Genomic DNA, 114,937 nt, shown 5'->3' on the forward strand with positions numbered 1-114,937 from the left:
TCCCGGTCCTAAGGGTAGGTTATCCACGTGTTACTGAGCCGTACGCCACGAATCTAAATTCGTTCGACTTGCATGGCTTAATCGAATCCCAATAGCAGTAACATCTGCCAGGATCAAACAGAATTGAATCACATAACAGACATAATAAGTATAAAGTATTATGAAGTACGCTAAATATAGACGAGTATTACACTAAACTAGTTTGTAACTAATTCACCACATACTACAAAACCAACATCATACTTGAGAAAATTCAAGTACTCACTAATGTATAGCTACATGCGGAAAGCAACCATCATAGTAAAAATTGTATTAAACAATGATACTTAGGTCATCGCCATAAAACACATAGCACATCTTATAGGCAGACAAATTTTATTAACAAAGTCAATTAAAAAACATTGCAAAATAATATTAAATTTAAAATAAAGAAATCAAAAATTATATTATCTATCAAAAATAAATTAAATCAATTATTACACAGTAATTAACGTTTTGAATAAAAATTTATAAAAAAATTTTTAAAACATCTAAAAAATCGATTTAAAAAAATATTTTCAAAAAAATAATAAAATAAAAAAGAATTAAAGGTTTTTAAAGCGTTTACATTTGAAAAATATCTAAGTAGTATATAAATGTATCCCTTAATCCAAGTTTTTTCGGATAACGGAAATAATTCTGGTTAAACTTTTATGCATTTTAATGCCATATTGTTCCACAATCTTAAATCCGACCTCGTCAACCATCGGTTTTAAATCAATGTAATGTGGAGAAGCCATACAGAGGTATGCATCATCCCTCATATTATCATATATTGCATGGAAGAATTCCTCAAATATTCCCTCACCATCAACATCTCCAGTTGATGTTGAAATTCCATAAGGCGGATCGGTAACCACACTGGACACCTTTTCATACATCTTAAGCTCACGGACATCCAAATGGAATGTTCTGTAATCTGTAATTCCATAATAATCCAAGTTGATTGCAGTTCCGTTTTTCATTTTCCAATAAACATCAGAACCCACCACCTTGCATCCTATCAGTCCGGCCTCAATCAATATTCCTCCGGTGCCGCAAAACGGATCAAGCAAGAGTTCGCCAGCTTTTACCCTGGACAGGTTAACCATGCATCTTGCCAGTTTCGGATTCATGGATCCAGGATAGAAAAATGGTCTTTTATGAGGTTTGCTGTCCTCAAAATGTTTCTTGTTTAGTTTTATCTTTTCAATAGCCACATACAAATCATTCTGGTGGGCAACCACTCTGACCAATGACTTTGGCTTGCTTAAGTTGACCCTTATTCTTTCGGTGTTATCCAGAATCAATGTTCCTATATGCCTTTCTGTTCCAACTGTGTCAATCTGTGAGTTGAATCTCTTGACCCTGACGGCAAAGTTTTCATCTATCCATTCCGCCCAGTCTATTTTTGAAACATCCTCATCCAGATTATCGACGTCTGTCCTCGCAAGGATTTGATGCACCTCATGAGTGTATCCCAGCCTTCTGGTTAAAATCTCATAGTATTCATCCAATTTATCATCAGGAATATCTTTTAAAATAACCAAACCTTCAGTGACCTTTTCTATTTCGGCATCGATATCTTCACATTCCATTACCGCTTTGAGTTCAGCTAAAGGCAATTCAGGATGTTCCTGTGATTGTATACATAATAGTTCCATTAATTCACCTAAAAATAGTCAATGTTATCTTTTGAATTTGTCAAAATGTCTTCTAATGGCCTGCTGTGAACTGTCTGTATTCACATCAATTTCATCAACTTCATCGGCGCCTTTATTATAATGGCTTTCATATCCATTATCCTGATAGTAATCGTCATTGCTATATGAATACTCGTCCATTACTTGATTATAATAGGTGTCTTGAGAATGATTGTTTGAAGGTCCCTCATACCTGTCATTGTACGGTTCGTATTCATAGCTGTGACGGCGCTGCGGGGCGATATTATCAAAATCTTCCGGATAATACTCATAATCCCTTCTCGGATATGAATTGCTTTCATGGGTTATTGGTGTGATTGGCTCATACTCATCGTAATAGTCGTTCCTTCCCAAATAATCATCCTGGAAATCTCTCTCAAAAGCGTTTGGCTGTTGAGGGGAAACCCTTTGTGGCGGAGCCTGGAAACTCCTTTGCCCGACCATTCTTGAAAAGATCATTTCCTCAACCTCAGATGGTTTGGAAATGTTCTTGAGTTCCATCTGATTGTTATCATAGGCGCTGTACAGGCTGACTGATCCGACATTTAACATTCTGGCAACGATGCTTTGGGAAGTGTTGACATCCTGTATTGTTGCGTATGGCATATAGTTCTTCTTGGTGGACAATACTCCTGACTTGATTATGACCCTGCTGTCGGTCAAGGTGTATTCAAGGGAATACCATCCGATAAGCTGCCAGATTATATAAACTACATCAACAAGAATGATGACAAAAAATGCAATGGCTGCGTATCTGGTCAATGAAAGCTTGATATGGGAGATTAGGTAAACCTGCATTTCCCCTATAAACTTGATTACCATTGGAGAAATGAAGAGTATAATCACTAATAAAATAACTCCATAAATAGCTTTTTTACAGCCTAAAAGCATATTGGGTTTTGTTTTATAAATGACCCTGTCTCTGAGATTATCATCATTATTACCGAATAACATAATTAATACTATTAGAATTTATTTTAAATAAAGTTTTAGAAAAAAAGATTATGAAAATAAGCCTCAGCTCGCCCATCATTCATCACATATCAGAGCTCATAGGGTTCATCATCGGCTTATTGTCAATTAGTTTTATCCGAACATTACACCTGCTTCTGTCTTGAACAATTCGTCTTCCTTGGATTTGCTCATGACCTTATCGATAGCATCCATAAAGTCGGTTACAGTAATTTTATCACGTTTTTCACGAATTGCAAACATGCCTGCTTCAGTACAAACCGCCTTAAGGTCTGCACCTGACAGATCATCGGTCAACTCGGCAAGCAAGTCGACGTCTGCCTCATCATCCAATGACATGTTTTTGGTGTGGATCTTGAGTATTTCGCGTCTTCCGTCAATGTTTGGAAGTGGAACTTCTATGAACCTGTCAAAACGGCCAGGACGTAAAAGCGCAGGGTCGAGAATATCCGGCCTGTTGGTTGCACCGATGATACCGATGTCACCTCTTGACTCGAATCCGTCAAGTTCCGCTAACAGCTGCATCAATGTTCTTTGAACTTCCCTGTCCCCACTGGTGGAACTTTTGAGCCTTTTGGCTGCAACTGCATCCAATTCGTCAATGAATATTATTGCAGGTGCCTTCTCTTTGGCAAGCTCGAAGACCTCACGGACGAGTCTTGCTCCTTCACCAATGTATTTTTTGACAAATTCGGAAGCTACAATCTTGATGAATGTTGCGTTGGTCTCATTTGCCACAGCCTTTGCAAGCAGGGTCTTACCGGTTCCAGGAGGTCCGTATAACAGGATTCCCTTAGGCGGTTCAATACCCACTTTCTCGAACAATTCCGGTTCGGTCAATGGAAGCTCTACGGTTTCCTTGACTTCCCTGATTTGCTCTTCCAAACCTCCTATCTTATCGTAAGTGATATCTGGTTTTGTTTCAATTTCCATTCCTGAAACGTTTGCGTCTTTTTCTGATGGCAATACCTCAACAATTCCGAATGTCTGTTGGTTTAGGGCCACCCTTGAACCAGGTACCAATAATTTTTCATCTAAGAATTTTGAGTAGTTAACTAGAAAACTAGGTCCGGTGCTACTTTTTACAGTCATTCTGTGATCATCCAATACTTCTGTGATGGTAGCGATTACTAAAGGTGGAGACCTAAATCTGTCTACTTCTGAACGTAATGATTTAGCTTCTCTTTCTAATCTGATTTTCTCGTTTTCAATTAGAACCTTATCCTTTTCTAATTTCCTAACTTTCCACATTAAGTTACTTTTAGCTTTGGATTTTTCTTCTCTTAAAGAATCAATCTCTTCCTGCATGGATTCTACTTTTTCAATTAATTGCTCTTTTGAAGAATTTTCCAAATCATCAAAATCATTCATGTGAATCATCTCCAGTTAGTTAAATTTTAACAACATGTTACTTTAATAACAATTAGTAACTTTAAAGTATTTAAAGGTATTCATTTTAAACCATACTAACAATCATTATATAATACTATTAATATATATTTAATTAGAAAAATGAGGAGGACAAATAATATGGAATGTGAAATTTGTGGCAAACCAGTACCTGAAAACAACCCTATAAGAGCAAAGATTGAAGGATCAGTAATGGTTGTTTGTAAAGAGTGCTCAAAACTGGGAACAGTACAAAAAGCGCCTCCAAAACCTAAATATGTAAAACAGAACAAAGGCAAAAAGCCTGCAAACACCAGAAAAAGAAACTACTCCAGAAACGACGAGCCAAGCGAAGAGCTCATAGAAGATTTCAGCTTTGAAGTGAGAAAAGCCAGGGAAGCCAAGGACTGGTCCCGTGAAGACCTGGGCAGAAAAATCAACGAAAGGGTTTCAGTAATCACAAGGATAGAAACCGGAAAAATGACCCCAGACACAAAACTTACAAAAAAACTCGAAAAGGCATTGAACATTAAGCTTCTGGAAAAAGTCGACAACGTTGACCTGAATCAGTTCATTAACAGTTCATCTGGAGAAAGAACACTGGGCAACATAATGAAAATCAAAAGGAAATAGCTATTTCAAATAGCTATTTAACTTATCATTTTTAATGTGCCTTTCCTTTTTATCTATTTTATAATCGATCATACCATCATTAATCGCTTTAGCAGGATGATATTCACCGAAATCATCAGCCTTGTTGAGAACATACTCAAGTTTGGAATAGGCACCATACTCATCGCTGACAACAACCACGTGAGCCGGAGGATGAATCTTTTTAACTTGCATGATGCTTAATGTTGTGTCCTCCCTTACAAAAAAGGCTGTTGCAACATTGGATTTTGTTTTAAGCTCGGAATTTAAAATGCCTTCAACCAAATTGTCGGCGAAATTAGGGTCAACTGATTTTGGTGAGGATATTAAATTCAAGTTTCCATGGCGTTCCAAATCGGAAATTGCACTGAGCAACTTTGAGTTATTCTCTCCTCTAATTAAAATTAAAGCCATAATAATCACATAAAAATAAAATATATAGGTGATAGTCACCTATTTTGGAAAGATTTTAACAATCTGCTTCTGAATACTACAAGAAGAATCAGAATAATACCGACAGCCGTTTGGATACTGCCCAAAATGTTTAGGATATTTCCATCAATAGGCAAGTCCCATGCAGGAGCTGACCTGTCACCAGGAAGCGCATTGTAGTAAACACCCACAGCCTTGGAACCTTGCTTTACATTCAGGTCCTTAGGCTCAACATGGTCAACGCCCATTAAAAGACCGTTATTGATAGCCCTGTTAATTGAACCAGCAATTGCAGATGAATCATAACCGTATTTGGCAACAGAAGCCTCAACAATTTCCTGTGTAGTGGAAGCAACACCCGGCTTATCCGTACCATAGACTGAAACACTTACCGCATTTGAACTGACTGTCAAAGCGGAACCTAAAGCCTCATATGCATAAACTACCCTTAATTCTGATCCGCAGACTGGACACCTGTCATAGCTTTCGGCGGCCGGATAACCCATAGCCCAACCACAGTCATCACAGACTTTGGAATACTCCTCGTCCATCGGATATCCTGTCTGGTTCATGTCAGTAGGTGTGAACATGTCGTCAGTGGAAATTCCTGAAATTAGGTTTACACCTCCACCACCGTACCTTTCACCAGAATCACGAGCTACTTCACCCATAGCTTCTGATAAGATTGTGGTAGCGGAATATCCATCCCTAATCATTTTTCCAATATTCATTGCAGTTTCTTTTCTTACGGAATCCGCAGTACCGTATAATGGGTTTCCTGCAGTGTTCCTCAAGTGAATGATAGCTCCTTTTTGACCAGGTTGTAATGTGGCAACGCCACTGCTGTATGGGGTAACCTTAATCTGATTACTTGCATCATCCACGGTAATTACATAAGCATTGAAAGATCCTCCAATTGCAGCACCAATGTTAGGTCCTCCAACTACCAGACGAGCACCCTTATATTGGGAAGCAATGGAAGCGGCGGAAGCCGCTGATGCATTATTCTCTAAATTTGCAACAGCATCAACAATGGAATCCAGCCTAGTGTCTGAACTACCGGTACCCCCTGAGAGTACGGCAAAATGATTGTTCTTAGACATCAGGAATGTGGACTGGAACATGTTTTCTGCAAAAGACATACTTCCTGCAGCTGCACCGTTCGGGTCGCTGCCTGACGGGTCTGTAATAACAATAATGTTACAAGTAGCTGCAACGCTACTCATTGTCATCAAGAATATTATTAGGAAAACAAGTAGTGCATGGAACTTTTTAAACTTCATCCACTCACTCCTTTCGTTTTATTTTCCAATTCTACAGATGAGAAATCTTCAATGACTGTTACTGTCACTACACCTGTATTTTTATCAACCTGAACATCTGCAGCGGTAATTGGTTGAACAGATGTACCAGGAACTGTTGAACGTGTTGCAAATTCCTGCGCCGTTTGTATCGCATCCTGCAGCGAGACCTCTCTTTTAGAAGTCTTTAGAATATCATCATAAATCACACTACCATCTCTGAAACCGGCTTGCATAACATTATATCTAATAGTATCTACCGGAACAATGTCATTTCCTTTAATGATTACACCAGAGATTGGAATGCCGTCATTTATATCATCAGAAGATGCGAATGCAACATAAGTGATTAAACGACCACAAAGAATTAAAATAAACGCCAATAATAAAATTATTAATGTGTCTCTCCTAATCTTTATAAACATGTTTATTTCCTCTTAGTATCCATATTTATTCGAATGAATAAAACTATACATTTATTATATTAAATTAATATGATATTTAAATTTATTTTATGTCTTTCAAAAGTGACTCAGCAGGGTCCATTCCCTGAGCACCAATCAATAGAATGATGTCATTTATATCGGCTTTGCTGCAAACCTCATTAAGGCAATCGCTTAAATTGTCAAAATGGGTGTAGTCAATGTTATTCCTGTTTAATGTATTGAAGAACACTTCCCTCTCATCGTCCTCGACAAAGTTCAAATCATTGACGACATCATTGCTTGAGGACAGGTACAGAACCATATCGTCGGTCATTGACTCAACCAGGGCATCTACATTCAGTTGGTTGATTTCTACTCCTCTTGAACCCCTGATTGCACATGCAACATGCAACTTCTGATTTTCAGGAAGCAGTTTTAGAGTTTCTGAAATTGTCGCTTTTATTCCATCAGGATTGTGTGCAAAATCATCATAAATCAATGGATCTTCACTTAATTTTGCAAAACGTCTGTTTAGGGCCTTATATGATTTGACCCCTTCGACAATGACCTCCAAATCAATGCCCAGTGAAATGCATGCTCCAATAGCTGACAATATATTCTGTATGAAATGATTGCCCTTGAACGGCAGCTCATCGATTGTTAAGATTGAATCATTGTTATAAATTATGTTTTCGCCATCAAAACAGACTGCATTTTCCTCATCCAATGGGGACATTGAAGTGTAGAACGGGTTTTTGGCATCGAGCTTCATCACCAGCTCATCATCATGATTCAATATGGTCACCCCATCGCCAATGGCTTCAGGAACGGCCTTTATCTCATCAAATACATCTTCAATTGAATTGACAAGACCTATATGGTCCATTGCAATGTTTGTTATGACTCCAACTTTCGGATTGGCAGCCTCACTCATCAATGCAGCATGGTTTTTCATTAGCTTGTCCAGCCAGCCCTGAACTTCTGAAACCTCAATGACCAGGTAGTCAAGCGCCCCGTTTTCTGTGACCTCATCTGAGATTAGTTTGGACACCATAGGGTCAATTAGGGTGTTGAATTCTGACTCGCTGTCAGTGTTTGTGAGGACGTGATGTCCCGCATTGTTTAGGATATGATATATTAAATGTGAAGTTGTTGACTTTCCGTTGGTTCCTGTTATTACAACGTTTGTTGAATCCGGAGAATACTTTTCAATTGTGTGGGAAAGCGCATATGCGTTTGCAAGCTCAATCTTGTCTGTGATTATCAATGGGAAGTTGAGTTTTTCTGCAACTTCCACGGCATCCTCCTTAGGGGTTTGTGTAATAAGACATGCGATGTTCTTATTGAATGCCATTTCAACCCCAGCACCGTTAATCCAATGCCTTATGACAATGTCTCCAGTATGCGCATTGTTTAAAAATGTGAATTTGCCGGTAAATCCGTCAATGGAGAAGAATTCATCATTACCAACAAGCTTTCCTTCCACAGCTTCCGCCAAATCGTTTATGTCAGTCAGCTTTTCCTCATACGAACTGTCGATGACATGGGTCAAATTGCTTCCTATGGAAGAGATCTTTTCTGTTATTCCTCCAATTGAGAAGGATTCATCTCCTATAATCTTTTCTTCAACCTTCTTAACCAGTCCGACATGTTCTTTTGATTTTTCCTCTTCTGCCATTTTGGATACATACTCTTTTGCTGTTTCTATATCATCAATAATTATTAATGGAAAGTTCAAGCGCTCTGCCGCCTCAACGGTTCCTTCCTTAGGGTCCGGTGTGATGAGGCATGCGATATTCTTATTGAACGCTATTTCAACCCCTGCCGGGTCGATTGATTCTCTTATAACAATATCTCCTGTGTGAGCGTCATTTAAAAAAGTAATTTTGCCTGTAAATCCATCGATGGAGAAAAATTCATCATTTCCAACGAGTTTTCCATTAATAGAATTAGCCAAATCTTGAATATTCATTTTATCACCGTAAAAATAGGAATTTAGAATACGTACATCTTAGCAAGTATTCCGATTATACATAATAATAAAGTAGCCCCCCAGTAACTAAGTACAATTTTAGTTTCAGACATACCATAATGATTTAATGTGTGATGTAACGGTTCAACCGGCAACTTGATAATGTGTGCCCTGTGCAGCAGGCTAACGACGACTGAAATTATCGGCACTCCCAATGCAAGAACTCCAAAGTATGGAATGTCACATACCAATACCGCTGCGGCATATCCTGTACCCAATACGAATGATCCAGTATCTCCCATAAATATTGATGCCGGATACTTATTAAATACTAAAAATCCTAAGCACAAAGCCGCTAAAATTGAAAATGGAGGAATAATTGTTGCTGGTCCGAATAAATAACCATATACACAACAGAAAATTGATGCGATTCCAACAATTCCTGCCGCTAAACCATCCATCCCATCTATAAGATTTACTGAATTGATACAACCTAGAATCGCTATGACCACAACTGGGATAGCCATCCATCCTAATGTAAATCCTCCTAATGTTGTAACTGCGCCTGTTAATCCTAAAAATATTCCTAAAACGATTTGACAGATAATCTTTTCAAGCTCTTCAGGTTCTGTTTTGATTGGAACCTCTCCAATTACTTCAACCTTACCTTCCTTAAGCAGGCCATCGACTTCCGCCTTTGCCTTTGGAGTTGCAACGCGAACCTCTTCATTCGGTTCAACGTCCAATCTTCCCAATGTGATTGTTTCATTTGAAGTGTTGACAACAATCTTCTGGATTTCTTTAACCTTAAGACCTATAAGATCATCGACCAATCCCACAATACCTCCTGCAAGCATTATGAAGGAGACTATGAGAATTGGGGTGTTTTGATAGTACAGTGCTATAACTAATGAAATTGTAAATAAGAATGCAATACCTCCCATTGTTGGAGTACCGCTTTTATGTCTATGTTCACTAACTATAGGATTATCAGCAATCCTTGCTTTTAACAATATTCTTTTAACATACCATGTAAAGAATATTGCGGCAAATAATGTTATTAAAAAAAGGATTAACATATCTGTATTATTCATATTACCACGCAATAAATCTTCTAGATTATTACAATATATATTGGTAATACTATATAATTATAACTTATAACACAGATTTTTACAGTAATTTATCAAGCAGATTATCCAATTCATCCCTTGAATCCGCCCTTGCAGTGATTCTTTGATAACCTTCCGGACCATGAACCACAAAGTCATTATAATCAAATGATTTGACCGGTTCATTAGGGCTTGGCCCCTCATAATTGCCGATTGGAATCTCAGTTGAATAGTGGTATTCCAACCTGTCTGAAATGTTGGAAAGTGAAAAATCGCCAATTGCCATATTGACCAATTCGCATAGTGAATTGATGCCGCAAGTTGCTGTGGTCAGATACCTTGTTCCATTTGGTCTGGTGTTGACTTCAATGGCATATAGCTGGTCCTTTTTGGCTGAATACATGAAATCCATTTCAAAAATACCGTCTGAATCCAAATTCTTAGCAACCTTATAAGCGGTGTGCTGTACAAGATTATTATCAAGGCCTTCAACCATGCAAGGTCCTGTTTTTGTTTTATTTAATGGATGGGTTCCTTCCAGGGTTGTTTCGCCCTTATAGATTGGAGGCAGGGCAACGTATTCGCCATCGAATCCCAATACCTCTATTGAGATTTCAGAACCTTCAATGAACTCCTCACATAACGCCTGGTCAAAATCGTTGAAGTAATCCTGAACATCCTCGATGGATCTTGCTATCTTGATATCCTTTCCGCCCTGTCCTTCTCCCTGTTTTAGGACAACCGGGAAATCGAGTGACAACTCATCTGGACTGTTTAAAATCTGGTAATCTGGAGTGACAACACCTATTTCTTTGTAAAACTCTTTTGTTCTGATCTTGTTGGAAGTCAATTCGACTGCACGAACACCTGCTGCAATGACCGGGATTCCATATTCCTCTTCCATTTCTTCCTTCATGTGTGCGACATCGATTAATGGCGGGTCAATGCCTATCAAAGGCACGATAGCATCGACATTCTGCATCAATGCAACTTGTTTTGGACCATCCATTCCTCTAGGAACAATGAAAACCTGGTCTGGCAAGTCCAGATTAATTGCATCCTCATTGGATTCTGTTAGCACACTTTCTACATCTTTGCTTTTGACAAACCAGTCGATATCATCGTATAATCTTGAACCAATAAATAATAATTTCATAATACTATCCCTTTTAAAGTTTTTATAAATTCATCAGCCGCCTTTTGAACGTTAGGAGTTGGCGCATTTCCCCAATCCATGGTTTTCGGCTCTATTCCAACAAATATTATTTTGAAATCAGTGCCCTGTTCCAAATATTTCACAAAGAATGACAGGGACATTGAATGTGTTGAAATTCCTATGCTTGCAAAATCGTCCTTATCGACTATTTGCATGTCACCAGGATTGGAATTCATCAAGCATGCATCAACTATTATGATGTGAGTTGGATTTTCCTTTCTGATTTTTCCAGTGAAGTTTTCAGGCACAGTTTGGGCATCTATCAACAGCAGATTGTCATTTTCAACGTTTTCCTTTTTTAATCTGCTTATAATAAACGGTCCAATCCCGTCATCGCTTTTGAGCTCATTGCCGACCCCAAGTATAATTAATTTTTCAAAATCGGTTAAAAAATCTTTTAATTGAGTTTCAAAAGACACGCCTTTCACCTACAAGTATCTTGTTTCAATACTTTCAATTCCATTTCCCATTATATATTTTAGTTCTACCTGTATAAAGTCATTTACCTTTACTTGCCGTTCTTCCAATGGGATTAGTAAGGGAGGGTTTAGCATTGGCATGGGTCCGGCGATTATATTGTCGTTGAGTTTTGTGTAGGTGGTGATTTTCAATCCGTTTAACAAGCCGTCCTTTGTTGCCTTCAGTTTCAATGTCGCTTTAAATTCAGGCTCGATATCATCTAGAAAGTCCAATTCAGAAAAGATTGTCTCATCTGAAAGTATTTCATAGTTTACTTCCTCATCCCAATGAACATAATCCCTTTCAAGACATGCAAGCTCCACTGCGTTGATTATTCCCTGGGGTATTATCCTGCCGTTTTCCTTTAGAAATTCCTTTGCATGATTTAAAACGGGGATTTCCTCCTCATCAATCAATGCTGTGTCAAGCATTTCACAAACAATCAAATCAGCCTTTTTCTCGAAATCATAATCCCGGACATCACTGTTTATTACCTGAATGTTTTCAAAGTCAGATAGGTTTTCCTTTGCACAGCCGTAAGTCTTTTTATCCATTTCTATAGAGATGATTTCCTTAAACTTATCTGCGAGAAAATAGGACAAGATTCCACTGCCACAACCCAGATCATATGCCAAATCTCTATCGGAATCGTATTCCTGAATGGCCTGGTAAAAAACAGATAACCTACCGGTATCCTTTAGCAAATCTGATTGATAGGGAGTGGTCTTGAATTTCATGTTGAAAAAAAGAAGAGATGAAAGAAGATTTAATGATGGTGGTGATCATGGCCATGTTCATAGCCAGGTTCCTTAAAATCTTCCCCATTAGCAGTACTTGTTAGTTTTACGTGTTCAACACCTTTGAGTCTCATGATTCTTTCAGTCAAATCACGGATTTCAGCAATGTCCCCATTTACAACGACAATTTCCATACAGTATTTGTCTGTCATGTGAATGTGCATGCTTGTATTGATTTCATTTCTGAAACTGTGTTGAATCTCTGCTAGGTTTTCCATTACTCCTGTGTAATGGTGGTCATAGATAATGGTTATGATACCAATTCTTTGTCCTTCCATGGAGTTCATCCATTGGTATCTAACAATGTAATCTTGAAGTGCATCACGAATTCCTTTTGAACGGGACTGATATCCCCTTTCCTTCAATACTTCATCAAAATCAGACAATAATTTTTTAGGTAATGACATACTTATTCTCATCATTATAAACACATCACAATTTAATATTTAAATTATATTATACTTTTTTAGTTATATAAATATTATGATTAACTTGTAAAATAATATTACTTAAAATCATAAAAAAAATGTAAAAAATATTATTCAACGAGGAAGTAATATTCTCCGTCGTCCTTAACAATTGATTTTAAAAGCCCTTTATTCTGAAGAGACAATATTATGTGGTACATCCTGAAATTACTGATTTCCAAATCCCCATATAACAAATGCCCTTCCAAGGTATATTTAGAAATAAGATTTTTATCATCCACTAATTCTTTAATCATTTCATAGGCTGCCTTCTCTTTTCTGTCCAATTCCAACTCTTCAACATCCTTTTTGGAATTGACAGTGTTGATTTCCTTTTCACTATCTGATAAGGTGGCCTTGTTATCCTTAAAAACTATCAAATCCTTTTCCTGAAGCTCTTCTAGAATCTGAACCAAATCATACTCATGAAAGCCCAATTCCTTTCTTAAAACATTGACAGGAACCCCTTGAGGATATTCCATGGAATATATTTTGATTTGATTTAAAACAACTTCTTCATTTCTAGTAATAGTTATCATGTAATCAGCGGATTATAATTCTTTAATAATAATTATGAGTTTGATATTACTTAAATATTAGCTTAACTGCAATTCATTTTCCAATGCCTTAGCTTCCTGACGATTCTTTTCGGCATTTTCCTCAGGAGTCAAATTGGACGGCCTTGTGAAAAACAAATCGAGTTCATTGACAACCTGGCAGATGGACATGTGAACCAATTCCTTTAAGGCAAGACTCTTTTGAACCCTGTTTAATGATTCATCGGAATATATCATGTTGTAATCCTTTTTATAGTCATCACGGATTTTGGATGAATCCAAATCAACGATGAGATCCTCTTCATGATATTCTTCAGTTAACAGTAAAAAGTTAATCAACTCTTCCTTCTCATCCTCAAAGTCATTGTCTTCATTTTCGATAACATCATAAAAATAGCTGCTAACAGATTGGAAAACATCACGTGATACATTGCCGTTTATAATATTATCCATGAACAAATCAAAAGTTTCAGAAATGTAATATTTGCCGTTCTCTTCTTTAGTCTGGAACACCAACTCGTTTTCGACATTGGCGACATACTGAATCAGGACAATGTCCTGACCTTTTTCAAATGTTTTAGTGTTGAATTTAGTGTTTTTTAACTTATAGTCAGAGTTAACTTTTAAAGCATTTTCGACATTTTCAATGTCCTCTTTTGAAATCACTATGAAATTTTCCGCCATATAAATCTACCTTAATATTTGTATTGATTAAGCTAAATAAATAATTTTTTGTTAAAGTATATAGTTTAAAAAATTTAAATATAACATCATGAAATCTGAAGACATCTTAATCGAACTGGAGGAATTGTCCTCAAATGAGGAAATAACAAAAGACGAGATAATGGAAATACTTAAAAGATATGCTCGCATTATTTCAGTTCAGGATCTAATGATGGCTACAGCGTATATGAGAAAGGATGGGGAATACGTTCAAAAGAATTACCGTGAAAAATTCCTGAAGATTTACATTAAATACTTTATAATGCGCATGAATGAAGTCAAGGAATTTGATGACTATGAGGATGTTCCAATTGACAAGGACCTATTTAACACCTCTTTTCCACTGCTTGAAAGGACCTTTGAAAAGGAAAGTAGACCAAACGACAAGTCCAATAAATTCCCATTGATCTATGTCATTACATCATTATACACCACTTTTATTTTAGAGGAACCAATCCATCCTGTGGGAAGCGAATTTCCAGGAAGCTTATTTGTTGAAGAGAGAAACGGCGAATTTTACTGCCCGGTTAAGGGAAATCAAAAGGATAATCCTAATGCAATCTGTCACCTATGCCTGGCCGAGCAGACACCAGACATCTAGGGTGATTTGATGAATATTTGTTTATATGGGTCAGGAAGCAGAAAAATCGATGAGGCATACACTGATGAGGCTTACAGGTTAGGCTGCAGAATGGCCGAGGAAAATCATACGCTGGTCTTCGGTGGAGGCGACACCGGAATGATGGGCGCCTGCATGAGAGGAGTTCATGACAATGGCGGAAAGTCAATTGGTATAGCTCCCGAGTGGATTGGCAACTTTGAACCATTGTGTGACAGTTCTACCGAATTCATCTATGTTGACTCAATGGATGAGAGAAAGGTGGGCTTTTTAGAGAATTCCGACGCATTCATAATCTCTCCCGGAGGAATCGGCACACTGGATGAATTTTTTGAAATAATAACCCTGAAAAAGCTTAAGCAACACGACAAGCCGATAATCGTTTTCAACATTGACCATTTCTTTGACAAGATGATTGAAATGATTGATGAAATGGGTAAAAAAGGATTTCTATACAAGCAGGAAGAACTGTTTAAGGTTACAAACACCATTGACGGGATTTTTGAGATTTTAGAAGGGGATTGAAATGATTAGTGATAGTGATGCACTGAAAATAGCTGAAAAAATAGAAGACGCAGACAACATCGACATCAAAATGACAATCGAAAAGGCAGCGACAGCAGGATATCTCGGTGAAAAGCACTTCTACTGTACAGTCATTGAAGAGGGAGGGCTGACACACATCGTTCCTGAAATCTTCGGCGACATGAACAAGTCCATGCCTCTGGACAACCTGTACTTTGACATCATCTCAAAGGCCCTTGACCATGAGGGAATCTACATCTCACTGGCTTACTGCGCATCAAATCTGTTTATCCCGGATGATAAGTGCAGTGAAATAATCGAATACGATGATTATGACCTTGATGAGGATGAATATGAATATATGGTGGAATATGCTCTAATCACCGCCGATGAGATTAAAAAATTCAGGGTTTATGCCGAAGAGGGCATCGCAAGTCCCGGCCGTACCGATGACGTGGGTCTTATGGTCAACATCATTGATGGACATTATAAGGCTTATTTTGCGCTAAGGTCAACTGACCAGTGCATGTCCAGTTTCAGGGTTCTTCCATTTGGAATGGACTATCAAAAAGAACATCCATTGTCACTGAAAAACCCGATAAACAAGATTTTGATTGAAATGATTGGCAAAACCCTTGTTTTAAAGAATGAGTAAAAATAATAGTAAAAAAAAGAAATTAAAGAAATAAAGGATTTATTTCTTAATTGAGTTTATTGCGCTTTGTGCACCTTGTTTTACGAAACCGCTTTCATCGTCAAGCAATTTTTCAAGTGCCGGAATGGCTTTTTCATCACCAAGGTTTCCGAGTGCCCATGCAGCTGCTCCCCTTACTCTCCAGTCTTCATCGTCTAAAGTTTCAATTAATGGATCAACGGCAGGTTCGCCCATACGGGATAATGCGGTGGATGCTTCTCTTCTTACCAATTTGTTATTGTCGTGTAGGGTGTCAACTAAAGCAGGAATGGCTTTAGGGTCATTTATTGCACCCAATAATGTAGCAGCATGTAATCTAATACTTTTTTTCCTGCTGGATAATGCATCAATTAATGGATCAAGTGCTTCATCAGCCCTTAATTCTAATTCACCAACTGCATCTTCAACAACAAAGTCATCTTTATCATTTAATAATTCGATTAATTCATCAATGCTTCTTTCCATTTTAATCCCTCACAAATTCAATAAGGATATAACCTTATTTATGTAATTAATATAATATTAACTTTCTACATATAAAAGTATTTCGATACCATACGAACAAAATTTGAAATCAAAAACAAAATTGCATATATACATGAATGTCAAATAATTAATATACGAAAATTTTAAGGTAATTAAATGTATAATCTTGCAATAATAAGTGGAGACGGAATAGGTCAAGAAGTAATGTCAGCCTGTGAATACCTGCTTGACAAGCTAGATTTGGAATTCAGTTTTGAATATGGTGAAGCAGGCTTTGAATGTTTCAACAATAACGGGACCACATTGCCTGAAGAGACAATCAGAATAGCCAATAAGAGTGATGCAGTGCTTTTCGGAGCATCAACATCAACACCCGGCGAACCAAGTCCGATTATAAATCTGAGAAAGGCGCTAAACGTATATGCGAACATAAGGCCGATAAAATCCTATAAGGGAGTGAACTGCATACATGACGACATTGATTTTGTCATAGTGCGCGAAAACACAGAAGGCCTATATTCACAAAACGAATACGGCGACTGCGACAAGATGATAGCGGAAAGAGTGATTACAAGACATGCCTCCGAGAGAATCTCAAAAGCTGCATTTAACCTATGCATCAAAAGAGGCCAAAGCAAGGTCACATGCGTTCACAAAAGCAATGTTCTGAAAAAAACAGACGGAGTATTCACGGAAAGTTTCTACAAAGTTGCAAAAGATTACCCTCAAATCCAGACCGAGGACTATTATGTGGATGCGATGGCGATGTATTTAATTACCCAACCACAAAATTTCGATGTCATAGTGTCAACCAACCTCTTTGGGGACATATTATCTGATGAAAGTGCCGGACTCGTTGGAGGACTCGGATTAGCACCTTCCGGAAATATCGGCGATCATAACGGTTTATTTGAACCTGTACACGGTTCAGCTCCGGACATTGCAGGCAAGAATATTGCAAATCCATGTTCAATGATACTTTCCGCCGCAATGATGCTCGATTATCTGGGAGAATGGGAGATTTCAAACAACATCAGAAATTCAGTCGAAAAGGTCATTGCAGACTGCAAGATTAGAACCCCCGACCTTGGAGGGGATGCAAGTACCATGGAAGTTACCAAAGCCATCGTTAAGGAGTTAATTTAAATGCTAAACATTACCACTTTTTTAGATGCGAATTCAAAAAGATTGGATAAGAACGTATTATACAACCCAACAACCGGGGCTAAATACAATTCCGAAGAGCTCCTATCAATAGTTTCCGAAATCGCAAGACAATTGAAAGATTTGGGAATAAACAAAGGAGACCGTGTTTTAATATACCTGAAAAACTCAGAGGAATACCTATTATCACTTTTTGCAATCTGGAGAATAGGTGCAATAGCCATTCCGACAAATAGGGTAATGACAGTTAGCGAACTCGAATACATCATTGACGACGCAAAAGCAATATTGATGATAACCGATGATGAAGCCCCAACCCTTGATATTGGCACTTACATACCAAAAAATATTTCCCAATACAAGAACTGTGAAGTGTTGCCTGCTGAGAATACCGATTGGGATGACTTATGCCAGCTCCAATACACTTCAGGAACAACCGGAAAGCCAAAAGGAGCTATGCTAACCCATGGAAACTATTTCACAGCAATACACAATGAATGTGATGTTCTGACCCTAAAACAGGATGACGTGTTCCTTGGCATTTATCCGATGGCTCACGTTGGACTGTCATGGGCAATAGCCGCACTCAGGGCCGCTGCCTATTACATTTTAATCGAACAGTTTAATTTGGATGAATACCTGGACTTATGTGAAAACGAAAAAGTGACTGTTTTGACAGGAATGCCCCCAGTGATACATTCCCTAACCACAATCAATGCCCAAAAACAATTGAAAACAGTCCGTGAAATCATTTCCGGTGGAGGACCACTGCATAAGAAGATATGGAAGGATTTCCACCAAACATATAGAATTCCGATTATCAACGCTTATGGATTATCCGAAACAATCGTGATAGGAACCGGAACAGTCATAAGGCCTGAAGACTATCGTGAAGCGGATCGTTTTGAAAGTGTCGGCCATCCGGTTTGCTTTTCAGAAGTGAAAATCGTTGATGAGGATGACTCCAACAAGACATTGCCTGAATATGAACAGGGTGAAATTGCACTTAGAGGCCCTGCAGTTGCAAAAGGATATTGGGGCAATGAGGAAAAAACCAAATCAGCATTTCTAGATGACGGATGGTTTTTAACAGGAGATATCGGATATCTTGATGAGGATAACCGTTTATTCATCACTGACAGGAAAAAGGACATGATAGTGATGAGCGGATGGAAAATCTATCCAACAGAAGTGGAAGAGGTCCTAATAAAATATCCTGCAGTTAAGGAAATAGCTATTTTTAGTATCAATGATTGCCACAGGGGAGAAATACCTGTTGCTGCAGTCGTTTGGGAAAATGAGTCTGACGATGAGGGATTAATCAGTTATGCCCGTGAGAATCTCTCAAGATACAAGGTTCCGAAAAAGATATTTGCTCTTGATGAACTTCCAAGGGTGAATGGCTGGAAATTGCTTAGAAGAGAATTGAGAACCATGTTTAAAATCTAAAAAAAGTAAAATTTAGAATAAAGATTAATAATCTCTATTCAAAAATCATTGTTCCAATTCCATCAGTTGTGAAGATTTCTAAAAGCAATGAGTGTTTTTTACGTCCGTCAATAATGTGACATGACTTAACACCGTTTTCGATAGCTTTAACACAGGTTTCTATTTTTGGAATCATTCCGCCTGAAATAACGCCATCTTCAATTAGTTTTGGAACTTCTGAAATACGGATTTTTTGAATCAGGGAATCAGGATCGTTAGGATCTCTTAAAACGCCTGGAACGTCTGTCAATATGATTAATTTTTCAGCATCGATTGCACTTGCAACCTCACCCGCAGCAGTATCCGCATTTAGATTCAGACTGTTTCCATCCTCATCGATACCTACAGGAGATATCACTGGAATGTAATCATTCTCAATGAACATTTCAAGCAGGTCGGTATTTACACAGTCGACTTCTCCAACAAGCCCCAAATCAACAATTTCCTCATCGATTTTACTTGCTCCTTTTTTATGTGCAAATATTAGGCTGGAGTCCTTTCCGGATAGGCTTATTGCCTCACCATCATGTTTAATGAGTTCTGATACGATTTCTGTAGATATTTTACCAACCAATACCATTTCAATGATTTCCATGGTTTCTTCATCTGTCACTCTCAATCCTTTGATGAATTTTGGTTCTTTTCCTAGCTTATCCATTGATCTTGAAATTTCTGGACCTCCACCATGTACGATTAATGGTTTCATTCCTACATATTTGAGTAATACTGTATCGCGAGCTGTGGAGGACTTCGCTTCATCATCTACCATCGCGTGTCCGCCATATTTAATTAAAATCTTTTTATCATGAAACTTTTTAATGTATGGTAAAGCTTCAATTAAAACATCAATATCTTTCATTTTATCACTACAATTAATATTTAATTTAATTGTTTATAAGTGTTTAAGTAAAAAATCCATTGCTATACAATTTAAATATCTTTAAAATATAATCATTATTATGTCTGAGATGAATGAAATTAAAAATTACTTGATGAGCTTGGGCGCCAGCAAGGTCGGTTTTGCAGATATTGACGGGCTGGCCAGTGATTTGATAGATTTACCCAATGGAATCAGTCTTGTTTTAAAGCTTCCAAGGGAGACCATCGAATATCTTTATGAGGAGGATTATGAGGCCTACTGGAAGTCTTTTCACTACCAGATAGGACAATTGACCAAAATATCCCATAAAGGTGAAAGATACATTAAGGATTTGGGTTACAATGCATTTGCCCTCACAATGAAACGGAACGAATGCGACATGGAAAAATTGCTCAGCATACTTCCGTATAAGACCATTGCCACCAAGTCAGGGCTTGGCTGGATTGGCAGGTCCGCACTATTTGTTACACCGGAATACGGGTCTGCGGTTGCCCTCGGAGCCATCCTAACCGACATGCCTCTTGAATTCGGAACCCCAATTACCGATTCAGAGTGTGATGATTGCACAAATTGCCAGGACGCATGTCCGGTAAATGCGATAAACCCTCAAAAATGGAACGACCGGTTAAATCGTGAGGACCTCATAGACATTGAGACCTGTGCTGAGTATATAATCGACCAGTATAAGGCGGGCCTTGGCTGCACAAAATGCATGAGCGAGTGCAAGCTCACTCAAAAATATCTAAAAAATGAGTAAATGAGCATTTAGATGCCCATTTTAAATTTGAATCTGTATTCCTGATTGACGATTTCCATTCCTTCAAATGATCCGTCTAAAATTTCTGCCACTTTCTGCAAGTCACTTGCGGTTATTTCACTACCGTTTGCGATTGGTGAGAAAAAGGTAATCTCATCATCGGTTATTAGGTAGTTTAGAAGTTTTGTGTTTTCTTTTTGGTATTTTTCGACAATTTCTAAGATTTTTTCTTCAGTTTCTTTATCTAAGTTTGCCATAATATCACCTTAAAAAATACTTAATCATGGAAGTATTTAAATTTTTTCAATTGAATCTACATATTAACAGTTAAGAAATAACTTTATTGTCATTGAATGAATAATATTAAAAAATTGGTTCAATAAAACATTGACAATTACACTAAAGTATAAAATAATTAATGAGAATTGTTATTTAAAAGAAGAAAAATTCCTGTCAAGAAACTCCACACAATCAATGGGTAAACCGAAAGCCTCTCATAGACTGGCATGTAGATGCTGCCCATGCTGAAAAACATAATCCAAAATGCGGCCAGACCGATTATCCCCAAAATCAGTGTGGCCTTTTGATATTTTCCAAAATCCTCCATGGATCTTGAAATCAGCACCAGGAGAATGTTACCTCCCAGAATTGCCATAACTGCACCCATTGCATGATAACCGAGGGTTAATGGGTTTCCGCCATGAATCAAACCAACGACAATGACCCCAATAGAGGTTATAAATGTAAAAATAGAAATTATAATGTTATTTTTGACAATGAAATCTTTAAATTTGTAGAAAACAGCAAAAAGCAATGCCAATCCTATCAGGATAAATGCGGAATTCATTAGCCAAAACAGTGGTGAGTTGCCGTTGGGAATTCCCAGTTCTGAAATGGTGTGGAAAACATAAGTATTGAAAATGGAAGCGTTGAAAAAAGTTGCGGAAATGGCTTCAGCTATGAGATAGTACAGACTACCTATCAAAAGGACTATTCCTGCAACTTTGGGCTTCATTATTGTATACCGAATTTCTTATTGAAGAACTTCTCCCTGACGTCAAAGTTCAACTCCTCAATGTCAGCGCCGTCGAGAGCTCTTCTCAATAATTTAAAACAGGTCTTCTTAGGAACTGTTGTGTTTTTGATATGGGACTTGTTCCAGATGTTGTCAAACCTTTTCTTTAAACTGCCCATTTTCAGTTTTTCCAAAACATTTCTTAAATTGATGATGTTTGCCTCATCAATTATAACATAGGACGCATATTCCTCTGAGGTTAATGATATAGGATTCAATCCAAGTATGAAATGCTGCAGGTCATAATCAAGGAATGATTCATAATCGCCGTCATAGGCAAAAACATGTGCCTTTGCGGACAATGCGAGCCTGAAGACTACAAACTGATTGTTGACCAATGCCCTTGAGATGATTTCATCACAGAAATTGTGGGCGGTCTGAATCATGCCTTCGCTTGATCCTTCCACAAAGGTTTCAAAATCAGTGAAACGGAACTGGACGAGAGCAAACATGTAAAGGTCTATCCATTCATTTTCCTTTAAAAATTCAAGAGCCTTATCGGTTAACTCCAGATTGTCATAGGATTTGTCAGCGCTAGCGGATATGTCCAAATTGCTTGCATCTTTTACTTCCTTCAATAGAGGCAAGACCCTTTCCACCAATTCCTGTTTTTTTCCTGAAACCTTTAAACCGTTTTCCCTCAATATGTCCTTTAGCTCGGAAACGATATATTTCTTGGAAATATACTCTGCAGTTATTTCAACATTGGCGGTTACATCCACATCCCCTTTGAGATAGCCCTCATCAACCAAATAGTTAATGCATTCTTCAGCTGATGAGAAAGTTCCGAATTGACCTTCGTTTAAAATATCCTCAAGTTCATAACCGTTGTTTAAAAAATTTAAAACATTGAATACTTCTAATTTTTGTTCACTCACTTAAACACCTTTTTAAAATTCATTTGCAATATTGTGAAATTGCCAAATGCAATAAATAAAATTGAAATATATTGGAATAATATTTATGCCAATCTCAAATATTATTATTTTATATTTTAGTTAATTTAATATTTTGCTTATATCAATTGTTAAAATCTGGAAAAAAGAGAAAAATATTATGGATTGCACGCTTCATCGGCCGCACCCATAACAACACTAACCTCATCGGATAAGTTGATTTCGGAAATTCTCTTATCGGAGTCATACTTGGCAGTGTAATATGCCTGTGCAAAATTCATTGTAACAAATATTACCTCTTTGAAATCAATTATGAAATCATCCTTTGGAATCTTATTCAAAATATCGATTAATTCTGTTGCATCTTCACTGGATTCTAAATGAGAGCCGAATTCCGCTCCTAAATTAATCATCATAATTAACACCTAATATTAATATTTAAAATTCAACATATATTAAAATATATGAAGTGCCCTTATTGTGAGCGGGAATTGGTTAAGGTATTTCATGGAAAGCCTAACGAAGAGCTTGCCATTGAATCCCTGGACAATCCTGTAATAATCGGAAACTGTTGCAGCAGCGAGTACAATTATTATTGTGAAAATTGCGATGAATTTTTCAATTTATAACCCTTAAACCCTATTTTTCATACACAATCAATTAAACATTGAAAATGAAAAATTCATATCTCCTTTTAAAATTGATTTAAACGATGAATATTGCTTTAATTTATAACTAACCATTTTATAAACAATTAATACCAATATACAAAATACAAATTAAATTTTAGAAGGTTAAAAGTATGAATGAAGAATATTTAGAATTAAGAAAAGAACTGATTAGGAAAACGTTCAAGGACAAAAGAAAGATTAAATGCCGCACACCCGAAGACGTAAGGATGCTTGACGATGATGTGTATCCTGGTGGCGAGATTTTCACAACCGAAGATGGGGAGTTCATAGATCTGGAATTCCAAATAAATGACTTTGATGAGGTTGAACTGGCCAAATATGTCGGATTTGCAGAAAGTTTATATGAAAAACACCACAAGAAAATTTCAATCTACATAATATGTCCAAAAAACATTGACGTTTACGTCAAGGAGTTGCCCATCAAGTCAAAGGCAGATTTCACAATCAAGCTGTACTGCTCACAGGAGGATCCGTGCAGGATAATCCTCGACATAATAAATGAGAAAATAAAATCAAAACAGCCACTTGACAGTGAGGATATAAGAATCGTTGAAATGCTTCCTGAAATGTGTGAAAAAAAGGACAGGATGTATTATAGAGTGGAATCACTGAAAATACTCAATAGATATGTAACCTGATTATTTGTTCCATTTAAGGATGGTTTTTCCAAACTGTGAAATATAATCCTTATCGAATGCCTCTTTCAAGTCATTCAATGAGTTTATTTCACAAACGTTTGTAATGAGCTTCTCTAGATTTTCAAACAATTGAGGATTTTGTTTGAGGGTCTCGACAACACCAATGAAATCTTCCCTTTCGGATCGGCTGTTTCCCTGGATTGTCAATCCCTTCTCCAGCACCATACGAGTATTGATTGGTATCGGATATTCGCTGACGCCAAAGAGGTTTATTGTTCCTTGCGGATTGATCAGATCAATGATTTGCTCAATGGCTGACTGTGATGCGCTTGAACCAACGCATTCAAAAGCATGATCTATTTTCAAATCATCAGGAACGTTATGAATCTGGTAAATCTCATCTGCAAATGAGAACAGGTTTAGGTTTTCCAGATGCTTTCCGAATGCGATTATTCTGGATTCCGGGAATTTCTCCTTTAAAAGCAATGTGGTGATGAAACCTAGGTTTCCATCTCCCCAAACGCCTAATGTGTCCTTTGGAGTTATTGCAATTTCTGAGAACTTTGAAATGCCCTGGTAAGCAACGGAAATCAATTCAATGAATGCTGACACGTAAGGGTCGAAGTCCTCAGGAATCATGACAACCCTGTCAGAGTCCAGCTTAATCAAATCGGATGTGAATCCATCGAAACCGCTTCCCCTGAATTTTGACTTGTATGAATAATTTGCCCTGCAAACGTCATCTCCTGTTGGGGTGTTTGGAATCATAACAACCTTATCACCGGCCTTGAACTCTCCTGAGTCGTCATGGATGACCTCACCGATTCCCTCATGTATCAATGCCATTGGCAGTTTCCTTTCGAGAACCTCAGCTGGCCTTGAGCCCTGATAATACCTTTGGTCCGCTTGGCAGATTGACAGGTATAATGGCCTTACTATGACACCATCCAAATCAATTTCATCAATTGACTCCTCGAAGAATTTGGGAGATTTCAGTCTGTATACGATATTAATCATTTTTATCCTCAAGTATTGTATTTGCTAACTTCAAGTCATAGGGGTATGTAATCTTGATATTTGTGACTTCACCATTGACTAGATATACATCCTCATCTTTAAGTGTGAAGATTTTGCATGCATCTGTCAGTATACTGGCTTCAGCTTCTGTTAAACTATTGATTAAATTGAAAAGTTTCTTTATATTGAAGCTCTGTGGAGTTTGGCCTTGATAATAATAATCCCTCACGGGGATGCTTTCGATTGTTGTGCCATTGACGCTTTCAACAATAGTATCTGTTGCGGGAATGACAGTGTCGCATGCCCCATATCTTCTTGCAGCTTCAATATTGTCCTTAATGATTCTATGGGTGACGAATGGACGTACGGAGTCATGTGTGAGAATTATTGAATCATCATCGATTCCAAAATTTTCTTCAATATACTTGATACTGTTCATCAATGTGTCGTTTCTGGTCTGTCCACCTTCAATGACAATGATGTCATCGTTTTTGCCAATGTACTGTTCAATCAAACTATTAGTATGATTTATAAAGTTTTTAGGTGTTAATACAATAGTTTTATCAATATCTTCATTAATAACAAATTTTTCAATTGTATGAATTATAACAGGCTTGTTTCCTAAGGTTAAAAACTGTTTAGGAGTGTCGGTTCCACCCATTCTTGAACCAATTCCGCCTGCCAATATTGCTGCAAAAATCATTTAAAATTACTCCTTTTAAAAATGTGATGTTGAAAATCACAATATCTTAATTATAATAATAATTTTAAAAAAATAGTATTTAATTATTTTCAAAAAAATGGATTAATTGGGAACGGAAATATTCCCATTAACAAAAAAAGCTAATTTTTCTCAAACATGATTAGATAGTGAGACTTGCCCTCAGGGATATCCTCACCGATTTCCTCATTGAGGTAAATCTTCTTTAATCCATGCTTACAGAAAAGCTCTTCAAGATCCTCTGGAGAAGACCTCATCTTGGTTGGGGGACCATTAGGCACATCCCATGCCTTATAATCCATGATAGCTATCTTACCATCATCAGAGACAATTCTTGCAAGTTCACTGACCGCTTCATCGAGTTTTCTTGAAGCCTTGAATCCATGGAAAACATTGACAAGCAAGACCACATCAATTGAGGCGTCTTCCACACCAGGAATGCCTTCAGTGATGTCCGCTTCAATATTTATCAAGTTTTCAACATTGTTTTCCTTTTTGTAGGTTTCCATATCTTCAATAGAGGCATCATAGATGTCCACTGCATAAACAGTTCCCTTATGATTGTAGTCTTCTAAAACCTTAATTGCATTATGGCCATCTCCACATCCTGCATCCATAAAGGTTTCATCACCTTTCAAATTTAATTCCTGAATAATCTCATCAGAATCCAGGAAATTTGCACTTGAAAATCCATGAGCCCTATGTCCATTTTCTGGCATCATCATAATTTCACCTAATATTAATATATTAAAAAAATAGTATTTAAGAATTATCAATATGAAAAAACGTATATAACAGTTAAAAATAGTTGAAAATAAGAAAAAAAAGTTATAAGAGGATTATTTTTTCCAAGTTTGTTTAACTCCTCTTCCTCTTTTACTACCAGGTTTAGTATAACTTCTTTTTTGTCTGGTTCTTCTGTTAGTTCCTTTTACTTTTGCCATATTTTCCCCTCCTTAAAATTTTATCATTACAAAATTAGAATTAAATCTATAACAAAAAAATATTTGTTTTAAAGATATTTAAAGTTTTTCTTTAAGTGGTGTATTCAGCATTGATTTTTACATAATCATATGTTAAATCACAACCCCAAGCGGTAGCCTGACCCTCACCCAAATGCATGTCGATATTGACAATGACATTTTTGGACTGCATAATCTTTTCGGCCCTTTTGAGGTACGGAGTGTCCTCAAACGCCAGGATTTCACCATCCTTAACCAGGTCAACCTCATCCTCATCGTCTGCAATGGCTATTGTGACAATATCCGGATTCAAGTCGCAACCTGAGTATCCGATAGCTGAGACGATTCTTCCCCAATTCGGATCTCCTCCAAACACGGCAGACTTAAACAGGCTTGAAGATATGATTGATTTGGATGCAAGACGGGCATCTTCTAAAGATTTGGCACCATAAACATTTGCTTCAATGAATTTTGTGGCTCCCTCACCGTCACGTGCCATCTTTTTGGCCAGGTCAATGCATAAGTAGTTCAAGGCTTCCTGGAAATTGGAATCCAATTCGCCATCCCTGACAACTTCAACGCCTGACGCTCCATTGGCCATCATAAGACATGTGTCGTTGGTACTTTCGTCACCATCGACGACAATCATGTTGAAACTGATGTCAGCTGACTTTTTTAACGCCTTGTTTATATCATCAGAAGGAATAAGTGCATCTGTTACAATAAAAGACAGCATTGTACCCATATTCGGTGCAATCATGCCGCTTCCCTTTGTGATTCCAGCTATCCTGACCTTTTCACCACTTGTCAAGGTCACCTCAACGGCACATTCCTTTGGAAAAGTGTCGGTTGTCATGATTGCCCTTGCAGCGGCCAATGAATTTTCAGGACCGTTTCCAAGTTTTGACAATGATTCGTAAGCCACCTTGGAAATGATGTCTATAGGCATCTCACGACCGATAACCCCGGTTGAAGAAATTGCTATTTCATCGGAAGGTATCTTCAAATCCTTGGATACCAAATTGACCAATGTTTCGCAATCTTTTATGCCCTGTTGGCCAGTGAAGCAGTTAGCGTTACCGCTGTTTACAAAGACAGCGGAAATAATTCCTTTCTTTAAAACATTCTTTGTATATTTAACAGGAGCTGCCACAACTTTGTTTGAAGTAAAAACAGCGGAAGCTGTACTGTTAGGTGATACAATAATTGTCACACCATATTTTCCTTCACGAGCCCCTGACACCTTAAGATTTTCTATAACAGAAAATCCTCCATCAAGATCTTTAATAAAGTTCATAAGAATCACAAAAAGTTATTGAGTAGTATTTCCATGCGGAATATCAAACTGAGTCTGATTTTGGTTATAATCTATAGCATCAGCTGATTTGTCATAATAAACATCTTCTGTATCATTTAAATCAGAAGTCATCTCCTTAGTGACATTTACAAAATGAGGGCCTTCATCGACATGGTTATCTTCAAAACTCAATGAAACGCCGATTCCGGCTCCAATAACAAATGCCACTAAAGCAATAATCATTAAAAAAACAAGTTTGCCATTAGTTTTCTTTGGTTTGCGATTATGAGGATTTCTAGGATAATGATTATCATTCCTTCTGGACATTAATTGACGATTGCCTCTTTTAATTCGTCTGGAATTGTTCTGTCGACCATTTCCAGCCCTTAAAACTCTCTTATCGTCTTTTTTTCGTCTCATGTTTTTTCTCTTTTTAATTTAATTAAGCAACCAAAGCATAAACAAGAGCCAATATGACTCCAATAAAGCTAAACATACCTAAACCTACAATTGACATCAGATATGCAAATATGAATACAAATGCAAATACTCCAATCAATTTAGGCTTTTCATTTTCTACCAAGTTAATTAATGTTCTAGTGAATTCACTAGGAATGTTATAAGCATACAAACCATTGGCCAATTCAAAAATAACCAATGACAATGGGGCGGCAGCGTCTATATCATCAACCATTTGGGCTCGCTCACCGGCTTCCCTTCTACTTCTGCCGATACCGGCTCTGATTTTGGCACCGTTATCCAATGCAAACCATGCAGCATCCAATCCTGCACGAATGGCCAAGTCTTTTGATGGGAATTTAGCAATGAAATCATCTCCACCTTCACGGTATCCTTCGAGTTCACCTTCACATTCTGTTTCGATGAAATTCTTAATTCCGTTCATCAGCTCAACAAGTTGGGTTCTTCCATTCTTGTCAATGAATTTTGTAGAATCAATCAAATCAATGAACAGGTAATTTTCCAAGTCGACAGGCCTTGATTCACGAAGCAAAAATGGTGAATCGAACACCAGTGCATATTCACCGCCTAATTTAGTGAATGCAATGCCTGGAAAACTTCCAACACTTTGAGTGTAGTGAATAGCTCTTTCGATTGAAGCCGCTCCGGTCATTCCTACAGCGGATATGACTTGAACGCCTTCGGACAAACCGATACCGATCAATTCTATTGCCACCCTTATCGCATCGTTTTTGCTCAGCATCTTTGCAACGAGCTCAGTGGCTGTTTTTTCTACAATTTCTCCTTTTTCGGTTTGGATGATTTTTACGAAGATATCAATTAAACGTGAAGGGTGTGGAAGTTCAATGTAAAAATAACGGTCACTTCCCATGATAATGTTACTTACTAATGCATATTCCTCAATCTTATTTTCAGCCGCTTTCAATTCATGGAATGTATAATCCTTTGGAAGGTTTTCGGCACCGACATCCCTAATCAAATTTTGCAGGATGGTATCTGAAGTGATTTCCGCTTTTTTAATCTCAAATAAGATAGTTTGAGTGTAGTTGAACAACTCTACATACTCTGTCTCAAGAGAGTTTGTTGGAAAAAACTTTGTTCCAACCGCAATTGGATTGAGTTTGGTTGTGAGCCTAATAAATGACTTGGTTAAAGCGTTAGCCATCCAGGTCTCCTCCCTTCTCAAGTTCTATTTCAAATTCACCAGGTTTTTCCAGAAGCATATCCGGCTTTACAGATACAAATGGGAATTTCCATGACCCGAGCCTTCCGGCAATTGTACTTGCGATATTTCTGGAATTACGTTTGATGAACACCTCATCATGTTCACTGACGCGAACCAATATGTTGTATGGAGCCGCCTGAGTCACTTCATCAGCCAATAGAATATTCAATTCAAAGGTTCCCGGTTTGGTGAACAGGTCATTACGTACAGCGATTAAAGGCTTTTTCTCAAGACCTAACCTGTCCGCAACGGTGACTGAAATGTTACCTGCATTCTTTACGGCAATCTTATAGTCTTTAGGATGTACTAATACAAAAATCACATATGGAGCCGCAATTTCAACGTCATCAACCATTTCGACAATCTTGTTGAACATTGGTATTTTTGCAAAAATGTTTTCAAGCTTGGATTCGGTATTGTTTTCATTGTCAATACGAATGATGGCTTGTTTTGCAATGTTCAATGGGGAAATTTCCAATCCTTCCTTACCGGTGTAGATTTCCCATTTCTTGAAGTTCAATTCCTTGATTATCTCATCACAGATATGTTGAAGGATGTTTTTGTCTTTTTTCGGTTTTTTCGGTTTACCAAATGTGAGTCTGTTGTTATCTATAATAAATGGAATTCTCATGGAAGCTATGTTTCTAAATTCAGCAGCATAATCTCTGAATTTGTCATTTGACAATACTTTAGCTTTTTCACGAGTAGCAATATCTAAAATAAAATGATCTGCATCGTTACCTGCTGGAACCTCTTCTACATTTTCACTTTCCAACAATTTTAGGAACTGTTCCTTATCATCAATTTCATGACGTAGTGATGCATCGGCAATAATTACAAATTCATCTTCACTTTCTTCTAATGCTTTTACAGCAGCAAGAATGTTTGACATTTGGGGTTCTCCCCTTTCATTTTTGACATGATGAGCCACATTAGAAGCATCTACGACCACTTTCATAATATCACCTAAAATTAATAATTTAGTTCAGTATATTATATTTATCCTATTCCATATTTAAATGTACTTTATAATTCATTACGTGGATATTTTCCAAATAGGAATTTTTCACCGTTTACTTCATTCAGGAATATTTCAATTTCGGTGTCTGTAATGTTATAAACGTTATATGAGTTTTTATTTCTTCCCCTTAGCTTAGTTGAGCACAATGATCCTGCATTGACAATCAGTGTGTCATTGATTTTCCAGATGTTTGAGACGTGCTTGTGCCCGGACAGCACCAGGTCAACCTCATGTGTTGTCAGGGTCTTTAGAATGTCTCCTGCATCTGACAGGACATTGCGTTCCCTGCCTGTTTGAGGGATTGGGACCACATGATGATGCAGTGCCACAATGGTAAAGTTTTCATTAATTACACATTCATCCAACTGATGTTCCAGCCACATGTGTTGGGGATTTCCAATGTGTCCTCTGCTCTCATCCGGAGAACTGCTGTCCAATCCTATGACTGTGAATTCCTCATCCATTGTCAGTTTCCAGCTTCTCTCACCGATTATCTCCTCAAAGGTTTGGTAACCTATATTGCGGGAATCATGGTTTCCGGGAATTGCAAATAATGGCGCCTCAAACATTTCAAGGTATTTTTTGGCCTGTTCAAATTCCACAAGATACCCGTTGTTTGTAATGTCCCCGGTTAAAATAATCATGTCAGGTTCAAGATTATTTATTTCGGTGATGGCATCCATCAGTATTCCTTCATCAAATTCTGATTTGGAAACGTGCAAATCAGAGATGTGTGCAATCAAAGTCATGTTATCTATTGATTTAATTTCATTATCGCTTCTGCAAGGTCCCCTTTACATTCCTCAAGGGCAGCTCTTGCTTCCTCTTCAGACACATTGGCTGTATTTGCAACCATTTCAACGTCCTCATCAGGAATTTCAATTTCGTATTCCAATTCGACTTCACGGGCCTTACCGTCCACTTGGTAGGTTTCTTGGCCCATTACATTCATTAAACTTACACTAGGATTATCAATGATTAGCTCTTTATCTTCAAAACGGATAATTACTTCCTTAACCCCTTCAAGGTCTTCCATTTTCATACCCATTTTTTTCATTTGTCTTTCCATTTGCTTCATTTGCTTTTTGTTCATACCAGGTATCATTTTTAAAACCCTCAATATAATTTAACTATTTATAAATATATCATTAATGTTATTAAATATTTAACTTAATCGGTGAATCCATAGATTTCGGTTTCGAAAGTCTTGGCAACATCCTTTAGAACTTCAGGAATATTGATCTGCTGCGGGCATTCCTCGATGCAGTTTTCACATTCGATGCAATCAGAAGCGATTCCTACGCCGTCCAGTTTGGTATAGTTCAGGTACGCGTTTCCGAATTGTGTCCACTCGTCCGTTTCTAAAAGCTTATGCTTGTTGTACAAATCGAATATTTTTGCAATGTCAATGTCCTCCGGACAAGTGTCAACACAGTACCTGCATTTTGTGCAGTCCACTGTGATGTTGCTGTTGATTATTTCGGAAACCTGGGAGATTATTTCCATTTCCTCATCGTTCAATGGGTCCGTATCGTTGAATTCCTGGATATTGCTTTCGAGCTGCTCCAGGTTGCTTGCGCCTGTCAATACAACCTCAACATCTTCAATATTGGCCACAAATCTCATTGCCCATGAAACGACTGACCTGTCCGGATTATAGTCCTTCATTATCTTTTCAGCCTCTTCAGGCACATCCGCCAAAAATCCTCCTTTGTAAGGTTCCATAATCATTACTTGCTTATTGTATTTTCTTGCAACCTCCAGACATTTCCTTGATTCGATTCCTTCATCTTCCCAGTCAAGGTAGTTTATCTGAAGGAGGACAAATTCAAGTTCAGGATGTTCGAATAATATTTCCTCCAGGAATTCTGCATTTCCATGAGTGGAGATTCCTATATGCTTGATGTAACCTTCTTCCTTTTTCTTTTGAATGAAAGAGTATAAATCAACGTTTTTCCAAGCGTTTTCAGTGAAACCGCTGACATTGTGGAGCATGTAATAGTCAATGTAGTCCACGCCACAGTTTTCAAGCTGCTGTGCAAAAATCGGCTCCAACTGTGATTCCTCAGTAATCACAAACAATGGCAGCTTGGTTGCTATCTTAAATGATTCGCGAGGATATCTTTCAACGACGCATTTTCTGAATGCTGCCTCACCGACACCTTCATGGTAGACAAATGCTGTGTCAAAGTAGTCGAAACCCGCATCCATGTATGCGTCAACCATCTTGTTTACCTCTTCATAATCAATGCTAGTTTGATCGTTCTCATCCATTAATGGAAGTCTCATTAAACCCATACCTAATTTTGACATAATTTTCACTCTCTTATTTTGCCCCAATGACCCTATTGACATATGGGACTTTATCTAAAATATACATGGTTATCATTGAACTTAAAACAATTAACAGGAATACAATTATAAAATTACTGTAAAACCCTGTGTATGGTATAATTTTTACATAAATGCATAAGAATAATCCTTGAATCAAGTAGATTCCATAGCTGTACTTGGCAATGGCAAAAATTATTCCCTTAACCGTTTTTGTCACTTTTTCATTGAAATCGAGATTTATGTTGAACTTATTGAAATTCTTAAACAATAGAAATACACTCATCACCAAGATGGCCAACGGAAATGAGTACCTGTGGAAGATATACATCTCTGAAGCTGATGACAAGTAAGTTAATGCAATTACTGTAGCTATAACTGTGATAATAACCATTGACAATGCAAAATACGGATTGTTCAATATTTTCCTTTCCGTATGCCTCAAATAATATCCTGCAACTGACAATCCAATAGGACTTGTGAAATATGATAGCTTGATTGGAAATGTGGCATTCCAAGTGAAATCAAAAAGGCAGGTAATCAGCCAAAAGGCCAAAAAGTATTCCGCCTCTACAAGTTCGGAATGCAACAGCCACTTGTTGAATATCGGCATAATCAGATATGTTCCCAGAATCATCCAGAAGAACCAGTACGGTGAAAATCCCGGCGAAGTTGCCATGAAAACGCCTTCAAAGAACTCCAATATTGAATTCATATCAAAGCTATTGACGAAGGGGAATCCGAAATAATATGATATTATTACCGCAACGGATCCGGTTACAAGACTCCAGAATAGGAACGGGCCGACGATGCGCGGAATCCTCTTGCCCAGGAAATCCCTAATCGACCAGACCCTTCCTAAAGACAACGCTCCGGCAAGCATCAGGAATAAGGGAACTCCAATTCTAAAGCAGTTTCCGGCAATCTGAGAGAAAATCCATCTTAAGGACGGAATCATGCCGTAGTCCGCCATGACATGTATTCTTGTCACGGCATAAACATGAACAATGATTACCGAAAGAATGGCCAGTGTTCTCAGCGCATCGAAATAGAATATTCTCTTTGATTTTGCAACTGTCATAATTATATCCTTATTAATGTTAATTAACAATCAATAATTAAAAATATATTTAAACAAAGTTAATAATAAGTATTTTTATGAGTATTAATAGATGCAGCTGGGCGGGAGACGATGAAACCTATATCAGATATCATGATGAGGAATGGGGCGTTCCGACCCATGATGATCATGAACTGTTTGAAATGCTGGTTCTGGAATCATTTCAGGCAGGACTGTCCTGGATTACAATCCTTAAAAAGCGTGAAAACTTCAGGAAAGCCTTTGATGACTTTGATGTTGAAAAGGTGGCCTCTTATGATGAAAATAAAATCGAGGAACTTAGGCAAAACAAGGGAATAATCCGCCATAAGGGCAAAATCGCCTCAGCCGTCAACAATGCAGGAATCTTCATTGAAATCCAAAAGGAATTCGGAAGCTTTGACAATTACATTTGGGGGTTCACCGACGGCGAAATCATAAAGGCGGAATTTCTAACCGAATCTGAGTTGTCAAAAAGAATATCAAAGGACCTGAAAAAACGGGGAATGAAGTTTGTTGGCCCAACAATAATCTACTCATATCTGGAGTCAATCGGAATAATCGACAACCATCAAGAGAATTGCTTTAAGTATTAAGTCAATATTGCTTTTAACTGAAAAAATAATAAGTTAAAATCAAAATTAATGATTTAAAATACTTAATTTTAAATATAAAGTTATTTAATGTATTATTATGGATATTGAATACATTAAAAACAATTATATCTTTGAAACCTTAACGGATGCTCATGATTTAAGTGATTTTGAATGCGAATCAGATGATTTGAATGACTTTTTTAAAAACGATGCCCTTAAACAGCAAAAGGAAAAATTGAACCTTACAAAACTAATAATCTGCGATGATGAGATAATCGGCTTTGTGTCCTTGTTAACTGATTCAATGAAACTGAGATTATTACAAGATGAAGTTGAGAAAGAGAAAATCAAAGGAGAATTAAAAGTTTCTGAGAACAATACTATTCCCGCAATTAAAATTGGCAGATTTGCAATTAATAAGAAATATACTAAAAATGGTTTAGGAACGTATTTCCTAAAAAGCATTTTAGCCAATATCCTAAAAATTTCAGAAAATACTGTTGGATTGAGATTTGTATCTGTAGACGGTTATGCATCAGCATTTAATTTTTATGTGACTCACAACAAATTTAAACATTTAAAAAGCGATGAAAAAACACTAAAAAAGATAGAGATTATTAAAAAACAAGACCCCACAAGAACTTTTTATCTTTATTTAGATTTAAAACAATTAGATCTAAATTAAAAATTAAAGTATATAATATTCCTAAAATGGAACAAATCTTTGTGATTTAATATCTTTAGCCAATTCTTTATATTCCTCACTTGGTGAGTCATTCATATTTTTAATTATTTCAATTGCATCCTCACCTTCAATTACTGGTGAAGGACTAATCGGTTTAGCCATTTTATCATAACCTTCCAAAATAGTTTAATTAAGTAATATCAATCAAAATAATATTGATTTTTCTAATTTAAATAATTTTTCTTAGAGATAAAAGCAATTTTACAAAGTGAGAACAATTTTTAAAAATGAGACAATTACTCTTCCAACAAAAGAATGTTCTTAGGATCCACTTTCAAATACTTCGGAATCTCAAATTCGTGCTCGCGCATCTGCTTGTCTAGTTTCCACAGCAATCCATTGGTCAAGGTTATTTGCCATTCAAAAGGCATCTCCAATTTTGATGAATTGGATGCATCCAATGCATTTACATCATCCTTTTGACCAGGATAAATGTCATGTGCCCTTATTCCAATATAAGCAATGTTAGGTGAAACCTTTTCAGACACTTCAAATGTTACATCCCAATCCAATGATTTGACATGATAATCATCGATAATTTCAATTTTGGAGATGTTCTTACATCCGGTAAGCCTTGCAACTTCAACTTTTCCAGGATTTTCAAACAAATCAACGGTTTTTCCCTTTGCGATGATTTTTCCTTTATCCAAAATTATGAGCTCATCACAAAATTGAAATGCCTCATCACGATCATGTGTAACCAAAACGGAAAATCCACTGAATTTGTTAAGGAAATTTGCAAGTTCCCGACGCAACTGCTCTTTTAAAACTGTGTCCATTGCGCTGAAAGGCTCATCCAACAATATCACATCAGGACCGTACGCCATTATGCGTGCCAAGGCCACTCTTTGCTGCTGACCTCCTGACAATTGTCGAGGATATCTTTTCTCCAGTCCTTCAAGATGAAAACGCCTAATCATTTCAGAAACCACATTCTCATCATTATTGGGCAATCCTATGCCCACATTTTCCTCAACGGTCATGTTGGGAAACAGTGCATAATTTTGAAAAAGGTAACCGACGTTTCTCTTTTGAGGCTTTAAGTTAATCTTTTTATCTGAATCGAAATAGACGGTTTTCTCACCTGTTGTCAGACTTACAATGCCATTATCCGGGTCAACAATTCCTGCAATGGACTTCAATGTCATACTCTTTCCGCAACCGGAAGGACCAAGAATTCCCAAACATCCATTTTTCAATTCGAAATCGACATCCAAATCGAATTCATTAAGTTCCTTGTGGATATTTACCTTCAATAGTTTATTCGACATAATCCTCCCCCGTTAATTATCTCCATTGTTTCTCCTTGCGGATAGAAAGGTAGTCCATGATAAAAATGGCTATGAATGATATGAAAACAATGACTATAACATAATCGAACGCAGTTCCCATATTTCCTGCGGCCACTTCCGAATACACTGCCATAGGAAGCGTTCTTGTCTGTCCAGCAATGTTACCTGCAAGCATTGCTGTAGCACCGAATTCACCGAGACCACGAGCATAAGCTAGAATTCCCCCGCTGATGATTCCCGGCAATGCATTTGCAAACAGGACTTTCCAGAAGATTTTCCACTCGGACATCCCCAATGTGCGGCCGGCATCCAAGAGGTTTGAATCTACCTGCTCAAATGCTCCTCTGGCTGAACGGTACATAAGTGGAAAAGACATGACAACTGCCGCAACAACTGTTGCAGGCCATGAAAATGCAATTTTAAATGCAAAAAAGTCTATGAAAAACTTTCCGATTGGTCCTCTGACACCAAAAATGTACAGTAAAAAGAACCCTACAACTGTAGGAGGCAATACTATCGGCAATGTGAAAATGCCGTCGAGCACGATTTTTATTGAGTCATTTTTAATCTTAATGATTCCCCAGGCCACAATCAATCCCACAAAGAATGTTATGAGAATTGATAGGCTTGCCGTTTTCATTGAAATTAAAATAGGTGACCAATCATCCATGTCTTATCTCCATCAATATTCTATACTATTGATTTGAACAATATGATATTAAAATTTATTTAAAAAAAAAAAGTTGTCATGAATAGATTATCTATTCATGAAGTGTGAAACCGTATTCAACAAATATGTCTTTAGCTTCTTGGGTTTGCAAGAAGTCCATGAATGCATTTGTAGCGTCGGTATCGTTAGTGTCTTTAATTGCAGCTATAGGATAGATAACTGGAGTGTCTAAAGCATCTTCCGGTGCTTCACAGATGACTTTAACATCATCAGTGGATTTAGCATCAGTTGCGTACACAATACCGCAGTCAGCGGATCCTTGAGCTACTTGGTTTAATACTGCAGTTACGTCAGTACCTAATGATAATTTGGATTCCACGTCATCCCAAATACCGGTGTTGTTCAATACTTCTTTAGCGTATTGACCAGCAGGTACGGATTCAGGGTCTCCGATAGCGATGTTTCCTTCAACATCCTTCAAGTCATCGAATGAAGAGATGTTTGAATCGGAATCAGCAGGCACGATTAAGACAACTTTGTTTTCCAGGAATTGGAGATTGGTAGCGTTGTCGACAATACCTTCTTCAGCTAAAGCGTTCATTTGTTTGTTAGCTGCAGACATGAATACGTCTGTTTCCAAACCGTTTTCAATTTGGGTTTGTAAGTCCCCACTTGAAGCGTAAGTCGGTGTTACTTTTACACCAGGATATTTTTCTTCAAACATTGGGATTAATTTATCATCAAAAACATTTTTTAAACTAGCTGCTGCAGCTAAATTAACTTCCTGTCCGTCTAAACTGGTATCGGTTGAGTTTCCTCCACTCATGAAGTCAAACCATCCAGCGGAACATGAACCTACGCTAACAACAACTACTGCTAATAAGATAGCAATGAGCAATAATTTTTTCATAGATTTCATTGTTATTCTCCTCTTTAAATATGTCATAAATTCGATGTGAACATTAATTCACATATGTTATAGTCTTTAAATAGCATTATATAAAAGTTTTGTTATGAAAAACATGATTTAAAAATCATATCGAAAATTAAAAAATCGTTCATATATTTTTAATTAAAGTAAAAATAGTTATAAATAAGAATAATGAATAGTATCATATTTCATATCAAAAATGTAAATTTCGAAAGGAACATCATGTCAATTGGAAGTTTTATATACTTATCAGATAATATTAAGAAACAGAGGTGTTAAAATGTCAGATATAGAAAAGGTAAATGATTTACTAACAAGAGCAGAAGTATTCTATCTTGCAACCGTTGACGGAGACAAGCCAAAAGTAAGGCCATTAGGTTTCCATTTGCTCCATGAGGACAAAATATACTTTGGAGTCGGAACATTCAAGGAAGTCTACAAACAAATGGAAGCAAACCCTAATGTGGAAATAACCGCATGGGACGGAGAACACATCTTAAGATACTATGGTGTTGCAGACTTGACTAAAAATCAGGAAGTTGTCGACAAGGCATTTGAACTTATGCCTGAAATTAAAGAGGCATACGAATCAAACGGCTGGGAAATGGGAGTATTCTTCCTTAACAACGCAACAGCAGAAATAAGAAACATGTTTGCAATTGAAGAATCATACGAATTTGAGTATTAAACAGATTTTGCCATCACCATACTAAACATTAAGCTAAAAATAGTAATTGAGAACTATGGATACCAAAAAACTAATCATAATCGCAATCGTGGCAATCATATTAATAGCCGCCGCCATAATACTGGTGACAAACTCAGTGAATTATGAAAGAATTGAAATAACTCCCAATGGGACAAGCATAGAGGTTCCGGCCAACCAAACAAGATACGTCAATGATATCGAAAGCATCAAAATCTGGAAATGGAACGACGGAGTACTGCTCACACATAACAGCCAAGAGAACGGCTATGACATCATCAACCTGACCGGATCAGGCTACAATGCAATGGCAGATTTAATAAAGAATGGTGAAATGGAAAACATTGACGGAATCACATGCTATGTGATAAATGCCGATGAGCTATTGGAAATCCATGTGTTTGATATCATTAAAGTGAATTATAACGGCAAACTCTATTGCATTCCCCTATCCAATGAAACATCTCACGACAACATCATGATTTGCTGCAAGGACAAGGACATTGCAGTGCACATGGCAAAATCAGTGGTGTACAAAAACGTTTATCCTGACACAAACAAACTGGATGATGCAAAATCAACAATAGAAAACATGACAGGAGATTTGCAATCCAAGGCAAATGACTATGTGAACAATGTCGATTTGGATGATGCAAAATCAACAATAGAAAACATAACTAATGATTTGCCAAGTTCGGGCGATGCGAAATCCGCCATGGACCAAATCACTGGAGACTTGAAGTCCATGATTCCCGGATTATAATGGAAAGACATCCATCACTACTTAAAACTCATTTATAATAGCTAATGCATTCAAAGACCTTGGAAAACCGATATACGGTAAAATAACTGTTATTGCTGAAACCAGTTTTTCCTTATCATTGCCAACATTCAAATTGCCTTGGGTGTGTCCCCTCAGCTGATTTTCACAACCGCCCAAAGTTGCAATGAACACAAAGGTAATCAGTTCCCTTTGTTGGTCGTTTAAACCGTCACGTGTGTAAAAGTCACCGAAACAAAATCCTTCCAGGAACCTGTTGAAATGTTCCTGGCCTTCGGGAGCGTTATCATTCATCATCTGAATCATTTCAGCTCCAAAATACCTGTCCTGAAGTTCACGGCCTTTTTGGCGCCTATTTTCAGGAGTTGTTTTTGACCTGTTCTCCAACGGCATCTCAATTCCCTTTTTGTCAAAGACTTTAATGGTCACTCCAAAGAAGTTGTGGGCACGGCCAAAGCCGACATACGGCACTGACTGGTAGAGCAGTTCCTTTACCTCTTCAGGAGTGATGTATTTATTGACCGCTGCAAGCAGGATTTTCTTGAATGCCTTTGGTGACTGGCAAGCGATTAAGGAAGCCAATGTCACTAAAACAGATTCCTTTTCCGTCAATGTCGAGTGGTCATATACCTCATCAAATGCGAAGTTCTTGAATATCTCATGAAATTCAGGGTCATTTTTCTGGATTCTCCCAAAATTATCAAACAAATCATCCATATTATCACCAGGTTCCTAAAATCAACTCTGAGAAAGGCACTGAAATATATGCCTCGATAGGAGCTGCAATAAGCAACAGTATGGTTGCAAAAATCATTAATATCACACTTTGAACCAAGGCTTTCTTTGATTTGTCAAATGCCTCTGAAACACCATGGGTTTCACTGCTTATCATCGCCCTGATGAATCTACATATGAACAGGAACAGCAATATCCCTGCCACGGATTGAAGGACAGTTGCTGTCAATTCAAATATTCCATGAGGAATTAAGTATACTAGGAATCTCATACCTCCATTTGGTAACACCTGACTGAACAATTGTCCAATTAATCCCATATTGATTCCATTGTAGACCAATGAGACAATTGCAGGAATCCCAAAGAATATTGATCCAACATATACCAGGATGCCGCCATATTCGTTATTTATGAAAAGGTCAACAGCACTTACGTTTTGCATCGCAGCAGGAGTTGATGAGGATATGTTCTGAAATTCAGATAATTTGGCGCCAACAGGGCCCGCAAACAGAATCCATGCTCCTACAATACAGATTATAAAGAATACATATAACCCAATGATTAATTTCTTATTGTCTTTTAAGCTTTCAATCAACAAGTCTTTAAATTTTTTTAGAATATCCATAGTAATAGTTTGGATGTGCATTATTTAAATAGTTAATAAGATGATGTGAAACTATTAAAAAATAAGTTAAAATAGAAAAATCCAATAATAATCAAAATATTTACGTATCTTCTGTATCCTAAGATACGTTTCATTTATATATTAAAAATTGTTGATTGAATTGCTCTTACTTTATAAAATTGTTTTCATTTATAAGCAAAATTACTTAAATGAAGGAACATAATCTATTATTTAGTTATTAGTTTGTTGTCGATTGTGTTCGACAATTGTATTGACTTCAAATATATTGTCGATTATATTCTATAATTGTATTAAAATTATTATTTTTGTAGATTGTAATCGACAAAATTTATATATTTTAAAAACAAAATTTAATACATGGTATTGTGCGGTGAAAAAATGATTAAAAGAGATCTGTACTTAAACCAAATCAAAAGACTTATAGATAAAGAACCTATCAAAATCATAACCGGCGTTAGAAGAAGCGGCAAGACATATCTCCTAAAAAGCATTCGGGAGGAACTTGAAAACCGTGGAATTAAAGAAGAAAACATATTCCTAATCTCATTTGAATCCATGAAATACAACAAGATTGAAAACTTCAAACAGCTCGATGAATGCATAGTAAATCTGACTGAAAACATCAAAGACAAAGTCTACCTATTATTTGATGAAATACAAAACGTGGAAAACTGGGAAAAAAGCATAAATGCATGCAGAGTGGATCTTGACTGTGACATCTACATCACAGGATCCAACTCCGAACTTCTATCAGGTGAAATGGCAACACTAATATCAGGCAGATACTACCAAATAAACATTTACCCATTCTCATTCGCCGAATTCATACAATACAAAAAGGAAATAGAAAAAACAGCCACAAATGACTTGGAAGAATTATTCAGAGAATATGTGGAATATGGCGGAATGCCTCCAATACAACAGGTGACAAAACAGGACAAATATTCATATTTAAGCGATATCTACAATACAATACTTCTAAAAGACATTGTAACAAGGCACAACATCAGAAACACCGATATGTTAAACCGCATACTCGACTATGTGATAATGAATCTCGGAAAAAACTTCTCAGCAGGAAACATCACAAAATACCTGAAGCACGAAAGAAGAAAAATATCAAAAGACACAATACTGGACTATCTCCTATACTCCAAAAACGCATGCTTCATACACCAGGCTCCAAGAGTAGACATAAAAGGAAAAAAAGTACTTCAACACAACGAAAAATACTTCCTCGTTGACCATGGATTCTACCAGGCAAAATACGGTGAAATAGAAAACATGGGTTCAATACTTGAAAACATAGTTTATATCGAACTCCTCAGAAGAGGGTATGACGTAAAAATAGGGATTATAAACAATAAGGAAATTGATTTTGTCTGCACCAGAGATAAAGAAAAAATCTACATTCAGGTAACATATCAATTGAAAAGTGATAGTACAATAGAAAGGGAATTTTCAGGACTTGCAAAAATCAACGACAACTTCGACAAGTATGTCTTGAGCATGGACAAAATGGATTTTTCCGGAAGTGGATTAAAACACAGAAACATCATAGACTTTTTAATTTCAGATTATATATAAAGTATTTACTTGATTTGACCACAATTTAACTGTTTAAAAACAATGGGCATGATTACACAAAATTAGACAAAAAATAACTTAATTAAAGTTTTAAAAAAATTAATCTTTCAGAGAATACAGACAAATCGGCAATGCCAGAATGGTAATTATTGATGATATGAAATAGACAGGAGCATATCCTGTACTTGCTGATACGAATGAACCCAAAAGTGCCGGACCAAAGCCCATTGTCGCATCACAGAATATGAAAAATGTTGATATTGCATATGATCGGCGGTGCTCTGATACCTTTCGGGTTATGATTGCAGTACTGGCAGAATTCAACGTTCCGAATCCAAGAGCTGCACATATTGCACAGATTATTACAGTGATGTTTGACGGGTAAAGTGCAATCAGCATCAATCCTATTGACTGTGCGATGATTCCAACAACACAAACGATTCTGTCTCCACCGTTGTCCTGGATTCTTCCGGCCAGAGGCCTTGTGGCAACAAGACATATTGAGTATATTATGAAAAACCATGAGAATACACCGGTCAGGTTCACCTCCACGGCATACAGCCTGTAAAATGAAAGTATTGACACATAACCTAAACTTGTAAGAGCGGTAAAAAGTGAAACAGGCACTGCACCGAACTCTATTACCTTTTCAATTCCTGAATATGACTTATCAGGGGAAGTTTTATCCTTTGTGTCATATTTATCGACATCTATCAGAATTATAAATATCAAAGCCAAAAACGAGAAGAGTGAAGCTACGGCAAAGCATCCCACAGATCCGAATCCATCATATAAAAATCCGCCGATGAAAGGTCCAAGACCCACCGCTATTGTTGTTCCAAGCATGAAGTATCCGAACGCTTCGGAAAATCTCTTTTTAGGTAAAATTGCCGTTGCTATTGTCACTATCGCATTGGCGGATGCTCCAAAGCCGATACCGTGGATGAATCTTACTATGATGAGCAGGGTGATATTATCAACTACAAAATACAGAAGACATGCAAGAAAATGGATGCTCATGAAAACAAGGGCTATCTTTCTCCAGCCGATTCGCTCAAGCGCATCGCCGGAATATATTCTTGAGCAAAGCCCTCCGAAAATGTATATCCCTGAAACCAGTCCCGCAATCGTTGCGGTTGAGCCCATAGTTGTTGCATACTCAGTAACCGTTGACATCAATGCATACATCACAAGAGCTGTGAAAAGTAACGCCCCAAATATCAGGAAAAATGATTTAGTAAAAATTTTATCGGATTCATCAACGTTCATCGTTAATGAGTTTGTCATTAATAATATAAAAAAAGATAAGGTAGGAGAATTTAATCTCCCTTGTTCCAGTTTAAAACACCATAAACAATACATAAAAGTGTGGATAAGATAATTCCGACATATACTCCCCAAATCATTGGGTCTTCAATTCCTAAAATCATCATTATGCATCACTTCCTTTTTTGTCTATGTTTTTAAATGCCTTATCGATGACCTCCTGTGCAGGAGGTTTGGTAAGTAGACTTACCACAATTGTGAATAAGGCTGAAATCGGTACTGCTATTAACATTACGTCAATGAAAGGCCATGGTGCGGCAGGCAATAGTGTTTCCACACCTAAAATGAATTTACAAAGACCAATGCCCACAGCAGTCTTTTTGAATACGAATATCAACCAGAACAGACTTACGAATGTTCCGGAAAGTATTCCCGCAATAGCTCCAGGTCTTGTGATTCCTTTCCAGTAAAGTGCACCTAGGAAAACCGGCAGGAATGCTGCTGCACAGATTTCAAAGAAGAGACTTGTTCCGAGTGCAACTACACTTCCCGGAAGTGAGAATGCCATTACCAATGCTAAAATGATAGCTATTAGAATACCGATTCTTGATATGCTCACCTGATCAAGCTTTTGTTTGGATTTTTCTCTTATTGTACCGTAGATGTCCACACCGAATGCTGTTCCTTGTGTGTGCAGTTGTGAGGATATTGTTGACATTGCAGCTGCAATCAGGGACAGCAGGAAGATGTATACGAACCATTCAGGCAAGGCCATTGTAATGAATGTAGGGATGATCTTATCGATGTTTCCTCCAACCACATCAACTGCGATTTTGCCCAGCTTATCATAGAAGTACACGTTTGAAAGTGATCCTACGATGTAAGCGGTTGTTGGCATGATTGCGATGAATATTCCTCCAATCAGGACAGACCTGTTCAATTCCTTATCGGATTTGACGGTCATGAACCTTACAATCAAGGAAGGTTGTGCGAGCACCCCAATACCCACACCGATTAATGTGGATGATACAAGTGACCACCAGAACGGTGTTCCAAACTGTGGGAAGGCCGTCCAGCCCGTACCTCCCGTTGCTATCGAATCGGCAGGATATAAGTTAACCATGTTTGTGAGCGCTGTGTTTGCGGTGTCGACTCCACCGAGTATCCAGTATACGAAGACAAGAAGGAACACCATTGCAATTACCATGATTGTTCCCTGAAGCGCGTCGGTATACATTACTCCACGGATACCTCCGAACAGCACATAAAATGTAATGATAATGGATAAGATTAACAATGCAATACTGAAATCAATCAACAATGAGGATTCCAAAAATCTTGCAGCTCCAATCAATACTACCGCTGCATATAGTGGCATTGCACAGAAAATAATTAATCCTGATGCGTAATGGATAAATTTAGAGTCAAATCTTTTTCCCAAAAATTCAGGGAATGTCAAGGACCCTAATGAATGTCCCATACGACGAGTTCTTTTTCCTAAAAATACAAATGCGATAAATACTCCAATAATAATATTTAAGAATGCTAACCAAAGAACACTCATCCCATATTGTCCTGCAACTCCACCAAAACCAACAATTGCAGCCGTTGAGATGAATGTTGCACCGTAACTCATTGCCATGATGAATGGGTGTGTGTCCTTACCTGCAATCATGAAGTCTTCAGAGGAATTGGTTTTCTTGTAGGCGTAGTAACCCACAAAAACCAGGGCGAATATGTAGACTATAAATATTATTGCCAAAATCATAACGTCCATAAATAATTACCTCTATATAATTACACTTATCTATTTATATATTAAAGTTATATAAAGATTACTATTTATACATCAATGTACTTTTTTGTACATCATAATAGTAGTGGCGAACACCACCTGCCTCCCATCAACACTGCTGCCTCAACAAAGTCATGCAAAAGCCTTCAGGAAGCCATCCATAGACAGATTTTCACCGTTTGAAATCATGAGAATAAGTTTAAAAAAGAATTAAGATTCCCCATGAAATTAACATGAATTTCAAAAGTAACCCTTGACTTTAATTCGTGATTTGAGAGGCAAAAAACAATACTAACTTAAATATGCCTTGTGAAAATTAAACAGTACAACAAAGTTTAATATAAATTAATGATAATAAGTAAACATAATGAAAAAATTTTGATAAATAGGGATACCATGTTTTGGAATGAAAAAGCAGAATGTATGAATAAAGAAGAAAAAGAGAAACTCCAACTAAAGAGGCTTCAAGAGACCGTAAAACTCGCATATGAAAATGTAGAGTTCTATACAAAAAGGTTTGATGAAATCGGTTTGAAACCGGAAGACATCAAAACCTTGAAAGACATTGAAAAAATTCCATTTACAACAAAAAGTGATTTGAGAGAAGCCTATCCTTTGGGATTGCTTGCAGTTCCTCGTGAAGAAATCGTTGAAGTACACGCATCTTCAGGAACAACAGGAAAACCTACTGTTACAGCATACACCCAAAATGACCTTGACATTTGGGGAGAATGCATTGCACGTGGACTCAAGATGGCCGGTGCCGAGAAAGAATACATCATTCAAAACGCATACGGATACGGATTGTTCACCGGAGGATTCGGAATACACCATGGAGGAAACAGAATGGGAGCAATAACAATTCCAATTTCCGCCGGAAACACCCAAAGACAACTCGACACAATGGTCGACTTCCAAAGTGACATCCTAACATGTACTCCCTCATATGCAATGTATCTCGGAGAATCCAGAGAAAAGGCAGGAATCGCATTAGAAGACATTAATTTAAAAGCAGGAATTCATGGGGCCGAAATGTGGACTAATGAAATGAGAAAAAGAATTGAAGAATCTCTTGGAATCAAAACCCACAACATTTACGGTTTAACAGAAGTAATGGGTCCAGGTGTTGCTCAGGAATGCGAATACCAAAACGGAATGCACATTCAAGACGATCATTTCTACCCTGAAATCATCAACTCAGAAACTGGTGAAACCCTGGATTACGGTGAAAAAGGAGAACTTGTGTTAACCTCTTTAACCAAAACTGGAATGCCTATCTTAAGATTCAGAACCAAGGACTTGACTTCCCTCATTGGTGAAAAATGTGAATGCGGAAGGACAACAGTCAGAATGACAAGAATCACCGGAAGAAGCGACGATATGCTTAAGATTAAAGGAGTCATGGTTTTCCCATCCCAAATCGAAAAGGCATTGCTTAAAGTGTCCGGAGCAAGTCCAAACTACATGATTCATGTGACAAGGCCTGACATTCTCGATGAAGTGGAAGTCAAAGTGGAAGCCACAAAAGAGTTGTTCTCCGATGAGATGAAAGAAATGGAAAGAGTCGAAAAACAAATTCAAGCATCCATCAGATCAGAAACCGGTCTTAGGGTGGATGTAAGTATCGTTGAACCTGAATCACTCCCAAGAAGTGAAGGTAAAGCTGTTCGTGTAATTGATGAAAGAAACTTTGAGTAGGTGAGAAAATGGCAGTCAAACAAATTTCAATTTTCGTGGAAAACAAAGAAGGAAGAATTAAAAAAGCTATAGATACCTTAGCAAGAGCTGGAATCAACATCCGTGCATTATCCATAGCTGACACAACAAAATACGGAATTTTAAGATTAATTGTTTCTGATAATGAAAAAGCAATAGAAGCACTTGAAAACGATGGTTTCATTGTAAAGGAAAATGAAGTGATTGTCTTAGCAGTTCCGGACGAGCCTAATGGACTGAACTCAACATTGGCCATCTTTGATGAAAAGGACATTAACCTTGAATACCTATACGCATTTGTAAGCAGCAAAGTTGATGAGGCCATTGTTGCCATGAGACTTGAAAACATGGAAAAAGCTATCGAAGCTCTTAAAGACAGCGACGCTAAAATCCTCGATGAAAACGATATTAAAGAATTATAGAAAAGATTAACTTCTTTTCTAACCCTATTTTTTAATAATTAAACTAACCACACTATAAAAATAAGAAATTTTAAAAAAAAGAAAGGAAAGATAGCTAGAATTCTTTCAATAAGTTAGCTATATCTTCTTTTGAATAACCTAAACGTACAAAAAGACTTTTCAATGGTTCATTTTCAGGGACCTTGCCCAATTCTCTCCAACTTTTAAAATCATTGCTAAGAATACCGTTGATTAAAAGTTGAATTGTGATTAAATCATCACTTTTGATAGCGATGAATGCATCTTCGTCCTTGAAAACATTTTCTGGGTCAATTAATGTTACTTTACCATTCCGATCTTTTTTTACAATAGCATTGTCTATTCTGTAAGCCATAATACCACAACTCAATATATAATTATACTTATTGTTTAAATATTATTTAAATATATTTAACCTTTGATAGAATTGTATCCACTTTCGATTGCCTTCAAATTCATTGCATGGAATTTAGGTTTCAGGTTGTTTTTCATCGCTTCAATAACTGATTCCTTTGTCAATGGGAATCTGTCGTCAGCGGTAACAGCACCTAAAAGAACCATATTCAATGCAAGAACGCTTCCTGCCTCAATGGCCAATTGTGTTCCATCAATCGGAAGCACGTTCTTGAAGTTCTCCTTCAAGGTTTTTGTAATGACATCAACACTTGGGTAAGCCTTATCTGATGAAGAGGGAACAATCGGATGGGTGTTGTAAACTATCATACTTTCTGAGTTAACCTTATCCAATCCTCTTAATGTTTCAATAGGTTCAAATGAAAGCAGCATGTCCGCTCCCTTTTTCGGAATGATTGATGAATTGTATCCGCCAATCTTCAATTCGGTTGAAACTGATCCTCCCCTTTGAGACATTCCGTGAATTTCACTCATCACCACATCCAAGCCTTGGTTCATTGCGGCCTCACCGATGATTGTGGAGGTCTTGATGATTCCTTGTCCTCCCACACCGCAAATATAAATACTATAATGATTATCCATTTTTTCACCTACCTGCCTCTAAAGCGCCATATTTACATACCTGGATACATACATTGCATCCGTCACACTGTGCTGTGTCAATTGTGATTTTGCCATTGACCTTTGAAATGGCAGGACAAGCGAGTTCGTTTACACATTTGTCACAGTTATTACAGTTAGTTTCCACAAAGTTAACTGGAGGTTTTTTCTCCAATCCTTTGATCAATGTACATGGAGCTTTTGATATGATGACTGCAGTGTCATCTCTTTGTAATGCTTCCTTATAAGTCTTAATTACCTGGTCCAAGTTGAACGGATTGATTACACGCACATAATCGCATCCGCAAGCCAAAGCCAGTTTACGAATTGATATTTCAGGTGCCTCATCTCCCATTCCGTCCACAGGAATTCCCGGGTTTGGCTGACCGCCTGTCATTGCGGTGATCCTGTTGTCAAGAACTGTCAAAACGAAATTGTGCTTGTTGTGGACCGCATTTATCAATGGTGAAACGCCGCTGTGGAAGAATGTTGAGTCCCCTATATAGCTTACTACCTTCTGGTCTGTTGAAACTGAAAATCCGCAGCCATCACCTACGCTGGAACCCATGGACAAGAGGTAATCTGCCGCATTGTAAGGAGGATTGATTCCTAATGTGTAGCATCCAATGTCTGAAGCGAATATCACGTCTGAAGCCTTCAATCCAAGTTCCTCTATTGCAAGGTTAACTCCATAATACATTGCTCTGTGAGGGCATCCTGCACACAATACAGGTGCACGTGACGGAATATCTTCCTGCAGTTTTTCAAGACTTGATGAATATTTGATTTCTGAATCCTCTTTAAAGTCCAATACCTTGTTCAATCCATCTGCAACTACATCAGAGTTAAATTCATGGAAAAGAGGGAATGTGCCGTCCAACTTACCGTGGACTGTGACATTGAGCCTTTCACTTCCGACAACTGATAGTGTGTCCTTTTCGATGATTGGGTCGACTTCCTCCACTATGAACACTTCATCAATGTCCTTAAGGAAGCCTGCGACCTTATCCTTTGGGAACGGATATGAAAAACCAAGCTTTAGGATGTTGATGTCCAAGTCATTGAACTTGCAGACATCATGAGCGTAATTATATGCGCTGCTTGAAGCGATTATGGCATATTTCTTATCCTCTGTCAGTTCGATTTCCTGATTGAAATCGCTCTTGTTGGTTATTTCCTCTATCCTGTTGATTTTATCCCATAATCTTACATGCATATCTCCAGCAAATGCAGGAACCGGAACGTATTTGGATGGGTCCTTGTTGAAATGACCTCTCTTCCAGTGGTTATCGCAATTTGATGAGTTGTCACTCACATCTCCAAATTCCACAATTCCCCTCATGTGTGATACCCTTGTTGTTGTTCTGACGATTACTGGTATTTTAAACTGTTCTGACAAATCAAATGCATATTTGACCATATCCTTTACTTCTTGACAATTGGATGGTTCTAAAATAGGCACATTTGCCAATCTTGCATAATTACGGGTATCCTGTTCGTTTTGAGATGAAAAAAGTGAAGGATCATCTGCTGATAAAATAACCATACCTCCATTTACACCTGAATACGCAGTTGTCATGAAAGAGTCAGCAGCCACATTCATTCCCACATGCTTCATGAATGTAAATGACCTTAAACCTGAAACTGCAGCGGTTGCCGCAACTTCCATGGCCACTTTCTCATTGGTTGAAAACTCAAAGTAAATATTGGCGTCTTTAGCCAATACAGATAAAATATTTCCAATTTCTGATGAAGGAGTTCCCGGATAGGTGGCTGCAATTGAAACGCCTGCCTCTATCACGCCTCTGACAGCAGCCTCGTTACCTAGTAAAAATTGTTTTTCACCAGGTCCTCCTGTGACTAATTCTTTTAAATTCATTATTTTTTCCTCAAAAATATCATTTTTAACAATATATTATATATTACATCAAACTATAAATATATATTATTATATTTTACAAGCTAATAAAATTGGAGAGGGAATGATGATTAAAGTTTATGTTTCAAGATTTAATAGTGAAACCGATACAGAACCACATTTGGAGTGCTATGAAATTGAACAAACACCCCATATGAAAGTTCTCGATGCACTACAAGCTATTAATGACAAATATGATGCTGATATTAGTTTCAGAAGCTCATGCAGAGCTGGACAATGCGGGTCCTGCGGCATTCTGTTTAAAGGAAACGGAGCTCTTGCATGCCAAAAAGAAATCAAGGATGGAGCTATTATTGAACCTCTCAATTTCCCAGTTATCAAAGACCTTATTGTCGACAAGTCAAGCATCGAAGCCAAGGTCAAGGATTTGGAATTGTCCCTCCAATGTGACCACAAATGCGATGGACTGGACACAAGCATAACCAAAGAGGATTCTATCGAAACCAAAAAGGTGAGAAGCTGCATTGAATGTTACTCCTGCCTTTCCACATGCCCTGTTGTAAACATTGCAACAGAGGAATTCGGCGGACCATACCTCATGAGATACATTTCCAAATTTGAAAGCGACCCAAGGGAAAGCTTTGACAGACTAAAAGAAGCGCTGGATGAAGGGCTGTACAACTGTACAAGTTGCGGCAAGTGTCTGGCGGTTTGCCCTAAAAACATCAATACATTTGGAGATGCGATTGAACGCATGAGGGCAATTGCTGTTGCAAACGGTTCAGGACCTCTTCCGGAACACGTTGCATTCAAGGAAAACATTCAAAAAACAGGAAGGTCCGTCAAGACAGACAAGACACCGTTCATCGAAGAGGTGACAAACGAAACAGGTTCAAAGATAGCATTCTTTACCGGATGTATGGTGGATTATAAGTTCCCTGAAACCGGCCACAAGCTGGTTAAGATATTGAAAGAAAACGGAATTGACATTGACGTGCCTGAAGGCCAGGTCTGTTGCGGTTCCCCACTTTTAAGAACCGGCCAGACAGACCTTGTACAGGAACTTGTTGACATAAATAAAGAAGTGTTCAAGGATTATGATACTGTAATTACCATTTGCTCCGGCTGTGGAGCCACTTTGAAGAACAACCACCCGCAATTCGGGTCTGAGCTTAATGTAATGGACATCAGCGAATTCCTGGTTGACAAACTTGATGAATCCAAATTAAAAGAAGTGAACATGAAGGTGACATACCATGACCCATGCCACTTGGGCAGAGGCCAAGGAATCAAGGACCAGCCAAGGGAAATCATTGAAAAGATTCCTGGCGTTGAATTTGAAGAGATGCTGTATCCATGCCAATGCTGCGGTGCCGGCGGAGGAATCAAATCCGGAAAACCTGAAATTGCAATGGACCTCTCAAAGTCCAAGGCAGAAATGATCAAGGACACAGGAGCCGATGCCGTTGTTACAATCTGCCCATTCTGCAAACTGAACCTGCAGGACGGATTGGATGCCAGTGGTTGTGAAGACATCAAGACACTTCACATACTTGAATTATTAGATAAAGCTTATGAATAATCATTTAGGAGTTGATTAAAATAGGAGATGCTGCCGTTAGTGAGGAGAAAGTAGTTGAGACAACAGCTATGGCTTCACCTGAAGAGAAAAAGGAAAGCGAATCCGAAAAGAAATCAACTTCAACAAAAAAGGCTGCCTCAACAAAGCAAGCGAGAGGCACCGGAAGAGTCAAGCTCATTCGTGAAAAGGAAGACGAAGAAGTGAGTCTCTTTAAAGAAAATATCTACATTGTTTTTGTGGAATGCGAAACCCCTGGAAACGTGGGATTCCTTGCAAGGACAATGGCAAACTTTGGATTGAAAAATCTTGTGTTGATTAATCCTACAAAACTGACAAACGAGGCATACTATCAGGCCACACATGGAAAATACATTGTGGAGAATGCAAAAATCTATCCTACTTTGGATGAGTTTTATCAATCACAGAGAATTGATTTCAAGGTTGCTTCAACAGGAACCGTTGGCGGAAGCTACAACCTAGCAAGAATTCCAATCAAGCCTGAAGAACTTGGCAAATCCATAAACGTGGAAAACAAGATAGCCATACTCTTCGGAAGAGAGGGTGATGGACTTTCAAACAAGGAAATCGGCGATTGCGATATCTGCGTGTCAATTCCAACCGACCCGACCTATCCAATCATGAACATTTCCCATGCGGCCGCAATAATATTCTATGAGCTGTTTAAGAACAAGCATGAGTTCGGCGTGGAAGGCCTTAGCGAAAGCAGCTCCCTGGAAAAGGAATACCTGCAAAAGGATATGGATTCCCTAATAGATTCCCTTGACATTCCAGAGCATAAAAAGAAAAACGGTAAAAAGACATTTAACAATATAATCTCACGAGCATTCATAACAGGCCGTGAAGCGCATACCATGAAAGGTATCTTAAGAAGATTAAACAATAAACTTGGTGAACAATGAGAAAGATTAGCTTTGCAGACATTAGTATTTTTGTCCTTAAATACATTTTCAATTGGAGATTCTGGATAGCTGAAATTACAAAAAAATCCAGAATTTACAGAAAAATAGTTGATAAGATGCTATTTGAGGATGATGAAATCATTGTTGTGCCTAACACCATCAACATCAACAAGAAAATAGAATCCGAAGGCTCTGAGTTCTTGCCGACCCAAGTCATCAAGGATGTCATCAAACGTTGCGACGACATTGTGATTATGAATTCCTGCCTTTGCAGGGCTTCAAACAACTGTGAGGATTATCCTCAAGACATTGGATGCATCTTCTTAGGACCTACAACCCGAAAAATCCCAAAGAACATCGGCCATAAGGCAACAGTGGAAGAGGCATTGGATCATGTTGATAAAGCGGATGCAGCCGGTTTGAGCCATATCATCGGAAGAAATAAGATTGACACTGTTTGGATGAATGTGAGGCCTGGAAAAGGTCTGTTGACCATTTGCCACTGCTGTCCATGTTGCTGCCTATGGAAGGTATATCCTAATTTGGATGATGAAATAAGCGACAAATTGGAAAGGCTTGACGGAGTTACCGTAAAGCTCCATGAAGAAAACTGCAGAATGTGTAAAAAATGCTTAAATGAAGTCTGCATGTTCCAAGCAATCAGTTTAAAGGATGGTAAGATATCCATAGACCATGACAATTGCAAAGGCTGTGGATTGTGTGTAAATTCCTGCAAATTTGATGCCATTACAATCGACTATACCGATGAGACCATTGATAATGTGGTCAATAGAATGGATGATTTGCTGGAAATTAGAGATTTTTAATACTTATAAATTTACTTGTGTGAAAAAATGGCAATTTTAAGTGATAAAGACATCAAAAAATATTTAAAAGAAGGTAAACTGACAATTGACCCTCTAAAAGATGAAAAACAGATACAACCGTCTTCTGTTGACATGAGATTGGGGGACGAATTTAAAGTGTTTAAAGTAATTAGAAAACCCTACATTGATCCGAAAGATGAGGAAGACATCGCATCTTACATGGAATCAACAGTCGTTGAAGATGGCGATGCGTTTATAATACACCCTAATGAATTCGCATTGGCCACCACATTGGAATATGTGAAAATACCTGACGACCTCGTTGCAAGAGTGGAAGGCCGTTCAAGTATGGGTCGTTTAGGTGTTACAATGCACGTTACAGCAGGTTTCATTGACCCTGGTTTTGAAGGAAAAATCACTTTGGAAATTTCCAACATCGGTGCAATGCCTGTTGCATTATATCCTGGTCAAAGAGTATGTCAAATCGTATTCGAAACAATGACCTCACCTTCTGAAGTGCCATATGGACACCCTGATAGAAAAAGTAAATACATGGGTCAGACTCGCCCTGAAAGCAGTAGAGTCAAATTAGATTACGAGCTAAAAAAATAAATGGAGTTAATTATTTATGAATCATGATAAAATGAGTAACATCAGTGCTAAAAGAGGATTTTTATGGCCTTCATTTGAAATATATTCTGGAGTATCCGGTTTTACAGATTACGGCCCTCTTGGAGCAAGTCTTAAAAACAACATCATGCAAAAATGGAGAAAGCAATACGTATCCGGTGAAGGATTCTATGAAATCGAAGGTCCAACAGTAATGCCTAAGGAAGTCCTAAAGGCATCCGGACACGTTGACAACTTTACCGATCCAATGTGCAAATGTGAAAAGTGCGGCGAGGTTTTCAGAGCGGACCATATCATTGAAGAGGTTATCGGAGAGGATGTGGAAAGCCTTGAAAACGAGGAGCTTGACCAAATCGTCATTGACAACAACATCGTATGTCCTGAATGTGGCGGCAAACTGTCAAACATCTGGAACTACAATTTGATGTTTAAAACCTCCATAGGTGCTAAAGGCGATAAGGTAGGTTATATGAGACCTGAAACCGCTCAAGGAATTTTCATTTTATTCAAACGTTTGGAAAGATTCTTCAGAGGAAAATTGCCATTTGGAGCTGTTCAACTCGGAAAAGCGTACAGAAACGAAATTTCACCAAGGCAAGGAGTAATCAGACTTCGTGAATTCACACAAGCAGAAGCAGAAATCTTTTTAAACCCAAAAGACAAGACTCATCCTAAGTTTTCACAAATCGAGGATGTCGTATTGCGCTTAAACTCACAGGAAGTTCAGGAAAATAATTTGGAACCTTTGGAAATCACAGCCCGTGAAGCTCTCGACAAAGGCATCGTGGCAAATGAAATGTTGATTTACCAATTATACTTAGCACGCAAGTTCCTGACTGAAATTGGCATTCCTGAAGATGTCTTAAGATTCAGACAACATTTGGCTGGAGAAATGGCCCATTATGCCCTCGACTGTTGGGACGTTGAAGTGCTCACCGACAAATACGGTTGGGTCGAGATTATCGGAATTGCAGATAGGGGAGACTATGACTTAAGCTCACACTCCCAGTTCAGTAATGAGGAGTTAAATGTCTTTGTTGAATATGACGAACCTAAAAAGGTTCAAAAGACAATTGTCAAACCTAACCTATCCAAATTCGGACCAATATTCAAGGGAGATTCTCCTAAAGTAAAACAGGCCATTGAAGATGCAGACATTGATGACATCAAGGCTGCGATAGAAGCTGACGGCAAATTCACAGTTGAATTGGATAAGGTTTACGAAGTGACTGAAGACCTGCTCATCTTTGAAGATGTTGAAGAGGAAATCACAGGTGAGAAAATCGTTCCTCACGTTATCGAACCGTCTTTCGGTATTGACCGTATTACCTACTCCGTATTATTGCATTCATTTACCGAAACCGAAGGAAAGGATTACTTCAAGTTCGACAAGTCAGTTGCTCCTGTACAGCTTGGAATATTCCCACTTGTCAACAAGGAAGGTCCTCGTGAAATCGCTCAGGAATTGACAGAGACCTTAAGAATGTCAGGATTCACTGTAGAATACGATGCCACAGGAACCATCGGTAAAAGATATGCCAGAGCAGATGAAATAGGTGTTCCTCTTGCAATAACCGTCGACTTTGATACCCTAGAGGACAATCAGGTCACAGTGAGAGACAGAGATACAGAAGCTCAGGAAAGAATTCCTATCTCTGATTTAAACGAATACCTTGAAAAATATTTTAAATGAGTATTTTACTCATTTTTCTAATTTTTTTTAAAATAACCGAATGCATTATTCGCCCATTTCAGGGAATCGTCACCAGTAGAAATCAATATTCTGTTTTTATCAAAAATGCCATCATCCCTGAAGAATCCGAGAATCATAGCCCTGTTTGTGACAATCAGCAGGAAATTGTTTCTGCCCTTGAAAGCAGAGATATATCTTGCCTTGGAATTTTCATCATAAATTCCGTATAAGTTTTCAGAAACCCTAAGCTCAACATAGTTTCCATTTTCTGCCAAGCCATTTAATGCACCATTCAATATATTCGAATACACCGGAAGAATGCAGCAGGCCCGATCAGCTTCCCTTAAATTGGCTTCCATCACGTTGTCCAGCATGTCGGCATTTATTCCATCTGATTCCATCAAGACGGAATCCTGAAGGAGATGGAATTCCATTATGGATTCATTTGGGAGCATGTCAACCACATGACCCTCAACAATGTTGAAGATTTCCTCGAGCAGGTTTATCAGGATTGCAAAATCGATCATGTTTTCTATCTGCAGTTTCAGGGATGTTTCCAGATAGAACCTATTGGATTTGCGACAAACCATGTTTCTTGACTCCAGGTCACTCAATATGCTTGACACATAACTGTAACTTAAATCGGTTACGCATGTGAGTTCCTTCATGTTGCTTGGCTTTTCATAGAGCTCCTTCAATATTCTTAATCTAATTACTGAGTTGGATACGAATTTTATATCCTTAGATATTGTGTTGTAGTGTTCTACATGTTCTTTATTTCTTGTCAAATTAACCACCAAATAGTATTACTTTTGATATACTTTTTATTACATAAATGATATAAAATATCTTGAAGTGAACAGAAGCAGAAAAATGCATTTGCGAAAAGCTTAAAAATTAGTCAAATTTTTAAAAAATGAAAATAAAAATAGTATTGTGATAACATGATTGACACTCATATGCATGCTGATGCAAGAAGCGGAGAAGACTTTGGAGAAATGTTTAATGCAGGAATAGACACTGCAATAACCTGTAGCTACTATCCATACAGGATACCTCACGAAATGATACTGTTAAACCATCTCAACAGGATTTTGGAGCTGGACACTAAAAGGGCCAGGGAGCATGGCCTTGACCTGAAGGTCGCATTGGGAATCCACCCTACCAATTCAAACATCAATCCTGAAGAGATATTTAAGCAGCTCTACCAATGGATAGACTCAAATCAGATTATAGCCATTGGAGAAATAGGGCTTGAGGATTTAACCGATGCCGAGATAAGCGTCTTTAAAAGACAGCTGGACATTGCATCAGAGACAGACTCCAAGGTTATAATTCATACTCCAAGAAAGAACAAGAAGGAAGTTCTTGATGTCATTCTGGACATTCTCCCACAGCATCTCGATGAGAGTCAAGCTGTGATTGACCACATCAATCCAAATGTCGTGTGCGATGTCATTGACACCGATTGCATGTTGGGTTTGACCGTACAGCCCCAAAAAATGGACAAGTTTGAAGCAATTTCCATTTTGGATGAGTACGGCTTTGACAAGTTTCTTTTGAACAGTGACATAAGCAACAAGCCGTCAGATCCTCTTTCAGTGCCGAAAACAGTAAATGAACTGAAAAATCAGGGTTATGAAAACAGTGAAATAGAAAAAGTGGCATCCATAAATGCTCAAAAATTCTTTAACTTGTAGATGAATATGAATATTGTAAAAAAATTGCCCCTGCCGGCTTCAGGATTGATTCTTGCATTATTTTCACTGGGAAATCTGGTCCAGGACATTCATCCCTATTTGAGATACCTCTTTGGAGGCATCGGAGGCATATTCTTGATCCTAATTCTCTTAAAGGTGATTTTTTATCCGAAAAGCATTAGGCAAGACTTTGAAAATCCCATCATACTGAGCAGTTGCGGCACATTTTCCATGGCATTGATGATTCTATCTACATATCTTAAAGCATTTATGCCTATCTTATCATATGGTGTGTGGATTATTGGAGTTGTCCTCCATATTCTGCTAATGATTTACTTCACCTATCGTTTCGTCATACGTGAATTCGATATAAATACAGTCTATCCAACTTGGTGGATTGTCTATGTTGGAATCACAATGGCAGCAATAACCGCAAACGTTCATGGCATCCATGAGGCGGATTTCACATTCTTCATCATCGGATTCATATCAATGCTTGTGACCACACCGGTAATCTTTTACAGATATATCCGATATCCAAATAAAACAGACATGAACAAGCCATTAATCTGCATTTTCACAGCATTGTTCAGCATACTGATTGTGGGTTATCTGAATTCTGCCGAAAGCATATCAAATGAATTCCTAATGATACTGTACACATTTGCGTGCATATTCTACATATTTTCATTATATAAATTCATAGATTACAGAAACATTGATTTTTACCCTAGTTTTGCGGCATTCACATTTCCATTTGTTATCAGCGCCCTTGCAACAAAGGGAGTTGTTAAAAATTTTGCCCCCAATATCCTGCTAGACAACATTTTAACTGTGGAAACGGTTATAGCAGTGCTTCTGGTGGCCTATGTGGTGATGAGATATGCTAAATTTTTAAAAAATAGTTAAAAAAAGTAGAAATTAAATTCTACTTATCCTTTATTTAAAACTTTCACTTTTCTAGGAGAAATGATAATCAGATTCTTATCCTCGGTACGTGAAAGCAGCAACGCCTGCGCACCAAATTTTGACCTCATTTGTTTGATCTTGTCTGTTGCCAACTTATAGTTGGGAGCGCTTTCTTTTTCCAAGAATGATAAGTCTAAAATAACAGGATTTTGCTCCTCAATAACCTGGTCGACAACATAATTGATGTCATCGATTGTCTTAGGTCTTATTAGAATAATCTCATAATAGGATTGGTCTGGAATAATGACCTCATACTCATCATACACCGGAGTTGGCCTTGCTTTAGGTTTCGGACTAGGAGTAGGAGTAGGTCTAGGAGTTTGTCCATATTGCTTTTGAGGTTCCTGTCTGTACTGTTGTTTATTGTTTGGATTTCCTTTAGGCTTTAAAGCGTCACGAATATCATCCAGAAAAATGGAAAATTCATTTTTCGGTTTGTTCTTGTTATCTTCTGTTTCCTCAAAGCCTAAGCTCTTTTTTAGTGTGTCAGTAAAACTCATTTAAATTACCCCTCTAAGTATTCAAGGATTGCATCTAGTAATTTAGAAGCCCCATTATTGTAAACGTCTTCAGCTGGTAAACCGAAAGTGGATTCGAAATATTCAGGGCATAAGTCCAGATCAGCATTCTTAAGGTTGACGGAAAGACCGACAACTTTGGTCGGTTCTACAGCTTCAATAGCTTTTATTTCCTCTTCGATGCCTCTAGGTTCCCTGTATGGGTGATTTGGTCTGTGTCCAACAATGACTGCATCAGGAGAAGCACCTATCAATATGGCTGCTGACAATCCTCTTGGATGAGGGTTTCCCTTTTCAGTCAAACTGGATTGTCCTTCAATGAAAATAATGTCAGGTTTCTTGGTTTCCTCAATATATTTGATAGCGGATAAAACGGCGGAAGGCACATCCATTGCGGATAGGCTTCCTGCTCTAAAGTTAAAATCAGTTGGTTCTTCTAAACCCATTTCATCAGTTGATATGATTGCAGGATTCATTCCCCTTTCGGAACTTGCCAAACCAAGCATTTTTGTGGTTGTCCTCTTTCCACATTCCTGGGATGTTCCTCCAACAAAAATTACTGGTGCTTTTGGTTTATAAGATATCTTAGGTAAAACTTCACATGATTTTTCAGGGGCTACACCAGCTATTTTTTCAACAACATCCAATCTTGGACTAATCTCTTTGATAACAACATTTTTTGAATCAGCAAATTTCTTTAAAGACAAGTTCTCTTCAATAGATAATGATCTGAATGAAGTGACAACATTCAATCCCTTATCGATTGCTTGAACGGCATACTTTAAGGCTGTGCCTTCTGCACCTATAGGCAACATTATAACCAAGGATTTGGCCTCTGGCGCATTTTCCAGGCATTCATCAAGACTGCCTGATATGATTTGACCACAATAAGCTGTTCCCTGTTTTTTGACGTCATCGTCAATGAAACCTACGGCCTCTATTCCGTCGAGATTGGAGAATTTTTCTCCTCCACCTCCGCAACCTACTACAATGAAAGGATTTAAATCCTGAATGTCTTTAACTGATTTTACTGAATACAAAAACTTCACACCCCTTTATCCTATAATTTATAACTTATAACTAATCATGTAACTTATTCTATTAATTTTTCAAAAAATAATTTTTCAAAAAAATGTTATATTATTAATTATTGTTTTTCATATTAATAAAGTATAATGTTTTATATTAAAATAATCACATATATAGAAAATAATTAAAAAATGATTTTGGGGGAATGACAAGATGAGAAAACCTTATGTGATACTTATTGGAAGCGCATCCGGGATTGGAAAATCCACCATTGCCGCTGAACTTGCACGTTCATTGAACATTAAGCATTTGATTGAAAGTGACTTCATTAGGGCAGTGGTAAGAGGCATAATAGGTAAGGAATATGCTCCTGCACTGCACAGCTCATCCTATGACGCCTACAAGCACATAAGAAACAAGAATCGATTCCGCAGTTATGACGAATTGGTGTCAGCAGGTTTCGATGAGCATGCATCCTACGTCGTTCCCGCACTTGAGAAAATTATTCAACGGGCAATCACAGATTATGACGACATAATCCTTGAGGGAGTTCACCTGGTTCCCGGACTCATCAATACCGAACAGTTCGAGGAGGACGCCAACATCTACTTCTTCATCCTAAGCTCCGATGAGGAATCCCACAAGGAACGTTTCGTGAAAAGAGCCGTTGAAATCCATCGTGGAGGAAAGCAGCTGGATTTCTTTAAGGAAAACCGAATCATACACGATCATCTGCTGAGCGAAGCTGAAGAGCATGGCGCTGCCGTAATCAAGTCAGAGACAATTGAAAAAACCCTTGATAAAATCTTGTCACATATACACAACTCCTCCATGAACATAAAACTGATAAACAGCGTTGATGAGCTGTCCGATGTCATAAAGATAATAATAAATGACAACAACGGAAGTGTGGAAAAGATTACCTACAACATAAAAGGATTCAAGGAGCCATTGGTTAGAACCGTTCATGTAAACGATAATGAATCCGCAAAAAGGTTTATTGACAATGTCACAAACGACCCGAGCAAAAAGGAATACCTCACTGAACTGTACAATCTCTCAGAGTACAGGGACACTACAATAAGCGCTTCCAGCGAAGAGAAATTGAATAAGATATTGAAAGAATTGACTGATAAAGGATATGTTTTAAATGAATGATGAAACTATTAATGAAATGATTATCAAATGCCCTGCATGCGGTATCGAAGGAGTTGCAAAATCCATAATGAAGGAACTGGAGATTCCTCATTTTGGTCAGGTAATGGAAACAACCCTGCAGTGCCCAGCATGCGGATTCAAGCACTCAGATATACTTGCCCTGGAGCACAAAGACCCTGCAAAATATGTTTTGGAAATAAACAAGAACACATTGTCCGTGAGGGTTGTCCGCTCACAGTCCGCAACAGTTATTATTCCTGAGGCAGGAATCAAGGTGGAGCCAGGTCCAAAATCAGAAGGATACGTTACCAATGTTGAAGGGGTCCTGACCCGTTTTGAAAGTGCAGTCATAAGAGCATTGAAACTCTTTGACGATGACGAGTCACAGAAAAACGCAAAAAGCACCCTTAAGTTTGTTCAGGAACTCAAAAAAGGAAACGGCACAGCAACTTTGATTATATTGGATCCATTTGGACAAAGCAGCATCGTCAGCGACAGCGCCGAAGTTTCTGAAATTCCGGAAGACGAACTGCACGGATTAAAAACAGGTTTCAGCATTATTGAAGATTAATACTTGAACTTGGTAAAAAAAATATCATCCGAATGACCCAATCTGATGAGAGCCATTGGGAACTTATATCGATGATTCACTAGGTTAAAAAAAATAGAAAAGAGAATCAGAAGATCTATTCTTCTTCCTCTTCTTCTTCAGTAGCTGAGAAGTTCACAAATGAATCTTCTTCAACAACATCTTTTAATTTTAAGGTTTTTTGTACATCCATAGCTAATGCGTTACAGTCCGCTTTGATAGCTTCTAAATGTAATAAGATTCTTTCTTTTTCTTGGTTGATTCTTTCAATGTTTGTGTATGGGTAAGTTGACTCTTTAAGCATTTCATACTCAATAGTTGTGTATGGGTAGTCATTTAATTGCTTACATACATTTTTCAAAACATCTCCTAAGAATTTGTTCATTTCAACTTTTACTCTTTCCCTGATCATTTTGTCGTCATCGAGATTTTCTTTCATCAGACGTACAACTTCAGCTTTTGCGAAAGGTAATTTTTCTTCGTCTTCATCGACAAATTCTTCCATCATTTCTTCTTCAGACATAATTACACCTCTTTGAGTTTTTAAAATATTGAGTCTTTTAGCATTTTTTCCAAAAAAACTATTATTACATCAATATCTACTTAATCATTTATTGGAACTTTTATATAAAGCTTTTGATTATTTTGCAAAAACGAAGCAGTATTCGGCCATTTTTTATGACAAAATATAAAATAATCAATCGTGAAATTAAGAATTCGTATACTTGAAAAATTTTGAAAAACCGTTTGAAAAAAATTAAAAATAGTAGCATTACTGCTACTATAAATTACCTTCTCTTTAAAATTCTTGAATCCAAAAATATCAATGAAAAGACCAAAGCGCCTATTAAACTCCAAAATGGATTTGCAGTGACGTGCTTTTCCAAAACATTGGATGGATTATTGGTTATCACATTTTTAGATGTTTTCAAATTCTTTGGCACCTCATCTGATGGAATGTCAGTGACGTTTACAACTGCAAAATCATTGTTGTTATCCAAATCCGGATCGAAGGTATCGCTGGTCACGACAACACTGTTATTGAGAATTCCGGAACTTATTGCAATTGCCCTGATGATGAGCCTTGCTGATTCACCATAATTAAGGCCATCAATGGTCCAGGTCAATGATTTCTTGTCAAATCTTCCCATAGTGACCTTGAATGACTTTAATTCCAAGGAATCGTCCATAAGTTCGCTTACCTTAATGTTGCGAGCGGTGTTGGGTCCGTTGTTGACAACCTCTATTTCATACTCAATCATGTCGCCTACGGAATACCTGTATTTTGATGCGATTTTTGTAACTGACAGGTCAGCCACCGGTTTGACATTAACTGCGGCATTGTCACGATTGTTGGACATGTTCCAGTCATATTCATCACAATCAACATCAACATTGTTTTCCATCCTTCCAACGGAATTTGAGATTGTGGTCAAATCCATGCATTGCTCCTCCCCGACCTTCAGAGAACCTATGTTCCATTGGCCATCGGAATATGTCCCCTTAGTCGGATTGCAGTCAACAAATACCAATTCATCAGGCAGAATCTCGTTTAAAACAACATTGGTGGCATCATCAGGGCCGTTGTTCCTAACGATAACTGTCCACTTTACCGCTTCACCGAACAATGGCTCAGTGTTGTTTACGCGAATTTTAACTTCCACATCGGCTGATAGCGGAACGTCAACAGATTCGTTGTCCTGATTGTTGGTCAAGTTTGAATCATACTCGTCAGCATGAATCACGGCAATATTTGTTATTTTGCCGGTCTTATTGACCCTGGTTATTATCTCGAGTCTTTGCTCCTCGCCCTTTTCCAGACAGCACATGGCCCATAAGCCATTGTCATAGATGCCTTTTGTAGCGGTGTAGCTGACCAATATTAAGCCTTCAGGCAATGCATCCTCAACATACACGTCGGTTGCCTTATCCGGACCGTCATTTGAAATGATCAATGTCCATGTGACCAGTTCCCTGTAGTTTGGTGAGGTGTTGTTTACCAGCTTGACAACGGAAATGTCTACTGTTTTTTCAACATCTATTGTTTCATTATCCTTGTTGTTTGTTAAATTGTAGTCGTATTCACTGCAGTTTACACTAACGTTGTTTTGAATCGGGCCGGTTGCATTAACCATGCACTCGATGTTTAATGTTAACTCTTCACCGACTTCCAGGGATTCAATAGCCAGTTTTCCTGTGAGAGGATTGTATTTTCCTGAGCTGTCATCGCCCAACCATACCAATGAACCTGGAAGCAGGTCCTTGATAGTGATATTGTGTGCGGTGTCAGGACCGTTGTTTCTAACCTCAATTGTCCATATGACAGTGTCATGATACTTCGGATTGGACTCGTCAACGCTTTTGGAGACAATCAAATCGCTTGCGGGATTGACGGTAATGTTCTCATCATCCTCGTTGTTTGTCAGGTCATAATCATAGTTGTCGCTGGTGACATTTGCAACATTTACAAAATTTCCGGTCGCATTCGCCCTTGAAACTATTTCAATGACGATTATCTCACCGACATTCACCTGTTCAATCACAAAGCCACCGTTCGCATAATCGTGTGTCGAGCTGATGTAAATGAAGCCTTCAGGCAGCACATCCCTAACAATGACGTCTGTGGCGTTGTCGGGACCGTTGTTTGAGATTGTCAATGTCCATTTTACAATGTCCAGATAATTGGCGGAACTTGCGTTAACCTCCTTTTTGATGGCCAGGTCACTGGAGGGATTTGTGTAGATTATTTCCTCGTCGTGATTGTTGGACAGGTCATAGTCAAACTCGGATGCAGTTGCTGTGACGTTATTCTGTGCCAGTCCTGTTCTGTTGACTTGACATTGGATTGTCAATCTGGCTGATTGTCCGTTTTCCAATGTTCCAACGTTCCAGATTCCGGTGTTCTCATCCCAATCCCCATCGCAGCTGATGAAAATAAGTGAGTCCGGCAGGATGTCACTTACACTGACGTTATGAGCGGTGTCCGGACCGTTGTTGGTCACTGTTATTGTCCAGTTGAAATATTCCATGTAATTTGGATTCCTGTTTGAAGAGACCTTATCAACCGCTATATCACTGGCGGGATTGACATTGATTACTGCCTCATCGAAATTGTTGTCCATATTTACATCTAATTCATTTGCTGTGATGTTCACCTCATTGGTGATTTCTCCGGTTTTATTCACCACAGTAATGACAGTGTAAGTCAATATTTCACCCACATCCAATTCGCTGATGTTCAATGCACCGGTTTTTGGATCATACCTATCTCCAAAAGTGTGATTCAGCAAAATCAACCCTTCAGGAATGACGTTGTATGCAATGACTCCAGTTGAATTGTTCGGACCGAGGTTTGTGATGTTGACTGTCCAGATTACGACATCCTCAAAATCAAATGATGATGCGTTTGTGGAGACCGTTATCTTGTTGTCGACCTTAGGAATCACATTGAATGATGAAACATTTGTTATTCCCTTATAATAGGTGTCTTCGAAGTGTTTTGCAGACACGAAATATTTTCCAGGCTTCAAATTGTTCAGATTGACGCTTATCTCACCCAGATAGCTTGAGTTGGATGATTTGTTATAGACCATGGTTCCATCCTCATGGGTTACTGTCAGGAGTATCTGCATGTTGTATTCACGACTGTCCTGATAGAGTCTGCCGTCATCAGTGGCGCCGCTGACAGGGACTTCACCGTCTATGTCAAGACATTCGAAACCCGCTCCATTATAAATGGCGTTTGAAACGGCCAGGTTATTGAATTTAGCAATATTGTTACCTCCGTAGAGGGTTACATTGATCTTTTCACTGTCTCCATAGTAAATGTCCTCACAGGATATCGGCAACCGGTAAACCCAAGCCTGGTTTTCAAAGAGAGTATTGCCCATCAATATGAGATTCTCACCAATGGAGTCATAATAAATCGCACTTCCGTTTCTTGCCGTATTATATTCAAAATCATTCGATATTATGTTTGTCAATACACTTTTTACGTAAATGGCTCCACCCAAACCGTCATCGGTTTTGTCATAGTCTGGGATTGCATGATTTGAAGTGAACAAAGACTTCCTGATTATGGTATTTTCACCATTGATAAAAATTGCTCCACCATCAACGTCCGCAGTGTTGTTTTTGAAATCATCGTTTTCCACATTGACATTTTCAGCTATGATATTTATGGCCCCACCACAATTGGTTGCATGGTTTTTTGTGAAATTGGAATCCACTACTTGAATATTTAAACCTCTTGCCTGAACGGCCCCACCATCTGGAGCCCTATTGCCTTCAAAGTTGCAGTTTTCCACTTTCAAATCCATTGTGTCGTATTGGTAACCGGTTGAAAGAGCCCCTCCAAACTGGCTAGCGGAATTGTTGATGAAAGTGCAGTTGGAAATTAAGCCTGAAGCATGGAATGTCAGTGCTCCCCCTTCGCTGGCACTATTGTTTATGAAAGTGCAGTTTTTATATTCGGTTCCGTTACGAACACATCCTGCACCCCCATGGGAACAGTCGGTTGAACTGATTGCGCGATTGTTTTTGAAAATGCAATTAGATACAAGCGCATTTGATCCAATCTTATCAAGACCCACCTGAATCGCTCCTCCATAGCAGGCAACATCGCTTCTAACATAATTTGACTCGAATATGCAGTCAGTCACTACCGAATTTTTACTATATACGGAAAGGGCCGCACCGGAACATTCTTTATCCTGGTCACGATATCCGCTATTTTCTACAAATCTGCAGTTCTTGACCAGCAGGTTCTCGGCTGTCTCCAAATCATATGCCGTGTAGATAGCACCTGACCGATTGCATTTATTCTTTTCGAAAACGCAATTTTCTACAACAACATTTTTTGCACCGATATGAATGGCCGAACCGGTAAATGCGTAACCATTGATGAACTTTATATCTTTAAATGTTGTTCCTTTGGCCCCCTCCAATACATGAAATGCATGGGATAGGTTTTTACCATCCAGTACCGCTGAGCCTGAACCTACAAAATGCAAAGGCTTGTTAACGGTAATGTATGACTCATTGTCACTGGCATAATAAGTTCCGCTCAATTTAATCGTATCTTGTGGATTTGCTTTATTCACCGCAGTTTTTATGTCACTGTACCTGTTTCCATTTACTGTAATTTGAGCTGCTAGGACATCAGAATCCTGATTATCCACCTCCAGTATGTCTTTTGCTTGAGAATTTTCTAGTTGAATATCAATGTCGCTTCCCATCTCGCTTACGCTTTCATTCAATTCCACAGCTACGGAATCCTCAATTACCATTCCGAAAGAGGTGAAAATCAAACAGACAAGACATATGCAAAACAGGAAGTTTTTGCTAATATTTATCTTTAAGTTGTTCTTTAACATTAAATCACCTTTTGAGGACGATTTGACACTATTAATTAACAAAAAGCTATTAACTAGCAATTGATCTTTTTATTTTCAGTTTTCAATTTGAAAATGCCCTCAAACTTAATAAATTTAAAGGACAACCCTTGAATTCTTAGGCAGATTATTGACTAATTGCCTATCACAGAATATTTTTAATTAAATAAACTGACCAAATTTTCAGATTACCCTAACTTAATAATTAGATTGGAATTTTTCAAAGCAAAATTCAACTCAAAATAAAAGATAATCTTTCTAAATCCTCAAAATGATTATTAAATAAGTTTATATTTAAAATTATGTACTTAAATCTATCAAAATTAAAAATAAAACATAATAATTCATTTTTGAATAAATATTGTAATCGCTTTGAAAAAATATTTTATTGATAAGAACGAAAAATAGAACTATAACAAAAGTAAGGTTAGAGATATGAAAAAACAGATTGCAATACTTATAATGGCACTACTTATTATCGCTCCCGCTATTCATGATGTGAGTGCGGCAAAAACCGTTTTCATTACATCAGATAATATTGTAGACCATGATACTGATTTACGAGTATTAAATTCAATTAAAAGTTATATAGAAGAAATCAGCGGAGGGGAACTTCAGGTAATCGTTGATAATGAAGCTCCTGCCGCAGGAGAAGGATGGAGAGCAATAGAAGTGACAAGTGATGTGAGCATATGTCTGGCAGCATCAGATGCCGGAAACTACTTGCAGCTTGGTACTGCTTCAGCAAATTCCGATAAACAATACATATTTGTCAATATCGGGGACTATGATCTGGACAACCATACAAACTTCCTTAGAAGGGCATGGGACGACAACTATTCAAACGAAAGCCTGGCAGGAATGCATGACCCTGGAACATTTCTGAAAAACGCAGGAGTATATTACATCCAGCCAACCAAGGAATTCCCTCAAAATACTGATGATGGAATTATGGACAGGTATGATGAAGGCATGAACAGGCAAATCGCACAAGAGATTGTGGACATTGTTAACGCTCATGGAGGAGATTCTAAAGTCTTAAGCGATTCCCTGGTTACACACAACATAGTGAAACCTGCAGTGATGGCACAGGCAAGCAATGCATTGGTTGAAAGTGGAGATAAGGAAATGCAAGGAACCTACGGCAACTATACTGCCGCACAATTATTATATCAGACCAGTTCCTACCTGAACGGAAATGGATTGGACGTTCCTAAATCATATGACCCTCCAAGCGATCCTCTTGGAATTTCATTCTTTACAAAGGACACATACTCAGTTTATGATTATTTCAATATGGCAGGAATTGTCAGGGAATACATGGACCAGAACGGTAAGGCTCCAGACTCAATAGAATATAATGGAGCACATATCAGTTATTACGACTTATTATATAATTTTGCAAAGATAACACAAAATCATACTGATGCAGAACATATGGGCTTTGAAAGTGAATATCACTTCGATAAAGTAAACGATTCAATATTATTACATATATTCCCATTCGTAGTAATATTATTCGTTTTATTAATAGCATATCGCTTCTTCAAAAGGATAAGAAGGTTTTAAGAGTATAATAAATTAATAATACATGAGGTAAAATATGAAAAGATATATATCAGAATTAATAGGGACAATGGTTCTTGTCCTGTTCGGTTGTGGAAGTGCAGCCATAGCAGGTTCCGTCTTAGGCACTTTCGGAATCGCAATGGCATTCGGTTTATCCATCGTGGCGATGGCTTATGTGATTGGAGACATCTCAGGATGTCACGTCAATCCTGCAGTGTCCATCGGTATGTGGATTGATGGAAGACTGGAAACAAAAGATCTCTTAGTGTATATTGTATTCCAGCTCATCGGTGCGATAATAGGTATTGCACTCCTGGTAATGATTATCAATTCCGCTCCAAGCCTTGGAGGATATGCCGCAACAGGATTAGGTCAAAACGGATTCGGTTCAGCTTCAAGTGTTGGACTTGACGTAGTGGGAGCCATACTTGTCGAAATTATCCTAACCTTTGTATTTGTATTCACCGTGCTTGGAGTTACTAAAAAAGCGGAAAACGCTGCTGTAGCGGGCATTGTAATCGGTTTAACCCTTGCTTTTGTTCATATCTTAGGTATTCCGTTAACCGGTACATCAGTAAACCCGGCACGTAGTTTAGCACCTGCATTGTTCCTTGGCGGACAAGCTCTCGAACAGGTTTGGGTGTTCATCCTGGCACCTGTCGTTGGAGCGATCATTGCAGGAGTTTTATTCAAAGGTTTAACATCAGAGGATGCATAAATCCTCTAACCTTTTCTTTTTTTTAAATCTTAATGCTTCCAGTATATGTGAAGCCCTTAATCTCTTCAAAACTAGCTTTTTTATGGAATTCAAAACTTTCCTCATTGGACACATACATATGCGCCAATGCAATTCCAATGTCAATCGGGTTCCATTTCTTAAGGACCTGACGTTTGATTATGTTCTGCTTTTTCTGATAGACGTCAAAGCCGTCATCAGTATGCCTGAAATACCATGGCTGTGAGTTGATGGCTGACGGAGCAAGTTGGGCAGGAATCAGCCTTTCATCCTCCCTGTCGGATATCTCAAGAAGTGACTTCCTTTTAAATCCGCTCAAATCCCTTGTCATATTCTCTGACTTGCCGAATGCCATGGCAATTACGAAACCCTCAGATTTTTTCTTGGGAGATGCCATTCCGACCCAACAGCTGCCGATTCCCAATCCCTGAAGGTATAATGACAACTGCTGGAAGACAAAACCCGCATTTTCAAGGTAAAGTTCACCTTTCTCGCAGTTGATGGCCAGATAATATGGTGCCGACCAGCGGGTGCGTATATTGACCTCACTTGCATTTAAAATTTCATAATCATATCTCAGGGAGTCATCCAATGCCCTGACACCAGACATGAAATCGTGAATCAAATCCATGTCAATCTCATCATCCGAATAATCCCTGCAGGACATTCTGACAAAAATCTGTTCCTTTAAATTCATATGAGATTATTTATTTAATTCATTCCTATTAAAATTTAAATAATATCTAAAAGATACATTATTAATAAGGTGAATATATGAAAATTGTTGTTGCAATTGGAGGATCAATTTTACTAAAAGAATATGACTGTAAGAAATTCCAGGAATACAGTGCTATCTTAAAGGATTTGGCAACCGAACATGAACTGTTTGTTGTTGTTGGCGGCGGTAAGCCTGCAAGAGAATACATCAGCGTAGTTCGTGATTTGGGTGCCGGTGAAGCGCAATGCGATGACATTGGAATTGAAGTTACAAGAATCAATGCCAAATTAATGTTGTCCGCACTCGGCGATGCCGCATACCAAAGGGTGCCACATAATTTCCAGGAAGCACTGGAATTCTCAGCAACAGGAAAAATCATAGTCATGGGCGGAACCGAACCTGCACACAGTACCGATGCGGTATCAGCCATATTGGCCGAATATGTCCAGGCAGACAAGCTCATTAACTTGACTTCTGTTGATGGAATGTATACAAAAGATCCAAATAAGTTTGATGATGCCGAACTCGTCCCTGAAATTACCGCAACAGACCTTCTTGAATTCCTAAGCGGCAAGGACGTTAAGGCAGGAACCTATGAATTTTTCGACACCACTGCAGTACAGATGATTAAGAGGTCCGACCTCGAGACCGTTATTACCAACGGATTTGAACCTGAAAACCTAATCAAGGCGGTGAACGGGGAAAATATCGGTACCAAAATTATCAATGAATAAGGTGGAAAAGTGGATAACCTAATAGATATCGGCTTGAATCTGATGCACAAATCCTTCAGAAAGGATAGGGTTGAAATAATTGAGGAAGCCAAGAAGGTTGGCGTTAACCAGTTTATCATTACTGGAACCAACGTGAACTCAAGTCAATTGGCTGCAGAATACGCATCAAAATATCCTGGAACCCTGTTTTCAACATCAGGAGTTCATCCTCATGACGCCAAAACCTGTAACGGTCACACAATGTTCGAACTTGAAAAGATAGCCAGAAACGAAAGTGTCGTGGCCATTGGAGAATGCGGTCTTGACTACAACAGAAACTTTTCGCCTCAAGACCTGCAAAGAAAATGGTTTGAAGCGCAGATAGAGGTTGCTGAACGTACAGACATGCCCCTGTTTCTGCATGAAAGGGAGGCCCATAAGGACCTGTGCGAAATCCTGAAAAGACATGACAGCGTCATAGAAAGATCAGTTGTTCACTGTTTTACCGGGAACAAGCAGGAAGCACAAAATTATGCTGATTTAGGTTGTTATATAGGTGTTACAGGCTGGATCTGTGACATGAAAAGAGGTAGAGACTTGCAGGAAGCTGTGAGTGCAATTCCTCCTGAAAAACTAATGATTGAAACGGATGCTCCGTTTCTTATACCCAAGAACTTTGACAAGAAACCCAAAAAGAACAGAAACGAACCAAAATATTTACCTCACATCCTCGAGACAATTGCATTATGCATGGGAATCGACGCAGAAGAACTCGCAACTCAAGTTACCAAAAATACTAAAGAATTTTTCAAAATATAAGGAGATGATAGAATGGCAGTAGACCCTCATAAACATTGCCCAATTTGTGGAACCCCAATTCCATTGAATGAACTTGTATGCTCCCCGGATTGCCAAAAAGTCTGGGACGCTAGATTAAACCAAAGAAAAAGATCACAAATAATCTTATACGTAGTTATTGCAATCTTTTTAATAATCTGGGCAATAATGACATTCATGAAATAGTGATAAAATGATTTTAACCTCCTCAAACACCCTAGAGAGTAAAGAAATTATAGAATATAAAGGACTGGTTACTGGAGAATCCCTAATCGGTGCGAATATCTATAAAGACCTGTTTTCCGGAGTTCGTGATGTCGTGGTTGGAAGAACCACCCAATATGAGGAAGAACTCCAAAAGGCAAGAAACATCGCTTTGGAAAGCATGGAAAAGAAAGCAGAAAGCTTAGGTGCCAATGCCATTGTAGGCCTTAAGCTTTCCTATGACAATCTAGGCGGAACAATGGGTAACACAATCCTCGTAACAGTCTATGGCACTGCAGTTAAATGTGAATAGAATGAAACTAGAAACAAAGCATGAAAAGCGAAAATACATTCAAGAAGTAATTTTCTGCATTTCATTGGCAACCCTCACTGGACTTGTTGTCTATCAAGCGTTTTTATACTTTAATATAGCCATTTTCGGTTGGAATTTGGGATTGATTTTTGCCCCATTGACTGCAGGATATGTTGAAACATACATTGCAAACAAGCTAATCGGCGAAGACATAGGTGCGATAAGTGCATTTATCCTCTTTGCATACACCACTTTTTACAGCTTTATCTTAAAGAATCCTACATTGGGATTCAACCTCATTACAATCGGATCAATAGCCGTGATTTTACAGGCGGCATTTCCAACGTTAATCAATTACCTCATCTTTACTGTTGGAGCGGGAGTTGTCCTTTACTTTTTAGGAATCTGTAAAAAAATTAATGGCTTTGTATCTGGCCAAATCAAGAAATTCCGATGCAAATACTTCCATAAAGAACCTACCATCACAGAGGAGGTTGAAAAGGATTATCACTTTGATGAGGTCAAAAGCAATGAACTGATTAACAGTCTTGACTTTTACTTCCTGACCAGCACCGACCCAGTGAAAAAAAGAATAGTCAATCTGGGACAATTCCATGCCACAGTAATCGTCGAAAAGGCCACAATAAGAACCCCACCAAGACCTAAGGAATTTGAGGATGAAACATTATACAATTTGAAAATGGGAAAGGACGAATGCCTTGTTAAGATTGCAAATAAAGTCAAGGGAGCAGGAGGAAACGGCATTATTGACCTTGACATACAATACAGCCTAATCGGAATTGGCGGTGACAGCTATCAGGTTAGCGCATTTGGAATGGGAATGTATTTAAGCCCAAAGGTAATAAACTCAAATGAGTTTATAAAAACAGGAAAATAGTTAAAATCATGCTCTAACTTATGCTAGAGCACTATTCAATTTTTTCCAATCTCTTTTTAAAATCCTCATTTTTACCGCAGTTGCTGATTGCCTTTTTTAAGATGTCTTTCTCGGCTTCGACATCACCCTGCTTTTCATAGATATTAATTAGCGCCTCATAGGCTTTTGTTGAATCCGGCAACTGGAAAATGACTTCCTTATATAGTTTAATTGCCTCATCATATTTATTGCCCTTTTCAAGAAGTTGAGCTTCCTGCATCAGATGGGTGATGCTATCGAACTTACCTTCCCTTTTTGGCTTGATTTTTCCCTCAACATTCTTCAGCTTATCAAAGATGCTGTCCGCTTCATCAGCATCGAAGTTTTTACCGACTTTTCTCTCTTCGCTCATTATATCACCTTAAGGTAGAATTCCCAACATTTTCAATGCCATGTACAATACCAATAGGGAAAACACTATCTTCAACTTCTTTTGAGGTATCCTATGTGCGAATTTGGCACCTAAAGAGGCAAAAGGCACTGAAAAACAAGCAATCAATGCAAAATTGATTAGGCTCACATAACCTATTGAGTATGGAAATGTGCTTACACCCCATCCTGAAACCACATATGATAAGAATCCTCCAATTGCAGTTAGGCAAATAAAGATAGAGGATGTCCCAATGGCTTCAATCATTGAAAATCCAAGAAGCGCAGTTAGGATGGCTATTAGAAATATTCCCCCACCAACACCTAAAAGACCTGATGAGAATCCGACCAAAACACCGATTACTCCAGTTGTGACTAGATTGAATGGTATCCTTGCCTCTTCCCTTTCCTTGTTTATGCTGATGATATTGTTCACAGTAATGAACAGCAACAAGCATCCGAAGATTATTTCCAGAGCCCTTGACGGCATCATGGAAGCTGCAAATCCTCCTATGGCTCCTCCGATTATTCCGAAAATCCCCAATCGGATTCCTGGCTTTATGATATTGTCCATTGTCCGGGTGTGCCTATATGCTCCGCTCAAGGATGTCGGGATGATAATGGCCAGACTGGTTCCAAATGAGATTAATATCGCCAAATCAGGTTCGACACCTATGTATTTCAGTAAAAAATACTGCAAGGGCACAATTAAAAATCCGCCACCTATGCCCAAAAGGCCTGATGCGAATCCTGCGCAGATACCTATCAGCATTAGTCCGATGAAATATTCTATTGGAAACATGACATCACTTTTATAAGTATTAACAATTAAATTATTGTTTATGAAAGTTAATAAAACTATATTAGTTGGAGCGGCATTTATTCTACTTGCGGGAATAATCTTTCTAACTGATTTTTTGAATCCGATTATCCGACCTGTCACATACTTGTTTTTGATGGGATCATCAAAAGGAAAAGACATCATTTTCTTTGGCCTTTTGGGCTTATTCATAATATTATCTCAAGTGATTAAAAAGAAAATCGACACAACCAAGTATTTGAAGGTTTCAATGATAACCGGAGGGGTTTTATTAATTTTAGGCATATTTTTAGAGGTTTTATTCAGAATGCAGATGGGCATTAAGCTCAACACAGTATTCTGCTCTATGACTAACGGCATGAGTTCCACAAGCATCTTGCATACTCACCTGATAAAGTCCATTTTGGGAGCAGTGCTGACTCAGATAATGGGACCGTTTATCCAAAGTGGCATCAACACAGGCGTTGGCCTATATGCTTACGTTCCAAGTTTTGCATTTCTTGTGATTTTGCTTATCCCAATACTATTTGTGGCAATAGTCCTTGCCTCACAGAAACGCCCATGGTTTACAAACTTCCTACTGGCATTCTTTTCAAGCTGCCTGATTATCGGAATTGTTGACGGAGGAATGTTTGCAACCCCGTCATATGTCGGAATATTGGGACTTTACCTCGTTTACAGAAATGGCTACTACATGAATTATATTGTCGGAAAAGTTCTGAAGGACGACAGTCTGCTTGAAGAGAACGAACTAAACCAACCCGTTTACAGAAATCGTGGATTTTCACAAAAAAGATTCATATTTAACCGTTTTGGAATTTACTTCTTTGTAATACTGGTGATACTCCTAAGATTTACAGTTGCATTTGCAGGCGCAGAACCTGACTATTATACGGTGGACATTGTAAATCCAAGTGAAGACATTGATCTTGGAAACATCAGCGTTGAAGTGATTGATAATGAATATGACAACAAAACAAACAAGACCACCTACCACATTGACCCGCAATACAACGAGATGAAACTAATTAACGACCTGAGGGCTCCTCTGGACAATTCGTGTGAATATTATACAGTGTCCTGGAACATTTACTCTTATTTAGAATGATACCATGAAAAAACTCTACTTGATATTACCTATTCTGGCAGGATTGATGTTCGGGTCAAGCGGAATATTTGTGCGCACATTAACCCAGAACGGAATATACCAGACAACACTACTTTTCCTAAGGTTTTCCCTGGCAATAATCCCAATAGCCATAGCCATTATCCTAACCGACAGAAAGCTCTTTAAAGCGGAGCTGAAGGACATTCCACTTTTTTTGGTTTGTGCAATATGCATGGTAGGGCTCAATCTGTGCTACAATGAGTCAATGAATACCGTTCCACTTTCACTGGCGGCCGTGTTGCTGTCAATAGCTCCGATTTATGTCTTGATTTTTGCATATGTGCTCTTCAGAGAAAAAATCACATCCAAAAAGGTGATTTGCATGGTCCTGGCAATTTTGGGATGTGTACTGATGACAGGAGTTCTGGAAAGCGACTTGAGCAGCATACCATTATTCGGAATTTTGTCAGGCATTGGAGCGGGGCTCTTTTGGGCAATCTATCTTATGGCCTCCAAAAAGTCAATCGAAGACGGGAACCACACCTATACGATACTCATCTACTGCACAGTATTCCTTTCACTTGCCCTAATACCATTTACCGACTTCAATCAAATCGGCAATTTTGTAGGCATAGATCCTCTGCCTGCAGTAATCTTTCTAATCATACACTCCACATTTTCATTCGCACTGCCGTATATCTTCTCAACAGTGAGTCTTAAGTACATGGACTCCGGAACATCATCCATTTTCCTATCCGGTGCTGAACCTTTTGCAGCATTGATTTTCGGACTTCTCATATACTCTGAAATCCCATCATTGCTGATGTTTTGCGGATTCCTCTTGACAGTCGGCGCAATGACAATACTCTCAAGGGTTGGCAGTGATGAAAATCCTGCATGAGGTGAGAGGTGTATTTCAACTGTAAATTCCCCGAATTGTAAAATAAGCATTATTTAGACTATTTCTTTCAATTGAAGAATTATACTCCGTAAAACATGAAAGCATTATTTAAAATCATGATAGATTAAAAATGTGTAAAAAATATTGACTTACTCGGAAACATTTTTCATACAGTAAATGAGAACGCTTTGCCCAAATCAACAATAGCTCACCATCCGCCCATGAAAATTGAAAATTCCATTTTAAAATGCAACATTCCCTTCATTAAAAATACAATACATCAAATCTCAGAAAAATGGGAATTTTCAAAAAACTCGATTTAAAGGTAAATTTCAAGTTATCTTGGAAGGGAATTTTTTTCAAGAAAATAAATGAAATCTATCCAAAATCAAAAAAACGGACGATTTTACAAAAACTTATTTATACAAAAAATAAATTTTTAACTATGATTATAAGCATTATCATACCTACCTATAATGAGGAGGATTACCTTCCAAACCTGTTGGATAGTATAAAAAGACAAAACTTTGATGGATATGAAGTAATTGTGGCCGATGCAAATTCAACCGACAGAACCCGGGAAATTGCTGAATCATATGGCTGCATTGTGGTTGATGGAGGTCTTCCGGCAGTGGGTAGGAATAATGGTGCCCGTGTTGCAAAAGGGGAATATCTGCTGTTTTTGGATTCCGATTTGGAGTTGACAGACGACTATTTGAGAAATGTGCTTTATGAATTCAGGATGGAGCATCTGGGAATTGCAATCACCAAAATGAAACCTATGTCCGATAAAATCGAAGACAAGATATTCCACGATTTCGCCAACTATTTCATGATAGGCGTTGAAAAAATCAAACCTCACGGAGCGGGATGCTACGGCATCATAACCAAAAAATCCCTGCATGACGAATGCGGAGGATTCGACGAGTCATTAACATTCGGTGAGGATACAGACTATATTGAAAGACTGGCTGAAAAGGAACGCTTTAGGGTTTTGAGAAATGCAAGAATTGGAGTTTCAACCAGAAGACTTGAAGAGGAGGGCATTGTAACCCTGATAAGGCAATACGGTAAAAGTACCGTTAATGATTTTTTAGGAAAAAGAACAGATGCCGCAGACCTTAACTATAATTTCGGCCACGGCCATGAAAAATTGACAACCGAAAGAATGGAAGGCATTGCAAAAAGAACTGAGCAACTAAATCAGGTGAAAAAGAACTATGACAAGTCGGTTGATATAGTGAAAACCGCACAGGACAACCTTAAAAAGTCACACAATCGTGACAGGAAAGTTGTTTTCTACTGCGTTTGCGGTGAGGGAATGGGTCACTCCATACGTACAGGAGTGATTGTGGACAGGCTTAAGGAGAAATATGACATCTACATTTTCACTCATGGAAACGCCTATAACTATCTGAGTTCAAAATTCGACAATGTCTTTAAGATCGGTGGATTCAATACGGTCTACATTAACAACAAGGTGGATAATGTCAAAACACTTGTCAGCGCTTTAAAAAGAAATCCTCAGAACATGAGATCAAGTTATGATGAGCTCTACAAGAAAGCGAAGGAATTATCCCCAGACGTCATCGTTACTGATTTTGAAATATACTCAACATACGTATCCAAATTGTTAAATATCCCCCTTATTAGCCTTGACAACATGCATATCATCACACAGGCAGACATTTCATATCCTCAAAACCAGAGGCTTGAGATGCTTAAGGCAAAGGCCGTTATAAAGACATATGTTGTCAAGCCAAAGATTCACATCATCACAAGCTTCTTCTATCCGAAGGTCAGGGGAAACCATCATGCGGTAATCTATCCTCCAATCATTCGTGAAGACATTCTGAAATTGGAACCGACCGAAGAAGACCACATTATCGTATACCAAACAAGCAAGGAAAGTGTCAAGCTTGTAAAACGCCTGAAAGCGCTGAAAGACGAGAAATTCATTGTTTACGGTTTCAATAAGGAGGAAGTTGACGGCAACCTGACATACAAGCTATTCAATGAGGACGTGTTCTATGATGATTTGGCCAGCGCAAAGGCCGTTGTCTGCAATGGGGGATTCACATTCATCTCAGAAGCGATTACACTTAAAAAGCCGATCTACTCAGTTCCTGCCAAAGGAAACTTTGAACAGGTGCTTAACGGATACTATGTCCAAAGACTGGGATATGGGGAATACCATGAGGTGATGAGTGTAAACAGGCTTGCAAAATTCCTGAAAAAACTTCCAAAGTATCAGGAAAAATTATCCCAGGTTAAAAAGTACAATAATGATGGAATCATAAAGGAACTGATTTACAGAATCGAAAAATACTCTAAGTGATTTTCATGGGTTATGGAGAATGGCATCCCGGCGATCCGATAGGATTTGGAAATGATATAGGTGCTCCTGAAGTGCCATATATGAGTTATGGTCCTCGAAAAAGGGAAGATGAAGTCGATGAAGAGGAGCTTAAAAAAGAGCGTGAAGAGCGGGATAGGAGATACACTTCGAAAAAGATATCCGATGATGCCTGGAAACTATATCTGGAACACAGATATGGGGAGGCACTGATTTTTATTAATAGGGCTTTGGAATATGATGGTGAAGAATCCAATACGTGGAACAGGAAAGGAGCAATACTTGATGGATTGAACCGGTTTGAAGAGGCTATTGAAAACTATAACATAGCGATTGAACTTGAGGATAGTGAAATCTACAAGAACAACAAGGCCGAAGTTCTAATCGAATGGGCATATTCCTTGAAAGATAAGAGAGAATACGAAAAGGCCCTAGAGAAAATCAACGAATCAATAGACATTTTTCAAAACATCTCATACAAGACATGTGAAAGTGAAGCCTATAACCTTAAAGGACTTATTTTGGAGGAAATGGGCGAGACTCTCAATGCATTCAATGCATATAAAAAGGCGGTCGAACATGTCAGGGATGACGATGAGTGCAAGGGATCCTACAAGAGAAACAGGGACCACTTGCTTCAGTATATTGAGGATGATAAATTCGAATGCCCCAAATGCGGCAATACGCTTATGATAACCGATAATTTCTGCAATATCTGTGGAGCCAAATTCGAGGAGCCCCTTCATAAAAAGGATAAAAGCAAAACACACTACTCCGATGGAGTAACTGTCATTGAGTTTGATGATGAAGATTAAAAAAAATAAGTTAAAACGAGTGTTTATAAAGTAACACCCATTTCTAATTGTTCTGTTAATTCTTTGTACCTGTTACGTATTGTAACTTCTGTAACACCAGCGATGTCCGCAACATCCCTTTGTGTTTTTCTCTCACCGAGTAAAACGGATGCTATGTATAATGCGGCTGCTGCCACACCGGTAGGTCCTCTTCCGGAAGTCAATCCTTTTTCCATTGCCTTTTCAATGATTTCAATAGCTTTGGATTGTGCTTCACCGGACAAACCTAATTCACTTGCGAATCTAGGAACATAATCCACTGGGGAAGTTGGAGGCAATTTAATGTTTAGTTCACGGGTAAGGAACCTGTATGTTCTTCCAACCTCTTTTTTGGTTACACGAGAGACTTCAGCAATCTCATCGAGGGTACGAGGTACGTTACAACGTCTGCATGCCGCATATAATGATGCCGCTACAACCCCTTCAATACTTCTTCCACGAATAAGCTTGTTGTCCACTGCACTTCTGTAGACCACACTTGCAGCTTCCCTTACGCTTCTAGGAAGACCTAACCTTGAGGAGTCACGGTCCAGTTCACTCAATGCGAACGCAAGGTTTCTTTCGGTAGCTCCGGAAATCCTGATTTTCCTTTGCCATTTTCTTAATCTGTACCATTGAGCCCTGTTTCTTGCAGGTATGTCACGACCGTAGATATCCTTGTTTCTCCAGTCGATCATGGTACTTAGACCTTTATCGTGAATTGTGTATGTGATTGGAGCACCAACCCTGGTACGTTTGTCTCTTTGCTCATGGTCGAATGCTCTCCATTCAGGACCCATATCTACTAGGTTCTCATCAATGACTAATCCGCAACGAGCGCATACAACTTCCGCTCTTTCATAGTCACCTATCAATTCTTCTGAACCACATTCTGGACATACTGTTTGTTTTGAATCATCGTAAACATCACTTGATCTTCTATTTTCGATTTCTGATTTGCGTCCTCTTTTAGGAGTTTCATTTACTTTCTGTGGCGTGGTTTCATCCTCCTTTTCTTCTGTTTTTTAGATTTTGGTCTTGATACAAATAGTTTTTCACCACTATTTTTCTGAAGTTCATCCCTATCCGCTGACCTGAACAGGCGGATTGAGATGTATGGTTTTTTTGTAGGTCCGAAAACATAGCTGACCTTACCTATCTTGTTCTTCTTACTGTCAAAAACAATTCCCCCTGGTGCGGGTGTCTTGGTAGATCTTGCTATCAGTTTTCCTGAGTTTGCCACATGCAAACTGTTACCTAAAAATTTCATAAAATCAAACTTAAAATCAAATCTGTATCATTTATATAATTAGAAATAGGTAGTATATATAGTTACCGATATATTTATATATAAATATTGGTTTCTATTTAAATGTTTTTCTATTTCAATCCGGTGATTTGAGCAAGGGTTTTGCCGTCGGCAATGTCATCAATAATTTTTGATTCCTTAATCTTGACGCCGAGTGTTGCCACCATGGTCTGATTGAACAGCTCCCTCGGAATCACAACGATGCCGCTTTCATCACCTATGAAAAAGTCGCCGGGATTGATCTTGACATCCTCAACAACAATTGGCTCGTTCAAGGTTCCCAAACCTAATGCTGAACCGGCATTCGGACAGAAGTTGCTTGCAAAGACCGGGAAATCCATATGCAGTAACGCATCCAAGTCACGTGCAGACCCATAGATGACGGTCGCCTTGATGCCGTTGTCACGGGCGCAGGTGGATGCAAGCTCGCCCCAAATCGCTTTGTCATCATCGCTGACCTTAAAAAACAGGATGTCCCCTTCTGCGGCCTCATCGATTGCCAATGCGGAGGTGCCCCAGTCATCGCTTTCGGTTTCGACTGTGAAGATTGACCCCCATACCTTCTGGTTGTTAATCGGCTTGATTGACTGTATTGAACCTGACCTTCTGGAGATTCCGTTATATGCATCTGAAACCTGACAGGCGGAAACATTGTCAAGCAGGGACATTAAATTAATGTGATTATCGTAATTCTTGCCATTGAACTTCAAATCGTCAATAGTAACATCATCTAAGTTAATTTTATCAATATCTACACGTTTTTTCAAATTTTTATTTTTATTCAAAACATCACTTGGACTTATTGCCATAATTCATCACTTCAATTTAATAATATATGTTACCATGTTAAAATAGATTTCACATATTTTATATATTAGTTTAATCTAAAATATTATTTGGAGTATTGAAAAAAATACTTATGAAAATTATTATATGCTCATAGAGTTTATTTACATTTATTCAATTATTAAATTATTATTATTAATTAATCAAAAGACAGGAGAAAATTTATTATTAAGGCAAAATTCAAGTTAAGAATCAAGATTACATAGACCACAATATGAAAAAATGATAACTCCTTAATAGTAACACACTCCAAATGTATTAACTCTTTTTAGTGTATATAAGGTCAAAAAGGCCAAATTTATCGTATAATTTATGCAAGTTACTTGCCTAAAAATAATTTATATTTTTAGATATTACATAAATTATCCCGATTTAATTAAGCTTAGGAGGCTTAAATATGGGAAAAGGTGAAGAATTAACAACAACAAAATATTTAATTCATGCTCAAATCACCGCTAACGGTATTGTTGAAAAACCAGATGTTGTTGGTGCTGTATTTGGGCAAACTGAAGGTTTACTTAGTAACGATTTAGATTTAAGAGAACTCCAAAGAACTGGAAGAATAGGCAGGATCCAAGTTAACATCCACTCAAACAGTGGAAGAGCAAAAGGTGAAATTGTAATTCCTTCCAGTTTAGACAGGGTTGAGACCGCCATACTCGCTGCATCACTCGAAACCATCAACAGAGTAGGTCCTTGTGAAGCAGAAATCAGAACTTCAAAAGTTGAGGATGTAAGGGCAGTCAAAAGGGAACAAGTTGTTAACCGTGCTAAAGAGATTTACAAAAACATGGTTGAAAGCGTTGGTCCTACCAGCATGAGAATGATTGAGGAAGTAAGGGAAGCAATGAGAGTTCATGAAATCTCTGAATACGGTGAAGACCGCCTCCCAGCTGGTCCAAGCATACACACATCCGATGCAATTATCGTGGTTGAAGGCCGTAGCGATGTTTTAAACCTACTTAAATACGGTATCAAAAACACCGTTGCAGTCGAAGGAGTGAGCGTTCCTAAATCCATTGGAGAATTAAGTAAGAAAAGAACCACAACCGCATTTGTAGATGGTGACAGAGGCGGAGAATTAATCTTAAAAGAATTATTGCAAATCGGTGATGTTGACTATATTACCCGTGCACCTAAAGGAAAAGAAGTTGAAGACCTGGAAAAAGACGAAGTCCTCGTGGCTTTAAGAGACAAGGTCCCAACCGCACAGTTTTTAGCATCAACCAACCTATTGAACGATTCCAATAAAAGAAAAGAAAACAACAGAAACCACAACAATAGGAAAAACCAAAAATACAACCGCAACAACAGACACCAACAACAGCAAGCTGTTAAAGAACCTGAAATAGAAGATGACGAAGTTAGCCTAATGAAAGACATGCTAAAAGAGTTTGAAGGATCAGGTTGCGGAGCTATCTTGGATGAAGCATTGAATATGACCAAAGAGGTAGAGGTTGAAAATATCTATGAGGAAATCAAGAATATTGAAGGAACCGCCGACACCGTAATATTCGATGGCGTTATCTCACAAAGACTTGTGGATGTTGCATCCGAAAAAGGAATCAACAAACTGGTTGCATTCAAATCCATGAATATAGTTAAAAAACCTCAAAACGTTAAGTTAATAACTATTCAATAGATATTAAACTAAACAAAACAGTAAATATTAATTGTTCATTATATAATAATGGGATTAAAAATTGGAGGACAAATAAATGAATATAAATATGGAAAATTATTATAGTACTAGGAAAAATGTTTTTGAAAGAATACAAGATGCTAGTACCGCCACCAAGTTACTTATGTCATTATTGATGGCATGTTTTACAGGTATAATGGCTCAAATCATTATCCCTCTCCCATGGACTCCAGTTCCAATAACCGCTCAAACCTTTGCAGTGTTATGTTCTGGATTATTCTTAGGTAAAAAATACGGATGTTTAAGCCAAATCTTGTACGTGGTCTTAGGTATTGCGTTCATCCCATGGTTCGGTGGAATGACTGGAGGACTTGAAGTATTTTTAGGTTCAACCGGAGGATTCCTTATCGGATTCATCATTGCATCTTACTTCATTGGATTAATTACTGAAAAGTATGCTCATGCACGTAGCTTTACTAAAATGGCTCTTGTCATCGGGATTGCAAACTTTGCATTAATCTACATTCCAGGTTTAGCAGGTCTTGCATTGTTCCTCGGTTTCCAAGGAACCAGCGTTGGAATCATTGACCTCTTGATGATGGGTCTCATTCCGTTCATTGCAGGAGACATCGTAAAAATATTAGCTGCAGCATCAGTGTCTAAAGTATTTTTACCAAAAGACTAAAAAAAAGTTTTCTAAACTTTTTTTCTTTTTTTATTATTTTTTGATTTAAATGAAACTTGTTTTACGCGGCCATCATTTGTTATGCCTTAAGGGTTTTCAGGGATACGGCTATGACGAAAACTTCACAAGGAACATGACCGAAGTCAATATTAAAAGAAAGCGGGAAAATGTCACGGTCTCACTTGTTGCATCGCCAGATGACATCTGTTGTGCCTGTCCAAACCTGAAGGACGGCATTTGTGAAGATGAAACCCAAAACGAACGGATAATCCGTATGGATGAGGAAGTGCTGAAAAACCTTGATCCGTCAAGGGACTATGATTCCATAGAACTCTTTGAAAAAATCGATGAAATTTTCACTACTGAAGAAAGCGTTTCTGAAATCTGTTTTAATTGTTTATGGCATGAGGAATGCTTATTTTATCAAAATTTGTTAAATAACCGATAGATTTAAATACTACATAATAAATATATATTAAATGTTGTACACAGTACAATTGTAATAGTCCCGTAGGGTAGTGGTAATCCTTCTAGGCTTTGGACCCGGAGACGGCGGTTCGACTCCGCTCGGGACTACTAAAAACTTTTTTTATGGATATTTTTATGGAAAAGCTATTACTTATTGGAATTGATACAAGAAGTATGCTTAACAGCGCATTGAAATTAGATTATGAAGTCTATTCTACAAGCTATTTTTCAACTTCAGACACTCCCATCATCAAAAACCAAAAGATCATACTAAAGGAAAGCGATGGTGAAAGTTGCGGAGAGTTTGAAAATCAATTCGATGCCAAAGAGATTTTGGATATATCCCGAGACTACATTGACGAGGTCGATTACATCATTCCAATTTCAGGAATTTCACCAAGTGACTTTTCAAAAAATGACAGGAAGAAGATTCTGGGAAGTGTGGATGTTGCAGACATTGAGGACAAGTACAGATTCTACAAAAAAATCAAGGATGAATTCCTCACACCTGCGACTTTTAGTGTGAGTGATATAGGTGAGGCCATTGAAATAAACAATTCTTATCCTGACATTCAATTTATTTTAAAACCGCTTCAAGGAAGTGGAGGTTATGATGTGAACCTATTGGATAATGATTATGATTTTGAATTTAATGGTAAGGAATTTATTTTGCAGGAATATGTAAGTGGAATAAACCTAAGTTCATCAGTACTTGCAAGCAAAAGTGAGGCAAAGGCAATAACCCACTCAAGGTTGCTGACCATGAACGACTTCGGAAATGACAGTTTCATATATGTCGGAAACATTCTCCCACTGACTGAAAAGTCAATCATGGGCAAGGTCGAAAAAATGGATGAGCTAATAGCCAACATGAAAGACACAAGCGAAAGCCTGGCGGAAAAATTCAACCTGATGGGATCAAACGGTGTGGACTACATACTCAATGAGAAGGGACTCCATGTAATTGAAGTAAACCCAAGGATTCAGGGAACATTCGAATGCGTGGAAAAGGCATATGGTATAAACATGCTTGAGGCCCACATCAAGGCATGCCATGGAGAAATTATCGAAATCGGCAATCCGAAATATTATGCCTACAAAAAAATAGTCTACTCACCGACAAGGATGAAATACTCGCAAATAGATTTAGACAACATCTATGACCTTCCGCACACCGGTTCCATAACGGAAAAGGATGAGCCTTTGCTTACAATCATTGACAAGTCAAGTGATTTCGAAAAATTATATGAAAAAGTAGAATCTGCTAGCCAAATCGTCGATAGGGCAGCTAGAATAAACCGACTAGATGCATAATAAAGAATAATACTCCAATTGTTATCATAAAAGTAGTAATAATCATTCCACGGGTCATCCAGATAAATACTTTAGCCTTGTTATCCGGGTCCTTCATAAATTGGTCAATTGGATTTCTTTTCATTTTTTACACCATTTCTAGAAAAAAATTTTTTTACAGTAACTTCCTTATAAAAACTCTTTTTAAAAATAAACTCTTAATTTAACTTCAAATAAAAAAATAATAAAAAATAAAAGAAAATGAGAAGTTTAGGAAAAATTTAAGCTTCTGCATTTTTAGCAGCTTCGGCCGCTGCAGCAGCTTTTTCATTTTTCTCCATTGTTGACCTAATCATTTTCAATCTTACAAAGTTTTCTCTTTCCATTTCTTGGAGTCTCATATCAATATACTTTTCAGTATTTTGGAATCTTGGAATCATAATGTGCTCTAAAGCGTTTACTCTACGTTTAGTTGATTCAATCTCCTCAGCAAGCAAGAAAATTGTTTTTTCCACTTCACCAAGTTCGATTAAATACTTGAGAGATTCCTCGAATTTCTTTGCAGCTTCGTCTAATTGTATGGTAGTGTCTGCAAAACCGTAACCCCTGTCAATAATGGATCTTTCTTCCATTTTAACATTGGTAACAGGTACTGCTACACCCATAACGCTCCTTGATGTGATTTCAACATCAATGGATTCTTTAACTGATAAAGCTGCTTTTCTAACAGCTAAATCACCCATAGCAATTTGAGCTTCAACTAAAGCTTCATTTGCTTCTTTTAGACTTAATTCTGCATTTTCACGAATACCTTTGACACGATCCAAGATATCAAAAAACTCTTTGATTAAAGCATCCCTTTTTTCCTTGAGCAAACCGTGTCCTTTAACAGCCAGTTTGGTCCTGTTTTTAAGGGATAATAATTCCATACGAGTTGGATTAATTCCATCAATAATATCTTGTGCCATTTAATCACCTACATTACTGTAACGAGATTATACATCTTTTGGAAGGTATTGTTCAATAAATTCTTCTTTAACCCTTTTGAGCTCTGCTTTAGGTAAGATTTTAAGTAAACTCCAACCGAGATCTAAAGTTTCAAAGATGGTTCTGTCTTCATCCTTACTTTGAGTAATGAATTGATCTTCAAATGCTTGAGCAAATTCTAAGAACTTTTGATCCCTTTCGGTAAGTGCTTCTTCCCCTACAACCGCAACGAGGTCTCTTAATTCACGACCTTCAGCATATGCGGAATAAAGTTGGTCAGATACACCACTGTGGTCATCACGAGTTTTGCCTTCTCCAATACCACCACTCATCAAACGAGAAAGTGAAGGAAGTACGTCTACAGGAGGGTAAATACCTTTCCTTGAGATTTCCCTACTTAATACGATTTGTCCTTCGGTAATATAACCGGTTAAGTCAGGAATTGGGTGAGTAATATCGTCTTGAGGCATAACTAAGATAGGCATTTGAGTAATGGAACCTTCTTTACCGTCAATACGTCCTGCTCTTTCATAGATACCTGCGAGGTCAGTGTACATGTAACCAGGGTAACCTCTTCTTCCAGGTACTTCTTCCCTAGCTGCGGAAATTTCCCTTAAAGCTTCACAGTAGTTGGTCATATCTGTTAAGATAACCAATACTTGCATACCTAAGGTGAATGCGTAATATTCAGCAGTGGTTAAAGCCATTTTTGGAGTTAAGATTCTTTCAATAGCAGGGTCGTCTGCTAAGTTCATGAATACTGTTAATTTTTCTAAAGCTCCAGTACGTTCGAAGTCTCTCATAAAGAAGTTTGCTTCTTCGTTTGTAATACCCATAGCTGCAAAAATTACTGCGAACTCGTCTTCAGCACCTAATACTTTAGCTTGTCTTGCAATTTGTACAGCCAAATCGTTGTGAGGTAAACCAGATCCTGAGAAAATAGGAAGTTTTTGTCCTCTTACTAATGTGTTCATTCCGTCTATGGTTGAGATACCAGTTTGAATAAATTCTTCAGGGAATTCACGAGAAGCAGGGTTCATAGGAGCCCCGTTAATATCCAATTCTTCATCTGGAATAATTTCTGGTCCGCCGTCAATAGGTTTACCGATTCCGTTAAAGATACGTCCCATCATGTCTTTGGACACACCGATTTTAGCGGTTTGACCAGTGAATCTGGTTTTGGTATCTTTAGTGTTTAAGTCATTTGTTCCTTCGAATACTTGGATAACAGCAACATCTTTAGTTACTTCAAGAACTTGTCCACTTCTTTTTTCACCAGTAGGTGTTTCAATATCTACAATTTCATTGTAACCAACGCCTTCTACTCCTTCAACAACCATCAAAGGACCTGAGACTTCAGATACAGTAGTATATTCTCTAGTTTTAATATTTGTATTCATTTTTAAGCCTCACTGCATTGTTTAGTAATTGCGGATTGAATTTCTTCAATTCTTGCGTCAAATTCATCTTGGTGTATGTATTTCATTTTACCAATTTCTTCTTTAACAGGTAAAGCTACAATATTTGCAATAGGAGCTCCTCTGTTAACTGCTGCAAGAGATTCATCGTAGAACTGGAGAATAGTTTTTAACATTTTGTACTGTTTATCAGGAGCACAATATGTATCTACGTCATCAAATGCATTTTGTTGTAAGAAATCTTCTCTTAACATACGGGTGGCTTCTAATGTAGCTTGGTCAGTTTCTGGTAATGCATCAGGACCGACTAATTGTACAATTTCTTGTAACTCAGATTCTTTTTGTAATAAGCTCATAGCTTTATCACGAGTTGCTCTCCAATCTGCTGCTACGTTTTCAGCCCACCATCCTTCAATACTGTCAACATATAATGAGTAACTTTGTAACCAGTCAATTGAAGGGAAGTGACGTTTATCTGCAAGGGATGCGTCTAGCGCCCAGAACACTTTACAGATACGTAATGTGTTTTGAGTAACAGGTTCGGATAAGTCCCCACCAGGAGGTGATACTGCACCAACTACGGAAATGGAAGCGATTTTTGGATCAGTTCCGATAGTTTTAACCCTTCCAGCCCTTTCATAGAATTGTGCTAATCTGGATGCTAAGTATGCAGGGTAACCTTCTTCCCCAGGCATTTCTTCTAATCTTCCAGAAATTTCCCTCATAGCTTCTGCCCATCTTGAGGTTGAGTCTGCCATGAGCGCTACGTCGTAACCTTGGTCACGGTAGTATTCAGCAATTGTAATTCCAGTATATACACATGCTTCCCTAGCCGCTACCGGCATGTTGGAAGTGTTAGCAATAAGAACAGTTCTGTCCATCAATGGGTTTCCGGTTTTAGGGTCGTCGAGGAATGGGAATTCGGTAAGTACTTCTGTCATTTCGTTACCACGTTCTCCACATCCGATATATACAACGATGTCTGCGTCTGCCCATTTAGCTAATTGTTGTTGAGTAACAGTTTTACCTGATCCGAATGGACCTGGAATGGCTGCTGCTCCTCCTTTAGCTACGGAGAAGAAAGTGTCTTGTGCTCTTTGTCCAGTTACTAATGGTATATCTGGATCTAATTTTTCTATGTATGGACGGCTTCTTTTTACAGGCCATTTTTGGAGCATTTGAACTTTTTCACCAGCAATTTCAGCGATGTCCTCAAGTACGGTGTATTCGCCTTCAGCTGCGATTTCAGTTACTTCACCTTCTAATGTTGGAGGAACTAGGATTTTGTGTAAAACCGCAGTGGTTTCTTGTACTTCACCAAGAACGTCTCCGCCTTTTACTTTGTCTCCAACTTTAGCCACTGGTTTGAATGCCCATTTTTTCTCTTTGTCAATGGAATCTACATCAATACCCCTTGCAATGAAATCACCAGATGCTTCTCTGATGATTCTTAAAGGTCTTTGAATACCATCGTAAATTGAACTCATAATACCAGGACCGAGTTCTACTGACAATGGACCACCAGTACATTCTACTACTTCACCCGGTTGAATACCGGCTGTTTCTTCATATACTTGGATAGTTGCGGTGTCACCTTCAAGCTCAATGATTTCCCCGATAAGCTTTTCGTCACCTACCCTAACCATCTCAAGCATCTGAGCCCCTCTCATACCATCTGCAATAATAACAGGCCCAGCAATCTTAATAATATTTCCTTCAATAATCATTTAACCATCTCTACCCCAATAACTCTTTTAATAAGGTCATTTATTTGATCAGATGAACCTTCTGAGGACCCATCTTTATCAGGTATTTCAATTATCATTGGTAAAACATCAGAACCAATTTTTCTATTAATATGATTTCTTATTTCATTAGCCATTAATTGAGTAATGATAATAATTGAAATTTCGTCATCTAAAAATTTATCAAAAGCTGCGATAGCTTCTTCAGGAGTATTTACTACTTCTGCTTGTTTGACACCACCTAATCTAAATCCTGAAACAGTGTCAATATCACCTATAATTGCTACTGAACTCATATTAACATCTCCATGATTTTAGAATTAGGGAAGTCTGCTTCTCTTTTTGCTCTTGCAATAATTTTTAAATTCTTGATTTCATTTTCTTTTTGACTTAAATAACCAATAATTGGACCAATTCCTAATGGTTTTTTAGAAGCTAAAGATTTTGAATAGTCGGAAGTGTATTTGTCCAATGCTTTTTCGAACACTGCGACTGAACCTGTTTCGTTGTATACAGGCATTACATCAGTCAATGCTTCAGCATATTTTGTTCCTTCCAATCCAGAGACAACGTTTGTAACGTCTGGAGATTCCATTAAATCTTTAAGTTTCCAATCACGTAATTGGTACCCTTCCTCTAATATATAAGGAGAGATTGCATCATAATCAAGGCCATCTTCTTTAGCCCTTATAATTAGTTTAAGGTTAGCTACATCAACTTGAGTTCCAACATATGAGTATAAGATTTGTTTGTTTTCATCTGAAGGAACGTCAGAAGAACGTAATAATTTGCCTAAATAGTATTTATCTAAAGCGGATTCCAATGGAAGAACCATTTTAGAATCTTCATATTGTGGAAGAGCATCTTCTAATGCCGCTGCGTATTCAGTACCATCTAAACTTGTTACGATATCGGTTACGCTTTCGGAATCGGCTAATGATTCTAAATCATCGTATAGTGAACCACAAGGAATTAACAATTCTCTTGTTTCATCAGGAGTGAGACCAACTTCCTTAGCAGTTAAGAGACTTTTGATGTTGTCGATGTCCGCTTTTTTAGACATTACAACAAAAGGATCTTTAATGTCTTTAGGAGCTAATCTTGCTACGAAATCGTAAGTGTTAGCACGTTCTACATCGAGTGCTTTGTCAAGTGGGTATTCGTCTAAAACGTCAGCATAATCAGGAGTGCCTCTGAGATAGTTTTCAACTTCTTCGACATTGTTGGTTTCAACAATTTCGGAAATTTGTTTTTCATCAAAGAGTCTTCCTTTTCTAGCTCTTACTCTTGCACTTGGGTTAAGATAAGGATAAATGTCCAAAATTGGTCTGGATGTAATGATTACAACTACTGCACCTACAATAAGCACTGCTAATATACAGAATACAAGAAATGTTTCTTGTGTAAGTCCAACAGAACTTATTAAGGTAGCAATTCCATCTGCCATAATTTATCCTCCTAATTATTTAAATAATATTTCAGCAACTTCACTACGTAAGATACTTTTAAATCTTTCTAATCTAGCTTCAATTGTGTTATTTACTTCAATATCTCCATTAATGGTTTTTAAAACAGCTCCACCCATAGCATCAATAGGTTCACCTACTGTGAAATTGATTCCGTTTAATTGGAAGGAGTCTGAACCACTTGCAGATAAATCTTGTTTAAGACTGTTTGTATCAGCTTCATTTAATTGAATAATTAAATCATTACCGCCTATTTCATCAGCAGCTTCTTTAATCATTTTACTTAATGAATCTTTGTATTCATCGTCGCCAGAAGAAGCTTTGACTTTTAATTCTCCAATAGCTTGATTGAAAGCAGCTTCAATTACTTCTTCTTTAGCGCCTAATTCTGCTCTACGAGCATTCATCTTAGCTTCAGAGATAATTTGCTGATATCTCATATCAGATTGTTTTTTACCGTTTTCTAAAATTTTTGTTTTTTCGACTTCGGCAGTTTTTTCAGCTTTTGCTTGAATAGCTGAAACTTCAGCATTTGCATCTTGAATGATTACATCAGCTTTCTCTTGGGCTTCAGACATTATGCTTTCAACAATTTTACTTGTGCCTGAGCTCATATAAAATGCCTCCTTAACCTAAGATTCCACCGAATACCATAAGTAAAATAGCAATCAAGAAACCGTAAATAGCTTGAGTCTCTGGTAAAGCGGAGAAAATAATACCACGAGCAAACATATCATTGTCTTCTACAATAGCACCAACGGATGATGCTGCTGCCATACCTTGTCCCATACCGGAACCTAAACCTGCAAATCCAATGGATGCACCTACACCGATAGCAACAATACCTGCTTCAGTAGGTAATCCTTGTCCTCCACCTAATAATCCGGAGAACACTAATAATAAGATTGCAACCAAGAAACCGTAAATAGCCTGAGTTTCTGGCAATGCAGAGAAAATAATACCTCTTGCAAACATGTCATTGTCTTCTGCAACTGCGCCTACAGATCCAGCAGCTGCCATACCTTGACCTAAACCGGAACCTAATCCGGCAAAACCAATTGCTACTCCAGCACCAATAGCTGCTAAAGCAGTACCTAAAGCAATTTCTACCATATTTAATTCACCTTTGAAATAATATTGATTTTTTTAAATTTAATTTAAGATATAAATGAAAAATTTTTAATTTATTTAATTTTTGTAAATGTTCTTTTTGCTTTGAAAGCATCGAATTTACCTTTACCTTCCATGAAGAATTGTGAGAAGAACTCTACATAGTTAAGACGTAAAGCGTTAATAAATGCACCTAATACTTGGAAAGCAAAGTTTGCAATGTGTCCACCGATAAATACGATGATTGCAGCAACAATACCTACCACAGGAACCATATTGTTTAACATTTGAGCTAAGATGTTTACTGTCATAGCAATACCACCAGTAGCTAAACATAATGCTAAAAGACGAGCGTAGGACAATACATCTCCCATGTAACCGAAAATATCCATTACACCGTATGCACCGTTAGCCCATACTAACATTCCGATAGTTGCAACTATTAATATTCCACCTAATACCATACCAATCATACCGATTGCAGGCATCATAACTCCTAAAGCAAGGAAGATAATACCGGCTTCGAAAACAAACCAACAAATTTGAGAACCGATAGCCTCTTTAACATTTCCGTATCTTAAGTTGTTAATAGCACCAATAATGAATCCAATATTAGTGTAAACAAGACCAATAGCGATAGCTATTATCAAAATAGTATCAGGGTGTACAAATGCTTCTACAGGAGCAAATACAGTTGGTAAACGGAAACCAGCTATTCTTTCTGGGAAGTCCCCAATGAAACCATTGGTTATCAGACCCAGTACGACGGCCCACAGACCGGACCAGATTAAGATCCAACCGAATGAATGCATTGACTCTTTAACTTTACCCATACCTTTTAATAACACTACACCAATAAGAGCTACAACTAAACCATAAACTGCATCGGTTAAACAGAAACCGAAGAATAATGGGAATGTGATTGCAACAAATATTGTTGGATCGATAGCGTTATAACGTACCGGAGAGTACATGTCTACAAGGTATTCGAAAGGTTTTGCATACCATCCATTTTGTTGTAAAACCGGAACATTTTCATCATCTGTACCTTCAACCTCTATTGTTTCAAAGGCACAATGTCCGTCAGAACTTTTTTCAACCAATTGTTCGACCTTTTCGGTATCCTTAACAGGTACCCAAGCTTCAAGAACGTATGCGTCCTTGGTTTGAACAAATGAGGAGAGAATTTCGTTCTTTTCTTTTTCATTTTCCAATTGTTCTTTGAGTGCTAATATATCGTCATCCCATTGTTCAGCAACTGATCTCAATTCGGATTTTACAGATGCTCTTTCGGATTCAATGGTTAAGAGTCTTGAATCAGCATTTGAAATGATTTGTTGAGGGGTTCCTTCAACATCGCCCACTTCAATTTTCTCAAAGTCGAATTTACGAAGTGTTGAATAAACATCATCACTAAATTCTTTCAATGTTACTACGACGATAATTTCGCCTTCCTTATCATCCGCAGGAACAGTAAAAATATCTAATTCGTCTGTCAGTTTACTTAATTCGTTTTTGATTTCTGAAGCAGATTCAGCATTAATCCTACCAACAGTAGTAGAAGTGTACTTAGAATCTTTTAAATCAGCTAAATCCATGTCAAAATTAGACAAGCGATTAGCCAAACTTTTATTAGACTGTAGTTCACTTGTTTCAGCGTCGAGTGCGGATAGTTTTCCTTCTATAACACTTGTTTTAGCTTCCACCTGGGATAGGGTGTCTTCGGCCTTTGCAATAAAGGCTTCAGTATCCATTTTTTCTACTTCTTTTTGAACAGGTAAATCCGGACTAATAAAAGACATTGCTAAGTCTTTTAACCCATGGCCTTCTGATAAAGAATTTCCTAATAGTTCAGATATACCGTTTGTTTTCATAAGAAGAGAAGATAGTTTACCAGTATATGGAGTGGCTTTAGCAGGAGTTACTAATTCCGCTAATTCAGGATCTTGCTGAATGCTATCAGAAATATCACTGATTTGAATGAGCCCTGATTCGTGGAGAGCATCCACTGTAGGAGCTACATACTTCTCCAGTGTAACAATTCTAATTTTTCGCATTCTAGCTGTCTTGAACATATAATCTCACACTACAAAATATTTTTGACAATTACTGAAGCGGCTTCGTCAACATTTGCCATAGCTTTGTCCTTTAGGGCTTTAACGTCCGCTTTGGACTGCTCAGCAATAGTTTGCGCTTCTTTTTTAGCTTTATCTTCTGCATCAAAAACAGTATCTTTAGCGTCGTCTTCAGCTTGCAACTTAATGGAGGAAATAACTTCCTCAGCTTTAATTTTTGATTCAGCAATCAAGTCTTTTGATTGTGCCTCTGAATCAATAATAAGTTGTTCAGCATCGGATTCAGCTTTTTTAATCATTGTGATTGCGTCTGATATCTCTGCCATAATTAATCACCATGGTATACTTATTTTTGTTGAGCAATATATATATCTTTTACTATTTAATATTGTTAAAAATTCGTAAAATTTAAAATAAGTTAAAAAAAAGTATTCAAAAAATAATATTTACATGAAAAAATTTGAGAAAAAAAAGAATAAAAGATAAATAGCTTATCTATAGAACCATTTCAATATATTAGGTGGTAACTTCTGCATATAAGCAAGAATTGCAATTATTACAATAATCAGACCCACAATTACAAACTCTATGCTGTACGGATAAGCCAATAACATGTACCCGCTTACACCTATGACAATACCTTCGAAAAAGAAGACTGCCTTGGTCCAACCTGGGTTGAACATTATGATTAAGTAAGCAACCGCAATCAAAATCAGTATGATTGCTGTGGCCATGACATCATTTGTAATTGGCTGGTGTCTCAAAAATGGAGATATAGCCCAGACAATCAAAACCAATGCCAACATTACCCCTAATAATTTAAACATTTTTACGTTTGCCATAATAACACTTGCTTTTAACTCTTGACTTCATAATATTTATATCATTTCATATTAACTAGTATACATGGAAAGGGCAGTTTGGATAATATTAAATAAGCATTTTTCACTCACCTTGGACGGTGAAATGGCGGATGGTAAAGTCATTGACAAAAAGTTCTCACCCGGAGAGGACATTTGGACAAATGAACTTCCACGTTTAGGTTTTAGTGATGAGAAGGTTCAAAACGACTATAACGAGTTCATCTCAGATATATTGACCTTATTTTCAGAACCTCAAGTCGATGAAGTCCTCATAAATGCAAAAATAGGCGAGGAGTCAGAATACCTCAACTGTGAAAACCCCCTGCTGATTAGAAAAATTGAAGAATATAGTGTGGATGAGATTATAGAATAGATGTGGCCTTTTCCAATATCTCTTCAATCGTATTGTATTCCAAAGGATTTCCCTCATCGTCAACTGTTTCTGTTGTAATCAAAACATTCGGGGAAGCCCATAGGAAGGAATATGCGAAATAAATCACATTCACAAATATCGCTATTGACAGGAAAAACAGCCCAATGATTAAAAAGACCGCATGGATTAGAGGATTGCCGTATTTCTTTCTCTTCATCAATATGAAGTTATCCTGCTCTTCGATAATGTTGAACTTGTACTGAGACAATTCCTCAGATATCCTCTCCATATCCTTGGAATCATCCGCCTTAAGTATAAACAATGACATTTTAATCTACATATACCACAAATTCGTCAAGTTCCTTTCTTGGAGTGTCCCTAGGTTCGGCATTTCCGTAACCCAAAGGAGTGAAGAGTACAGCTTCCTCATTTTCATCCAAATTAAGGAATTCGTGAGCCTTATATTTCTTGAATGCACCGATGTAGCATGTTCCAAGCCCCACATCTGCAGCGGCAAGAATCATATGATCCATTACGATGGTTGCGTCAATGTCTGCAATGTTCTTCATATCCCATGGTCTTGTCCATGCCTTATTCTTGACTGCAACGACGCACAATACGTAAGGAGCTTCAACAAACCATTTTGCACCGTAAATTTCAGACAGTTCATCCTTATGCTTTTTGGTGTCTATGACATACACCTTGAATGGCTGTGCGTTGACGCCTGTTGGTGCAATTGTTGCAGCCTTCAGGACGTATTCAAGCTTTTCCTTTTCAACTTCCTTATCCAAGTAACCTCTTACGCTGTATCTTTCAGTTATAACATCTATAAATTCCATATCATCTTCCTCCAACGTATTCTATATCATCAAGGTCGCAGAATCGTCTGAATTCCTCTTCATCCATTTTTTCCTCATGAATATGGGCAATTATTCCTGGAACTCTTCCGATTATAAACACTCCCAATCCCAATTCTGGGTCAAAGCCCAAATCTGACAATATCGCTGCATTTGCGCCGTCGACATTTAGCTTAATGTTTTTCTTTTCAAACACCAAATCCTGAATGGCCAATGCCAGTTTAAGATGAGGTCCTATGAAACCCTCCTTAATCGCCATTTCAATTAACTTGTCAGCCCTTGGGTCTGTGCTATGGTACCTATGTCCGAATCCAGGCACCTTTTTGCCCTTAAGGACATAATCCTTATAGACCTCAATTGCCAGGCTTGCAATCTGCTTATTGTCGATGTCCGGATCATCAATCAAACGTGCTGTGCTGATTTTGGATTGATATAACTCCATTGTCTTTTCAATCGCTCCGGCGTGCTTGTGTCCAAAGGACAATAACGCACCAGCAACAGCGGAATTCAATGGAGATCCTGAAGAGGCAATTAGGCGTGCTGTCTGTGTGCTTGGCGGAGTTACACCATGGTCACAGAATGACACCAGAACATGATTGAATATCCTCGCTTCCTTAAGAGTTGGCAATCTGCCCCTCAAAAGTAGAAAAATCATGTCACTGTATCTGATCTTTTCGATTAAATCCCTTTGATTGTATCCTCGAGTGACAATCTTGTCCTTTTCGACACGTGAGACCGCAGTCTTTAAGGAATGGGGATTGACATTAAAATTATTCTCTTGCATTTTTAAACCTTTAATCTTGTTAATTAAAAATAATATTTAAATAGTATATAAAACTTCATAATTTCAAACTTGCAACGCGTGGCTCAACAAAGCATGATGGCCTGATTGAGACTATCCTGACCCCGCTTGCGCGTTGATTTCCAATGTTTAAATAACATCCCAAAACAGTGGTTCTGCCTCCAAAGCCCATTGGTCCTATGCCTGATTCATTTAACTTGCAGGTTATTTCCTTTTCAACTTCGGATTGCTTGTCCAGATTTCCATAGGCTATTGACTTCAACAGGAGTGAAGTTGCCTCGTAATGTGTTCTTCCAATTCCGATTGATGGTATTGATGGTGTGCATCCCAACATTTTCAGGGATTCTCTCAGCCATTCGCAGGCAGTGCCTATGACATTATCAAAGGAGCGCTTATGATACACCCTGTATGTCTTGGAGCGTATTTCAGGACCTCCCCCTTCAAGCAAGAAGTGTATGTTTAATGTGTCCGGTGAGATGTCCCTCCTGTATGTTGATTCATCATTGGCATTGTCTATCAGGATTGATGCCGGTCGAAGCATGCCCGGTTTTTCGTATAGTCCCTTGCTTTGCTCTATCCTTTCAACTTCAGCACCTTTAACGGCCATAGGCCTTGCAGGAAGATTGTTCAATCCCAGGTAAATGCCTTCATGAATCTGGTTGATTAACTCTCCTGTTATCTGCCTTTCAGACCCCAATTCAATTATGACATGAGGTATTCCTGTATCGTCGCATAACGGAAATCTGTTTTTCTCGCCAACCTGATAATTCTCTAAAATCATCTCCAATGCCCATTTTGCATTTTCATTGTCCTCATTAGAAATAGCTCTCCTTAAAGCGTTGCGCTTGTCATCGGTGAGAGTTGTTGATGCATTTATGATGGCGTTTGAAACATCGTCTAAAATATCCATAAAATCACTCTGGAACAGCCAAATCACTGGATCTTTCAGGTGAAGCAATAGCTTCTGGGCAGTATTCATCAATCATCCTTTTAACCAGTTTTACTTGCTTAATACGTGCCACTGCCTCTGATTCTGTTGTATCCCAATTATGATTGGCCGCAACAGACCCTCCAGTCTTTAAGTAAACCGGACTGGCAACCTTAATGAATTGCGGAACCTCATAATGCCTTATGAATCCTCCTGTTGATTTCGGATTTTCGGTGTGCAGATCCAGGGACATGTCGGTTGCATTTCTGATGGATGCGATCATTGGCACCTGCAGGTCACGAACGGGATTCAATGAATTCAAACCGTTTTCCTCAAGAAGTTTTGCGGATGCGGGGTTTGAATGTCCGGCATGAGCGGACAGTTTGAAGTGAACTTTTTCAGGGATTTCCCCTTCGATTCTCATCTTGTTTAAAACCCACAATAATCCCTCATCATAAAGCAGTATTCCTCGAACGCCCAATCTGCATGCCCTTTTAACGTCCTCTATTGCATAAGCAAGATTGTCATAGCCTCTTAAGCGGTATCCGATTCTGCTTCCTTCCTTTGTGTGGACAGTTGCTGAAGTGTCATAGGTTGCCCTCGGACCCACGGCTAAAAAAAGTTCACATGAATAATCCTTGGCCAGATCAACCATTTCACTTATCTCCTCATCGGTCAACATCATTATTCCCTTTGTCTGTGTTACCCGATGAATGAAAATGTCATTTTCCCTTGCCGCATCCAATAGTGCCCTCATTGTTTTTGGGGATTGGATTCCGGGAACTTCAAAACGGTATTGTCCACCGTCGCTGAATCGTTTGGATGAGACGTATTCCTTTGAGACATCTTCAATACCTAATTTCTTGAGGAATTCGTTTGTTTTTTCCATAATATCTACCCGTTTAATTTGCGAACAACGTAATTCATTGAATACTCTTCAAGAGAATCAATTACTGTAAGGTTATTAACATCATATTGAGGGTTCAGTCCCTTGAACTTGTCAATCAGGTCCCTCAATTCAAATGGATTTTCAAAATCTCCCTTAGGAAGCAGTGTGATGTTCTGAAAGACCCCATTTCTAAAGCTCTTGTCCAATTTGATTATTACATTTGAAGGCCTTTTGTCCGGATACAGTTCATTCAGCTTGTCATCAGAAAGAATAATCATGTTATTGACAAGATTCTTGATGCTGTTTACCTTATCCACTGTTGAATAGTTCTCCAAAAGACCGAATTCGATTAATTGATTGATCCCATCGACACTGACTTCACCGACAACCAGTGAAATCGCAACGGCATAAGGCAGACTTTGCTTCAATTCCTCCAGGTTCTTTGGATTGTAGTTGTCATGTTCTGCCGCAACGGAGTATGTCTTGACCGCCACATTCTCAATGTGATTGTATTCCTCGCCGATGCTTGCCTTGAGCTTCAATGCGGTATCTATTGATGAGTGGATATGCCTGCAGAACGGATATTTCTTGAAGTAGATGTCCCTTACCCTTACCTTTCCGACATCCTTGAGAACGTTCTCCAGTGAAAAGTCCTCGACCTTATAGTCAGTATTGTCAAGCACCATGCATTTCAAGAATCCTTCTTCACCTTCAAAAATTGATTCACTGCCTGTAAATCCATTTCTTGCAAGATATGCGGACAATATTCCATTATATACTGCCTTTCCCGCATGTAATGCTTTTCCCATGGAGCCTCCATGGTCAGATTCAAGAAGACCTGCTGCCTGAGTTCCGCATAGGCCAAGTGCATTGAGAATTTGATCATCATCCAATTTGAGCAATTTTGATGCAACGGTTCCGGCTATGAATGTTCCTATTGTTCCTGTTGTGTGGAATCCCTTGTTCCTATGTTCCGGATTGACTATCTTTCCGAGCAGAATTCCGACTTCATAACCTACCATGACGGCTTCAAGGAATTCCCTGCCGCTTAGGTTGTATGCTTCGGCTATTGCCAGGGCGGTCGGGAATATAACTGCACCCAAATGGATTTGGGCTCCCCTATGGCCATCGTCCAATTCCAGCACGTGGGCTGAAACTCCGTTGACGAATGCCGCACTTAAAATGTCTGTCTTAAAATTAGTTCCAATAACGGAGGCATTTAGGTTTTGATTGAAATTTCTAGAAAATATTTCATCAACCGTATTTAATGCTATTTGAGGAGGCTCTTCGTTCACTCCCCTGTAGGTCACACCCCAAAAGTCCAGGAAAGCCGCCTTTACGGTGGTGATTGACTCTACGGTTGCCTGTTCATAGCGATAGTTTGAAATAAATTTAGAAATATTTTTTAAAAACATAAAACACCTACTATTAGTATATGTAAAAAGTAGTATTAAAATAGTTTAGTTATGGGCCAATACAATGTTTTATGATGAAAGCATTTATGCAGCAGGAACACCGGTTAAAACAAGCACTATGTGCGCTACGATAGCAGCACCATAATATGTTGCTGCAATGACTAGAATAGTAATGATAATGGCTCTCCAACCTAAAGCCTTGAATTCATCCCAACTTTTACCCATACCAATACCTACGTATGCCAGGAATACTGTTACAATTGATAAAAGCTCGATTTGGGATACGTAATGCAATACAAATTTGGAAGTAGGCATGCCAGGAAATGCAAGGACGATACCGATTACGCTTATGTATAGAATTGATGATATGTTAAACGGCAGATATCTCTCCAGCCAGACCCCCGCAAGGGTGATGATTGACAATATCGCCATTCCAACAATAGAGCCTTCCATCGGATGATGATAGCCTAAGTAATTGCCTATTACAGTGATAATTGAAAAAATGATTAACAGCAATATCCAGTTGAAAATACCGTGGACTGTAACGTTTTCAGATCCGTCAATCAGGTCAGGCATTTATTCATCCTCCTTTTTAGGCATTATTGAATCCTTTCCAATCTTTGGTTCAAGCCAATTGTATATCTTTTCGGTCAATGGAAGCGCTACAAATATCACGATGTAGATTCCAACACAGAATGACAACAGGTTACTGAATCCTGCAAATGCCTCAATTTGAGTTTCCATTCCTGGAAATGCCGCAAGGGTCGGTCCGATTGCCGCCGCATTCATACTTGCACTTCCCACTCCACTTGCCATTGCAAATGCATATGGGTGTAGCGGCAAGAATGACAATGACATTGTTACAAGGAAACTGATGAATATTGTACCGATAACGGTTCCTATGATGAATATTGCGAATACCCCTCTTGATTCGGGAGAGTTGAATCCGTACTTATCCACAACAACCGCAACGTTCGGTTCCCTTCCGATTGAGTTTGTCATACCGATGGCTTCCTTTTTAAATCCTAAAAGCAATGCGATTGGAAGTACTAAGATAGTGGCCAAGTGTCCTAATTCCTGCAATATCAAAGCCGGACCCATATCAAAAATCAAACTAATGGACTGGCCACTTGAAACAGCCAATTTGGCAATTAAAACTCCAATGAAAAGCATCATTGCCCCTTCAGCAATACGAGCCTGTTTCCTTCCAATCCACTTGATCGGCTTTATCAGATAGAATGCAAGTCCTAAAATGATGGTATAAATCAATGGCATTATGGTTATTGCAACATCCTTTGTTATTGGAATTTTTATTGTTCCAATCAGTTCTGCAATAACAACTAAAATAAGAACGGTAATATGTAATCTGTAGTCTCTCCAAGGATTACGCTTCAAAATACGCTTGTCCGTTTTTTCCCTATAAAGATGCTCAACATGTCCATCGTTTTTCCCATCAGGAATAAAAACCACTCCGAAGTAAATATTAATAATATCCCAAATTTTGAGATACAATATTAATATTTTCCTTGAACATATTATTTAAATTAATATCATTTTATCTAATAAAATTCACTTAATGAGAAATTAGATAAATAATAATTTTCACAAAATGAGAATAAAATTATGCTGGAACTCCAGTCATAACCAGGACAATATGAGCAACAATTGCCGAACCGAGATATGTGGATGCGATAACAAGAATTGTAATGATAATTGCACGCGCTCCAAGAGTTTTAAACTCATTCCAACTTTTACCCATACCAATACCCACATAAGCGAGAAATACTGTGACAATGGACAGCAGCTCAACTTTAGAAACATAATATGAAACGAATTCGGAAGTCGGCACGCCTGGAAATGCGAGGACAATACCTATCACACTGATATATATGATAGAAGAAATGTTTAACGGCAGTTTCCTTTCCATCCAAACTCCTACAAGAGTTATCAGTGACAAAATGGCCATTCCAACCAGTGAATCCTGAATAGGATGCTTATACCCGATATAGTTTCCAACCACCGTGATTATTGAAAATATCGCCAGAAGGAATATCCAGTTGAAAATACCGTGTACGGAAACGTTTTCAGATCCATCGATTAAATCAGGCATTGTTATCCACCTCCTCTTCCACGATGGACTTTCTTCCAATAATCGGCTCCAAGATGGAATATAGCTTTTCAGTCAATGGAAGGGCAAGGAATATTACTATATAGATTCCAACTGAAAAGGACAGCAGATTACTGAATCCTGCAAATGCCTCGATTTGAGTTTCGATTCCTGGAAATGCCGCAAGGGTCGGCCCGATTGCCGCCGCATTCATACTTGCACTTCCCACACCGCTTGCCATTGCAAAGGCATATGGATGCAGCGGTAGGATAGAAACGCATATGCTTGTCAAAAAGCTGATGAAGACTGTTCCAATCATTGTTCCAACAATGAAGAGTGCAAATATTCCTCTGGATTCAGGTGAATTAAATCCATACTTATCGACAACAACTGCAACCTCAGGTTCACGGCCGATTGAATTGGTCATACCGATGGCTTCCCTTTTAAAGCCCAAAAGCAATGCAACCGGAAGTGCAATGAGGATTGTTGCAAGGTGTCCAAGTTCCTGAAGCATCAGCGCAGGCCCCATTTCAAAGAGAAGATGCATTGACTGACCACTTGAAACTGCAAGTTTTGCAATCAGGATCCCAATGAAAAGCATCATTGCACCCTCTGCAACACGGGATTGTTTCCTTTCAATCCAGCTTATAGGCTCTGCAAGATAGAAGACCAATCCCAAAATCATGGTGTATAATAAAGGCATTATTGAAACAGTCACCCCTTTTGCAATCTCAATTTCAATCGGGCCTATAAACATGGCAATGATTACCAAAATCAGTATAGTAAAATGCAGGCGATAGTCCCGCCAAGGATTTTTCTTTAAAATACGTTTATCCGTCTTGTTACGATAAATATGTTGAATTTCTGTCGTGTCTTGATTCTTATCCGACATGATACCCACTCCCTCCCAGCATAAGAAAACTGCTAATTAATATTATGGTTCTAAAAACTAGTATTTAAATTAGTATGATTTAGTTCTCAAAAGTTCTAAAAATATGAATAAAAATAGAAAAAAATTGATAATTAGTTCACAAAAAGTGAAATGATTATTTTTACAATAAACTCGTTTTAAGGATAATAAAGAAAAAATTATAGTTAAATTAACTTAAATCCATACGGCATAATGGTTTTGACAAGTGTCTCCTTGCAGAAACCGGAGTTTCGTAAAACTGGGCATTTTTTAAAAAACGTTGAATTTTAATAGGAACTTTTTTTGAAGATTTAATCTTTCTTCCGCATTTCTTGCACTTGAAACCCTTATTTTTACCAGCAGATGTCATCTTTTTTCCACATTCGCAAATGGGATTTTGATACTCGACATCATTCAATTCAATGACCTGAAACTTCTCGACGTTGAATGTGTTCTGCTCACCAATTCCTCCGTAAACCCTAATCACATCACCCGGACGCAAGTGGGAAACGATTTTCCTGAAGTTCTTGGTTGGCTCATACGCTCCGCATTCAATCTCTCCGGTATCATCGGCAATGTAAAAGAACATGTGCCCCCCATCTATGATGGTTGGCTTGTTTTTAACCGTGCCTACAACCTCATAGCATCCAAATTGCCTCATGGACTGTATATCCTGAGCCTTTTGTATGTGCATGTCAGTGTGCTGGTTTGTCTTAAATATGCACCAGTCATCAATCACCTCGCCAACCTCGACCATGGCTTTGGCCTCAATCAACACATCAGGAGTGTTTGATCTGATTCCATACAGAACAGGGCATGGTGTTTTCGGCTCGATTGCGATGTAGTCCTCCGAATAGTCAATGTTTTCAAAGGTGTCTGGAAAAGTCTTCTTGTCCATCTCATAAACTGATTCATGGTCAATCCTCCTTGGTGTTCCGAAGTTTTCTGGAGCCCTGTAGGCAAGAAGCTCATAGGTGCAATCTGACAGCGGCAGGCTGATGGCCGCAATGGAACCGATGATTCCCCTTCCCTTCTTGAACTTGTGGATCTCACAACCGACAGATTTGCCGAACTTCTCCGCTTCGCTGATTGTTATGAATTCATAAATTGCCCTGAAAGCGTAATCCTGCATCTCTTTTGTGATTTCACCATCGTAAAAAATCACTCCCGGATTAGTATTGTCGCAGTCAAACATTGACAGCTTTTCGACTTCCTCCAAGACAATCTCCTTTGCCAGACCTGCCTTATCATCATTTTCTATCCTTAAGGCAACCCCTCCATTTCCACGGGTCTTGTGGCGGGCAAATGGGTTCAGCCTAATCAGTCTGGGATAACCTACAAGTTCAATGCCGTTATCCTCAAATCTGTTGATGATTTGGCTTGCCAGATATGTTGTGCACATCCCGTCGGGAGAATCGGTATCGTCAATTCCAATATGTAAACAGTTAATCATAATCACCTTACTAAAATATATTAACCTTAAAGCAATAAATAGTTTAAATATAGAGGTATTAAAAATGTTAACCCGAAGCCAACTACTGCACAATATTGAAAATTTATTGAACTCCCAGGGCTATAAGACCTCAGACATTTACGACCAGGGTTCATTTGATATTGTGGCAAGAAAAAATCTGCTAATTCTACTTTTAAAAACCTTCCAAAACATTGACAGCATCAATGAGCAGAACGCTCATGAGATGAAGCAATTGGCCAACATATTTCTGGCCTCACCCATAATAATCGGTGAAAAGTCAAGAAACGGTTTTTTGGAAGAAGGAGTCATATATGAAAGGTATGAGATTCCAGCAATCGGCTTTGAGACTTTGAAAAACATGATATTATACAATGAATATCCTGAAATTCTGGCTGACCGTGGAGGATACTTCGTTAAAATCGACGGAAATGTAATAAAGCAGTACCGTGAGGAGTATTCAATGTCACTTAAGGATTTGGCAAACCTTGCGCATGTTTCACGCGCTACAATGTACAAATACGAAAACGGAATCGTCAGGGCCAATACAGAAACCGCAATGATACTTGAGGAAATCCTGAATACAAAGGTGACACTGGATATCGACCTATTGAAGCAGCCAAAGACAGAGGATATCAAATACACTGATGACGTTAATGACCTATCAAAACTCGGATATGGAGTAATATCCACAAACAAAAGTCCTTTTGATGCAGTGGCCAAGATGAAAAGTTCAGACAAGCATTCACCATTGATGGCCAATGTCGAAAAGAATAGGAGCGAAAAAACCCTGAAAAGGATGGCAATACCTCTTAAGGATTTATCAATGGTTACAACATCCGAACCTGTATTCATAATCAACAATGACAAGATAAAGGAATCAATCGGTGCCGTGCCAGTCATCAAATCCTGGGAGCTTAAGGAATTTGAGAATTCAAAAGAGCTATTGAAAATGATTAAAGAGAGAAAGGAAAACTAGTGTGGTAACATGGAAAACTTAAATATTACTGAAATGGAAAATCATCCAATCAAATGGGTTTGTAACTTTAAGGGCCAAAGGGCCATTGGAATTTGCGGTAAAACTCAAAAAATAGCTATGTTCGCATCAGACGAGAGAGTGTCCAGGCTTCTTAATGACATTGTAATTGGAACCGACAGCGAACAGGAAGGATACGGCTGTGAAGAAAAGGACAGATGCTGCAATTTCGAATGTGAGTTCTGTGAAATCTCACCAAGACAGTACCTGCAGATTACCGGCAAAAAGCCTTCAAACAAAAATATAACAGACTTGATTAACGGATTGGCTGATTTGAACATGTCCCTTGAAGCGGACGGACACGTTCCTTTTGATGAATATGAAGTTGTGAACCTTTAGAATTCCTTCAGCAATTCAAAGTCTTCACGAGCTTCTTCCACCTTAGCCACACCTATTGATATCGCATCGACATAGTCGACGCTTTTTAAAAATGAGAATGCCTCATTAGGCTTTAAGACACCAGCCGCAAGGACTCTTGTGGCAATTACTTTTTTATTTAATGCAAGCAACCTGTCAACGAATTCCTGCCTTTGGGAAGCGTTGAAAGCATTGATGTCCATCATGTAAGACAGACTGTTCAATGGAATCATGTAAAAATCGAATAAATCCATGTCAAGATTGTCCGCAAGAAGGTCTGTTGTCCTGGATGGAAACGCAGTTACCAAACCTGACAGTGATCCTGTGTCATTGATTCGGTTCAGCATTCTGGTTGTCAGCCTCCAATCGTATGCGTCGGTTATGAACTCATCGACAAGCATTATTGGACAGTCATAGGTTGAAAACAGATCAATGTCCTCATCCCAATCAACCTCTTTTGCAACCTCATAATTCGGATTCAGGTAATCAACATCACTTTTTCCGATTGTTGCAATTACTTTCATTTCACATCCGGCATCAACGGCCAAATCATATGCTTCAAGCAATTTGGAATCATTGACAAGGTTTATTGCTCTGACACCTTGATCATATGATTCGATAATTACATTAGCTGCATTTTGAGGATTGTTATACAAATCATCAAGATATAGCCTTGACCTGTGTCCGAAGTACAGTTCAGCCATGAACGGACCATATCCCAAAATTGTTCTTGGAATTTCCTTTCCCTTGTATTCCAAATCCTCAAAAAACATAATATCTACTCTTTTTCAACTACAACTGCAGTTCCATATACCAAGATTTCCTGCATTACATCGGAAATTTCATTTGAATCGAATCTGATTGCAACAATGCCGTTTGCACCCAATTCTTTTGCATGCTGAATAGCCCTGTGCAATGCTTCTTCTCTAGACTCTTCCATCATTTTAACATACTGAGTAATTTCTCCACCGAAAAGAGATTTGATACCTGCGCCTATTTGTCCACCGGCACCTCTGCTTCTGACGGTTAAACCATAAATGAAACCTTTGGTCTCTACAGTTCTGAATCCTGGAATATCGTTTGCTGTTGAAATTGGAAATTCTTCTACTGATACCATATTATCACCAAAATAATTTATTTTAAACATCATTAAAATACTTATTTGAAAAAATATTTTTCAATGAAAACTGAACTATTGTGAAAAATTAACTCTATGTAAAATCTTTTAAATATAATAAAATACATAAACTTAAGTAATATTTATTATTGAATATTTGAAAGAATTATGGTGAAAAAATGAAAGTACTTATTGCTGATGCTATTAACGAAAAAGGTATCGAAAATCTAAAGGAAGTGGCTGAAGTTGTTGTGAACACCTCCATCACTCCTGAAGAATTGGCTGATACCATACACGAATACAATGGAATCATTGTAAGAAGTCGGACAAAATTAACAGCAGACATTATCAAAAAAGCTGACAATCTGCAGATTATCGCAAGAGCAGGTGTTGGAGTGGACAACATTGACCTTGACGCAGCTACCGAAAAGGGTATCATGGTTGTAAACTCACCTGAATCAACCTCCGTAACCGTTGCAGAACATACCATGGGTTTGATCCTAAGCATGGCCCGTAAAATATCCATTGCGGACAAATCCGTTAAAGAAGGCAAATGGGAGAAAAAACAGTTCATGGGTGTTGAACTCAGAAACAAAACTCTCGGTGTAATTGGTATGGGAAGAATCGGTTCCCAAGTTGTCAACAGATGCAAGGCTTTTGGAATGGATGCAATGGCATATGACCCATACTTGCCTGAAGAGGTTGCAAAACAGATGGGCGTTGACTTGACAGATCTCGACACAGTCCTTAAGAATTCTGATTTCATTACAATCCACGTTCCTCTCACTCCTGAAACCAAACATTCAGTCTCATATGAGCAGTTTGACTTAATGAAAGATACAGCATACATCGTAAACTGTTCACGTGGTGGAGTAATTGACGAGGAAGCATTGTATGACGCATTGGTAAATGACAAAATCGGTGGTGCAGCATTAGACGTATATGAAGAAGAACCACCTGCAACCGACTCAAAATTATTCGAATTAGACAATATTGTATTGACCCCTCACATTGCCGCTTCAACAAAAGAGGCGCAAAGGGACGCAGCCATTATCGTGGCTGATGAAATTATTGATTTGGCTAAAGGAAACAATCCTAAAAACGTATTGAACATGCCACGTATCGACAAGACCACTTACCAGGAGTTAGCTCCATACATGGGATTATGTGAAAAATTAGGTAGTTTCATCTCACAAGCGGTAAACGGCAAAATCAAAGAAATCGAAATCGTTTACAGCGGAGAATTGGCTGAAATCGACAACCTTGAAATCTTAACCAGAACCGTAATCCAAGGTGCGGTAAATCCATTCTTAAGCTCTCCTGTAAATGCAGTAAATGCAGCTCTTGTCGCTAAAGAAAGAGGAATAAGCATTACTGAAGGCAGAAAAGACAATGCAAAAGGATACGAATCCTTGATTAAGGTTATTGCAAAAAGCGAAACCGATACTTTCTCAGCTGAAGGTACTCACTTGCACGAAGCAAGAATCTTGAAAGTGAACGGCTACTGGGTGGACGTTATCCCTGAAGGACACATGTTCATTGCAAAATATGAGGACGTTCCTGGAAGCATCGGTAAAATCGGAACTAAATTAGGCGAACATAACGTTAACATTGGAATTATGCAAGTTGGAAGAGATGAAAAAGGCGGAAGAGCTATCATGGTTCTAACTTTAGATAAAGAAATTCCAAAAGACGTAATTAAAGAAATCCAAGCTTTAGATAATGTTTATGAAGCTATTGGATTAGAATTATAAAAAACAATTTTCACCATAATTGTTTTTTATTTTTTATTTTTTGATATTTTTCTAACACTGCCATCCGGATTTAACTCAATTCTAATGACCTGCTGCCTTGGCATTTGAGTATTGGAGATTATATTTATATCATTTGACATTTGATTATTGGAAATAATCCTTGCCTGATTTCTACGTTCAAATTCACTATAGCGGTCAACACGCTCATCATCAAGAGTCCTGAAGAATTCATCATCATCCTCATCGAAAAACCCAGGTTTGAACTCATCATCATCTGTTACAACATCATTCTCATCGAAAAAGTCATCGGGGTTGTCTTCATTGAATTGCCTGTAATCCCCTATTGAATAGTCCATATGTTCTCCATAGCGGTCATATGACTTGAAAGTCTCCAGTGAATACGGCAGACAGACAATCATGTGGAAGTACCCATTTTTTGAAAAGGTCTTTAGGTCTGCTTCGGACGGGCTTGCGCTTGGCCCCGGATGGGAGTGGACTGATCCCATATACTTGGAATTCATAGGAAGCAATTCCGTGTGAACGACTGCCCCTGTTTCACATGTCTCTCCAGGTAAAAAGATTAATCCTGTGATGTAGAGTATCTTGTCCTTAATTTCACCGTCGAAGAATGCCAAAAACTCGTTTGGGTATGATTTCTTTGAATAGTAGATTACAGATTCGAGAACCTCACGGTCAACCCTGACCTCAGTGAACTCCTCATCATTGTTTCCCAATAGCCTTGAAATGAAACTCATCCAATCACACCTATCTGTTTGAAGAAATCCTCGCTGAATTTCGGAAGTTCCCAGTCGGTATAGACATAGCTTCTGTAGGATGTCTGATTCTTGTTTTCTTTTTTATTGAATCCGACTACTTTTTTCTGTTTCCTATATATTCCTATCCCTCTTTTTTTATAGGTTTCAACATCGTTCAAATTAATTCCATTTTGGAACAATAATTCATGCACTTCATTTAGCTTCATGCCGTTTAGAATGTCGTCAACTTCATTATTTGCATGTGTTGATTTGAGGTGGGAAACCGCATGTGAGTTGACACAATTTCTCCAGGATTCATCCTGCCTCCACTTGAAGTATTTCAGTATATCCTCATCACCGACAGGAATTATCCTTGAATCAAAAGCCGGTGGCTTTTTGAAATCTGTGTCGTAATTGAGCACAAAGGAACTTGCGGCAAAGCTTGCAATCACTGAATCGATCTTTTCCACTCTGCCTTCAAAAGGAATGTTGTCTAAAAGCAAGCTTATCTCATCTGAAAAAGCATAAACGAAGCTGGCTGAAAACTCATTGAAGAGGTCATTGCACACCTTGGCAAAGACCTTATAAAAATCATCGTCATAAGGCTTATTCAAATTCAAGTCGATGGCCAGCTTATGAAAGCTTCTGCCGTCTAGACGTACGATGATTCTTGAGTTTCTTGGAACTTTCAGTGATGAATAAACTTCATAATCCTTCATTACATTCCCACGCAAATGGTTTCATTGAAACTTTTAAGCAATCTTATTGCTGAAAGTGCCGCCAACATGCTTGTTTTCGGATTGGCTGCGCACGGATAATTCATGGTTGTTGTCTTGAACTCACCGAAATCGCCCTTGGCTGTTATCTCATGAACGTTCCTGTCAACATTCGGGTCAACAATGATTTTAACATCAATGTCCCTTTGACATGCGATACTGATTGTTGCAGCCACATTGATGTTCAATGGGAATACCTTAACTGCATCAGATGCTTTTCCATCAAACAATACCTCTTCGGAATCTATTTCCTTTCCAAGGGATTTTGGAGATTTCCTTGTTACCAGATTGACTTCCTTAAGGCCAAATTTGGCGACTGCCTTGATTCCATCCAGACCGACGATTGCGCCGGAAGGCAAGTGGATTTTCGCATTGTGCTTTTTGGCCAATGCCTCCATTTCACGGTAAAAATCCATGTCCATGAATGCGCCGATACTCATGACTACCATATCCAAGCCTTTTTCCAGAACTCTTGGCGCATATTCCCTAACGGAAACCGGAGCCGCACATTCCAGGATTAAGTCAACCTTATCCAACATGTCATCGAAATCGAGCACTGCGATTCCGCCGGCCAGACTTGCCAAGTTCTCTGCCCTTTCAATATCCTTGTCGAAGAAGTATGCAATATTGATACCGTTATCCTCTGGAACCATGCTTGTTGTTATGATGTTGGCAATGGCTCCACAGCCTATAATACCTACTTTCATAGTTATCACGCTAAAAAAAGTTTTTAAAAAAAAGAAATTAATGAAAGATTGTTTATAATCTTTCAGCATCAAATTGACTTTGAGTTTCAACTTGTGGTTGTTGTGGGGTTTCAGGTTTTGGAGTAGTAGCTTCAGGGATTTGTGGTTCTGGAGTTACTTTTTTAATGTCCCTAGGGTTGATTAACATAATGTCTCCAATAGCTTGAACTTTATCAAAGTCAACGGTTAATAAGTCATTTTGGAAAGATCTCATTTCATTTTCTTCAGGTGCTTCACCACGAATCATACCAATGAAGGATCTTGAAAGACCTGCTGGTTTTGGTTGTTGCTCTATAGCCCTTACTTGTAATTTTGAGATAGTTCCTAATCTAATATTAAGAATAACATCTTCTACACGACCAACATAATGTCCTGTGTTGGTATAAATATCTAAACTACGTAATTTTGAAACTTCTACCATGATTACACCACATAATAATTAAATAAATATGTATAAATTTATTTTATTGTTAATATAAATACTTTATGTTTTTAAACTAAATAAATACCCTATTTTACAAAAAACTTATTAAATTATAAAATTAAAATATAAATAGACATAAAAGAGGGCTTTAAATGTGGGATACAACAAAAGATTATAGAATTTTAGTAGCAAGTAAAGCAAGAGAAAACTATTTGAATCTTATACCAACAGCTTCATTTAGAGGAAGCTGGAATAAAAAACAGGCAGTTGACATGGGTAAACAGATGAACAGTGATTTCCAGTCATTGACATACTCCTATCTTGAAGGGGACGAATTGGTAAACTCCCCTGATGTTGCAGCCTTAAAGGAAAAGGCCTTAAAGATTATCGAGTACCTGGGTGGAGATGATTGGAACAAGAAGTTCCTGAGCAACGCACCTAAGGAAGACAGGCAAAAAACCCAGGAAAACATTGCGAAAGTGAGGTTTTTCCTTGACACTATAATTGGATTGAAAGACAGATTAGCCCTTGGACCAATAAACGACCCAATCATGGGCGTTGACATCAAGGTTGGAGAAGTTATGAGCGTCACAAGCCATCCAAACAATGATAAGCTGATGCTGTGTAACGTGAACCTTGGAAAACGTGCAATAACCGTTGTGACAAATGACATGAATGTCAAGGACAACAATAAGGTTGGAGTCTCACTATTGCCTCCCCAATCCTTCAGCGACATCGTGAGCGAGGGAATGTTTTTGGGAATGGATGGAAGCATCCTAAAAGACGTTGACGGAGAGCTTGGCCAGATGCCAAAAGGAATACCTATGGAATCCCTCAACGAAACACGTAACCTTGTTGAAAACTATTTAAAATAGCTTTCACATCCTCTTTTTTTTAGAATTGACCGTTTTACCTTAAGTTAAGGCCGATCAATTTTGTTTTTGTCATTTCATCAACGGCGTACTTGATTCCTTCCTTGCCTACACCACTGTTTTTAAATCCTCCGAACGGCATGTTGTCTGTTCTGAATGTTGACTGCTTGTTGACAAACACTGTTCCTGCCTCGATTTCCTGAGCGCATCTCATTGCCGCCGCATAATCTGCAGTGAACACTCCTGCCTGAAGGCCATATTCAGTGGCATTTGCAACTTCAATTGCTTCATCCAGGTCATGTACACGTATGATTGGTGCCACAGGACCGAATGTTTCCCTTACAACCAAATCCATGTCCGGTGTGACATTGTCAATTACTGTTGCTGAGTAAAATGCCCCTTCACGAACTCCTCCAGTGAGTATTTTGGCTCCTTCACTGACTGCATTGTTGACTGTCTCCTCAACCTGCATTGCTGCCTTTTCACTTATCAGTGTTCCCAAGGTTGTCTTTGAGTCTGATGGATTTCCCATGATGAGCTTTTCAGTTGCCTCAACCAGTTTCTTGCCCAATTCATCTGCAACGCAATCCTCAACAATCAGACGTTTCACTCCCATGCAGACCTGTCCTGCGTTAAGGAATGCACCGTTGATTATGCCTTTAACCGCCTTATCCAAATCCGCATCCTTTAGAATAATTACAGGATCGTTTCCTCCGAGCTCAAGAGTCACCTTTTTCATCCCTGCCTTTTGTGAAATCATCATTCCGGTTGTCACGCTTCCTGTGAATGAGATCTTATCGACCTCGCTAGAGCAAACCAGATAATCCCCAATCTCGGAACCGTATCCTGTCACCACATTGACGACACCATCGGGAAATTCCTCATCAAGCAATTCGCAGAATTTCATGACGGACAATGGCGCTTCTGTCGGAGGCTTTACGATTACGGTGTTCTTGCAT

At 38.3% G+C, this 114,937-nt stretch carries 128 protein-coding genes, 1 tRNA gene and 1 rRNA gene (1 of these 130 cut by a window edge); 47 read left to right on the forward strand and 83 right to left on the reverse strand.

What is annotated here, in order from left to right; genetic code table 11:
• The 4 genes from MBBTH_RS04420 to MBBTH_RS04435 all read right to left on the reverse strand — a co-directional run.
• Positions 1-124 (reverse strand): 16S ribosomal RNA (locus MBBTH_RS04420); the annotation flags it as partial.
• Positions 125-644: 520 nt separating this feature from the next.
• Positions 645-1,682, reverse strand: a complete 1,038-nt coding sequence (locus MBBTH_RS04425; RefSeq protein WP_116591852.1) for a TIGR01177 family methyltransferase — start codon at positions 1,680-1,682, stop codon at positions 645-647.
• A gap of 24 nt (positions 1,683-1,706) precedes the next feature.
• The gene (locus tag MBBTH_RS04430) at positions 1,707-2,675 is read right to left on the reverse strand and encodes a PH domain-containing protein (protein ID WP_116591853.1); all 969 of its coding nucleotides are present in this window, start codon (positions 2,673-2,675) and stop codon (positions 1,707-1,709) included.
• A gap of 132 nt (positions 2,676-2,807) precedes the next feature.
• The gene (locus MBBTH_RS04435; protein WP_394340196.1) at positions 2,808-4,001 is read right to left on the reverse strand and encodes a proteasome-activating nucleotidase; all 1,194 of its coding nucleotides are present in this window, start codon (positions 3,999-4,001) and stop codon (positions 2,808-2,810) included.
• A gap of 222 nt (positions 4,002-4,223) precedes the next feature.
• On the opposite strand from MBBTH_RS04435, the gene MBBTH_RS04440 reads away from it, so the two are divergent.
• Entirely contained in the window at positions 4,224-4,715 is a 492-nt protein-coding gene (locus MBBTH_RS04440; RefSeq protein WP_116591855.1) for a multiprotein bridging factor aMBF1, read from the forward strand.
• Here the strand turns inward: MBBTH_RS04440 and MBBTH_RS04445 are convergent, their stop codons facing one another.
• The 11 genes from MBBTH_RS04445 to MBBTH_RS04495 form a co-directional block, all read right to left on the reverse strand.
• Complete coding sequence (locus MBBTH_RS04445) at positions 4,716-5,147, reverse strand: DUF356 domain-containing protein (protein WP_116591856.1); 432 nt, start codon at positions 5,145-5,147, stop codon at positions 4,716-4,718. It lies immediately after the preceding gene.
• A gap of 35 nt (positions 5,148-5,182) precedes the next feature.
• On the reverse strand, positions 5,183-6,400 hold the full coding sequence (locus MBBTH_RS04450; protein WP_116592031.1) for a hypothetical protein: 1,218 nt from the start codon (positions 6,398-6,400) through the stop codon (positions 5,183-5,185).
• 44 nt (positions 6,401-6,444) lie between these two features.
• Positions 6,445-6,891, reverse strand: a complete 447-nt coding sequence (locus MBBTH_RS04455) for a hypothetical protein (RefSeq protein WP_116591857.1) — start codon at positions 6,889-6,891, stop codon at positions 6,445-6,447.
• A gap of 82 nt (positions 6,892-6,973) precedes the next feature.
• Positions 6,974-8,398: a Mur ligase family protein gene (locus MBBTH_RS04460; RefSeq protein WP_341476447.1), complete on the reverse strand. Its 1,425-nt coding sequence runs from the start codon at positions 8,396-8,398 to the stop codon at positions 6,974-6,976.
• Positions 8,399-8,886: 488 nt separating this feature from the next.
• Complete coding sequence (locus tag MBBTH_RS04465) at positions 8,887-9,969, reverse strand: glycosyltransferase family 4 protein (protein WP_116591858.1); 1,083 nt, start codon at positions 9,967-9,969, stop codon at positions 8,887-8,889.
• A 67-nt stretch (positions 9,970-10,036) separates the two neighbouring features.
• On the reverse strand, positions 10,037-11,131 hold the full coding sequence (locus MBBTH_RS04470) for an ATP-grasp domain-containing protein (RefSeq protein ID WP_116591859.1): 1,095 nt from the start codon (positions 11,129-11,131) through the stop codon (positions 10,037-10,039).
• Positions 11,128-11,610: a hydrogenase maturation peptidase HycI gene (gene hycI, locus MBBTH_RS04475; RefSeq protein WP_243409675.1), complete on the reverse strand. Its 483-nt coding sequence runs from the start codon at positions 11,608-11,610 to the stop codon at positions 11,128-11,130. Before hycI ends, MBBTH_RS04470 begins: the two co-directional genes overlap by 4 nt.
• Positions 11,611-11,619: 9 nt before the next feature.
• Positions 11,620-12,387: a methyltransferase domain-containing protein gene (locus MBBTH_RS04480; protein WP_116591860.1), complete on the reverse strand. Its 768-nt coding sequence runs from the start codon at positions 12,385-12,387 to the stop codon at positions 11,620-11,622.
• A 29-nt stretch (positions 12,388-12,416) separates the two neighbouring features.
• Positions 12,417-12,869, reverse strand: coding sequence for a nickel-responsive transcriptional regulator NikR (nikR, locus tag MBBTH_RS04485; protein ID WP_116591861.1), 453 nt, complete (start codon positions 12,867-12,869; stop codon positions 12,417-12,419).
• 116 nt (positions 12,870-12,985) lie between these two features.
• A complete protein-coding gene (locus tag MBBTH_RS04490; RefSeq protein WP_116591862.1) occupies positions 12,986-13,453 on the reverse strand; it encodes a hypothetical protein in 468 nt (155 codons plus the stop codon).
• A gap of 57 nt (positions 13,454-13,510) precedes the next feature.
• A complete protein-coding gene (locus MBBTH_RS04495) occupies positions 13,511-14,155 on the reverse strand; it encodes a hypothetical protein (protein WP_116591863.1) in 645 nt (214 codons plus the stop codon).
• Between the two features lie 88 nt (positions 14,156-14,243).
• Between MBBTH_RS04495 and MBBTH_RS04500 the strand changes: the two genes are divergently transcribed.
• The 3 genes from MBBTH_RS04500 to MBBTH_RS04510 are packed head-to-tail and all read left to right on the forward strand — an operon-like array spanning position 14,244 to position 15,993.
• Positions 14,244-14,795 (forward strand): DUF2115 domain-containing protein, encoded by a 552-nt coding sequence (locus tag MBBTH_RS04500; RefSeq protein WP_116591864.1) that lies wholly within the window; start codon positions 14,244-14,246, stop codon positions 14,793-14,795.
• A gap of 9 nt (positions 14,796-14,804) precedes the next feature.
• The gene (locus tag MBBTH_RS04505; RefSeq protein ID WP_116591865.1) at positions 14,805-15,338 is read left to right on the forward strand and encodes an LOG family protein; all 534 of its coding nucleotides are present in this window, start codon (positions 14,805-14,807) and stop codon (positions 15,336-15,338) included.
• A gap of 1 nt (position 15,339) precedes the next feature.
• Complete coding sequence (locus tag MBBTH_RS04510; protein ID WP_116591866.1) at positions 15,340-15,993, forward strand: hypothetical protein; 654 nt, start codon at positions 15,340-15,342, stop codon at positions 15,991-15,993.
• Positions 15,994-16,032: 39 nt separating this feature from the next.
• On the opposite strand, the gene MBBTH_RS04515 is transcribed toward MBBTH_RS04510, so the two are convergent.
• The gene (locus tag MBBTH_RS04515) at positions 16,033-16,497 is read right to left on the reverse strand and encodes a HEAT repeat domain-containing protein (RefSeq protein WP_116591867.1); all 465 of its coding nucleotides are present in this window, start codon (positions 16,495-16,497) and stop codon (positions 16,033-16,035) included.
• A 177-nt stretch (positions 16,498-16,674) separates the two neighbouring features.
• Between MBBTH_RS04515 and aksF the strand changes: the two genes are divergently transcribed.
• Positions 16,675-17,664 carry a homoisocitrate dehydrogenase gene (gene aksF, locus MBBTH_RS04520; protein ID WP_116591868.1) on the forward strand — a complete coding sequence of 330 codons (990 nt, stop codon included), beginning with the start codon at positions 16,675-16,677 and terminating at the stop codon, positions 17,662-17,664.
• A complete protein-coding gene (locus MBBTH_RS04525; RefSeq protein ID WP_116591869.1) occupies positions 17,665-19,131 on the forward strand; it encodes a class I adenylate-forming enzyme family protein in 1,467 nt (488 codons plus the stop codon).
• A gap of 34 nt (positions 19,132-19,165) precedes the next feature.
• Here the strand turns inward: MBBTH_RS04525 and argB are convergent, their stop codons facing one another.
• Positions 19,166-20,029: an acetylglutamate kinase gene (argB, locus tag MBBTH_RS04530; RefSeq protein ID WP_116591870.1), complete on the reverse strand. Its 864-nt coding sequence runs from the start codon at positions 20,027-20,029 to the stop codon at positions 19,166-19,168.
• Between the two features lie 109 nt (positions 20,030-20,138).
• Here argB and MBBTH_RS04535 point away from each other — a divergent pair, with 109 nt between their 5' ends.
• Positions 20,139-20,807: a reductive dehalogenase domain-containing protein gene (locus MBBTH_RS04535; RefSeq protein WP_165814028.1), complete on the forward strand. Its 669-nt coding sequence runs from the start codon at positions 20,139-20,141 to the stop codon at positions 20,805-20,807.
• 8 nt (positions 20,808-20,815) lie between these two features.
• Here MBBTH_RS04535 and MBBTH_RS04540 read toward each other — a convergent pair whose 3' ends face one another.
• The 4 genes from MBBTH_RS04540 to MBBTH_RS04555 all read right to left on the reverse strand — a co-directional run bounded on the left by MBBTH_RS04540 (position 20,816) and on the right by MBBTH_RS04555 (position 23,194).
• Positions 20,816-21,064 carry a hypothetical protein gene (locus tag MBBTH_RS04540; RefSeq protein WP_116591872.1) on the reverse strand — a complete coding sequence of 83 codons (249 nt, stop codon included), beginning with the start codon at positions 21,062-21,064 and terminating at the stop codon, positions 20,816-20,818.
• Between the two features lie 158 nt (positions 21,065-21,222).
• Complete coding sequence (locus MBBTH_RS04545) at positions 21,223-21,822, reverse strand: DUF998 domain-containing protein (protein ID WP_116591873.1); 600 nt, start codon at positions 21,820-21,822, stop codon at positions 21,223-21,225.
• Positions 21,822-22,760 (reverse strand): SAP domain-containing protein, encoded by a 939-nt coding sequence (locus MBBTH_RS04550; protein ID WP_116591874.1) that lies wholly within the window; start codon positions 22,758-22,760, stop codon positions 21,822-21,824. The genes MBBTH_RS04545 and MBBTH_RS04550 overlap by 1 nt, the downstream gene beginning before the upstream one ends.
• A gap of 176 nt (positions 22,761-22,936) precedes the next feature.
• A complete protein-coding gene (locus MBBTH_RS04555; RefSeq protein ID WP_116591875.1) occupies positions 22,937-23,194 on the reverse strand; it encodes a hypothetical protein in 258 nt (85 codons plus the stop codon).
• Positions 23,195-23,269: 75 nt separating this feature from the next.
• Between MBBTH_RS04555 and MBBTH_RS10890 the strand changes: the two genes are divergently transcribed.
• Together MBBTH_RS10890 and MBBTH_RS04560 are read left to right on the forward strand one after the other, a co-directional pair.
• Positions 23,270-23,407, forward strand: a complete 138-nt coding sequence (locus tag MBBTH_RS10890) for a hypothetical protein (protein ID WP_165814029.1) — start codon at positions 23,270-23,272, stop codon at positions 23,405-23,407.
• A 173-nt stretch (positions 23,408-23,580) separates the two neighbouring features.
• Positions 23,581-24,108, forward strand: a complete 528-nt coding sequence (locus MBBTH_RS04560) for a hypothetical protein (protein WP_116591876.1) — start codon at positions 23,581-23,583, stop codon at positions 24,106-24,108.
• Here the strand turns inward: MBBTH_RS04560 and MBBTH_RS04565 are convergent, their stop codons facing one another.
• The 11 genes from MBBTH_RS04565 to MBBTH_RS04615 form a co-directional block, all read right to left on the reverse strand.
• Positions 24,109-25,125 (reverse strand): alcohol dehydrogenase catalytic domain-containing protein, encoded by a 1,017-nt coding sequence (locus tag MBBTH_RS04565; RefSeq protein WP_116591877.1) that lies wholly within the window; start codon positions 25,123-25,125, stop codon positions 24,109-24,111.
• On the reverse strand, positions 25,118-25,828 hold the full coding sequence (locus tag MBBTH_RS04570; protein ID WP_116591878.1) for an IspD/TarI family cytidylyltransferase: 711 nt from the start codon (positions 25,826-25,828) through the stop codon (positions 25,118-25,120). Before MBBTH_RS04570 ends, MBBTH_RS04565 begins: the two co-directional genes overlap by 8 nt.
• A 140-nt stretch (positions 25,829-25,968) precedes the next feature.
• Positions 25,969-26,571, reverse strand: a complete 603-nt coding sequence (locus MBBTH_RS04575) for a class I SAM-dependent methyltransferase (RefSeq protein WP_116591879.1) — start codon at positions 26,569-26,571, stop codon at positions 25,969-25,971.
• A 310-nt stretch (positions 26,572-26,881) separates the two neighbouring features.
• Positions 26,882-28,105: a bifunctional ornithine acetyltransferase/N-acetylglutamate synthase gene (gene argJ / locus MBBTH_RS04580; protein ID WP_116591880.1), complete on the reverse strand. Its 1,224-nt coding sequence runs from the start codon at positions 28,103-28,105 to the stop codon at positions 26,882-26,884.
• A gap of 15 nt (positions 28,106-28,120) precedes the next feature.
• Entirely contained in the window at positions 28,121-28,525 is a 405-nt protein-coding gene (locus tag MBBTH_RS04585) for a hypothetical protein (RefSeq protein ID WP_116591881.1), read from the reverse strand.
• Positions 28,526-28,547: 22 nt separating this feature from the next.
• Positions 28,548-29,750: a hypothetical protein gene (locus MBBTH_RS04590; RefSeq protein WP_116591882.1), complete on the reverse strand. Its 1,203-nt coding sequence runs from the start codon at positions 29,748-29,750 to the stop codon at positions 28,548-28,550.
• Positions 29,743-30,768, reverse strand: a complete 1,026-nt coding sequence (locus MBBTH_RS04595) for an NYN domain-containing protein (protein ID WP_116591883.1) — start codon at positions 30,766-30,768, stop codon at positions 29,743-29,745. The genes MBBTH_RS04590 and MBBTH_RS04595 overlap by 8 nt, the downstream gene beginning before the upstream one ends.
• Before the next feature lie 68 nt (positions 30,769-30,836).
• Positions 30,837-31,580: a metallophosphoesterase family protein gene (locus MBBTH_RS04600; protein WP_116591884.1), complete on the reverse strand. Its 744-nt coding sequence runs from the start codon at positions 31,578-31,580 to the stop codon at positions 30,837-30,839.
• A 5-nt stretch (positions 31,581-31,585) separates the two neighbouring features.
• A complete protein-coding gene (locus tag MBBTH_RS04605; RefSeq protein ID WP_116591885.1) occupies positions 31,586-31,936 on the reverse strand; it encodes a nascent polypeptide-associated complex protein in 351 nt (116 codons plus the stop codon).
• A 65-nt stretch (positions 31,937-32,001) separates the two neighbouring features.
• The gene (locus tag MBBTH_RS04610) at positions 32,002-33,144 is read right to left on the reverse strand and encodes an aldo/keto reductase (RefSeq protein ID WP_116591886.1); all 1,143 of its coding nucleotides are present in this window, start codon (positions 33,142-33,144) and stop codon (positions 32,002-32,004) included.
• A 13-nt stretch (positions 33,145-33,157) separates the two neighbouring features.
• Positions 33,158-34,243, reverse strand: coding sequence for an acyltransferase (locus MBBTH_RS04615; protein WP_116591887.1), 1,086 nt, complete (start codon positions 34,241-34,243; stop codon positions 33,158-33,160).
• Between the two features lie 77 nt (positions 34,244-34,320).
• On the opposite strand from MBBTH_RS04615, the gene MBBTH_RS04620 reads away from it, so the two are divergent.
• Entirely contained in the window at positions 34,321-34,857 is a 537-nt protein-coding gene (locus MBBTH_RS04620) for a DNA-3-methyladenine glycosylase I (protein ID WP_116591888.1), read from the forward strand.
• A gap of 97 nt (positions 34,858-34,954) precedes the next feature.
• Positions 34,955-35,542: an N-acetyltransferase gene (locus MBBTH_RS04625; RefSeq protein ID WP_116591889.1), complete on the forward strand. Its 588-nt coding sequence runs from the start codon at positions 34,955-34,957 to the stop codon at positions 35,540-35,542.
• Positions 35,543-35,563: 21 nt separating this feature from the next.
• Here the strand turns inward: MBBTH_RS04625 and MBBTH_RS10895 are convergent, their stop codons facing one another.
• The 4 genes from MBBTH_RS10895 to modA form a co-directional block, all read right to left on the reverse strand.
• The gene (locus MBBTH_RS10895; protein ID WP_165814030.1) at positions 35,564-35,704 is read right to left on the reverse strand and encodes a hypothetical protein; all 141 of its coding nucleotides are present in this window, start codon (positions 35,702-35,704) and stop codon (positions 35,564-35,566) included.
• A gap of 134 nt (positions 35,705-35,838) precedes the next feature.
• Positions 35,839-36,873, reverse strand: coding sequence for a sulfate/molybdate ABC transporter ATP-binding protein (locus tag MBBTH_RS04630; RefSeq protein WP_116591890.1), 1,035 nt, complete (start codon positions 36,871-36,873; stop codon positions 35,839-35,841).
• Between the two features lie 16 nt (positions 36,874-36,889).
• Positions 36,890-37,564 (reverse strand): molybdate ABC transporter permease subunit, encoded by a 675-nt coding sequence (gene modB / locus MBBTH_RS04635; protein WP_116591891.1) that lies wholly within the window; start codon positions 37,562-37,564, stop codon positions 36,890-36,892.
• 91 nt (positions 37,565-37,655) lie between these two features.
• Complete coding sequence (modA, locus tag MBBTH_RS04640; protein ID WP_116591892.1) at positions 37,656-38,483, reverse strand: molybdate ABC transporter substrate-binding protein; 828 nt, start codon at positions 38,481-38,483, stop codon at positions 37,656-37,658.
• A gap of 292 nt (positions 38,484-38,775) precedes the next feature.
• Between modA and MBBTH_RS04645 the strand changes: the two genes are divergently transcribed.
• On the forward strand, positions 38,776-39,183 hold the full coding sequence (locus MBBTH_RS04645; RefSeq protein WP_116591893.1) for a pyridoxamine 5'-phosphate oxidase family protein: 408 nt from the start codon (positions 38,776-38,778) through the stop codon (positions 39,181-39,183).
• A 55-nt stretch (positions 39,184-39,238) separates the two neighbouring features.
• Complete coding sequence (locus MBBTH_RS04650; protein ID WP_116591894.1) at positions 39,239-39,964, forward strand: hypothetical protein; 726 nt, start codon at positions 39,239-39,241, stop codon at positions 39,962-39,964.
• Positions 39,965-39,985: 21 nt separating this feature from the next.
• Here MBBTH_RS04650 and MBBTH_RS04655 read toward each other — a convergent pair whose 3' ends face one another.
• Entirely contained in the window at positions 39,986-40,699 is a 714-nt protein-coding gene (locus MBBTH_RS04655) for a carboxymuconolactone decarboxylase family protein (RefSeq protein ID WP_116591895.1), read from the reverse strand.
• A gap of 4 nt (positions 40,700-40,703) precedes the next feature.
• The gene (locus tag MBBTH_RS04660) at positions 40,704-41,342 is read right to left on the reverse strand and encodes a stage II sporulation protein M (protein ID WP_165814031.1); all 639 of its coding nucleotides are present in this window, start codon (positions 41,340-41,342) and stop codon (positions 40,704-40,706) included.
• 399 nt (positions 41,343-41,741) lie between these two features.
• Here MBBTH_RS04660 and MBBTH_RS04665 point away from each other — a divergent pair, with 399 nt between their 5' ends.
• Positions 41,742-42,950 carry an ATP-binding protein gene (locus MBBTH_RS04665; protein WP_116591897.1) on the forward strand — a complete coding sequence of 403 codons (1,209 nt, stop codon included), beginning with the start codon at positions 41,742-41,744 and terminating at the stop codon, positions 42,948-42,950.
• A gap of 99 nt (positions 42,951-43,049) precedes the next feature.
• Here MBBTH_RS04665 and MBBTH_RS04670 read toward each other — a convergent pair whose 3' ends face one another.
• Genes MBBTH_RS04670 through MBBTH_RS04675 form a run of 3 tightly spaced genes read right to left on the reverse strand, consistent with a single transcriptional unit; the run spans position 43,050 to position 45,993 of the window.
• Entirely contained in the window at positions 43,050-44,219 is a 1,170-nt protein-coding gene (locus MBBTH_RS04670; RefSeq protein WP_165814032.1) for an MFS transporter, read from the reverse strand.
• Positions 44,220-44,269: 50 nt separating this feature from the next.
• Complete coding sequence (locus tag MBBTH_RS11225) at positions 44,270-44,383, reverse strand: symporter small accessory protein (RefSeq protein WP_341476446.1); 114 nt, start codon at positions 44,381-44,383, stop codon at positions 44,270-44,272.
• Positions 44,383-45,993 (reverse strand): sodium:solute symporter family protein, encoded by a 1,611-nt coding sequence (locus MBBTH_RS04675; protein WP_116591899.1) that lies wholly within the window; start codon positions 45,991-45,993, stop codon positions 44,383-44,385. Before MBBTH_RS04675 ends, MBBTH_RS11225 begins: the two co-directional genes overlap by 1 nt.
• 75 nt (positions 45,994-46,068) lie before the next feature.
• On the opposite strand from MBBTH_RS04675, the gene MBBTH_RS11185 reads away from it, so the two are divergent.
• From MBBTH_RS11185 to MBBTH_RS04685, 3 genes are all read left to right on the forward strand, one after another.
• Positions 46,069-46,194: a hypothetical protein gene (locus MBBTH_RS11185; RefSeq protein WP_279305938.1), complete on the forward strand. Its 126-nt coding sequence runs from the start codon at positions 46,069-46,071 to the stop codon at positions 46,192-46,194.
• Between the two features lie 213 nt (positions 46,195-46,407).
• Positions 46,408-47,709, forward strand: a complete 1,302-nt coding sequence (locus MBBTH_RS04680) for a phenylacetate--CoA ligase family protein (RefSeq protein ID WP_116592034.1) — start codon at positions 46,408-46,410, stop codon at positions 47,707-47,709.
• 8 nt (positions 47,710-47,717) lie between these two features.
• Positions 47,718-48,149: an amino acid-binding protein gene (locus tag MBBTH_RS04685; protein ID WP_116591900.1), complete on the forward strand. Its 432-nt coding sequence runs from the start codon at positions 47,718-47,720 to the stop codon at positions 48,147-48,149.
• A 94-nt stretch (positions 48,150-48,243) separates the two neighbouring features.
• On the opposite strand, the gene MBBTH_RS04690 is transcribed toward MBBTH_RS04685, so the two are convergent.
• From MBBTH_RS04690 to iorA, 3 genes are read right to left on the reverse strand one after another with little or no spacing between them, the layout of a single operon-like run.
• Complete coding sequence (locus MBBTH_RS04690) at positions 48,244-48,522, reverse strand: hypothetical protein (protein ID WP_116591901.1); 279 nt, start codon at positions 48,520-48,522, stop codon at positions 48,244-48,246.
• 56 nt (positions 48,523-48,578) lie between these two features.
• Positions 48,579-49,163, reverse strand: a complete 585-nt coding sequence (locus MBBTH_RS04695) for an indolepyruvate oxidoreductase subunit beta (protein ID WP_116591902.1) — start codon at positions 49,161-49,163, stop codon at positions 48,579-48,581.
• 4 nt (positions 49,164-49,167) lie between these two features.
• Entirely contained in the window at positions 49,168-51,060 is a 1,893-nt protein-coding gene (gene iorA / locus MBBTH_RS04700; RefSeq protein ID WP_116591903.1) for an indolepyruvate ferredoxin oxidoreductase subunit alpha, read from the reverse strand.
• A 106-nt stretch (positions 51,061-51,166) separates the two neighbouring features.
• On the opposite strand from iorA, the gene tfrB reads away from it, so the two are divergent.
• From tfrB to glyS, 5 genes are read left to right on the forward strand one after another with little or no spacing between them, the layout of a single operon-like run.
• Entirely contained in the window at positions 51,167-52,642 is a 1,476-nt protein-coding gene (tfrB, locus tag MBBTH_RS04705; RefSeq protein WP_116591904.1) for a fumarate reductase (CoM/CoB) subunit TfrB, read from the forward strand.
• 11 nt (positions 52,643-52,653) lie between these two features.
• Complete coding sequence (locus MBBTH_RS04710) at positions 52,654-53,562, forward strand: TrmJ/YjtD family RNA methyltransferase (protein ID WP_116591905.1); 909 nt, start codon at positions 52,654-52,656, stop codon at positions 53,560-53,562.
• On the forward strand, positions 53,559-54,389 hold the full coding sequence (locus MBBTH_RS04715; RefSeq protein WP_116591906.1) for a DUF362 domain-containing protein: 831 nt from the start codon (positions 53,559-53,561) through the stop codon (positions 54,387-54,389). Before MBBTH_RS04710 ends, MBBTH_RS04715 begins: the two co-directional genes overlap by 4 nt.
• 27 nt (positions 54,390-54,416) lie before the next feature.
• Positions 54,417-55,001, forward strand: a complete 585-nt coding sequence (gene dcd, locus MBBTH_RS04720; RefSeq protein ID WP_116591907.1) for a dCTP deaminase — start codon at positions 54,417-54,419, stop codon at positions 54,999-55,001.
• Positions 55,002-55,017: 16 nt separating this feature from the next.
• Positions 55,018-56,712, forward strand: coding sequence for a glycine--tRNA ligase (gene glyS, locus MBBTH_RS04725; RefSeq protein WP_116591908.1), 1,695 nt, complete (start codon positions 55,018-55,020; stop codon positions 56,710-56,712).
• A gap of 17 nt (positions 56,713-56,729) precedes the next feature.
• Here glyS and MBBTH_RS04730 read toward each other — a convergent pair whose 3' ends face one another.
• Positions 56,730-57,500, reverse strand: a complete 771-nt coding sequence (locus tag MBBTH_RS04730) for a transcriptional regulator FilR1 domain-containing protein (protein WP_116591909.1) — start codon at positions 57,498-57,500, stop codon at positions 56,730-56,732.
• A gap of 156 nt (positions 57,501-57,656) precedes the next feature.
• On the opposite strand from MBBTH_RS04730, the gene MBBTH_RS04735 reads away from it, so the two are divergent.
• Positions 57,657-58,412, forward strand: a complete 756-nt coding sequence (locus MBBTH_RS04735) for a TatD family hydrolase (RefSeq protein WP_116591910.1) — start codon at positions 57,657-57,659, stop codon at positions 58,410-58,412.
• 6 nt (positions 58,413-58,418) lie between these two features.
• Complete coding sequence (locus MBBTH_RS04740; protein ID WP_165814033.1) at positions 58,419-59,321, forward strand: TDT family transporter; 903 nt, start codon at positions 58,419-58,421, stop codon at positions 59,319-59,321.
• Positions 59,322-59,344: 23 nt separating this feature from the next.
• On the opposite strand, the gene MBBTH_RS04745 is transcribed toward MBBTH_RS04740, so the two are convergent.
• Positions 59,345-59,881 (reverse strand): cell division protein SepF, encoded by a 537-nt coding sequence (locus MBBTH_RS04745; RefSeq protein ID WP_116591912.1) that lies wholly within the window; start codon positions 59,879-59,881, stop codon positions 59,345-59,347.
• Positions 59,882-59,886: 5 nt separating this feature from the next.
• Positions 59,887-60,939, reverse strand: a complete 1,053-nt coding sequence (locus tag MBBTH_RS04750; protein ID WP_116591913.1) for a DUF1611 domain-containing protein — start codon at positions 60,937-60,939, stop codon at positions 59,887-59,889.
• A 202-nt stretch (positions 60,940-61,141) separates the two neighbouring features.
• Here MBBTH_RS04750 and MBBTH_RS04755 point away from each other — a divergent pair, with 202 nt between their 5' ends.
• Both MBBTH_RS04755 and MBBTH_RS04760 read left to right on the forward strand, forming a co-directional pair.
• Positions 61,142-62,086, forward strand: coding sequence for a 3H domain-containing protein (locus tag MBBTH_RS04755; RefSeq protein WP_116591914.1), 945 nt, complete (start codon positions 61,142-61,144; stop codon positions 62,084-62,086).
• The gene (locus MBBTH_RS04760; protein WP_116591915.1) at positions 62,079-62,657 is read left to right on the forward strand and encodes a ZPR1 zinc finger domain-containing protein; all 579 of its coding nucleotides are present in this window, start codon (positions 62,079-62,081) and stop codon (positions 62,655-62,657) included. Before MBBTH_RS04755 ends, MBBTH_RS04760 begins: the two co-directional genes overlap by 8 nt.
• A gap of 115 nt (positions 62,658-62,772) precedes the next feature.
• On the opposite strand, the gene MBBTH_RS04765 is transcribed toward MBBTH_RS04760, so the two are convergent.
• Both MBBTH_RS04765 and MBBTH_RS04770 read right to left on the reverse strand, forming a co-directional pair.
• Positions 62,773-63,198: a hypothetical protein gene (locus MBBTH_RS04765; protein WP_116591916.1), complete on the reverse strand. Its 426-nt coding sequence runs from the start codon at positions 63,196-63,198 to the stop codon at positions 62,773-62,775.
• 265 nt (positions 63,199-63,463) lie between these two features.
• Positions 63,464-68,050 (reverse strand): DUF11 domain-containing protein, encoded by a 4,587-nt coding sequence (locus MBBTH_RS04770; protein ID WP_116591917.1) that lies wholly within the window; start codon positions 68,048-68,050, stop codon positions 63,464-63,466.
• A gap of 453 nt (positions 68,051-68,503) precedes the next feature.
• Between MBBTH_RS04770 and MBBTH_RS04775 the strand changes: the two genes are divergently transcribed.
• Positions 68,504-69,637, forward strand: coding sequence for an adhesin (locus MBBTH_RS04775; protein WP_116591918.1), 1,134 nt, complete (start codon positions 68,504-68,506; stop codon positions 69,635-69,637).
• A 34-nt stretch (positions 69,638-69,671) separates the two neighbouring features.
• A complete protein-coding gene (locus MBBTH_RS04780; RefSeq protein ID WP_116591919.1) occupies positions 69,672-70,355 on the forward strand; it encodes an MIP family channel protein in 684 nt (227 codons plus the stop codon).
• A gap of 22 nt (positions 70,356-70,377) precedes the next feature.
• Here the strand turns inward: MBBTH_RS04780 and MBBTH_RS04785 are convergent, their stop codons facing one another.
• Positions 70,378-71,070: a nitroreductase family protein gene (locus MBBTH_RS04785; protein ID WP_116591920.1), complete on the reverse strand. Its 693-nt coding sequence runs from the start codon at positions 71,068-71,070 to the stop codon at positions 70,378-70,380.
• A 77-nt stretch (positions 71,071-71,147) separates the two neighbouring features.
• On the opposite strand from MBBTH_RS04785, the gene pyrH reads away from it, so the two are divergent.
• The 5 genes from pyrH to MBBTH_RS04810 are packed head-to-tail and all read left to right on the forward strand — an operon-like array spanning position 71,148 to position 74,056.
• Complete coding sequence (gene pyrH, locus MBBTH_RS04790) at positions 71,148-71,825, forward strand: UMP kinase (protein WP_116591921.1); 678 nt, start codon at positions 71,148-71,150, stop codon at positions 71,823-71,825.
• Positions 71,826-71,834: 9 nt separating this feature from the next.
• Positions 71,835-72,623, forward strand: a complete 789-nt coding sequence (locus MBBTH_RS04795) for a TatD family hydrolase (protein WP_116591922.1) — start codon at positions 71,835-71,837, stop codon at positions 72,621-72,623.
• 12 nt (positions 72,624-72,635) lie between these two features.
• Positions 72,636-72,827: a DUF2116 family Zn-ribbon domain-containing protein gene (locus MBBTH_RS04800; RefSeq protein ID WP_116591923.1), complete on the forward strand. Its 192-nt coding sequence runs from the start codon at positions 72,636-72,638 to the stop codon at positions 72,825-72,827.
• A gap of 7 nt (positions 72,828-72,834) precedes the next feature.
• On the forward strand, positions 72,835-73,158 hold the full coding sequence (locus MBBTH_RS04805; RefSeq protein ID WP_116591924.1) for a heavy metal-binding domain-containing protein: 324 nt from the start codon (positions 72,835-72,837) through the stop codon (positions 73,156-73,158).
• Position 73,159: 1 nt separating this feature from the next.
• On the forward strand, positions 73,160-74,056 hold the full coding sequence (locus MBBTH_RS04810; RefSeq protein WP_116591925.1) for a hypothetical protein: 897 nt from the start codon (positions 73,160-73,162) through the stop codon (positions 74,054-74,056).
• Positions 74,057-74,087: 31 nt separating this feature from the next.
• Here the strand turns inward: MBBTH_RS04810 and MBBTH_RS04815 are convergent, their stop codons facing one another.
• Both MBBTH_RS04815 and MBBTH_RS04820 read right to left on the reverse strand, forming a co-directional pair.
• Positions 74,088-74,447, reverse strand: a complete 360-nt coding sequence (locus MBBTH_RS04815) for a tetratricopeptide repeat protein (RefSeq protein WP_116591926.1) — start codon at positions 74,445-74,447, stop codon at positions 74,088-74,090.
• Between the two features lie 9 nt (positions 74,448-74,456).
• Entirely contained in the window at positions 74,457-75,266 is an 810-nt protein-coding gene (locus MBBTH_RS04820; protein ID WP_116592035.1) for a sulfite exporter TauE/SafE family protein, read from the reverse strand.
• A gap of 40 nt (positions 75,267-75,306) precedes the next feature.
• Between MBBTH_RS04820 and MBBTH_RS04825 the strand changes: the two genes are divergently transcribed.
• The 4 genes from MBBTH_RS04825 (at position 75,307) to MBBTH_RS04840 (ending at position 80,464) form a co-directional block, all read left to right on the forward strand.
• Complete coding sequence (locus tag MBBTH_RS04825) at positions 75,307-76,392, forward strand: hypothetical protein (RefSeq protein ID WP_243409677.1); 1,086 nt, start codon at positions 75,307-75,309, stop codon at positions 76,390-76,392.
• A 4-nt stretch (positions 76,393-76,396) separates the two neighbouring features.
• The gene (locus MBBTH_RS04830) at positions 76,397-77,293 is read left to right on the forward strand and encodes a DMT family transporter (RefSeq protein ID WP_116591928.1); all 897 of its coding nucleotides are present in this window, start codon (positions 76,397-76,399) and stop codon (positions 77,291-77,293) included.
• Between the two features lie 445 nt (positions 77,294-77,738).
• Positions 77,739-79,631 (forward strand): MJ1255/VC2487 family glycosyltransferase, encoded by a 1,893-nt coding sequence (locus MBBTH_RS04835; protein WP_116592036.1) that lies wholly within the window; start codon positions 77,739-77,741, stop codon positions 79,629-79,631.
• Positions 79,632-79,636: 5 nt separating this feature from the next.
• The gene (locus MBBTH_RS04840; RefSeq protein WP_116591929.1) at positions 79,637-80,464 is read left to right on the forward strand and encodes a tetratricopeptide repeat protein; all 828 of its coding nucleotides are present in this window, start codon (positions 79,637-79,639) and stop codon (positions 80,462-80,464) included.
• 23 nt (positions 80,465-80,487) lie between these two features.
• Here MBBTH_RS04840 and MBBTH_RS04845 read toward each other — a convergent pair whose 3' ends face one another.
• The 3 genes from MBBTH_RS04845 to MBBTH_RS04855 form a co-directional block, all read right to left on the reverse strand.
• Positions 80,488-81,432 carry a transcription initiation factor IIB gene (locus tag MBBTH_RS04845; RefSeq protein ID WP_116591930.1) on the reverse strand — a complete coding sequence of 315 codons (945 nt, stop codon included), beginning with the start codon at positions 81,430-81,432 and terminating at the stop codon, positions 80,488-80,490.
• 32 nt (positions 81,433-81,464) lie between these two features.
• Positions 81,465-81,752: a Gar1/Naf1 family protein gene (locus MBBTH_RS04850; protein ID WP_116591931.1), complete on the reverse strand. Its 288-nt coding sequence runs from the start codon at positions 81,750-81,752 to the stop codon at positions 81,465-81,467.
• A gap of 110 nt (positions 81,753-81,862) precedes the next feature.
• The gene (locus MBBTH_RS04855; protein ID WP_116591932.1) at positions 81,863-82,600 is read right to left on the reverse strand and encodes an RraA family protein; all 738 of its coding nucleotides are present in this window, start codon (positions 82,598-82,600) and stop codon (positions 81,863-81,865) included.
• Positions 82,601-83,034: 434 nt separating this feature from the next.
• Here MBBTH_RS04855 and dnaG point away from each other — a divergent pair, with 434 nt between their 5' ends.
• The 5 genes from dnaG to MBBTH_RS04880 all read left to right on the forward strand — a co-directional run bounded on the left by dnaG (position 83,035) and on the right by MBBTH_RS04880 (position 86,746).
• Positions 83,035-84,279, forward strand: a complete 1,245-nt coding sequence (gene dnaG, locus MBBTH_RS04860) for a DNA primase DnaG (RefSeq protein ID WP_116591933.1) — start codon at positions 83,035-83,037, stop codon at positions 84,277-84,279.
• A gap of 82 nt (positions 84,280-84,361) precedes the next feature.
• Complete coding sequence (locus tag MBBTH_RS04865; protein ID WP_116592037.1) at positions 84,362-84,964, forward strand: biotin transporter BioY; 603 nt, start codon at positions 84,362-84,364, stop codon at positions 84,962-84,964.
• Positions 84,965-85,013: 49 nt separating this feature from the next.
• Positions 85,014-85,412: a DUF1284 domain-containing protein gene (locus tag MBBTH_RS04870; RefSeq protein ID WP_116591934.1), complete on the forward strand. Its 399-nt coding sequence runs from the start codon at positions 85,014-85,016 to the stop codon at positions 85,410-85,412.
• 56 nt (positions 85,413-85,468) lie between these two features.
• Positions 85,469-85,540 (forward strand) — tRNA-Gln (locus MBBTH_RS04875).
• Positions 85,541-85,567: 27 nt separating this feature from the next.
• A complete protein-coding gene (locus tag MBBTH_RS04880; protein ID WP_116591935.1) occupies positions 85,568-86,746 on the forward strand; it encodes an ATP-grasp domain-containing protein in 1,179 nt (392 codons plus the stop codon).
• A 260-nt stretch (positions 86,747-87,006) separates the two neighbouring features.
• Here the strand turns inward: MBBTH_RS04880 and MBBTH_RS04885 are convergent, their stop codons facing one another.
• The 10 genes from MBBTH_RS04885 to MBBTH_RS04930 form a co-directional block, all read right to left on the reverse strand.
• Positions 87,007-87,693 carry a V-type ATP synthase subunit D gene (locus MBBTH_RS04885; protein ID WP_116591936.1) on the reverse strand — a complete coding sequence of 229 codons (687 nt, stop codon included), beginning with the start codon at positions 87,691-87,693 and terminating at the stop codon, positions 87,007-87,009.
• A gap of 27 nt (positions 87,694-87,720) precedes the next feature.
• Positions 87,721-89,112 (reverse strand): V-type ATP synthase subunit B, encoded by a 1,392-nt coding sequence (locus MBBTH_RS04890; RefSeq protein ID WP_116591937.1) that lies wholly within the window; start codon positions 89,110-89,112, stop codon positions 87,721-87,723.
• A 2-nt stretch (positions 89,113-89,114) separates the two neighbouring features.
• Positions 89,115-90,857 (reverse strand): ATP synthase subunit A, encoded by a 1,743-nt coding sequence (locus MBBTH_RS04895; RefSeq protein ID WP_116591938.1) that lies wholly within the window; start codon positions 90,855-90,857, stop codon positions 89,115-89,117.
• The gene (locus MBBTH_RS04900) at positions 90,854-91,171 is read right to left on the reverse strand and encodes a V-type ATP synthase subunit F (RefSeq protein WP_116591939.1); all 318 of its coding nucleotides are present in this window, start codon (positions 91,169-91,171) and stop codon (positions 90,854-90,856) included. The genes MBBTH_RS04895 and MBBTH_RS04900 overlap by 4 nt, the downstream gene beginning before the upstream one ends.
• Entirely contained in the window at positions 91,168-92,322 is a 1,155-nt protein-coding gene (locus MBBTH_RS04905) for a V-type ATP synthase subunit C (protein ID WP_116591940.1), read from the reverse strand. Before MBBTH_RS04905 ends, MBBTH_RS04900 begins: the two co-directional genes overlap by 4 nt.
• A 15-nt stretch (positions 92,323-92,337) precedes the next feature.
• Positions 92,338-92,955 carry a V-type ATP synthase subunit E gene (locus MBBTH_RS04910; protein ID WP_116591941.1) on the reverse strand — a complete coding sequence of 206 codons (618 nt, stop codon included), beginning with the start codon at positions 92,953-92,955 and terminating at the stop codon, positions 92,338-92,340.
• Positions 92,956-92,968: 13 nt separating this feature from the next.
• Positions 92,969-93,454, reverse strand: a complete 486-nt coding sequence (locus tag MBBTH_RS04915) for a V-type ATP synthase subunit K (protein ID WP_069573492.1) — start codon at positions 93,452-93,454, stop codon at positions 92,969-92,971.
• Between the two features lie 71 nt (positions 93,455-93,525).
• Complete coding sequence (locus MBBTH_RS04920; protein WP_116591942.1) at positions 93,526-95,526, reverse strand: V-type ATP synthase subunit I; 2,001 nt, start codon at positions 95,524-95,526, stop codon at positions 93,526-93,528.
• An 11-nt stretch (positions 95,527-95,537) separates the two neighbouring features.
• Entirely contained in the window at positions 95,538-95,852 is a 315-nt protein-coding gene (locus tag MBBTH_RS04925) for a V-type ATP synthase subunit H (RefSeq protein WP_116591943.1), read from the reverse strand.
• 165 nt (positions 95,853-96,017) lie between these two features.
• Positions 96,018-96,332, reverse strand: a complete 315-nt coding sequence (locus tag MBBTH_RS04930) for a hypothetical protein (RefSeq protein WP_243409681.1) — start codon at positions 96,330-96,332, stop codon at positions 96,018-96,020.
• A gap of 100 nt (positions 96,333-96,432) precedes the next feature.
• Between MBBTH_RS04930 and MBBTH_RS04935 the strand changes: the two genes are divergently transcribed.
• Positions 96,433-96,762 (forward strand): hypothetical protein, encoded by a 330-nt coding sequence (locus MBBTH_RS04935; protein ID WP_116591945.1) that lies wholly within the window; start codon positions 96,433-96,435, stop codon positions 96,760-96,762.
• On the opposite strand, the gene MBBTH_RS04940 is transcribed toward MBBTH_RS04935, so the two are convergent.
• The 11 genes from MBBTH_RS04940 to MBBTH_RS04990 form a co-directional block, all read right to left on the reverse strand.
• A complete protein-coding gene (locus MBBTH_RS04940; RefSeq protein ID WP_116591946.1) occupies positions 96,752-97,090 on the reverse strand; it encodes a hypothetical protein in 339 nt (112 codons plus the stop codon). The genes MBBTH_RS04935 and MBBTH_RS04940 overlap by 11 nt on opposite strands.
• 1 nt (position 97,091) lies before the next feature.
• Complete coding sequence (locus tag MBBTH_RS04945) at positions 97,092-97,601, reverse strand: nitroreductase family protein (protein WP_116591947.1); 510 nt, start codon at positions 97,599-97,601, stop codon at positions 97,092-97,094.
• 1 nt (position 97,602) lies between these two features.
• Positions 97,603-98,403 carry a citryl-CoA lyase gene (locus MBBTH_RS04950; protein WP_116591948.1) on the reverse strand — a complete coding sequence of 267 codons (801 nt, stop codon included), beginning with the start codon at positions 98,401-98,403 and terminating at the stop codon, positions 97,603-97,605.
• 55 nt (positions 98,404-98,458) lie between these two features.
• The gene (locus MBBTH_RS04955; protein ID WP_116591949.1) at positions 98,459-99,331 is read right to left on the reverse strand and encodes a fumarate hydratase; all 873 of its coding nucleotides are present in this window, start codon (positions 99,329-99,331) and stop codon (positions 98,459-98,461) included.
• A gap of 4 nt (positions 99,332-99,335) precedes the next feature.
• Entirely contained in the window at positions 99,336-100,238 is a 903-nt protein-coding gene (locus MBBTH_RS04960) for a peptidase (protein ID WP_116591950.1), read from the reverse strand.
• A 5-nt stretch (positions 100,239-100,243) separates the two neighbouring features.
• Positions 100,244-101,653 carry an MmgE/PrpD family protein gene (locus MBBTH_RS04965; protein ID WP_116591951.1) on the reverse strand — a complete coding sequence of 470 codons (1,410 nt, stop codon included), beginning with the start codon at positions 101,651-101,653 and terminating at the stop codon, positions 100,244-100,246.
• Between the two features lie 84 nt (positions 101,654-101,737).
• The gene (locus tag MBBTH_RS04970; RefSeq protein WP_116591952.1) at positions 101,738-102,229 is read right to left on the reverse strand and encodes a hypothetical protein; all 492 of its coding nucleotides are present in this window, start codon (positions 102,227-102,229) and stop codon (positions 101,738-101,740) included.
• Positions 102,230-103,123, reverse strand: a complete 894-nt coding sequence (locus MBBTH_RS04975; protein ID WP_116592038.1) for a DUF3100 domain-containing protein — start codon at positions 103,121-103,123, stop codon at positions 102,230-102,232.
• A 151-nt stretch (positions 103,124-103,274) separates the two neighbouring features.
• Positions 103,275-103,763 carry a hypothetical protein gene (locus tag MBBTH_RS04980; RefSeq protein ID WP_116591953.1) on the reverse strand — a complete coding sequence of 163 codons (489 nt, stop codon included), beginning with the start codon at positions 103,761-103,763 and terminating at the stop codon, positions 103,275-103,277.
• The gene (locus tag MBBTH_RS04985) at positions 103,756-104,652 is read right to left on the reverse strand and encodes a DUF3100 domain-containing protein (protein WP_116591954.1); all 897 of its coding nucleotides are present in this window, start codon (positions 104,650-104,652) and stop codon (positions 103,756-103,758) included. Before MBBTH_RS04985 ends, MBBTH_RS04980 begins: the two co-directional genes overlap by 8 nt.
• 208 nt (positions 104,653-104,860) lie before the next feature.
• On the reverse strand, positions 104,861-106,129 hold the full coding sequence (locus MBBTH_RS04990) for a tRNA(Ile)(2)-agmatinylcytidine synthase (RefSeq protein ID WP_116591955.1): 1,269 nt from the start codon (positions 106,127-106,129) through the stop codon (positions 104,861-104,863).
• 58 nt (positions 106,130-106,187) lie between these two features.
• On the opposite strand from MBBTH_RS04990, the gene MBBTH_RS04995 reads away from it, so the two are divergent.
• Positions 106,188-107,120: a transcriptional regulator gene (locus MBBTH_RS04995; RefSeq protein WP_116591956.1), complete on the forward strand. Its 933-nt coding sequence runs from the start codon at positions 106,188-106,190 to the stop codon at positions 107,118-107,120.
• A gap of 9 nt (positions 107,121-107,129) precedes the next feature.
• Positions 107,130-107,516, forward strand: coding sequence for a hypothetical protein (locus MBBTH_RS05000; RefSeq protein ID WP_116591957.1), 387 nt, complete (start codon positions 107,130-107,132; stop codon positions 107,514-107,516).
• Here MBBTH_RS05000 and MBBTH_RS05005 read toward each other — a convergent pair.
• Complete coding sequence (locus tag MBBTH_RS05005) at positions 107,513-108,307, reverse strand: aldo-keto reductase family protein (protein WP_243409683.1); 795 nt, start codon at positions 108,305-108,307, stop codon at positions 107,513-107,515. The genes MBBTH_RS05000 and MBBTH_RS05005 overlap by 4 nt on opposite strands.
• Before the next feature lie 5 nt (positions 108,308-108,312).
• Positions 108,313-108,651 (reverse strand): heavy metal-binding domain-containing protein, encoded by a 339-nt coding sequence (locus MBBTH_RS05010; RefSeq protein WP_116591958.1) that lies wholly within the window; start codon positions 108,649-108,651, stop codon positions 108,313-108,315.
• A 179-nt stretch (positions 108,652-108,830) separates the two neighbouring features.
• On the opposite strand from MBBTH_RS05010, the gene serA reads away from it, so the two are divergent.
• On the forward strand, positions 108,831-110,405 hold the full coding sequence (gene serA, locus MBBTH_RS05015; RefSeq protein WP_116591959.1) for a phosphoglycerate dehydrogenase: 1,575 nt from the start codon (positions 108,831-108,833) through the stop codon (positions 110,403-110,405).
• Between the two features lie 26 nt (positions 110,406-110,431).
• On the opposite strand, the gene MBBTH_RS05020 is transcribed toward serA, so the two are convergent.
• From MBBTH_RS05020 to MBBTH_RS05035, 4 genes are read right to left on the reverse strand one after another with little or no spacing between them, the layout of a single operon-like run.
• A complete protein-coding gene (locus MBBTH_RS05020) occupies positions 110,432-111,160 on the reverse strand; it encodes a Mov34/MPN/PAD-1 family protein (protein ID WP_116591960.1) in 729 nt (242 codons plus the stop codon).
• A complete protein-coding gene (locus MBBTH_RS05025) occupies positions 111,157-111,879 on the reverse strand; it encodes a tRNA(His) guanylyltransferase Thg1 family protein (RefSeq protein WP_116591961.1) in 723 nt (240 codons plus the stop codon). Before MBBTH_RS05025 ends, MBBTH_RS05020 begins: the two co-directional genes overlap by 4 nt.
• Complete coding sequence (locus tag MBBTH_RS05030) at positions 111,879-112,643, reverse strand: aspartate dehydrogenase (protein ID WP_116591962.1); 765 nt, start codon at positions 112,641-112,643, stop codon at positions 111,879-111,881. Before MBBTH_RS05030 ends, MBBTH_RS05025 begins: the two co-directional genes overlap by 1 nt.
• 52 nt (positions 112,644-112,695) lie before the next feature.
• Positions 112,696-113,103, reverse strand: a complete 408-nt coding sequence (locus MBBTH_RS05035; protein ID WP_116591963.1) for a PRC-barrel domain-containing protein — start codon at positions 113,101-113,103, stop codon at positions 112,696-112,698.
• 155 nt (positions 113,104-113,258) lie between these two features.
• Between MBBTH_RS05035 and MBBTH_RS05040 the strand changes: the two genes are divergently transcribed.
• Complete coding sequence (locus MBBTH_RS05040; RefSeq protein WP_116591964.1) at positions 113,259-113,981, forward strand: tRNA-binding protein; 723 nt, start codon at positions 113,259-113,261, stop codon at positions 113,979-113,981.
• A 34-nt stretch (positions 113,982-114,015) separates the two neighbouring features.
• Here the strand turns inward: MBBTH_RS05040 and MBBTH_RS05045 are convergent, their stop codons facing one another.
• A protein-coding gene (locus MBBTH_RS05045; RefSeq protein ID WP_116591965.1) for a lactaldehyde dehydrogenase crosses the window boundary here: on the reverse strand, positions 114,016-114,937 show its 3' portion. It continues 491 nt past the right edge of the window; the window shows 922 of its 1,413 coding nt (coding positions 492-1,413); its start codon lies off the right edge, out of view; it ends in the stop codon at positions 114,016-114,018.

The organism is Methanobrevibacter thaueri, assembly GCF_003111625.1.
Lineage (GTDB): Archaea > Methanobacteriota > Methanobacteria > Methanobacteriales > Methanobacteriaceae > Methanocatella > Methanocatella thaueri.

Excerpts from the sequence above, each read along its gene's own strand:
- MBBTH_RS04505 (WP_116591865.1), top strand. The coding sequence starts at position 14,805 with ATGAATATTTGTTTATATGGGTCAGGAAGCAGAAAAATCGATGAGGCA.
- MBBTH_RS04540 (WP_116591872.1), bottom strand. The coding sequence starts at position 21,064 with ATGGCAAACTTAGATAAAGAAACTGAAGAAAAAATCTTAGAAATTGTC.
- MBBTH_RS04490 (WP_116591862.1), bottom strand. The coding sequence starts at position 13,453 with ATGATAACTATTACTAGAAATGAAGAAGTTGTTTTAAATCAAATCAAA.
- modA (WP_116591892.1), bottom strand. The coding sequence starts at position 38,483 with ATGAAATCTATGAAAAAATTATTGCTCATTGCTATCTTATTAGCAGTA.
- MBBTH_RS04835 (WP_116592036.1), top strand. The coding sequence starts at position 77,739 with ATGATTATAAGCATTATCATACCTACCTATAATGAGGAGGATTACCTT.
- MBBTH_RS11225 (WP_341476446.1), bottom strand. The coding sequence starts at position 44,383 with ATGATGATTTTAGGAATTGAAGACCCAATGATTTGGGGAGTATATGTC.
- MBBTH_RS04695 (WP_116591902.1), bottom strand. The coding sequence starts at position 49,163 with ATGGATAATCATTATAGTATTTATATTTGCGGTGTGGGAGGACAAGGA.
- MBBTH_RS04940 (WP_116591946.1), bottom strand. The coding sequence starts at position 97,090 with ATGTCATTGTTTATACTTAAGGCGGATGATTCCAAGGATATGGAGAGG.
- MBBTH_RS04785 (WP_116591920.1), bottom strand. The coding sequence starts at position 71,070 with ATGAATTTAAAGGAACAGATTTTTGTCAGAATGTCCTGCAGGGATTAT.
- dcd (WP_116591907.1), top strand. The coding sequence starts at position 54,417 with ATGGCAATTTTAAGTGATAAAGACATCAAAAAATATTTAAAAGAAGGT.
- MBBTH_RS05000 (WP_116591957.1), top strand. The coding sequence starts at position 107,130 with ATGGAAAACTTAAATATTACTGAAATGGAAAATCATCCAATCAAATGG.
- MBBTH_RS04850 (WP_116591931.1), bottom strand. The coding sequence starts at position 81,752 with ATGAAATTTTTAGGTAACAGTTTGCATGTGGCAAACTCAGGAAAACTG.
- MBBTH_RS04620 (WP_116591888.1), top strand. The coding sequence starts at position 34,321 with ATGAGTATTAATAGATGCAGCTGGGCGGGAGACGATGAAACCTATATC.
- MBBTH_RS04970 (WP_116591952.1), bottom strand. The coding sequence starts at position 102,229 with ATGCCTGACCTGATTGACGGATCTGAAAACGTTACAGTCCACGGTATT.
- MBBTH_RS04955 (WP_116591949.1), bottom strand. The coding sequence starts at position 99,331 with ATGGATATTTTAGACGATGTTTCAAACGCCATCATAAATGCATCAACA.
- MBBTH_RS04740 (WP_165814033.1), top strand. The coding sequence starts at position 58,419 with ATGAATATTGTAAAAAAATTGCCCCTGCCGGCTTCAGGATTGATTCTT.
- MBBTH_RS04715 (WP_116591906.1), top strand. The coding sequence starts at position 53,559 with ATGAGAAAGATTAGCTTTGCAGACATTAGTATTTTTGTCCTTAAATAC.
- MBBTH_RS04925 (WP_116591943.1), bottom strand. The coding sequence starts at position 95,852 with ATGGCAGAGATATCAGACGCAATCACAATGATTAAAAAAGCTGAATCC.
- MBBTH_RS04735 (WP_116591910.1), top strand. The coding sequence starts at position 57,657 with ATGATTGACACTCATATGCATGCTGATGCAAGAAGCGGAGAAGACTTT.
- MBBTH_RS04515 (WP_116591867.1), bottom strand. The coding sequence starts at position 16,497 with ATGGAAAGAAGCATTGATGAATTAATCGAATTATTAAATGATAAAGAT.
- MBBTH_RS04605 (WP_116591885.1), bottom strand. The coding sequence starts at position 31,936 with ATGATACCTGGTATGAACAAAAAGCAAATGAAGCAAATGGAAAGACAA.
- aksF (WP_116591868.1), top strand. The coding sequence starts at position 16,675 with ATGTATAATCTTGCAATAATAAGTGGAGACGGAATAGGTCAAGAAGTA.
- MBBTH_RS04755 (WP_116591914.1), top strand. The coding sequence starts at position 61,142 with ATGAGAAAACCTTATGTGATACTTATTGGAAGCGCATCCGGGATTGGA.
- MBBTH_RS04440 (WP_116591855.1), top strand. The coding sequence starts at position 4,224 with ATGGAATGTGAAATTTGTGGCAAACCAGTACCTGAAAACAACCCTATA.
- MBBTH_RS04545 (WP_116591873.1), bottom strand. The coding sequence starts at position 21,822 with ATGAAGCCCAAAGTTGCAGGAATAGTCCTTTTGATAGGTAGTCTGTAC.
- MBBTH_RS04995 (WP_116591956.1), top strand. The coding sequence starts at position 106,188 with ATGTTAACCCGAAGCCAACTACTGCACAATATTGAAAATTTATTGAAC.
- MBBTH_RS05010 (WP_116591958.1), bottom strand. The coding sequence starts at position 108,651 with ATGGTATCAGTAGAAGAATTTCCAATTTCAACAGCAAACGATATTCCA.
- MBBTH_RS04800 (WP_116591923.1), top strand. The coding sequence starts at position 72,636 with ATGGCAGTAGACCCTCATAAACATTGCCCAATTTGTGGAACCCCAATT.
- MBBTH_RS04610 (WP_116591886.1), bottom strand. The coding sequence starts at position 33,144 with ATGTCAAAATTAGGTATGGGTTTAATGAGACTTCCATTAATGGATGAG.
- MBBTH_RS04950 (WP_116591948.1), bottom strand. The coding sequence starts at position 98,403 with ATGCAAGAGAATAATTTTAATGTCAATCCCCATTCCTTAAAGACTGCG.
- argB (WP_116591870.1), bottom strand. The coding sequence starts at position 20,029 with ATGAAAGATATTGATGTTTTAATTGAAGCTTTACCATACATTAAAAAG.
- MBBTH_RS04965 (WP_116591951.1), bottom strand. The coding sequence starts at position 101,653 with ATGTTTTTAAAAAATATTTCTAAATTTATTTCAAACTATCGCTATGAA.
- MBBTH_RS04685 (WP_116591900.1), top strand. The coding sequence starts at position 47,718 with ATGGCAGTCAAACAAATTTCAATTTTCGTGGAAAACAAAGAAGGAAGA.
- iorA (WP_116591903.1), bottom strand. The coding sequence starts at position 51,060 with ATGAATTTAAAAGAATTAGTCACAGGAGGACCTGGTGAAAAACAATTT.
- MBBTH_RS04805 (WP_116591924.1), top strand. The coding sequence starts at position 72,835 with ATGATTTTAACCTCCTCAAACACCCTAGAGAGTAAAGAAATTATAGAA.
- MBBTH_RS04665 (WP_116591897.1), top strand. The coding sequence starts at position 41,742 with ATGATTAAAAGAGATCTGTACTTAAACCAAATCAAAAGACTTATAGAT.
- MBBTH_RS04565 (WP_116591877.1), bottom strand. The coding sequence starts at position 25,125 with ATGATTAATATCGTATACAGACTGAAATCTCCCAAATTCTTCGAGGAG.
- argJ (WP_116591880.1), bottom strand. The coding sequence starts at position 28,105 with ATGAACTTTATTAAAGATCTTGATGGAGGATTTTCTGTTATAGAAAAT.
- MBBTH_RS04890 (WP_116591937.1), bottom strand. The coding sequence starts at position 89,112 with ATGAATACAAATATTAAAACTAGAGAATATACTACTGTATCTGAAGTC.
- MBBTH_RS05040 (WP_116591964.1), top strand. The coding sequence starts at position 113,259 with ATGTGGGATACAACAAAAGATTATAGAATTTTAGTAGCAAGTAAAGCA.
- MBBTH_RS04500 (WP_116591864.1), top strand. The coding sequence starts at position 14,244 with ATGAAATCTGAAGACATCTTAATCGAACTGGAGGAATTGTCCTCAAAT.
- MBBTH_RS04430 (WP_116591853.1), bottom strand. The coding sequence starts at position 2,675 with ATGTTATTCGGTAATAATGATGATAATCTCAGAGACAGGGTCATTTAT.
- MBBTH_RS04590 (WP_116591882.1), bottom strand. The coding sequence starts at position 29,750 with ATGGCTAACGCTTTAACCAAGTCATTTATTAGGCTCACAACCAAACTC.
- MBBTH_RS04900 (WP_116591939.1), bottom strand. The coding sequence starts at position 91,171 with ATGAGTTCAGTAGCAATTATAGGTGATATTGACACTGTTTCAGGATTT.
- MBBTH_RS04495 (WP_116591863.1), bottom strand. The coding sequence starts at position 14,155 with ATGGCGGAAAATTTCATAGTGATTTCAAAAGAGGACATTGAAAATGTC.
- MBBTH_RS04480 (WP_116591860.1), bottom strand. The coding sequence starts at position 12,387 with ATGAAATTCAAGACCACTCCCTATCAATCAGATTTGCTAAAGGATACC.
- serA (WP_116591959.1), top strand. The coding sequence starts at position 108,831 with ATGAAAGTACTTATTGCTGATGCTATTAACGAAAAAGGTATCGAAAAT.
- MBBTH_RS04920 (WP_116591942.1), bottom strand. The coding sequence starts at position 95,526 with ATGTTCAAGACAGCTAGAATGCGAAAAATTAGAATTGTTACACTGGAG.
- MBBTH_RS04810 (WP_116591925.1), top strand. The coding sequence starts at position 73,160 with ATGAAACTAGAAACAAAGCATGAAAAGCGAAAATACATTCAAGAAGTA.
- MBBTH_RS04780 (WP_116591919.1), top strand. The coding sequence starts at position 69,672 with ATGAAAAGATATATATCAGAATTAATAGGGACAATGGTTCTTGTCCTG.
- MBBTH_RS05025 (WP_116591961.1), bottom strand. The coding sequence starts at position 111,879 with ATGAAGGATTATGAAGTTTATTCATCACTGAAAGTTCCAAGAAACTCA.
- MBBTH_RS04910 (WP_116591941.1), bottom strand. The coding sequence starts at position 92,955 with ATGAGCTCAGGCACAAGTAAAATTGTTGAAAGCATAATGTCTGAAGCC.
- MBBTH_RS04905 (WP_116591940.1), bottom strand. The coding sequence starts at position 92,322 with ATGGCAGATGGAATTGCTACCTTAATAAGTTCTGTTGGACTTACACAA.
- MBBTH_RS04880 (WP_116591935.1), top strand. The coding sequence starts at position 85,568 with ATGGAAAAGCTATTACTTATTGGAATTGATACAAGAAGTATGCTTAAC.
- MBBTH_RS04915 (WP_069573492.1), bottom strand. The coding sequence starts at position 93,454 with ATGGTAGAAATTGCTTTAGGTACTGCTTTAGCAGCTATTGGTGCTGGA.
- MBBTH_RS04770 (WP_116591917.1), bottom strand. The coding sequence starts at position 68,050 with ATGTTAAAGAACAACTTAAAGATAAATATTAGCAAAAACTTCCTGTTT.
- MBBTH_RS04535 (WP_165814028.1), top strand. The coding sequence starts at position 20,139 with ATGAATGAAATTAAAAATTACTTGATGAGCTTGGGCGCCAGCAAGGTC.
- MBBTH_RS04595 (WP_116591883.1), bottom strand. The coding sequence starts at position 30,768 with ATGAAAGTGGTCGTAGATGCTTCTAATGTGGCTCATCATGTCAAAAAT.
- MBBTH_RS04615 (WP_116591887.1), bottom strand. The coding sequence starts at position 34,243 with ATGACAGTTGCAAAATCAAAGAGAATATTCTATTTCGATGCGCTGAGA.
- MBBTH_RS04600 (WP_116591884.1), bottom strand. The coding sequence starts at position 31,580 with ATGACTTTGATTGCACACATCTCTGATTTGCACGTTTCCAAATCAGAA.
- MBBTH_RS04870 (WP_116591934.1), top strand. The coding sequence starts at position 85,014 with ATGAAACTTGTTTTACGCGGCCATCATTTGTTATGCCTTAAGGGTTTT.
- MBBTH_RS05020 (WP_116591960.1), bottom strand. The coding sequence starts at position 111,160 with ATGAGTTTCATTTCAAGGCTATTGGGAAACAATGATGAGGAGTTCACT.
- MBBTH_RS04655 (WP_116591895.1), bottom strand. The coding sequence starts at position 40,699 with ATGGATGATTTGTTTGATAATTTTGGGAGAATCCAGAAAAATGACCCT.
- MBBTH_RS04510 (WP_116591866.1), top strand. The coding sequence starts at position 15,340 with ATGATTAGTGATAGTGATGCACTGAAAATAGCTGAAAAAATAGAAGAC.
- MBBTH_RS04425 (WP_116591852.1), bottom strand. The coding sequence starts at position 1,682 with ATGGAACTATTATGTATACAATCACAGGAACATCCTGAATTGCCTTTA.
- MBBTH_RS04560 (WP_116591876.1), top strand. The coding sequence starts at position 23,581 with ATGAATGAAGAATATTTAGAATTAAGAAAAGAACTGATTAGGAAAACG.
- nikR (WP_116591861.1), bottom strand. The coding sequence starts at position 12,869 with ATGATGAGAATAAGTATGTCATTACCTAAAAAATTATTGTCTGATTTT.
- MBBTH_RS04455 (WP_116591857.1), bottom strand. The coding sequence starts at position 6,891 with ATGTTTATAAAGATTAGGAGAGACACATTAATAATTTTATTATTGGCG.
- glyS (WP_116591908.1), top strand. The coding sequence starts at position 55,018 with ATGAATCATGATAAAATGAGTAACATCAGTGCTAAAAGAGGATTTTTA.
- MBBTH_RS04555 (WP_116591875.1), bottom strand. The coding sequence starts at position 23,194 with ATGATGATTAATTTAGGAGCGGAATTCGGCTCTCATTTAGAATCCAGT.
- tfrB (WP_116591904.1), top strand. The coding sequence starts at position 51,167 with ATGATTAAAGTTTATGTTTCAAGATTTAATAGTGAAACCGATACAGAA.
- MBBTH_RS04630 (WP_116591890.1), bottom strand. The coding sequence starts at position 36,873 with ATGTCGAATAAACTATTGAAGGTAAATATCCACAAGGAACTTAATGAA.
- MBBTH_RS04980 (WP_116591953.1), bottom strand. The coding sequence starts at position 103,763 with ATGCCTGATTTAATCGATGGATCTGAAAACGTTTCCGTACACGGTATT.
- MBBTH_RS04650 (WP_116591894.1), top strand. The coding sequence starts at position 39,239 with ATGGATACCAAAAAACTAATCATAATCGCAATCGTGGCAATCATATTA.
- MBBTH_RS10895 (WP_165814030.1), bottom strand. The coding sequence starts at position 35,704 with ATGGCTAAACCGATTAGTCCTTCACCAGTAATTGAAGGTGAGGATGCA.
- MBBTH_RS11185 (WP_279305938.1), top strand. The coding sequence starts at position 46,069 with ATGTACTTTTTTGTACATCATAATAGTAGTGGCGAACACCACCTGCCT.
- MBBTH_RS04625 (WP_116591889.1), top strand. The coding sequence starts at position 34,955 with ATGGATATTGAATACATTAAAAACAATTATATCTTTGAAACCTTAACG.
- MBBTH_RS04660 (WP_165814031.1), bottom strand. The coding sequence starts at position 41,342 with ATGGATATTCTAAAAAAATTTAAAGACTTGTTGATTGAAAGCTTAAAA.
- MBBTH_RS04825 (WP_243409677.1), top strand. The coding sequence starts at position 75,307 with ATGAAAGTTAATAAAACTATATTAGTTGGAGCGGCATTTATTCTACTT.
- MBBTH_RS04775 (WP_116591918.1), top strand. The coding sequence starts at position 68,504 with ATGAAAAAACAGATTGCAATACTTATAATGGCACTACTTATTATCGCT.
- MBBTH_RS04575 (WP_116591879.1), bottom strand. The coding sequence starts at position 26,571 with ATGATGATGCCAGAAAATGGACATAGGGCTCATGGATTTTCAAGTGCA.
- MBBTH_RS04680 (WP_116592034.1), top strand. The coding sequence starts at position 46,408 with ATGTTTTGGAATGAAAAAGCAGAATGTATGAATAAAGAAGAAAAAGAG.
- MBBTH_RS04525 (WP_116591869.1), top strand. The coding sequence starts at position 17,665 with ATGCTAAACATTACCACTTTTTTAGATGCGAATTCAAAAAGATTGGAT.
- MBBTH_RS04840 (WP_116591929.1), top strand. The coding sequence starts at position 79,637 with ATGGGTTATGGAGAATGGCATCCCGGCGATCCGATAGGATTTGGAAAT.
- MBBTH_RS04945 (WP_116591947.1), bottom strand. The coding sequence starts at position 97,601 with ATGGAATTTATAGATGTTATAACTGAAAGATACAGCGTAAGAGGTTAC.
- pyrH (WP_116591921.1), top strand. The coding sequence starts at position 71,148 with ATGAAAATTGTTGTTGCAATTGGAGGATCAATTTTACTAAAAGAATAT.
- MBBTH_RS04670 (WP_165814032.1), bottom strand. The coding sequence starts at position 44,219 with ATGAACGTTGATGAATCCGATAAAATTTTTACTAAATCATTTTTCCTG.
- MBBTH_RS04570 (WP_116591878.1), bottom strand. The coding sequence starts at position 25,828 with ATGATTTTTGCAGCAATATTGGCAGGCGGAATTGGTTCAAGAATGGGT.
- MBBTH_RS04445 (WP_116591856.1), bottom strand. The coding sequence starts at position 5,147 with ATGGCTTTAATTTTAATTAGAGGAGAGAATAACTCAAAGTTGCTCAGT.
- MBBTH_RS04960 (WP_116591950.1), bottom strand. The coding sequence starts at position 100,238 with ATGGAAAAAACAAACGAATTCCTCAAGAAATTAGGTATTGAAGATGTC.
- MBBTH_RS04985 (WP_116591954.1), bottom strand. The coding sequence starts at position 104,652 with ATGTCGGATAAGAATCAAGACACGACAGAAATTCAACATATTTATCGT.
- MBBTH_RS04585 (WP_116591881.1), bottom strand. The coding sequence starts at position 28,525 with ATGAGACGAAAAAAAGACGATAAGAGAGTTTTAAGGGCTGGAAATGGT.
- modB (WP_116591891.1), bottom strand. The coding sequence starts at position 37,564 with ATGGATGATTGGTCACCTATTTTAATTTCAATGAAAACGGCAAGCCTA.
- MBBTH_RS04820 (WP_116592035.1), bottom strand. The coding sequence starts at position 75,266 with ATGTTTCCAATAGAATATTTCATCGGACTAATGCTGATAGGTATCTGC.
- MBBTH_RS04815 (WP_116591926.1), bottom strand. The coding sequence starts at position 74,447 with ATGAGCGAAGAGAGAAAAGTCGGTAAAAACTTCGATGCTGATGAAGCG.
- MBBTH_RS04760 (WP_116591915.1), top strand. The coding sequence starts at position 62,079 with ATGAATGATGAAACTATTAATGAAATGATTATCAAATGCCCTGCATGC.
- MBBTH_RS05005 (WP_243409683.1), bottom strand. The coding sequence starts at position 108,307 with ATGTTTTTTGAGGATTTGGAATACAAGGGAAAGGAAATTCCAAGAACA.
- MBBTH_RS04470 (WP_116591859.1), bottom strand. The coding sequence starts at position 11,131 with ATGAAATTATTATTTATTGGTTCAAGATTATACGATGATATCGACTGG.
- dnaG (WP_116591933.1), top strand. The coding sequence starts at position 83,035 with ATGGGAAAAGGTGAAGAATTAACAACAACAAAATATTTAATTCATGCT.
- MBBTH_RS04435 (WP_394340196.1), bottom strand. The coding sequence starts at position 4,001 with ATGCAGGAAGAGATTGATTCTTTAAGAGAAGAAAAATCCAAAGCTAAA.
- MBBTH_RS04745 (WP_116591912.1), bottom strand. The coding sequence starts at position 59,881 with ATGAGTTTTACTGACACACTAAAAAAGAGCTTAGGCTTTGAGGAAACA.
- MBBTH_RS04645 (WP_116591893.1), top strand. The coding sequence starts at position 38,776 with ATGTCAGATATAGAAAAGGTAAATGATTTACTAACAAGAGCAGAAGTA.
- MBBTH_RS04765 (WP_116591916.1), bottom strand. The coding sequence starts at position 63,198 with ATGTCTGAAGAAGAAATGATGGAAGAATTTGTCGATGAAGACGAAGAA.
- MBBTH_RS04935 (WP_116591945.1), top strand. The coding sequence starts at position 96,433 with ATGGAAAGGGCAGTTTGGATAATATTAAATAAGCATTTTTCACTCACC.
- MBBTH_RS04830 (WP_116591928.1), top strand. The coding sequence starts at position 76,397 with ATGAAAAAACTCTACTTGATATTACCTATTCTGGCAGGATTGATGTTC.
- MBBTH_RS04690 (WP_116591901.1), bottom strand. The coding sequence starts at position 48,522 with ATGGCTTACAGAATAGACAATGCTATTGTAAAAAAAGATCGGAATGGT.
- MBBTH_RS04855 (WP_116591932.1), bottom strand. The coding sequence starts at position 82,600 with ATGGCAATAAGTCCAAGTGATGTTTTGAATAAAAATAAAAATTTGAAA.
- MBBTH_RS04895 (WP_116591938.1), bottom strand. The coding sequence starts at position 90,857 with ATGATTATTGAAGGAAATATTATTAAGATTGCTGGGCCTGTTATTATT.
- MBBTH_RS04675 (WP_116591899.1), bottom strand. The coding sequence starts at position 45,993 with ATGGACGTTATGATTTTGGCAATAATATTTATAGTCTACATATTCGCC.
- MBBTH_RS04930 (WP_243409681.1), bottom strand. The coding sequence starts at position 96,332 with ATGTTGGCATTGGTTTTGATTGTCTGGGCTATATCTCCATTTTTGAGA.
- MBBTH_RS05035 (WP_116591963.1), bottom strand. The coding sequence starts at position 113,103 with ATGGTAGAAGTTTCAAAATTACGTAGTTTAGATATTTATACCAACACA.
- MBBTH_RS05030 (WP_116591962.1), bottom strand. The coding sequence starts at position 112,643 with ATGAAAGTAGGTATTATAGGCTGTGGAGCCATTGCCAACATCATAACA.
- MBBTH_RS04885 (WP_116591936.1), bottom strand. The coding sequence starts at position 87,693 with ATGGCACAAGATATTATTGATGGAATTAATCCAACTCGTATGGAATTA.